Here is a 101,147-nt window from a genome sequence, read left to right as displayed (position 1 = left end):
TCACTACTGATGATGCATTGTTTGAGAGATCTTCTATCAATTGCGCAAAAGCAGTTCCCGCCGAACCTGTGGATTCTGGGTCCAAATATTTTGCCCATACTTCTGCTGACACCACATCACCAGGCATGACAGCCAATGATTTGGCCAATCCATAGATCTCATTCCCTGCGCCATTGAGCCTCATGGAATACGTTTTTTCCATCCCCTCATCTGTATGATCAAAGATATCCGCATTTATCCGGGTGATCTCCCCATATCGACTGAAATAGGTTTGTTCATACGCTTTGGTGGCAGCATCATCTTCCAGGGTTGCCAAATAAATATCCGGATCTTCAGGTTCGGTTTTAAAGGTGGCCACCCACGTGGGCAAAGTCGTTTTTAAATGACTTTGCCCATTTTTTTTGCCCCTATTTCACTGTTTGACCATTGAAGATAAAAGCCTGATGGAACAGTTAAAACTGATTGCTGAACTTGAATCGGAAGAAAAAAATTTGGCCTTTAAAATGATAAACACCTTCATGACCAAAAAGAAGTTCAAGGATTTCTTCCAGAAAATGTGGCTGCTCTATAAAAAGCAAAAACCCGGACTTGCCGGGCTTAAGCATGAGTGATTGGATAAAATGTCTTTTTCAGCTTAATCTTTCGAGATTCAATAGGTAAATCCATATTAGGAACCAATAAGCTTGTTACTATAAATTCTTGCCCTCCCTTTAGCCGAATGACAGAGTAATTGTAGCTGTCCCAAGGAAACCATTGCATCCGGTTTTCCGCCAACGGATAAGATTTAAACCGCTTTATCAATTCAATATCACTAAAAGAAAAACTGACTGACTCGCCCTTTCGGTTTATTGTAATTCTTTGCCCTATAGGATCATAAAAAAATATATCTCCCTTGTTCCTCGAATAATAATTTATGTGAAGGATTAATAAAGGAACAAAAAACAATAAAAACAATGCGGCAGATAGTTGGACAAATATCCAAGTATCTCCAGACCCAAATCTATTTTTCATATAAAAAGGCAAAATAAACGATCCAATTAAATAGATTAAAATTGGCCACGAATTTTTAAAATGATGTTCAAAACTAATTTTATATGTAAACATTCCTTTCGATTTACCTTGGTCTCCAACCACTCCTTAAAGCATTATCAAAGTCATTCTTAAATTGCCAATACTGGCTACTTATTTCGTTTCTCATTGGTTGCCCCATATCCCAAACTTTTTCCCCTAAGAAAAATAAGCCTCCTATGGCAGCGCCATATGGCCCACCTAGGTAACTCAATGCTGCAAGTGAAGAACCTGTCCCAATCATATGATAGCTGTATCTAGCTCCACTTAAGTTACCCTGAGTGTAACTATAGGTGTCAACAACAGCTGATGCACCAGATAAATATGTTCCTGTATTTGATAAAACTTTCCCAAAGTTTCCAATTGTATTCAAACTAGTAAACGGCTTTGTCGCCGATGTCATTGGCTGATTACCAAATAAGGAAAGATTTCTTCCCGTTAATTGATAATTGCCGCTCAAACCTCTCCTAAACCCTTGCTGATAAAGACTTGTGCTTCTATTTTCTCCAAGTAACCACATCCCTTCTCCAGCAAGGCTTAAGCCTGTCCCAAAATCCCCTAAACTATAATTTCTCCCAAAATTTTCTCCGTCATTAATTCGTGATGCAGTAACTGTAACTTCATCAAGTGTACCCCCTTCATAAGTTTTTCCCTTTTCATCTTTCCCCTGTTGCTGGCTTATAAAATCTCTTATCTCATTTGGATCATTCGTTGAATATCTGTCCGCTTCCTCTACCCACATCCCGTTGGGATCGATCAGTCTCACAGGGTTATTTAAAGTGTAATTGTACGGGCTATAGGCCTGATACATTTCAGCCATCGGGTCCGAGCTGGTCCAGCGGGCTATTGCCGGGTCATAAAAACGTGCTCCATAATCGTATAGATTGAGGTTTAGGTCCGGGATAAGTTCTTTCCCGTTATATAGGTACTTGTTTTCCGGTGCTTGAGAGTAGCTATTAAACCGGCCTCCGAAAGGGTAGTAATCATCCTTCTGAACAATATCAGTAGGTGTATGGGTTACTTCAAAGTCATCAAAGAATACTTCCACCGGAGTTGTATTTTCATTGGATAAATAAATATACACATATCCAGGTTCTGTTATTGTGACTGGATTAATCGAAATGTATTCATGGCTTATATCCGATCCATCCTCCTGTGCCGCCGTTGAAATCTGCTTGAATAAGGTATTCTCAACCTGTTGAAAGTTCAAATCGAACACCATCAGATTCAAATAGGCCATTGGAGCACCTGCATTTTGCTCCCCATTGCCACCAAGAAGGCCAATGAAGGAGGGCATAGCTTCACTTCCCGGACTTATAGCATCTATCACTACTGATGATGCATTGTTTGAGAGATCTTCTATCAATTGTGCAAAAGCAGTCCCCGCCGAACCTGTGGATGATGGATCCAGGTACTTAGCCCATACTTCTGCTGACACCACATCACCTGGCATGACAGACAATGATTTGGCCAATCCATAGATCTCATTCCCTGTGCCACTGAGCCTCATGGAATAGGTTTTTTCCATCCCCTCATCTGTATGATCAAAGATATCCGCATTGATCCGCGTGATCTCGTCATATCGACTGAAATAGGTTTCTTCATACGCTTTGGTGGAAGCATCATCTTCCAGGGTTGCCAAATAAATATCCGGATCTTCAGGTTCGGTTTTAAAAGTGGCACGTATATTCCCCAAATGATCCTTCCAAGAAAAACATCACAACTGGTACGATTATTTTTGATTTTATTTCCTATCTTATTGTACATTTTTCTAAAAACCTAAATCCATACACCATGAAAAAATTTTTAGTGTTTTCAGGTATTTTAATTTCCGTTTTCGCCTGTCAGGATGGCGAACTACAGTCACCTTCTATTTCCAAAGATGGCTTCATATTAGAAAGGTTGAACAGAATAAATGTTGAAATCAAAACTGTCAACAATGCCCGACAGGCGGGAGGAATTGTAAACTGGATGGCCTCTATCAATGAGTCTCTTGCGGCTCATTCCCTTCAACTGGGAAAAATAGAATATTATGGAGCTGACGGGGCTGGCAATACAGTTTTTTTTAATGATAGAGGCAACAAACAATTGGATGCTGACTTCGTGCCCGGAGACTTGCGTAGAGGTGGCTTCTCTGATATTGCCTATGCCCTTGATGGAACTGAAGGTGCAACAACAAGTGGATTGAGTCAGGCTCAGACTGATGAAGCAATCCTTAGAGCAATGAATACCTGGGACAATATTTCTTGTTCTAAAGGTTTAGAACTAACGAGTCTGGGAGCAAGCCCATTTGACCTTGGGTATGTTGAAGCACTTGTAACCAGTGGAGCAGAAGGATCTTTTTTCTTCACGGACATTATGCATTCAGGATTTAATACCACAGTAGCGGATGCTGTTTTTGGACCAGGCAGTAATGTCTTAGGAGTTACATTCACATTTCTTTGGTTAGATGGTATTGAACCTACAGATATTGACAATAATGGAAAAGATGATGTGGCATTCCGGGATATTTATTATAACGATGCCTTCTCATGGGCTGATGGAAGTAATATTGATGTTGAGACAGTTGTCCTTCATGAAACCGGACACGGACTAAGTCAGGCACATTTCGGTGAATTATTTCTTAGTGAGGCCAATGACAAATTTCATTTTTCTCCAAGAGCAGTTATGAATGCTGGCTACACGGGTATTCAAACTAATATCGGAAAAACTGATCAGGCAAGTCATTGCAGCAATTGGGGCGCATGGCCTAATAATTAGTAATCCAGTATATTTCGATATCAAATTCAGGGGCCTGTATTCAGGCTCCTTTTTTTATTTAGAATAACTTGAGATCCTCAAAAGCAAAATTCTGAAACACGTCTCGGAATGAGGCATAAAAAAACCAGGTATCTGACCATCTTCAGGGTGAGTTAAAATTGATTGGTATTATTAGGTAAATGTCCTTTAATCCACTTTCCCCGCTAATGTCTTACCCTGNTGAGTTAAAATTGATTGGTATTATTAGGTAAATGTCCTTTAATCCACTTTCCCCGCTAATGTCTTACCCTGGTCGCTTTGAATGACTTCGCAAGAATAATACTGTGAGGCTTGCTTTTCATTCAGTTCTCCACCGTCAACCCACCCCAGACAATACATCATCATCCACACGCTTGAATCTACGTCTGATATGAGGTACTATCTTTAAAAACAAGAAGTTTTAGAAAATTTTTACTTTTACGATACCGAAGAGGAAAGGTCCAGCTCCTGTTCTTTGGACATTTGGGGTTGATAGGACTCGTTGAATGGTGTGTAGGTTTTCCATCATGCGTAGATCGTGGTAAGGATTTTCTTTTGGACTGCAACATAGCTTTTCATTTTCAAGCCATGCTTTTCGTAGGTGCGATTGAATAGGCTGTAGAATGGCTTCACCTTGTAAGTGATCGCCTGGAATGCCGGCATGAACATAGCCCTTCTGATCCTTGAATTGCCTTTTTTTGAAATTTTGGTTTTTCCATTGTGATTTCCTGATTGGTGTTCAATCACATCATAGCCAGAATTGCTGACTAGTTGTTTGGCATTTTCAAAAAATTCAAATCCGTTCGTTTCAGCCAATACTATCGCAGTTGTCAGCATCCCAACTCCTTTAATTCTACAAATATTACTGGCCCTTTCCCAAATTCCTTCCTCTGATTGAAGTTGATTCTTGATCGCAGATGCAAGCTGATCATGCTGCTTGTCGATCAGTTTAATCATATTCTCCAATTGCTTTTCAATTGCCTTTGAGAAATACATACCGTTTTTAATGGCATGGAGCTGATTTTTTGAGATGGTCTTTTGTTCTTGCAAACTTTGGTGATGTCTAGTCAAAGAACGGAGTTCATAGAAAAAACTGCCAAAGGATGACCAGACAGGCAGGCATTGTTCTGCTCCCATCTGAGCAAGGCCTTTAGAGTCTATGCTGTCTTTTTTCGACTTATTTCCAAGCGATCTGAGATAATTCTTCGCTTTGTTAGGTAAAACCACTGACACAGAATAGTCCTTTTCAAACAGGTACAAAGCACAAGACTCATGGTAATTTCCAGTAGCTTCCATACAGATAACCAAAGGAATATCTTTATCCTTTTGGTTCTTTCTAATCCAAGAACCCATGGGTTTAAAACCAGCTTTGGAATTGGTAAAAGTCTAGGTAGTCTTTACGGAGACTTTTTGGCTACAATCTATAGTGGATAAACAGCCATGGATGGATTTACTGGAAATATCCAGCCCGAGAGAATATTTTAACATACAATTTGTAGTTAGAAAAATAGGATCCTCTCATAATCTTTACTCATCGGTATGGAACATTGAAGGAATCCTTCATGCTTGGGTACTATTCAGACTCGAAGAGGAAAAAATAAAGGTGTGCTTCCTACACCGCAGTATCAACAAAGCTGTACTTAGTTTGTAAATCTGGCTATACCTTTATTCTGTTTTTTGGTTCCGTTTAAAGATATGAGTTGTAAACCCCAACCAGTCCAACGGTAATTTTACTAATCCCAGTTGGAGAAGCAGTCACATCAAAATATACTACAAACCACCCGCTATCCAGCTTCTCTAGCATCTGCACTTAAATCAACCCAACTAACACATTTTTCAAGCCAATTAAAGTGTTCCTACTCTGCTAGATATTCTCGACGAAATTCTTAATTTGGTCTCGGGTCAAGCCAAGAAACCTTCTGACAAATAAGATCTAGACTTAATAGGGGAATTATAGAGTTTCGTGTATATGATTGTTACCTAGCCTCTGACAAGGCTAAGTATTGGGTCGCCAATCCACTGTGGCTTTCCACATTGCCTTATTGTGTTTTTGAAAAATTGAAGTGAAAAATTCTTATCCTATTCGTCATAGCTGTGATTCTTTTATGAGAAAATTATTTTTGCTTGTATTCTTTTTTGCTGTTGGAAGCATCGCCGCACAGACGGTAAGCGGTGTAGTTCGAGAAAAGGCAACAGGCCTTCCTCTTCCATTTGCTAACGTTTTTGTCAACAATACCACTCAGGGAATAGCCACCGATAGCGAAGGTAAGTTTAGCCTGTCCGGTGATTTTCCTTCCCAAATCGAATTGGTGGCCTCTTTTATGGGCTATATGACCGAGGTCAAATCCGTTTCCTTTGAGGGTCAAAACCAAGCGGAGGTGATTTTTGAGCTTAGCTTCAATGAGTCCAATCTTTCCGAAATTGAGCTCAAAGCCAAGCGTGATAAATCCTGGGAACGAAAATTCAAGAAATTCGAAGAGGTGTTTTTGGCTGTACCGGACGATCCTTTCAAATCCCAAATTGAAATTCTCAATCCCTGGGTCTTGGAGTTTGACAAAGTCAAGTCCGACCAAGGTCCAAACTATCTCCAGGCATCAGCACAAGAACCCCTGAAAATCACCAATTGGGCACTAGGTTATCGTATGAACTATTATCTTCAAGACTTTCGCCTTTTGCGTAATGGGTCAAGATATTTCGGTCAGGTACACTATGAACCATTAACTCCAATTGATACCCAAGAGGAATTAAGCTGGGAATATGCGAGGCAAGTCAACTATCACAGTTCGTTACGAAAACTCAACCAGTCTATTCTACTCAATTCTCCAGATTCAGTTTATTTTAGTTTGTTTAAAACGCTACCCGATCAAACAAATCGACGTAAAACCAATGACTTCTCCGTTGAACTGAACCAATCTATTTTTCCGATTCAGAAAGATTCCATTCTACGAAGGCCTCTAGGGGATGGTAACTTTCGTATTTTCTTGACAGACCGCTTGGAAATACATCATATTGACAAGCCTTGGCCAAATGATTACTATACGAACATTCATCACCCAATTAGCTGGATTGAGGCCCCGGAAGGATTTTACAATATAGATCGAAACGGAACCCTTCTCAATCCTACCCAGTTGGTTCTCTCCGGATATCTTGGCCGTCAACGGGTAGCCCGAACCCTTCCGCTTGACTTTGTCCCACAATCTGAATTTCAGGCTGGCGATACCCGATCTGAGGAGATCATCACTGGGCCAAATACCGAACTCAATCGCTTTCGGGAAAAAGTATGGCTGACTACCAACAAATCCTATTTCTATCCCCGAGAAACAGCTTGGATTGGCGGGCATATGCTCTACCAAGACGCATTTTTGGCTGATTCGCTAAGTCGTGTAGTTCATGTGGATATTATAAGGGAGAACTTTGAGGTTGTCCAATCTGCAACTTTCCCTATCCGGCAAGGCAGAATTGAAGGAGGCTTGGTATTGCCTAAAGAAATGAAACCGGGAGATTATGCCATTCGGGCTTATACAAGTTGGAAGCTTAATTTTCCGGAGGCGGATCAATTTATAGCTCCCTTTTTGGTGATGGAGGAAGGCTTTAGGCCTGAGGTAGGGACAACTGAATCAGAGATTTTCCCGGATGCCATAGCCATAAAATCTGATTTTACCATTGTCGATTCGTTAAGCTATCGGGTCATGGATTTAGAATTTAACTTAATTGACGAGTTCGAAAATCCCATTGACGGGGAGTTTGTTCTTTCCATAACTGATGCTGATCAGGTAGTCGATATGAATCAGGGAATCCGGCTAGAGCAGGCTATGAATTGGCTGGATGAAGATTTGCCAGAAACCTATAAGAGCAGTCTCAGCTATCCGGTGGAGTACGGGATATCAATTCAGGGTAAGTTTACTCCGGATAATAAACGTCAAGGCTTGGTCAACCCTATTACCATAGTCCGGGGAGATCTGGAAGATTACGGGCAAGTCATGACGGATTCTTCGGGATACTTTTGGGCGACTGGCTTGAACTACCAAGACACTGCCCAGATAGCTGTGGCTGCTGTTAATGATAAGCTTAGACCTTTTGGGTCAGTAGAATTGATACCTATGGATAAACCAGTATTAGGAACCAATTATCCGAAACTGGCATACCGGAAAGTTGCCGTTCCCTCGGAGGATTACTTTTTGGATATCTCAGGGGACTATATTCTTTTGGAAGAGTTTGTCAAGGAAGGAGTGAAGGTAGAAGATGAAAGATCTCAGTGGTTCGGATATGGGGAGCCGGACCGGGTGATGTCCAAGGATCAGTTGTCAATGAGTTTAAACATGATGAATGTTTTACAAAGAATGGGTTTTAATTCAACCAATTATAGGCTTGGAAATTTTAATGTAGGGCAAAGAACAGGTGCTCCTTTATTGATTATCGATGGAGCACCTTATCCGTTTTTAGAAAATCAAGAATTTAAAGAAATTATCGAATCCTATCAGCCGCAGGAGCTTGAATCTGTTGGGATTTACACATTTAGCTCCAGTGTTTTTGGAATGGCAGGCTATGCAGGGGTGGTGGTTTTAAACACCAAAAGAGGTCAGCGGTATAGTAAAAATCCTAACAAAAAATTCAATTCAGAAGGTTTTCAGTTTTTTTCTATTCCGGGGTTTACCACTTTTCCTGAATTTCCGAAAAATCCTCCAGCTGATCAATACCTTAGGAAAAAACCTACCATCTACTGGGAGCCAAAAGCAAAGACAAGCAATGGGGTATTCCAAGTAAACGTCAAAGTGCCTTATGGAATAGATAGATTGCGAATCCAGGTTGAAGGCAGGTCGTTGGATGGAGAGGCAATCTATAAAGTGATTCAATTAGAGAGATAGTTGAAAATTATCGGATCATTAAACACCAAATATTATACCAGTTGAAATTATTTAATCAAATCAAACTTGATAAAGTCCTTCCCCTTCTATAAGCAGCCCGATTCCAAAGACTGTGGCCCCACCTGTCTTCGGATAATAGCCAAGCACTATGGTAAGCTGATATCGATCAAGGAAATCCGTGAAATCTCTGAGACGACCCGCGAAGGAAGCAGTATGCTCAAACTGAGCGATGCGGCTGAGTCTATTGGATTTAAGAGCATTGGAGCCAAGCTTAATTTTGAAAAGCTAAAGACCGCTCCAATGCCCCTGATTGTGCATTGGAATAAAAACCACTATGTAGTGGTCTATCGAATTAAAAAAAATATAGTCTATATTTCTGATCCTGCTTACGGGTTGATCAGCTATACGAAGGATGAATTTATTTCAAGGTGGATAGGCAACAATGCTGACGAATATTCCACGGAAGGCATTACCCTGTTATTGGAAGTTACCCCAGCCTTTAAGAAGCAGAATTGGGAGGAAAGCGAAAAGCGTTCACTGGGCTTTCTTTATCAGTACTTGACCAACTACAAGAGCCTGATTATCCAGTTGTGTGTGGGACTTTTGGCAGGAAGTCTTTTACAGCTTATTTTTCCCTTTTTAACCCAAAGCATTGTTGATGTAGGGATTCAAAACCAGGATATTGGGTTTATCTATTTGGTTTTAGTGGCGCAGGTGATGCTTTTTCTGGGTCGTACCAGTGTGGAAGTATTTCGAAGTTGGATCCTGCTTCACCTCACCACCAGGATTAATATCTCTCTTGTTTCTGATTTTTTAAAAAATTAGAGATTATTTTTTCCATACGCTATTAAATAACAAATCAATCCATAAACGAGAATTCTTGAAAAGAACTAAGAATTATTTCTTCTGCAAATAATTAGTTTCGAAAAACTGGCATAAAAATGAAATTTTAGCCAGTTTCCCTTCAGAACCAACACAATATATTGAAATAAACTATAAAAGTAAAAAAAATTACTAATTTAGTTTGATTTTGAAAATCACTCTTCTCTTTTTATCGTTATTTAAAAATCCAAAATTTTATTGAAACCCCTTTAAACCGTATAATTGCTGATAATGATTGAATTGAGTCAGTTTTATTTCAAATCTGATAATTTTGATAAAAATGGTGATTCTCAAACAAAATGCCCTGTTCCTAAATAATATTCCACATGAGAGGCCTATTAGTAATCATTTTCTTTTTTGCGTTTGGAGACATCGCCGCACAGACGGTAAGCGGTATAGTTCGAGAAAAGGCAACAGGCCTTCCTCTTCCATTTGCCAACGTTTTTGTCAACAATACCACTCAGGGAATAGCCACTGATAGTGAAGGCAAATTTAGTCTGTCCGGTAATTTCCCCTCCCAAATCGAATTGGTGGCCTCTTTTATGGGCTATATGACCGAGGTCAAATCCGTTTCCTTTGAGGGTCAAAACCAAGCGGAGGTGATTTTTGAGCTTAGCTTCAATGAGTCCAATCTTTCCGAAATTGAGCTCAAAGCCAAGCGTGATAAATCCTGGGAACGAAAATTCAAGAAATTCGAAGAGGTGTTTTTGGCGGTACCAGACGATCCTTTCAAATCCCAAATTGAAATCCTGAATCCCTGGGTCTTGGAGTTTGACAAAGTCAAGTCCGACCAAGGACCAAACTATCACCAGGCATCAGCACAAGAACCCTTGAAAATCATCAACTCGGCTCTTGGTTATGAAATTGAATATTACCTTCAGGATTTTCGTATGATGCGAACAGGTTCAAGGTTCTTTGGCCAGGTATTTTACAAACCACTGAATAAATCAGATTCAAAAAAAAAATCAGAATGGGAAAATGCCCGACAAGCCAATTTCTCTAGTTCTTTGAGGTACCTGAATCAATCTATCCTCCTCAATACCCCCGACTCATCCTATTTTGCCTTGTTCAGAAACGTACCCGGAAGACTGGACCGGAGAAGATCGAACGACTTTATCGCTGAACTCAATGAAACTATCATCCCCCTGAAGAAGGATTCCATCCTAAGAAGACCCTTGGGTGATGGAAACTTCCGTATTTTCCTTCGTGATAAAATAGAAATCCACCACCTGGATAAGAAATGGTCAAACGATTATTACAGCACTATCTTCCATCCTATCAGTTGGATTCAGACCCCAGAAGGCTTTTATGATATAGATCGAAACGGAAACCTCCTCAATCCCACCCAGCTGATTCTTTCTGGATATCTCGGAAGACAGCGGGTAGCCCGAACCCTTCCGCTTGACTTTACTCCCCAATCTGATTTCATAGCCGATAGCTTCCAAACAGAGGTAGTTGTCAAAGATCCTGCTGTCCAACTCAACCGTCTCAGAGAAAAAGTATGGCTGACAACCAACAAGTCCTATTTCTATCCCGGCGAAATGGCTTGGATCGGTGGGAGGATGCTCTACCAAGAGCCTGTTATAGGAGATTCACTCAGCAGGGTGGTCTATGTGGATTTGATTAATTCCAATTCAGAGGTCATTCAATCAGCCACTTTCCCTATCCTGCAGGATAAGATTTCAGGTGGTTTGGTGGTTCCGCAGGATCTGAAGCCAGGTGATTATGCCCTTCGAGCCTATACACATTGGAATCGGAATTTTGGAGAACTCGATCAGTTTTTGACTCCCTTTTTGGTTTTGGAACCCGGATACTGGCCAAAGGTCGATATTCCCGAATCCGAGACTTATGTTGGGGAAATTGAGGTCAACACTTCATTCACCCTCAGTGATTCGCTCAGCTATCGGGTGATGGGCCTGAGTGTGGCACTAATCGACGGTTTCCAAAATCCGATTGAGGGTGAGTTTATCCTCAGTATTACAGATGCGGAATCCGTTATCGATGTACGGCAAGCAAACAGTCTTGAACAGGCGATGAATTGGCTCGACGATCCCCTCCCCAAGGATTTTGAATCAGATCTTTCCTATCCGATCGAATATGGAATATCGATACAGGGTAGGTTTATTCCTGACAACAAACGTCGTCCTCTCATCAACCCGATAACCATTGTTCGTGGAGATTTGGAAGATTACGGACAGGTGACCACTGATTCTGCGGGTAGGTTTTGGGCCACAGGATTGTATTTTAAGGATACTGCCCAGATTGCAGTAGCAGCAGTGGACAGTAAATTGAGACCTTTTGGCTCTGTCGAATTGAACACATTCAGCAAACCTGCTCCCTCTTCCCAATTTCCAAAGATCAGGTACCAGATACTACCCGTTCCTTCCACTGAAAATCCCCTCGATATCTCCGGGGATTATATTCTTCTGGAAGAGTTTGTCAAAGAAGAAGTGCGAATAAAAGAGACGATGGCAGATCGAAATTATGGGTACGGTGAGCCAACTCAGCAGGTTGGACCCGAGGAGCTGGAGCGATTGACAATGCCAGAAATTTGGGGTAAACTAAGGTTCAGGGGAGGGAAGTTTGGCAACTACAATTTCGGAGAAAAAGTTGGAAGTCCTTTAATTATTCTAAATGGGCAAAGTCTTCCATTTCTTTCTGGCCTAGATTTTCATGAAATACTTGATTCTTTTGAGCCTTCCCAATTGGAATCCATCAAAGTCTACTCAGATAATATAAGCAAATCCATTTTTGGAATGGCCGGTTATGCAGGTGTAATAATGATTGAAACCAAGAAAGGATTTAGAACTCTTTCAGATCCCGATAGAAAATTCAATTCGGAAGGGTTCCAGATTTTTCCCATGGCAGGTTTTACCGATTTTACGAAATTTCCCAAAGATCCCCCTGCCGATCAGTATCTAAAGAGAAAGCCGACGATCTATTGGGAGCCTAATGCCCTGAGTGTAGAAGGGGTTTTCAAAGTTAAGGTCAAAATCCCTTATGGAGTTCAACGGCTGGAAATTCGCATAGAAGGAAAAACAATAGACGGAGAGGCATTCTATAAGAAGATTGATTTAAGCCTTTAAATAACTATTGCTGAAATCGATACATCATCAAGGCCAAGATCAGGTTGACTTAGACAATATGGAGTTTGATTTCAGCATCTTCACTCTTCTATCCAAACGAATATATAATTCGCTAGAAATTGACACAACCAGAAAAATTTTGCCAATTATAAATTGGCCTAATCCTATCAAAGATCTGAATACACTGAGTTTAGGTTTTGAGGTAGTAATCCAAAAAATTGATCAAGTCACTGTAATGTTGGGGTAAACCGACAAAAAAAGAAATGACACCCATTCCTTAATTTATTGATTTTCAATGTAGTAGCCCCAGCAGGACAAATATCGAACTTTTTACTGGAAGATTTGAGGAGATTTGAGGGTATTCACAAACTCATTAAATTAAATTTTGAACAACTAAACGGATAAAATCAAGCCTATTCCTGTACTTGCACACGCTCATATGAAACGGAAGAATATGCTTCCATTATGCGGGTAGGTGATTTGAGTGATTTTGATATTGGAGAGTTTCTGTGAACAAGTAGTCAACTTAAGTAAAGAGTTCTTCTAACTGCCCTTTCCAAATGATAAAACCCTTATTATTATCAGAATAATCGTGAACGACTCTTGAAAAGTTCTGCGGAATAGTTTCCAAATAGCCTTGCCGTCCTTTTTCCCGAATGCTGTTCAGTTCTTGGTCAATTTGCTTTAAAGCCTCCATTAGTGCAGATTTACTTTTTTCTGAATGCCAAATGTAGGTAGCCTCTTCCGTATCTAAAGTTTCTAAAATGATGTGATAATATTGTTTGCCAGCAACCATAAATACGAATGAAAATGGTTGCAAAACAAACCTGAGTTTCATTACAGTTCTTTCGTGCCTCTCTGCTAAAAACCGGATATGTTTAGAATGCTTGTATAGCTTTCCTCTAAGCAAATCCTCCAGTATACTTTCAGAATTAGTGTAAATATTCTGGCTTCTAGGCAGGTCGCTTGTTGTAAGAATATTCTTCTTAGATGCTTGTGCCTGACCTATAAAACCTTTATTCAGAAATTGAAACTTTACGCTTTCAATAAGTTCCTTATTGATGTTTTCTATCTCGGGGGAAGAAGCTAATTGTGATACAATTACTCCATTTTCAACCTCTACATAAATTTCTACCTTAACAGATTTAGATTTCAAAACCTTACTAAAATAAGGCTTTAGGACTTCAAATTCCGGTCTAAATTCTTCGTTCTCTATTTCAAAATTGAACCGCTGGTTATTTTCTTTCCCTGTGTAATCAAAGCCAACATTTCCATACCTGAAATCTAAATCTTCTATTGCTACTTTAATTTGTTGTTCAATGACCAAACTTTCCCTTTCAGGGATAAACTCAGTTGGTTCGTCAAACAGACTTGCTTGTTTGACAATCTGACGGTAATAAGTGTTTCGTTTTAAAAACAATTTGTTCAGGTAATCAATTTTTAAGTCCCGATAGTCATATATTGTTGGATTGGTTTCGGCGCGTTGTACACGACCAATGTATTGAATCAGTTTACCTTTGAAAGAAAATGGATAGACTAAAAACAAAGAACTGATATTTGACAAATCCGACCCTTCACCAAAAACTGCCCAGTGGTAATCAATACCTGGAAATTGCCTTGCTGTAAAGTCTGCCACTTCGATTTCCTGCTAGTTTCAACATCATCTCCACTTAGGGTAACGACTTCGTAAGATTGTTTTAGAAAAAGGTAAAGCGCATCAATATGTTCTTTTCTTTCTGTGATAATGGCAATCCGTTTGCCCTTTGACAATTCATTTTTGATGTCAATCAGGATGGCCTTATTACGTTCTGAATCATGGACCAAAATCTTTGAAAGCGTTTCAAAATTATCCGTTTTAGAATTGAAGGGAATATCCAAATTTGTATTTCTGACAATAATTTGAGCGTGTTTGAAGTCTTCAATTTCTGTGGTCAAAACTTCCGATATCACATCTCCCAAATAAGCAAAAATCAGTTTATCATCATTGTACTTTCTGAAAGGGGTTGCCGTTAAGCCATACAAATAATATGTCTCCAGATTTTCAATGGTATTGTGAAAAGATGCTGCCGGAATATGATGACATTCATCCACCATAATAATTCCAAATTGACTATGGATTTGTTCTATTTGCTTAGGCAAACTTTGAATGGTTGCAATGGTAATTTGCTTGCCGATTTTTGCTTTTCCCTGACCAATAATGCCGATTTCTTGTTTGGGGATTCCAAGAAACGCCTGAACGCGTTCCTGCCACTGTTCCAATAATAATTTGCGATGCACAACGATTAAAGCCGGTTGTTTTTTCTCTGCAATAATCTTCAAACCCATAATCGTTTTACCCGAACTTGGAGGAGCCACAATAACTCCAAAATCCTTTTTCGAAACGGCTTCAATAACTTTGCTTTGATGCCTCCTTAATTTAGCATTGAATGTATAGGGGATTAATTCATTGCGTTTTCGTTGGTCTTGAAAATCGAAATCCAAATTCCGTTCTTTGCAAAACCGAAGTAATTTCCCGATAAAACCTCTTGGAATACTGACTTCATTCTCCTTTTCTTCTACGAGTTTAAAATACCGGTCTATTCCAAAAGTATTTTTTCCTGATTTCTTTTTGATGAAAAATTCCGAATTGGCGAAATTCAGCTCTTCCTTTAAAAAATTGATTAACGGAATAGTCAATCCATTTCTTTGAATACGGATACTTTGCTTGAGTGAAATTGTCAGTTTTCCTTCAGTATGGATAATTGGTAAATTTTGTGTGGATGAAAATTCCTGATACAACTGCTCCAAAGCTTCTGTTGAAGCTCGTTTAATTCCATTTAGAAATTGCCATTGGTCGAGATAAGGTTCAAAAGTTTCTGGATTGATAAAACAATTATTTCCTTTTTCAAAAGTTGGCTTAAATAGAGGCAAGGCAATCAGGTTGCCGAAACCTTTACCTGAAAGGAAATCCTGATTTGGGAACAATCTGTCAAAGCTGGAACTTTTATCAAACATTGAGAATGCTCCCGACTTTTCTAAAATTGATATGAATATTTTTCGACTTTTTATGGCAGGATAAGGTTTATCAAAAAACACCCAGACGTGCCCGCCATTTCCCGAGCGTGAACGCTCCAAGTATGCCGGGATTTCTTTTTCCTTACAAGCATTAAGAAAAGTAACGGCTTCATCTTGCCAATTGGCTTTGTCAAAATCTGCTGCTAAAAACCAAGTGGTATTATCTTGTAATAATGGGTAAACCCCAATATGATGAAAACCATCCAGATGCTTTTGAATTTGTTCATCTGTAAGTTGTAGATAAGACTTTTCGGTGAAATTCTGGAATGAACCTCCATTCATTTTATGTGCCCGAAGTCGATATGGGTCATAAATACAGGCTGGCATATAGCCCGATTTGTTTCCTTTTTCCCAACGAATAGCAAACACATCTTCACGTCCTGTGAAAAGGGATTGGAAGAGTTGAATTCTTGATGAGAAGGAAATACTCCTCATTGAACCTTTGCCAGCTATGGCTATTTTAGTGTTTTTATTTCTTCCCCCAACTTCCACACCATCGTACTTGGATTGTGATTCGCATAGTCCTGTCTGCCTTCAAAATTTGCAGTTAGCCGTTTAGCATTTCGGATGGCATCTTCCTGGTTTCCGTAGGTTTTAAGTAAGCTATACATTTCTTCACTATTTTTCTCGTATCGGTAGTTTTCACCAAGATGGGGACGAAGGTTGCCTTCTATCAGCCCTTGATATTCCGCCCTGCCAATTCCATTGTTGTAAAAATGAAAATGCAGAAGGTACCAGAGTTCAAATGCTTCATTGCTCCAGGCGCATCCGATTTCAGGGTTTGAATCTCTGCATCGATGAATAGCACTATTAAAATCATTGGCAGAAAAGCTATCTCGGTCAAAAACTACCCAGAGCCGGTCAATGGGTCTACTGTTTTCTTTTTCGTAGGCAAATTTTAGCCGGAGTGCTTCATCAACCAATGACTGTGTATTTCTGCCCGTCCCTTCTATATCTATCTGATAATAGGTTAAGACTCCTCTTGGCAAATCCTCCTTCAAGCCCTTGAAGTAATTGGGGTTCGGTCTTTTCTCCCTCACAGACAATCAGGTAAAACTGACGTTTTGTTCTAAAGTCCTTTTTCCTCTTTTGCTCTTCTCTAGCAAATCGCTTCAGGTGCTCGTTTGGGATTTTTATCTTCCTTGCCATCCCACACCTAGTTTTGAAAGGTTACCAATAAACGGAATAGCACCATAACGCCCCTCGATATAGTCTTTTTCGAAAGAACGGTCCTTCCGGATAGTTTTACCTTCTTCTTTATATTCTACTAAAGAGTACATTTCTGACGCCCCATAGTTGTCTTTTTCCACAAAATAGATCTGGTCCCTTCGATAATTGCCATAATTCAACAGGTTGGTATCATGGGTAGCAAAGATCAACTGGGCATTATTTGGGTTAAGTTCCCTGGAATTAAACAATTTGGTGATCGCAAGCGTCAAAAGCGGATGTAAACTTGCATCCAGTTCATCAACAACCAGCAATCCTCCATCATTCAATACATCGAATACTGGCCCGGAGATATTGAATAGCTTATTTGTTCCCGATGATTCCTGGCTACGCATGTCAAACTCAACATCACCGATTACTTTGCCTAGCTTATCATATTTCCTGTGAATTGTTTTGATGTCCATCCGAAAGGATCCTTCCAGATCGGTGACCAGTTGTTTTACCATTACTTCCGGCATTTCTCCGGGTAATTCCTTTGGATCGAACGGCTTTTTAATAATGGATATATCCTCAAAGCCCAAATCTAGTTTTTTGTAGAAATTCAGAAGCGTACTGCGTGTTTGCCTGTTCTCCAGCATATCAAAAGTTATCCCTTTGTATCCTTCATGCTTCAAGCCTGAAATAGCAATGAAGTTGTTGAACCACTTCATGATTTTCTTGGCGATCTTGCCATTGAACTGGTCGGTCACTGCTAGAAACAAAGCATTGTCCCGTGTGCGCTCCTCTAAGTCCTTACCTTCAGGAAAACCTTTCATCACCTCAATCCCTTCCCTTTCGCGTAGGAACATGGGTTTTTCAGCAAGCTTTTGGGCTTCAAAAAGCCATTCTGAGTGGATTATTCGATCATCCACTTCAAATCCATATCGGTATCGAATACCGTCAATCAGAAATACCGCTTCAAAGTAAGATGGGGAGTGCTCGGTTTCTGTATTTAATAAAAAGGGGATGATATCTAATTCATCAGCAGAAGATTGTTCAAAGGATTGCAATACCATTCTCCTCATAGTAGACATGGCTTTGACCAAGTTGCTCTTACCACTTGCATTTGGGCCGTAAATTACCGCACCTCGCAGCAAGTCGTAACGTTCCGTAGAAAAGAGATTCGTATCCACATGCTCTTTGATGGAGGAAGCCTCTAGACTTAACGTCGTTTTTGATTTAAAGGACAAGTAGTTTCCTACAGAGAATTCTATTAACATTATCTAGTTATGAGAGATATTCTCAAAAATAAGCAAATCATATGATTGTTTTATCTAATATGAGAAAATTTCTCATATTATCATTTAAGGAGGATTTGAATATTTTCATTTTAAATAAACAGTGGATAGTGCAGATTTCCAGGCAATAAAATATCAAATTACTAAGAAGAGATAAAAAAAAGTGAAAGAGTGCTTGCAACGCTAACAGGAAAGAAATCGAACTTAAAACCACAAATAGAGCACATATTATCTGCTGTAAATCAGCTAGATGTACTAAATAATCTATGTAGTACGAAAGGAAAGTGGGAAATCATAAGTTCGATATTTCCCGATGATGAAGGTCTTAAAGGTTTACTACCCAGATCAATACCTCCAAGCAATGAATGAAGTAAAGCTGGGTAAAGTGATCCTTGATGCCCGATCTGTCCAGCAACTATTCCGCCTTGATGGAATTGATTTTACTGACATGAATCATGACCAACTCACCGGGGTCATTAGACAGGTCACCAGTCTACAATCTGATTCAGAGCTGACACATTACCTTCAGGACATCCAAAATCGACTGGAGGACCAAATAATAAGGTATTTCTTTAAGTTGGTGAAAGATCTACCATCACAATTTATTTTTCCCATGTTGAGTTATGATGATTTCAAAGATTCACTCGAAAATGGTAAGGACTTTACTCAGGAACAGGAGTACCTTCTTCATCGAGCCAGAACCCGACATAACAGTGCATTAAAACTAGTAAGTGAAACAATGGGTATACCTACCTTAACAGGACACGTACCAAGACATACACTGGCCAACCACATGGCATACATGGGGAACTCCGAAGAAGATATCAGACAGGTACTTGGTCACGCCAACGTCCGAACAACGAAGATCTACCTTAGAGAAAGACATGGGTTTTCGGGGTCATTTGACATTATGAAACGGTTTCATCAGTTGAAAAAGTAAGTGTATAACCGATTGATTTCAACCGATTTTTTCGTGATTTTCTATTCCTGATTTTTTTCCTCATCCTCACGGGTACCAGCTTCTTCGTAACGATTTTGAGGAAGTTCGAAAAATCAGATCTGACTTATCGTCAAAAGAAGATAAGTTAGAAGAATCTACATAAGGATATTCTTTGTGGACCATTTAAAAGGGATTTAGAACTAATCATAGAGTTATCTGGATTTTTTGAAAAATAAGGACTTACAAAATCTCAAAAATTGTATAAATATATTGTGGGCTTTATGATATCTACTAAAATTAGTTTTCATAATGCCAACCATTTTCTTTATGAGGACCATGCGGTATCTCTTCAGAAAGAAACAAAACTACTTCTCCACCAAAACCTTGAGGATTTCAATCCGATTTCCAGATCTGATCTCCAAAAAGTTAAGCCCAATAGGCAAGTTCCCCGCTAATTCTGTCAATATCCTATTCATTTCTGTTTCATCGGTAGCCTGGTAATTTTGGCTGAAGAACAGATGAGAGAAAATCCTGAATTCGATGAGTTCAGTCAATCTGGCATTTCCTAAATTGACCTGTAATATTTTCCCTTTATTCGGGTTTGGATAGGCAAACCATTTAGTTTCGATTGCAAGATCAACAATAGGCAAAACAGACATCACCTTTCCAAATGAATAAAGTTCATTGGACTCTAAGTACCGAATCCTATAATACAAGCGCTCGCCGTTAAGAGGAAGCTTATTATCTCTAAACTGATAAGAAAGGGTATCCATAGAAAATCCCTGGCTTTTGATTTCTCCTATTTTTTTAAAATCAGCAATGCCTTGTATCGACCTTTCGATTTCAAAATGGTCATTTCCGGTTTCTTTGATAGTAGTCCAATGAAGGATTACCGAAGGGATTTCTTTGTTGTAAACAAGCTTTTCTTCAGTGACTTTGATCGGTAAGATTCTAAAACACCAATCTCCGGTTGAGGAATCCCAATAATTTTGATCAGTTATGACAGTATATGCCGCTGTGCAACCTGACAGATCTGTGCTGATGCTGGCAACCTGGGTTCCACACTTAAAATATTGCGGCTCTCCTGAGTTTACATTAAAGTATTGGTTGGCAAACTGAGAATCAGAAAACAACCTGAAACGAGGTTCTCCGGAAATATTAACAGAGTTAGTATTTATATTTCCCCAGTTTTCAAATAAAGTCGATCCACTCAGATTAAAAGACTCAATATTAAGAGAACCATTGGCTTCTACGGCTACATAAGAATCTCCTGCTATACTGATTCCGCTACAGACATTGGATCTACCGGCTCCTTTGATCAGCAGCGCGTTTTTTAAATTAATATCAGATGCCGTAAAACCCGGGTTTCCGGCATCAAGAATAAGATTTGACACTATGAATAGCCCTTCGACTATTATTTTATTAGAATTTCCATTTACAAAAGCCAGAGTTTCGATGACCTTCAAAACTCCTAAGGGGCTTATATGGAAAAGAATACCCTCGTATTGACTGTTGGTTGGGTATATGATATTATAACTTTCTACTTCTACCCTATCTTCAACATAAAATTGTGCCTGTTTGGAGTAGAATATATTTATCAGATTGACTAGGGCATTACTAGTTCCTGTTGACTTTAAAAATCTTACAGTAGCTCTTTCAAGTAAATAAAGATTTCTCCAAGTACTGAGAGAGACATTATCTCCCAGATATATTCTATAATTCGAGCCTAAAAATGCAAAGTCAAAATCTGGATTAATCAGCAAATTATGATTGATATTCACATTTACTTGACAGTTGTCCTTGTAAGAGTTTAGACTTGGCAAGCTCCCAGCAGAAGCCAAGGGAGGATAAAGGCTCGTCGAATTATTTGAACATCCAGAGATATTTACTTTGTCCCAGCAATTGCCATCTGTCCAACTCGAGGTGCAATTGGTCTTGGTAGGATTATAAGTGTAGGTCTGGCCATAACTACTACCTGCAACGATAAAAGTAAAAAGACGAAGATATGTCAGCAATATACTTTTCATTTTTCACTGGAACAGTTCTCAAATGGGTGATTTAAAATGAAATGCTTTTTACAAGTCAAGAATTACATAAAATTGTATTTATTATATTTTTCATATATTTCATTGCACTATTTTAATAAATTTACATGATTCTGCAAAAGAAAAAGAGATTTATCTTATCGGTATTTGTAAACTCTTAAGGAACTATTTTTGCATCTAAGAAAACATGGGGGATAAGTGGTTTCTACAAGGTTCGTGCTTCGTGCCTAACTTTCTCACGGGCGGACAGGAAATTATAGCTTCGAAAAGTCCTACGTTTCTTAGCTTACCTCAGGACATCCAAAATCGACTGGAGGACCAAATAATAAGGTATTTCTTTAAGTTGGTGAAAGATCTACCATCACAATTTATTTTTCCCATGTTGAGTTATGATGATTTCAAAGATTCACTCGAAAACGGAAAGGATTTCACTCAAGAACAGGAGTACGATATTCATCGAGCTAGAACCCGTCATAACAGTGCATTAAAACGAGTCAGTGAAACAATGGGGATACCTACGTTGACAGGGCACATACCGAGACATACACTGGCCAACCACATGGCCTACATGGGTAACTCGGAAGAAGATATCAGACAGGTTCTTGGTCACGCCAATGTCCGCACCACCAAAATCTATCTGAGAGAAAGACATGGATTTTCGGGATCATTTGACATTATGAGGAGGTTCCATCAGGTGAAAAAGTGAGTGAAGAACCGATTGGTTTCAACCAATGCAAATCAATGCTTTCTGAAAATCAGGAATCCTTTAATCGCATCAGTGAAGTTCTGTCTTTAGCAGGAAATGAGGTTCGGTTCAAGATCTCTGTCAACCGAAAAACAACTGTGTCCATGTGACCTTTCCGATATCCTTGATATGACGACTCCGGCAGTTTCGCAGCATCTTCGTAAGCTTAAAGATGGACGAGTAGAAGGCAAACGAGTCGGTCAGATGAATCTTGAAATATTAGCCCTTTGGGGCTTTTTTAACTTCCACCGGATTTTTGAGATACTCGGTTAAAGTTGTAGATATAGAGATGGGAAGGATAGGGAAAATTATTTAAAAAGTCGAGCGTAAGTGGTTGCTAATTATTTAACAAAATCACCATTTATATAAGGATTCAAATCTGTCACCCCACCGTTCAATTCGTAAAGGTCTCTAACTTCATCAGGCGTCAGGGAGCGATCAAAAATTGCTAAATCATCAAACATCCCTACAAATGGGCCTGTGCCTAACCTGATCTTGGCCTCTGACAAGTGCCAGACAAAGGGCTCGGTTATTCCACCCGTTTCGCCTTGAAACTTGGCATCGAAATAAAGCTTTCCCCGAGCAATCTCATCTGTATTGATGCCTTCCCAGGTGACTACTACATGCGTCCACTTATCAGAAGAAAATGGTGGCTTGACGATTTTTAACAGTCGCCAGAAAAATTCTTCACCGGCACCTTTCAGGTTCTTTTTGTCCCAGACCTTTTGATCGCCGAAAATTCCCAGCCGGAAATCTGAAGGTGTATCATTCTTCGTGAAATCTACCCAGATGGCAGAATTGGAGTAGTCTTTATCCGTAAGCTGCACAGGATCTGTATACGTTTGAGGTATTTTTTGGGGATCCAGCTTTAGCCAAAAAGAGAGCGTACCACTAAAGTCTTTAGTAGTATAGGGTACATTCTTCTCCGCTTTAAAAAAAACCACATGACTATTCTCTAAGGTGAATTCAAGGGCATCCCCAAATTCCCCCTCTCCTTGTACAATCGCTAAGGCAGGATTTCCAAGCCCAGGTTCTGAGGGTCCTGGGTTTTGTTGATCAGCCGCTGTTTTACCGGAATAGATCCGAGGATCCCCAAGCGCGAAATCAGCATCTGCTCCCTCATCAAAAGAAGCATGGAAAGTAAGTGATTTCGATAGAATACTAAGACTGCCCGGCTCACGCTTATCATTGGCTGCAACCCCATTGGCACCTCCCCTGTCTGCTGCACCTTTGGATTTTTCATCAGAAGAACATGCATATGAAATTGCGCTTATTACCAATAGAAAAGAATAAAGCTTGTTCATGTAAAAGTCAAACGTTAAGAGAAATCAGTTTCTATAAGAGGTCAGTGGTTCAGATTTAATTAAAATATCGGTGCCGATGTATTCATTGTTTTTGTTCCAATACCATTTGCGTACCTTCGGCATTTTAATACACTCCACATCCTCCTCTTGTTCCAGTAAAATATATTCCCCGCTCTTCGGGTCTCCGTGGTTAAAGCGATACGCTTTCAAAGCAAAAGTTTCAGGTTCAAGGTAGAAAAACCAGTTATCCGAGCCTACAGATAAATCAAAGTTTACATCTAATACCTGGTATGGTTTTCCATCAAACTCCTCGACCCGTCCAGCTTGAGTAACTTTGACACCGGCATCGGTAAGTTTCATCGGGAGACCATAGAGGTATGGATAAAAACTATGAACCCATTTCAAAGATTTTGGCGTCAGTCCGTACTTCTCCCGATCTTCTTCACTGATTACCGGATTACCGTCCAACAGGTAAAAATCGTTGCCGTCGGCAAAGCCTTTAACCACCTCTTTTCCATCCTGACGGCTGATGTGGGCAAAGTAACCTGTGGAGTTGTCCAGCTCTATCTCAAAGGTATGCTCCTGACCGGCTGTATCGGCGCTACTTAAGTACAGGCGGGTTTTAAGCTTCGACCAGTTACCTTGCGGATCATGGTAGGCCAGCGATCTGTTCAGAAGTTCGGAATCAGACGCTGTTTTAGACTGGCAAGCGCCAAACAGCAATAATACTATCAAAGAACTTAATGGAAAAAAGGACAGGAATTTCTTACATGCCTTGGAACGAGAAATATTTGAATGAATACAATCCATGGTAAACTGTTTATTTTTTCTGAAAGAATACTTTAAAATTTATCACAAACCCTTATCCCCAGAGGAATGAATGTAGAATAAACCAGCACAAACTCCTACTTTACATAATCAATATTTGAAATAAGCTGCAAACTGTTGTTGCCTATCAAAATTGGTTTACCGAGGCGACATTCTTCTTTACCGCTCTATAATTTTAAAACACCTCGTGGGAATACAAAGGTGCAAACGAAGGTCAAGATTGGTTTCATAGCAGCTAAAGCGATAGTCCGATAAATTATCTCAAAAGGGTACTGGACTTCTTCTCAACCGAACTTCGCCGCACTGGGGTTTCCCGTGGGATCCTTTGGGAAGTATACAAACAAGTCAGTTCAGACTGATATGGGTATTCACAGTTTTGCCATCATTTTGATCAAAATAGCTCCCAGCCAAAGTCAAGCCGTCACTGGCACCTGAACATACTCCGAGTAAAAAAAATTGAATTGAATTTGCAGGCAAAACCTTATTTTAGGTTGACTGGGAAACCCCAGAAGTCATCGCCTGAGAAATATACGCCAACTTTATATTTACTTTGTCTTTAAATTCTCTTTTGTTCATTTTCAAATAATAACTAATCTAGTTCGACAACGGCAAAAAATTCAACACTTCTGGGAAAAAGACATTTAATGGAATCACATGCCTGATATTGGAGTTTCCCAAATAGCCTGTGAGAACCTTTCCGGAGGGTTGAAGAAGGGACAAATACTGTATTTATATCAAATTTTCCGTCGTATACCTCAAGAGGGAGATCAGATCCCTGCAGTTTAAACTTTTTGGCAGGAGGAAAAATGTTCTCCCGGACTTCCCATCCATTTTCTTCTCTCCACGTGAGAGTGGTGGGAACAAGACTTTCGTCTTTCACCCTATTTGCCTGAATGTGGTATCCCCACATCACTTCCACTTCCACACGTACCTCCAAAGGTATATCCGAATGTCCAAAAGCCTGGGGAGCATTGGCTTTTACGGGTGTGACGCCTTGGGCCTGTGCTTCCAGTGAAATAATGAATATGAGCAACCAGCGTATCACAGACTTTCGACCAACAGTTCATCAAGCATTTCTCTGAGCTTAACCCGCCGCACATCAAACGCCGCAGTATTCAGGAAGGAATAGAACCTGATGTTTCCTGACCGGTCAATAATTAGGTTAGAGTCAATAGAACCGCTGTTTTGACCAAATAACCCTGCTTGCCTGGTTTCCAACTCATAGTCAGGAGTTGTTCCAAATTAAATTTGGTTACTGGCGGAATTCCGTATATTCATATTGTTTTATATTATTATCTGCTTTACTACCACTATAACAAATTAAAGAGGTATTGAAGATCAATTTCACTTGTTGTGGACAGTGGACGAATATCCGCACTATTTGACATTCTGATTTCTTGTAGTGAAAGAATTGCGGAATTTATAATCCTTTGAAACGACTTGTAACATTTAATCAAGACCACCATAAATTGTACATCTTCAAACATCTAAAACGCAATAAAATGAAACTATCAACCTTTTCAATCATTTGGGCAGTTCTATACGTCGGCTTCGGACTTGGACTACTTATTATTCCTGTTCAGTTCATGGCGACTTATGGTGTAACACTTGACAGCAATGGAACACTAATGGCTCGCTCATTCGGTACAGCATTGACAGCTTATGCCTTGACATTTTTTTTAAACCGCAAGATTGCTGCGACAGACAAAGGTTGGTATAACCTTTTGCTAACAAGTTTTATTTACAACATTGTTGACATTCCCATTATGCTGATGGCGACACTGGATGGAGTAATGAATTCACTGGGTTGGATTCCGGTAGCGCTTCATGTATTTCTTGCTGCGACTTTTGGTTACTTCACCTTCAAGAAAGGACAAGGGTAATTGAACCTGACTGGCACCCGATCTATTCAGCAACTATTTAGACTTGAAGGAATCGATTTTGTCAACATGAACCATGAAGAACTCACCGGGGTCATTAGACAGGTCACCAGTCAACAATCTGATTCAGAGCTGACACATCACCTTCAGGACATCCAAAATCGACTGGAGACCCAAATAATTAGGTATTTCTTCAAATTGGTTAAAACCCTCCCAACCCAGTTTCTTTTTCCTATGTTGAACTACGATGATTATAAGGATTCACTCGAAAATGAAAAGGGTTTCACCCAAGAACAGGAGTACCTTCTTCATCGAGCCAGAACCCGTCATAACAGCGCATTAAAACGAGTTAGTGAAACAATGGGAATACCTACATTGACGGGACACGTACCCAGACATACACTGGCCAACCACATGGCATACATGGGTAACTCGGAAGAAGATATCAGACAGGTACTTGGTCACGCCAACGTCCGCACCACCAAGATCTACCTAAGAGAAAGACATGGGTTTTCGGGATCATTTGACATTATGAGGAGGTTCCATCAGGTGAAAAAGTGAGTGAAGAATTGATGGATTTCAACCGATTTTTTCGTGATTTTCTATTCCTGATTTTTTTCCTCATCCTCACGGGTACCAGCTACTTCCTGTCATTTGAAAGGAAGTATTTGACTTGAATCTTATTGTAAATAGGATTTATCTATTGTCAAATTTCGCCATCTTCTCAAAAACGATCTGCTTGTTTCGACTATTAAGAAGGTTTCCTGAAATACCACCTATCGAAATTTGACGATTTGTAAGTATCCAAACATTTCATTTTGATTTGGAGACAAGCATCTTTTAAAAGGGAATTTTGACACATTATCTAAGCTTTAAGTGATAGGATTTCCAAGATATTGGGTGACATATCGAAAAGTCTCCAGTTCCTTTCGAAATTCTTCAATTAGAGGATTAAATTTTACTTTGAAAGATTTTTAATTTTTAGGTGAACGTAGAAAACTGTATTTTGTGAAGCGGTTGTACAGAGAAAATGCTAAGCCAACCGTGTGAAGTGACCAGGGGAAAACAAATATCAGCAATATATCACGGTGGATTTCCTTAGATATTGAACCGCTACGCATCTTTTTGAAAAATGATACAGACCTGCGCTAAATTCAGAGCTTGTTGAGAAGTGAGGGTTTCGAAATGCTAAAGATCTATTCTCATGTGAAGAGGATGGATTTATTCAGATTATTAGAGATATGAGAAATATGCGCAATTGCGTATATATTTTGTTAGAACCAAAATTAAAGAACCATGAAATCAACAATTTTACTTTTTATCATCGCGATAGTTCTTTCATCATGTAATTACAATAAACTGGAAGGAATTTTCATTTATACAGAAGTTCCTAAGGAGAAAAAGAAAGATGAAAGTCTTTTTGGATGGGGAGTTGAACTTGGAAAAGAGATAGCATGCTCAAGTATTGGGGTAATTACATTTAAAAATGGCAAGTGCTATTATTCAATGTCTTTCTTCGGTGTAAAGCAAGAAATGAAAGTAGATTACCATATAGATAACGGAGTAATTTATATCAATTCAAATATGTTTAACCAAGGTTGAGTAGGTTTATTTGAATTAATAGATAATAATACAATAGCTTATCAAGGATGCATTTTTAAACGGGTTGACCTTAGCAAATACAAAGAAGGAAAAACAAGTTCAAAAGTAAACCTGAGAGCAGGTCCAGGAAGAAATTATGACATACTTAAATCCTTAGATAAAGACAAAGAAATATTTTTGATTGAAAAGCAAGGAGAATGGGTTAAAGTAAGAGCAAATTGGAAGGAAGGTTATATACATCAAGATTTTATTAAAACTGATTAAAATTTGAGATGATGTATTTTAATATCCCTTTTGTATTTTTCAGTTATCTACTAAAAAAACAATGTAACTATTGGTCCTGTATGACCAATAGTTGAAGTAATTAATTAAAATTTTAATTATATATGTATATGATAAGATCAAAGTTTTTGTCAATTATTATAATAGGTTTTCTCACTATTTCTTGTGAAAGTGAGAAGGAGCTTATGAGCTATTCCCTAATGACTGAGGTGATTCCTGCAGAGAGCGGTAAAATCAACCCTTCGGAGGGGAAATTCCAGGATGGTGAGGTTATTAGTGTTATTGCTGAACTCAATCAAGGATGGGTATTTCAAACATGGGATGGAGATGTAATGAGTAATACTATTCCACTTACCTTAACCATGAACTCTGATAAAAAGATAAATGCGATTTTTATAAGAAAAGATTACCCATTGACTATTACTGTAGAGGGTGAGGGTTTGGTAGAAGAAAAAGTCGTTTTTAATCCTAATATGAGAGAGTATCCTTACGAAACAATTGTCGAATTAATACCTAGGCCTAAAGAGGGGTGGGAATTCATTGAATGGGGCGGGGACTTGAGCGGCAATAATTTAGTAGAAAGAATCACAATTGATAAAGAAAAAATTGTTGTAGCTAAATTTTTTCCTTCATCATTCATGAAATATTTTGGAGGAAGTAAAACAGACCGAGGAACTTCTATTAATAAAACCTCAGACGGTGGTTACATTATTACTGGATACACCTTTTCAAATGATGAAGATTTTAATAATCAATTTAATGGAGGGATTGATATTATAGTTATAAAATTAAATTCTAATTTAGAAAAATAATGGATAAAAACATTTGGGGGAAGTAGTATTGATATTGGATCTTCAGTGATAGAATCTCAAGACGGAGGATATACAATTACAGGTAGAACAGCATCTACAAATGGGGATTTTTCAAATAGGACAAGAAGTGATTTCGATATTTTTGTATTGAAATTAGATTTAAATGGAAATAAGGTATGGACAAAGACATTTGGTGGGGCTAATGGTGCTTTAGGTTATGCAATAATTCAAACTCAGGATGGTGGTTATGTAGTAACTGGTATTTCTTTTTCAAACAATGGGGATTTTGATGGATTAAGAAAAGGAGAGGCCTACACTTATTTGTTAAAATTAAACTCCTCCGGGGAAAAGCAGTGGATTAAGTCATTTGGGGGAAGTAAGAGCGAAATCGGAAATTCTATTGCCCTATCTCAAGATGGCGGATACGTTATTACAGGAATAACAACTTCAAATGATGGGGATTTTATTGGAATGAATAAAGGAATAGGAAATGTATTTGTTTTAAAAACTAGTTCAACTGGGCAAAAAGAATGGGTGAAGACTTTTGGGGGGAATAAAGAGGATGCTGGTTATTCCAAGGATGAAAGTTATTCCATATATAGTTGTTTAGATGGAGGCTTTGTCTTGTCCGGAAAAACCACCTCTTTAGATGGGGATTTTGGCGTTAATAAAGGTGTAAGTGATGTCTTTGTTATAAAAATTGATTCAAGAGGGGAAAAAGAATGGATAAGGACATTTGGAGGAACAAATGGAGAAACTGCATATTCAATAATTCAGACAGAAAATGGAGGATACATTTTGACAGGGGAGTTTACATCTGATGATGGGGATTTTGCTGGATTAAATAAAGGTGATTCAGATGCATTTGTGATCAAACTTGATTCCAAAGGAAATAAACAATGGATTAAGGCATTTGGAGGTTCTAACAAAGAACGTGGTTCTTCAGTTGTCCAATCTTCAGATAGATCTTATGGGATTACAGGACAGTTTATGTCAAATGATAAAGATTTTTCTGGAGTCAATAAAGGGTTAGAGGATGTTTTAATAATTAAAATAAGTTTTGATGGAATATAATTTCCTAATAGGATATTGTATTTGATAAAGGCTAGCTTTCTCAAGCTGGCTCAATTATGCCATGTATCAAAGTTAGTTGCATAGAAAAGTTAGTGCCTTAGGTGTCGATGTGATCATATCTGTAGGTAACGGTGCACCTCTCACATCACCGTACGACGGGTCTCGTGAAGGTTCACTGGGATAACGATTGTTTTTTGAGGTATTAATCCAAAAAATGGAAGAATTCACTGCAAGGTGATTTTCCAATCCTGAGTTTTTTTCATCATGCTCTCAGGTACCACCTACTTGTTAAAGATCTTGAGGAAGTTGGAAAAATCGGATCTGACTTATCGTAATAAGTAGATAGGTAAAAATCTTAAAATCTTGTCCTTCTCATAGCCTATCAAAGATCTGACTACACCGAGAGGGGAAGGTGACGACCACCGGCTGATTGGAAATATTAAATCAAGAATAGCTGGCGGATCAAGTCTTTTTGGGAATGAAAAAGACCAATCTTTCAAGAGTTTCATAGCTGCGATTTACCAAACATTTCAAATTTGCAATAGACGGTGTTTCGGGCTCCGCAGACAATTTTGTGGTAACCGAGAGTTTTGTGCTCCGCATAAACATTTGTGCTAAAAAGCCCGCCGTTTCCAAGCTGAAACACGTTAGGGGTTAAGTAGTATAGTATGACGCAACGGAAATAATAATCGACCTGTACGAACTAAGTAATGAGATAAATCGACATTGTATGAAAAAAACTTCTCCAAAAAAAGGTGTTTCTCCTAATAAGCAACTACAAAAGTGCCTTACAGGCATCAAAGGCTTTGATGAAATTACCGAAGGCGGACTCCCGAAAAACAGAACTACTTTAGTCAGTGGAGGTGCAGGCTCCGGAAAAACCCTTTTAGGACTTGATTTTTTAATCAATGGTGCAATCAAGTTCAAAGAGCCGGGTGTCTTCATGTCTTTTGAACAGACAGACGATGAACTTTTTACAGACGTGGCTTCTCTTAGCATGGATTTGCATGGGCTTGTTGCACAAAAGAAAATTTTAATAGAACATGTGATTTTGGAGCGAAAAGATGTTCTCGAGAACGACTTTAACCTTGAAGGGCTATTCGTTCTTTTGGAGAATGCTATTGATTCCATTGGTGCCAAACGAGTAGTTTTAGACTCTATTGAATCTATTTTTGCAGGCATCACAGATCTCGGAATTCTTCGTATAGAGATAAAAAGACTTTTTAGATGGCTTAAAGAAAAACAAGTTACTGCAATTGTTACCGGCGAACCAGCACAGGAAACTTATACCCGTCATGGTCTGGAGCAGTATATTTCCGATTGCATTATTTTACTGGATAACAGGGTTACTGAACAGCTTGCAATCCGCAGAATCCGTATAATTAAATATCGTGGATCGAAACATGGAACCAACGAATATCCTTTCGTAATTGATAAAGATGGACTTTCAGTAATTCCCATCACCTCTGTAGGGCTTGATCAACCGGGCACAACTCAAAAAGTCTCGACAGGAATTCCCTCGTTAGACAAACTGTTCATGGGGTCTAAACCCGGTTATGCCAAAGGCAGCACGGTACTTATTTCAGGTACCGCAGGCACCGGGAAAACAAGCTTAGCTGCTGCATTCGCAGCGGCAAGTTGTAAACGTGGAGAACGTTGTCTATACTTATCCTATGAAGAATCGGCGGGTCAACTGGTTCAAAATATGGGTTCTATCGGCATTCAATTAGAACCATTGATAAAAAAAGGACTCTTAAAGATCCAGTCTAAGAGGCCGGCTTCATTAGGTTTAGAAATGCATTTAATTGATTTATATAAACTAATTGCAGAATTTAAACCAATAACAATTGTCATAGATCCCCTTACAAGCCTTCTAGGACAGGGTGATCAACGTGAAATACAATCAATGATTTCCCGCATGATTGATGTTTTAAAATCAAATGGCATCACCAGCCTTTTTACAAGTCTTGTTAATTCTGCCGCACAAAATGATACGAGTGGAGAAATTGGAGTATCCTCATTAATAGACACCTGGATAGTAGTAAGAGAATTAGAAGAAGAGTTAACCAAAAAACGCATTCGTGGACTTTTCATTGTGAAGTCTCGGGGCACGGGTCACGACAGCGATGTACATAAACTGGTTTTAAGTGATGATGGAATTAACTTATTGCCAATGGAAAGTTTATCTACAGGGTTAGCCAATAAGGAAAAAAAGGTTGGTAAAAATGTTTCTGAAGGTAAAAATTGATAAAACAAATTAAAGGTTAATAGTTAAAGAAGTGGTTATCTTAGGAAATATGGAAGAGTTGTGCGTCCTACTCTAATTGTTGGAATAGGCGGCTCAGCTGGTGCGCTTAACGCATATAAATCCATATTGGACGCGATGCCTTCTAATACAGGTATGTCTTTCGTCATTATTTCTCACATGAATCCTGAAGCGCATAGTCAGTTAGCTGAAATCCTGTCGCGTCATACGAAAATGGCTGTAGAAGTTGCTTCTCAGGCGATGCCGGTCCTTGCGAATCATGTCTATGTAATTCCTCGAAATGCAGATTTGCTCATTGAAAATTACATCTTCAAAGTCATTTCACCTCGCTCTGGTAGAGGCAAGCAAATAGATGTATTTTTTGCTTCTTTGTCGGAAGCAATGGGCGTGCGTGCAATCGGCATTATCCTTTCCGGGTATAGAAGCGATGGTACTGAGGGCTGCAAGCATATCAGGGCAAATGGTGGGAAAATCTTTGCTCAGGACATGTCTGCCGAAGTTGAATACATGCCGCTCAGTGCTCAGGATTCAGGCTGTGTTGATTTTGTTATGCCTCTCGACAAAATTCCAGCTAAATTAAAAAGTTTGGCAGCTGCATTTAAAATTTAGATACAACAACACTCGTAGCGAGTGTTGTACAAACCGATAACCGAATAGACGGCCTTGCCAATCGTTAAATTGACGGAGTACGCCTCTCTCGCCACCTAACGTGCGGGTCTCTCTTACGGTGGCCACTGGATTTTAGGTTATTTTTCGAAGTAATAATCCAAAAAATGAATCAATTCACTGCAAGGTTTACTGCAATGTTGGGGTTTATCCACAAAAAAGGGAATGATACCCGTTCCTTAAAAAACTGATATTCAATGTAGTAGCCCCGCCAAGAATCGAACTTGGATCTAGCGTTTAGGAAACGCTTGTTCTATCCATTGAACTACGGGGCCAAATAGATTTCTGGCACAAGATAACTCAAAACCTTGCTTTTAGGCAAATATTCTTCAGCCAACTTATGGCTTTACAAGGATTTACCTTATCTTTGCACTCCAAAATTAGGATGGACGGGTTCCATTCACTCACTAAATACATACAAAATTTATGTCAGTAAAAATCAGATTAGCACGAAGAGGTAGAAGAAAAATGGCTATCTACGACGTGGTTGTGGCTGATGCAAGAGCTCCACGTGATGGACGCTTCATCGAAAAGATCGGATCTTACAATCCAAACACAAATCCTGCTTCTATCAACATCAACAATGAGCGCGCTCTTAAATGGTTGTTGAATGGAGCTCAGCCAACAGACACTGTGAAAGCCATGCTTTCTTACAGAGGTGTGATGTTGAAAAAACACCTTCAGATTGGTGTATTGAAAGGTGCAATCACGCAAGAACAAGCAGACGCAAAATTCGAAGCATGGTTGAACGAGAAAGACACGAAGATTGCAGGTAAGGCGGAAGGTATCACTGCTGCTAAAGCGGATCTACGTAAGAAAGCATTTGATGCTGAAACTGCTAAGAACCAAGCTAGACTTGACGCAATCAAAGCAAGAGAGGACGAGCAGAAAGCATTGCTAGCTGCTGCTGAAGCTGCTAATAACCCCGCTCCTAAAGTAGAAGAAGTGGTTGCTGAAGATGCTCCCGTAGCCGAAGAAACACCTGTTGCTGAAGAAGCACCGGTAGCTGAAAAAGAGCCTGCTGCTGAACCTGAAGCTCCTGTTGCTGAAGAAACTCCTGTTGCTGAAGATGCTCCTGCTGCTACACCTGAGGCTCCTGTAGCTGAAGAAGCAACAGAAGCTAAAGCTCCTACTGAGGACAAAGCACCTGAGGCTAAGACTCCTGCTGAAGAGAAAGCTCCTGAAGCTGGCGAAGACGAAGCAAAAGCTTAATATAAATCCCCATGAATAAAGACCAAAGCTTTCAATTAGGCTACGTGTCTAAAGTTCATGGACTTCGTGGAGAAGTAATGATTATGCTTGATGTCGATTATCCTGAGGATTATGAAACATTAGAGCACGTATTCTTAGAGCAAAAATCCCGGCTGGCACCGTTTTTCCTGGAGCACTTTGTACTCCAACCCGGAAATAAGGCATTGGCGAAGTTTGAAGATTTGAACTCATTGGATCAGGTAGAAGATTTGGTTGGATTGGGAGTTTATCTTCCCTTGACAGCGCTACCTGAACTGAAAGAAGATCAGTATTTCTTCCATGAATTGATCGGATTCGAAGTCTTTGACGAGACTAAGGGACTGATCGGGCCTATTCAGATCGTCTATGATCTGGAGACACAGAATCTCCTCGGAGTAACACACCAGGAAAAAGAAGTGCTGATACCAATTCAGGACGGAATTATCCAAAAGGTGGACAAGGCAGCTAAAAAAGTTTACTGCCGATTACCCGAAGGTTTACTTGAAATTTATCTGGAAGACTAACCCATGCACATTGATATTATCACTGTAGTACCGGGATTATTGGAAGGGCCATTTGCACACTCTATTCTGAAAAGAGCGGAGGACAAAGGACTTGCCAGTATTCGGGTGATCAACCTACGGGATTACTCAACAAGCAAGCAAAAGCAGGTCGATGACTACGCTTTTGGAGGGGGAGCAGGGATGGTCATGTCCATCGAGCCTATCGCTCGATGTATAGAAGCACTTCAGAAGGAACGCACGTACGATGAGATCATCTACATGACACCCGATGGAGCTCGTTTCGACCAACCCATGGCAAATGCACTTTCGCTCAACCAAAACCTCTTGATCCTCTGTGGTCATTATAAGGGAGTGGATGAGCGGGTACGAGAGCGATTCATCACCAAAGAAATAAGTATTGGTGATTACGTACTTTCTGGAGGAGAATTGGCAGCAGCTGTAGTGGCTGATGCGTTGATTCGCCTGATCCCGGGAGTATTGAATGATGAAACCTCAGCATTGACAGACTCTTTTCAGGATGGACTGCTGGCACCACCGGTGTACACTCGTCCCGCAGAGTATGATGGGATGAAGGTACCTGATGTATTGCTATCAGGACATGAGGCCAAGATAAACGAATGGAGATTTGAAGCATCGGTTCGCCGAACCCAAGAGAGAAGACCTGACTTGCTAGTCAATAAGGACACTGGGGTAAGCGATGCAGAATCGTATAAGAAATAATTAAATAAGCCACGCGTTGGCAAACAGCGAAAGCATAAAAATATAAAGCTATGAGCGATCTAATGAAAATAGTAGAAGCGGAATACAGCGAAGCGAGAGCTAAGTTCCCTTCATTCAAAGCTGGCGATACCATCAACGTACACGTACGTATCAAAGAAGGTAGCAAGGAGCGTATCCAGCAGTTCCAAGGAACTGTGATCCAGCGTAGAAACCCTAACTCTAACGGTGAGACTTTCACTGTAAGAAAAATATCCAATGGTATCGGAGTAGAAAGAATCTTCCCTATCATCTCTCCTGCTATCGAGCAAATCGATCTATTGAGACAAGGTAAAGTAAGAAGAGCCCGTCTATTCTACTTAAGAGGACGTCAGGGTAAAGCTGCACGTATCAAGGAAAAAATCAGAGTGAGAAAGTAAGATTTCAAACACCTGAAATCAAAAAGGAACTCAGCAATGGGTTCCTTTTTTTGATAAAGGCTTCTTTAACTGCAATGTCACTGAGTTTTACGCAAAGTTCGTAACGCTGTCCCGCTTCTCCAAAAGCCGGGCTTAAATCTAAAAAAGTAATCTTTAAATAGCTTCCTGTTTACTTCAACTTGTAAGACACCAACACAATTTTTTCCTCCTGAAGCTTCTCTTTGTTTTTAGCAAAGAATTCATGAATGCCTCCTGATTTTGGTTCTACAGTTTTACCGTTAAATGCCTCTACATAATCGTTAAAAAATGTCCTTGAGTCAAGTTGGTAAATTATCTCATCATTTGATTTTGTCCAAGAAAGTTGTCTAAGTTTCATGCCATCAAGATCATTTTTCCACTCTTGAATTATATCCATGGATTCGAAATTCTTATCCATGAATACCCAGAAAGAATAATTATATGTTCCTGTTGACATAAAGTAAAAATTTCGAAAAGGATAGAAATCATGTACCCCAGATACTACCTGATTTTCTTTCACATACTCATTTCGCTCCCTTCCTTTCCCAGCTAATTCAATCCTCTTTTCCAGAGGCCAATTATATTCACCAAAGTCAAAGCGAATTGTCCTCTTGAAATAACCAAGAGAATCAAAATTCTGCACCACATAATCATTTGGCTCAGTATAGAAAAACTCTCCATTCTGAAGGTCTTTAATAAAGCCATTCGGCCCATTAAAGCCTAGAAATTTCTCAAATCCATTTCTCAGTGGCAAATACCCTTTCAGAGATTTTAGTGGAATTTGAACATTTTTGTCCTCTCTGATAAAAGTCCATTGCTCAGCACCTTCGCCATGTTGGAAATAGTACAAATTAAAATCATCCTCATAAATAGCCGGTGCCCTAAAGGATAGTTTTCCCTCCTTTATGAACTCACCGTTTTTCGAAAATAAAACATACTTATTAGCGTACTCAGCATCCACACGAATTGTATCACCATTTACAAATAACCCATCAATCAAACGAATCTCACCTGGACCATCACCAAATTGACCAATAACATGTTTCAATTGACCAGAATTATCAAAAACGAATACCCGAGCAGTTTCTCTGCTTTCTACAAAGATCTCATCTTTGGTAACCACCATTTTAAAGCCATTCACAATAGGCATCTCATCTGTGTAGTCCAATAAGGTATAGTTCACAGACTGAAAATATTCTGAAAGTTTAGCTTCTCGTGCCTCCGACAGATCAATCGCAACAATTTCTTCCTTTAGGTCAGTTTCTGGCTCTTTCTCAGCACATCCAAAGAAACCTATTGTGAGAAGGAAAGAGTAACTTATCATAGTAAAATTTCTCATCTACTAAACTTATGAAAAAAAATCACTTAGTAAGAAGGCTTTGATATTGGCTTTTCTGCGAAAAGCTTAAATTCCTTCACAAAACCAGTTTCAATTTTTACTCGATTCATTCTCGCTACTTGTTGTGATTGGTTTCCTCTGCATTATCAAATGGAAAGAAAAAATTAAATTGCTAGATAATTTTAAACGTATTTAACGTTAATTAATTGGTTAACAGTATTTTGAAACCCATTTTTATATAAAATTTTCAGCTATGAGCAATTCACTCTCTCTCGATCCAAGCTTTCAGCTTGCCAAAGTCTTTATTCGCATTGGAATGGTTTTCTCAGCTCTGATGGTGGCACTCTTTATCTACCTAATCTATCTGGCATCCCTAGGGATTTTCCAAGAGTGGGACATGGAAATTCAGTCAACTTTCAGCGAGTTTCAATTTGAGATATCACCATTCATTTGGCAACTGGCCACCTTATCTATTCCGATTATCGGATTTATCGTGAGTTTTTTCTTGCTATTCTGGCTGGGTAAAAAAATTCAAGCTGAAAGCCGGGGACAACATCTAGAGGTCTAGCTTATCTTTCCTTTCTATTTTTTGAACATAATTTTAGCAATTTTTACCTTAGTGATAGAGGCGGAGATCGTAAGTTTTAGCATTTAATTCCCCCTCAATAATCGCTGCTTAGGACAAAATCGCAAGTGTACTGTATGCGAAAACCTCCATGCCCACTGTAATTACAAAAGGCTTCCAGAAAAAATCAAAAAAAAGAGGGCCGAAGCCCTTTAAATTATTTTAGTCCATACCCTTGAACTCCACATCAAATATTAATATTGAGTTGGGAGGAATTCTATCATTACTTGGTGAATCACGATACCCCAGTGGAGAAGGAATAATCAATGTAGCTTTGGCACCAGATCTTAAGCGTCTGAATCCATATTCCCAGCCAGTAATCACTGATCCTGTACCTAGCAAAAAGCTCAAGGCTTCATAAGCTCTTGATTCTACATAGATGTCATTTTCTATCGCCACACTTTCAATATTTGTATCGAAAACCGAACCATCACTCATCAATGAACCTACGTAGTTGGTATAGATTACATTTCCAGTATTTGGGCGTGAGCCAACTCCTTCCTCTTGCACAATGACAACGACTCCACTGGGGTCATAGATACGATATAAGCTATCTATCTCGGCAGTTTTAAGATACTCTACAATTAAGAGGCTGTCCTTTGCCAGGTTCCCGCTCACATCATAGGCGGGCCCGGTATCGTAGGGGTTCTTTGCATCGCAGCTGAAGAAACCAACCGAAATAATGAAGAAAGCGAAAAAACTAAGTTTATCTATACTCATGTTACTGCTGAGGTCCTTGGGTGATCTCTTTTAATTCTAATTCAAATAAAATTGGTGCATTGGAGGGAATAGGCACTACCCCGTTTGTTCCTTGCTTACCGTAGGCAAACAAAGATGGAATTAATACAGTGGCTTTATCTCCTTTTTCCATTAAACTGATACCCACTTCAAATCCCGGAATCAAAAATCCGTACCCAATTGGAACTTCGATTGGCTTATACGTTCGGCTCGCGACATATACTCCCTCGTCCTTTGCCACTTGTTCTAAAGAAGTATCGAATACCTTATTGGACATTAATCTACCTGTGTAATCAATTTTCAATGTATCACCTGCTTCGACGCCCAATCCAGAGCCTGATAATTCTTGCCAAATAACTCTAATACCAGTGACTTCATCGTGGTACTCCTTTACATTGGCTAGTGTATTGGTATTCAGGTATTCTTGAATGGAGGCCTTGTCATTGGAAAGAATGACATCATCTGTAGCATCCTCATCAATACATGATGCTACTGCAAAACTTCCTGCAATCAGGCTTAATAGGGCAACTATTCTAATTTTCATTGTAACTGGTTTTGTGTTAAATAACTAGCTGTAGCTACTGTACGGATATTACTGTACATCTGCTACATCTACGTCAAAAACAAGTACAGAATTTGGCGGGATCATCGCACCGGCACCGTTCTCACCATATCCCAACGGAGAAGGGATAAGAAACTTGCCCTTAGATCCTTTTTTCAATAACAACAAGCCTTCATCCCAACCTGGGATTACTTGTCCCATTCCTACTGTAACTGGAAGTGGCGCATAGGGTCTGCCTTCACTAAACGTATTGTTTTCTCTGGCAATGGACTCGATTGAGGTGTCAAATAAAGTTCCGTCAAGCAAATACCCAGCATAATCCACCGTCATGGTAGTACCTGGAGCAACTGGATCACCAGTTCCTTCTTCTTCGATCACATAATAAAGTCCACTTTCAGTTTTCTGAGCAGTTAGATCATTATCCTTAATATAATCTTGGATGATTTTGTCTTCTTCCACCAGTCTTTCTTTAGCTCTCTCTTCTCTTTTTATTTCTTCAGCAGCCATTACTTTTTCGAAATATATCTGAATAGCTTCTTCGTTCATGATCTCAAAGGCACCTAACCTTACTTTGACCACATCATCTTCCTTCATGAATGGGGGATAATTTCCGCCAAAGATAATTTTTGCATTAGACTCAAACGCTATACTGTCTCCTTTTCTCAAGTTGAGGAAGATCTCATCCATACCATTCGTAATCTGCATAGAATCATTTGCCTGCATATATCCAGGAAAAGGCTGATCAGTAGTAGAATATATTACTGAATCAGAATCTGTAGTGATCTGAAGGTTGTAAAGCAAAAACTCACCGTTTGGAGCTTTTTCATTGCCTTCTTTTATGTAGGTATATTCGATACTGTCTTTTTCTGTGACTTTAGTTTTTTTACATGAAGTCAATGTACTCGCTCCAACCAAGAGAGCAAGGATTGCCAAAAGGCTTTTTGAATTTTTCATAAAGGATAAGTGATTTTTCAAGGTAATAAGGGTGGCTTACAAGCTAATCAATCTGCTGTAGCAGGGACAGTACGGAATAATTCATCCTGCTGCTTTTCTACTAAAGATTCAAAACGCTCTACTGTTTCTTTAAGGCTCAAAGTGGACTTACCTCCTGAGGCATTTTTATGTCCACCTCCATCGAAATATTCTGCCGCAAACTTATTGACAGCTACTTCACTGGATGATCTGAAAGAAATTTTGACACCGTCTTCGCGTTCCGAAAATAAGGCAGCCAGCTTTATCCCGTCCAAAGATAATGCATAATTGACCAAACCTTCAGTATCGCCAGTACGGCTTTGATATTTTTTAAGATCTTTTTTGCTGATCGCAAAATAGGCCATATGGAGGCTTTCGTGTACCACCAAGCGGCGGCTGATCGCAAATCCGATAAATTTCAATCTATTGACCGAATTGGAATCGTAGATCCAATTTGATATTTGTGAGCTGTCGGCACCCAAATCCAATAACTCTGCCACTACTAGATGAACATTCTTGGTCGTATTGGGATGTCTGAATCCGCCGGTATCAGTCATAATACCTGCATAAAGGCATTCTGCTATGTCCTTGTCCAGGAGCTTTTCATCGCCTAGCTGCACAATCATTTCATAGACCAATTCACAGGTAGCAGCGGCTTCTGTACTCCAAATACGACAATCAGCAAAATCTTCCGGATCTTGATGATGATCAATATTGACGGTATATGCTTCCGACTTGCGGATCATTTCGCCCAATTCATTTACCCTATTCAAGACAGAGAAATCCAAACAGAAAATAATATCTGCTTCATTTAGCTTTTTGGTGGCCAATTCTGTTTGTGTAGGATTGCTGAAATCCAGCACAGAATCGTTGCCTTTCATCCAATTAAGAAATGAAGGATAATCCGTAGGAGTCACCACAGTAACTTCATGCCCTTTTTTGAGAAGGTAGTTAGCCATTCCCAACGAAGAACCCAATGCGTCTGCATCGGGCTTGACATGGGTTGTGATGAATATTTTCTTGGGTGAAGATATCTCTCTCTTAAACGAGGCTAAAGCTTCCATTTTATACATTTAGCTGCTTTTTGGCTCTTGTAGCTCGCAAAGGTCAGGATTTTTTTGACAATTCCCAATTATACTAGTACACTGACAATGAAGTAGGTAGCGCATAAATACAGAAGTTTTTGCGGTGAATGATACGAAAAAGTCTATTTTTGCGCCCGATTCAAACCAATGAAAAACGAACAACATGGCAACTAACAGAACATTCACCATGATCAAGCCTGATGCTTTCGCAGAAGGAAACTCAGGAGCAATTTTGAAAATGATCGAAGACGCAGGCTTCAAAATCGTGGCCATGAAAGCTACCCAATTGACCAAAGAGATTGCGGGTAAATTCTACGAGGTTCACTCCGAAAGACCTTTTTACACTGATCTTTGCGCTTATATGTCCTCTGGACCTATCTTCGCAGCTATTCTTGAAAAAGCCAATGCGGTGGAAGATTTCAGAAAATTGATCGGTGCTACCAACCCTACTGATGCAGCCGAAGGAACTATCCGCAAGATATTTGCTAAGTCCATCGAAGCGAATGCAGTCCACGGTTCTGACTCAGACGAAAACGCAGCCATCGAAGGATCCTTCTTCTTTTCTCAGATCGAAAGAGTAGGCTAATTCTAACGCAAAAATAATTACAAGAGCACCTCATTTTGGGGTGCTTTTTTTCGTATGAAGGCAAGTTTACGCGGAGGACACAGAGGTTTACGCGGAGGACACAGCTTAGTGATAAATTTCTGATAGCCCTCCTCTTCTTTGGGAGGTAATTCTTTTTTATTTCGTCATTGGTAGGAACAGCCTGTCCCGATGTATCGGGAAAGCAATCTATGTTTTCCAGCTTCTCCAGAAGCTGGATTTAATATACATTTTCATCCCCCTGGGGGAAGTTCATCTTAATGAATATTTGGCAGGGCAGTCTTAAGACTGCATTCAGATGGATCCAACCCCTGAGGCTTGCGCCATATAAGATTCGTTTATAAAGACCACTTACGTAGAAGTAAAATCTATCTAGTTCCCAAAACAAGTATCTAGATACTTAACCGAGCAATAAATGCCCTATAAACTCATATACAGGCTTTTCTCATTATAAGTCTACTAAAAACTACTTATCCACAATAAGTATTTATTTAGAATTTTATTTGTAAATACGTATTTATACTTATATTTGAGTTCTAAAATACGTAGCCATGAAAAAAGTTATTGTCATAGGAAATGGAATGGTGGGGTACAAGTTTTGCGAAAAACTAGCCGCTCACCCACTTGCTGATCAGTTTGAGGTTATAGTCTTCGGGGAAGAATCCAGACCGGCTTATGATCGCGTTCACCTAAGCGAATACTTCTCACTAGACTCAGCGGATAAGCTGCTTTTAGCACCACGTGATTGGTATGCTGAAAACCGCATCACACTTCGTACCGGAGAAATGATCACTTCTATTGATGTGGAAACTAAACGTGTTTTCACCCACAAGCATGACTATTTCGAATATGACTACCTTATTTTGGCTACTGGCTCCTCCTGCTTTGTTCCCAATATCAAGGGAGTGGACAAGCCAGGCGTATTTATCTATAGAACTATCGAAGATCTCGATGCCATCAAGGACTACGCCCAGAAACTTAAACATGAAGGAAAATTCAAGGCATCCGTATTAGGTGGCGGACTGCTAGGTTTGGAAGCTGCAAATGCAGCCAAAGAGCTAGGAATGCAGACCGATGTGATCGAATTTGCTCCACGCCTGATGCCACGCCAGCTGGACAAAGCCGCCAGTGATATGCTTCAAAGCAAGATCGAGAGCCTGGGTATGAAAATTCACTTAGGCAAAAACTCCCAGGAAATCGTAGGTGCTGAAGGAATTGAAAAAATCCAGTTTACAGATGATACGTCTCTGCATACCGACATGCTGATCATATCTGCAGGTATTCGTCCCCGCGATGAATTGGCGGTAAAATGCGGTCTGAAAACCGGCGAAAGAGGCGGAATATATGTGAATAACAAAATGGAAACTTCCGATCCGGCTATTTATGCCATCGGAGAAGTAGCACTTTATAATAATGGCATCTACGGACTAGTCGCTCCAGGCTATGAGATGGCGGGAGTCGCTGTAGATCAAATCACCGGAGGTGAAAAACTCATGAGCCCTTCCATTGACATGTCCACGCAACTGAAATTGGTGGGAACAGAAGTGGCTTCTTTCGGCGATCCTTTTATCGAAAGTGAAGAGATCACCGCGATCGTATATGAAAACAAACAACGCGGAGTTTATAAGCGAATCAACATCACCAAAGACGGATCTCGGTTACTCGGAGGCATCATGGTCGGTGATTCCTCTGACTACAATACACTTTTCCAGTTGTACATCAATGCGATGAAACTTCCCGAAAATCCTGAAGATCTGATCTTGGGTTCTCGTGGCGGTGAAAGCAAAAGCGCATTGGGTTCCGTGCTGGATCTTCCGGATTCTGCCCAGATTTGCTCCTGCGAAGCTGTAAGTAAGGGAACCATCTGCGACTCCATCACAAGTGGCACCTGCTGCAATTTTTCAGATGTAGTGAAGAAAACAAAAGCTTCTAGCTCCTGTGGTGGATGTAAGCCGATGGTGACTGATTTGGTGAGGTCCACTTTGAAATCCATGGGGCAGGAAGTGAAAGAAACGATCTGCGAACACTTCGAGTACAGCCGACAGGAAATGTACGATTTGGTGAAACTCCACAGCATTTTGGATTTTAACGAAGCACTGGATCGTCATGGCAAAGGTCACGGTTGTGAGACTTGCAAGCCTGTGTTGGCTTCGATTTTCGCCAGTCTTTACATGGAAACTGCCAATCGACAGGCGCCAATTCAAGATTCAAATGATAGATTCCTGGCCAACATCCAACGAAACGGAACCTACTCTGTGGTACCTAGAGTACCGGGAGGAGAAATTACACCTGATAAATTGATGGTTTTGGGCAAGGTTGCCAAGAAATACGATCTCTATACCAAAATAACCGGTGGACAAAGAATTGATCTTTTCGGTGCACAGCTTCATGAGTTACCAATGATCTGGAAAGAGCTCATCGATGCGGGATTCGAAAGTGGGCATGCTTATGGCAAATCACTCAGAACAGTGAAAAGCTGTGTAGGATCGACCTGGTGCCGCTACGGACTACACGATAGCGTGAGCTTTGCCATACGCATAGAAGAGCGATACAAAGGGCTTCGCTCCCCACACAAACTAAAAGGAGGCGTATCGGGCTGTATCCGTGAATGCGCCGAAGCCAGAGGAAAGGACTTTGGAGTCATCGCCGTAGAAGGTGGCTGGAATCTCTTTGTATGTGGCAATGGCGGTGCCACTCCTAAGCATGCTATACTTCTTGCCGAAAAATTAGATGATGAAACCTGCATCAAATACCTCGATAGATTCTTGGTTTACTATATCAGAACTGCCGCTCCTTTGCAACGCACGGCTCCATGGCTGGACAAACTCGAAGGCGGAATAGACTATTTGAAAAAAGTAGTGGTGGAAGACAGCCTGGGAATTGCCGAAGAACTTGAAGCAGAAATGGAGGAACTGGTACAGCGATATGCCTGCGAGTGGAAAGAAGCTATTGAAGATCCGCAGATGATGAAGCGATTTAAGCCATTTGTGAATTCAGATGAAGTTGATGAATTAGTTTTTGTCCCAATGAGAGAACAAAAAATGCCTAGACCTTGGTAATCCAATAAGATTATGGAAGAATTATTAAAAAACTATCAATCCGTAGCAGAGCAGCAAGCTATTCATTGGATCAAAGTTGGTCAGACAGAAGACTTTCCAGAGAATGCAGGAGCATGTGTGAAATACAACTCCAAGCAAATTGCTGTTTATCATTTTACCAGAACAAATTCCTGGTATGCCTGTCAAAACCTCTGTCCCCATAAGATGGAAATGGTCCTTTCAAGAGGCATGACTGGCGATTCTCAGGGAATTCCAAAAGTGGCCTGTCCGCTTCATAAGAAAACCTTTTCTCTGGAAGATGGCAGCAATTTGAATGGCGAAGAATATAGTATTGCGACCTATCCGGTCAGGATTCAGGAGGGAAATGTATATATTGGATTCGCAGATTAATCCGATTTCACACATGAACAAATTCCAGAAAGCAATCTCATTGATCGATCAGGTCAACGCGGAAGACCCCGTCAGAGAAAAAGTATCGGGAAAAGAGATTGCCAAAGAACTGTTGTACTCCATCCGTATGACCGAAAAGCTCGATCAATTTGATCCCGAGGCATCCGAAGCTATGCAACTGGCCGTCAGGGCACAGCATATCGGAAGATGGAAGATACCTAGATCAGATTACCCGATGGATAGAGTGGGTTATCTCAAGTGGCGAGAAGAATTGAAGAAGATGCATGCTGATATGGCTGCGGGGATTCTACAAGAAGTTGGCTACGATGAAAAGACTATTGAAAAGGTGAAATTCCTGATCAGAAAGAAGCAGTTGAAAACAGATCCTGATACTCAAACCATGGAAGATGTCATTTGCCTGGTTTTCATGGAATACTATTTCGAAGAATTCGCTGCCAAGCACGAATCCGCCAAAATCATCGATATCCTCCAAAAAACATGGGCAAAAATGTCTGAAAAAGGACATCGGGCCGCACTGCAATTACCACTATCTCCTTCAAGCCTAGAATTAGTCAAAGAAGCCATTACTTAATCAAATGACCGGTACACCTCGATCGCTGGATCAAGATACTTTTAATCGTCTCCGCAGACTTTACATCATTGCTTTGGGCGCAATCGCTATCTCACTGATCGCAAGCCAGATTCTCATCAGACAATACCTGAATGATCAGGAAAACGATAGCCGTCTGGTCAATGTGGCAGGTAGGCAGCGGATGTTAAGCCAAAAGCTAAATAAGGAAGTGCTCTTACTTTCCCATGCGCAGTCTGCTGAAGCTTCCACAGCACTGATTGACTCAGTCCAAAACACATTGGATCGATGGACAGAAGCTCACCGAGTTTTGCAGCTGGGGGATGAATCTCAGGATTTCAGCGTGGACAATAGCCCGGAGGTTACCCAAATGTTTGAGCAGATCATTCCGGATTTCAAACAGGTGTCTGAGGCTACCCAGAATTTCCTTTTTCTAAAATCCAATGCTTCGGCAGATTCCACAGCAATTGTCGGGCAATTGAATACTATTGAGAGGAATGCGAATAGCTTTCTTATAAAAATGGATGAGATCGTGAATCAATACGATCAGGAGGCCAAGGATAAGGTCGCCAGCTTGCAGCACTTGGAACTGCTCATCACACTTTTTACACTTTTGGTCTTAGTAGGAGAGTTTTTGATCATCTTCTGGCCTTCGGCCAAAGCCATGAAATCAAGTATCCATGAGCTGATTGATGCCAAGGAAAAAGCAATCCAAATGGCCAAAAATGCAGATATCCTCAGTCAGTCCAAGGAAAAGTCTGTTAGGGAATTGCAAGCGCTTAGCAAAGCCATGGATCAGATTCTGCTATTTGCCAGAATCACTCCAGAAGGATACATCACTCATATGGGAGAGCGCTTCAGCAGACTTTATAAGGCTCAAAAATTCAATATCCACGCCAAAATTTCCGATGTCCTTTCTCCTTTGGAGAATGAGAAGCTTACCATTGACCGCATCATTACCGAAAACAAAAAAGCCGGATGGGAAGGTGAATTAAAAACCACGTCTCAGACAGGAGAAGACATCTGGCTGGATGTATCCATGATTCCTTACAATTCGGCCGAGGACAAGTCCGAATTGATTTTGATCTGCTTAGATATCACCAAGCGGAAGGAGTTTATGCATCAGGTGGAGCAGTTGACAAAGGAGAGTTTTGAAGAGAAAATTCATCAGCAAAAGATCATTTCAAGGCAAATCATTGAGAACCAGGAGAATGAGCAAAACCGCATTGCAAAAGATATTCACGACGGCATTGGGCAAATGCTCACCGGATTGAAATACCTGCTTGAAAGTGTGGATACTTCTGATCCTGAGAAAGCCGAAGTCAAGATCATCAAACTAAAAGAACTCACTTCGAATATTATCATGGGTGTTCGAACAGCTACTTTCAACCTTACTCCTCCGGAATTAAAGGATTATGGTATCGTTCCTGCCCTTACCGAACTGACCCAAGAGCTGTCCAAGCTTACCGGGAAAGACATTGTGCTTTTCAATAAATCTGATTTTAACCAGCGGCTGGATTCTTTGGTCGAAATCAACCTGTACCGCATCACGCAGGAAGCCATCAACAATGCAATTAAATATGCGGAATCTTCCCATATCATTGTCACCGTCTCCCATAGCCAGAATATTCTCAGCATCATTGTGGATGATAATGGAAAGGGATTTGATACATCAAAACTTAAATCAAAACCGGATGAAGAGGGTGGCATGGGCCTCACTTTTATGAAAGAACGGGTAAAATACATCAATGGGAGACTCTTTATAAACTCCTCTCCAAATGAAGGAACCAAAGTTACCCTCAACGTGCCTTTAACTTAGATTTCCTAGATTTTTATACGTAAATTCAGTTTCTTTACTACGTATTTACTTAAGCGCTTATGAACCCAATTAAGATAGTTTTAGCTGATGATCACGAACTGGTACGTGATGGGATCAAATCCTTGTTAGAAAGTGAAAAGGAATTTGAGGTAATCGATGAAGCCTCTAATGGGGAAGAAGCTCTCGAAGTAATCGCAGCCAGGAACCCTGATTTATTGATTGTGGACATACGGATGCCAAAAATGAATGGTTTAGAGGTGGTAAAGGAGATGACCAAAACCTTTCCGCATATCAAAAAACTGGTGCTCTCCATGCATGATTCGGAGGAGTATGTAGTGGAAGCAATCGAAGCTGGAGCCGATGGGTATTTACTGAAAGGATCCTCTAAGAGTGAGTTTTTGAAGGCCTTACACACGATTTCAAGTGGCGGAAAATTCTTTGCTGGAGATGTTTCTGCTTACATCATCAATAATTTCGTCAATGGAAAAGCCAAACCATCCAGTAAAACTGAGGTTTACTCCGAGGAACTGGCCAACTTAACTAACCGAGAAAAACAGATCCTAGAGCAAATACTAGAAGGAAAAGGCAACAATGAAATTGCTGATGCACTGGAAATTAGTAAGAGAACGGCGGAGGTCCACAGATTTAATTTGATGAAAAAGATGAACGTCAAGAATCTAGCTGAGTTGACCACAAAATCCAGAGAATTAAACTTGATCTAAGTAGAACAATTAATTTTATACGTAGCCAGAAGTCCACTTGAAGTCAATTTTAAGTGGACTTCTTATTTTTTATCTAAAAATATTACGTATTATATTATTATAATTACGTATTAATACTTACTTTTAAGCACCTTAAAATTAAGTATTATGCAACCACTACTTACACACAAAGCAACACGGTTAAATCTATTAGATTTTAAAACTGTCCCGATCCGAACTTTCTGGATCACTTCCATCGCATTCTTCATCTGCTTCTTTGCATGGTTCGGCATTGTTCCCTTTATGCCGGATGTAGTCAAGGACTTAGGCCTTACTCCTGCACAAAAATGGAACGCAACCGTTCTTGCAGTAGCGGGCACTGTTTTCGCCAGATTATTGATCGGCAAGCTATGTGACAAATATGGTCCAAGGCTTTGCTATACCTGGCTGCTTATCTTAGGATCTATTCCTGTGATTTTCAGTGGGCTGGTGCAGACACCTATGCAATTTTACATTTGCCGACTATTGACAGGATTCATCGGGGCTTCTTTTGTGATCACTCAGGTGCATACCTCCCTGATGTTTGCATCCAATGTGGTTGGAACTGCCAATGCCACTTCTGCTGGATGGGGAAATCTAGGGGGTGGGGCAAATAGACTGGGTATGCCCATCATTGCAGCCATAGTGATTGGACTGGGTGTAGCTGAAGCAGATGCTTGGAGGTATGCTATGGTGATAGCCGGAATCGTATGCTTTGTCATGGGATTGATATACTATTTCTTTACTAAAGATACTCCTGAAGGGAATTTTAAAGAATTAGAGGCAAGGGGAGTGAAAGTCCCTTCCACCAAAAAAGATAAAGTCGGTTTTATAGAAGCAGTCAAAGACTACCGCGTTTGGTTGCTTTTCATTGTTTACGCTGCCTGTTTTGGAATAGAACTGACAGTATATGGCACCATGGATGATTACCTGCAAAACACTTTTCAACTCGAACGAATTACGGCAGGAAACATCGTGCTTTCTTTTGCTCTAATGAATATTTTTGCAAGAACATTGGGTGGTTTTTTTGGAGATAAATTCGGTAAAACTAAAGGACTGAAAGGAAGAGTCTGGTTTTTGGCAGCAATCTTAATTGCCGAAGGCTTGATGCTAAGTTTGTTTTCTCTAGCCACCAGCTTGGTTCTTGGGTTTGGATTACTTGTGGCATTCAGCTTGACTGTGCAGATGGCAGAGGGAGCTACATTCTCAGTTGTCCCTTTTGTGAATAGAAAAGCCATAGGCTCCATCTCTGGAATCGTAGGTGCCGGGGGAAATTTCGGTGCGTTTTTGGCAGCCTTGTTTTTGAGTTCCAAGTCCGCAGTGGCTGAAAAAGCAGCGCTTATTGCTAGCGAAACAATGGGGTCAGAAGCTGCTGTAGCAGCTCAATCAGCAGCAGCGGCAAGTGCGGTTTCTGCAGGATACCTAGTCATTGGGGGGCTGATCGTAGTTTCTGGCGTCGTGGCACTAGCCATCCGGTTTAGCACCGAAGATGAGAAAGTAGCTGAAGTAGAATTAAGCAAACTACAGCCTGAATTAGTCCGAATAGATAATTAACTTGTAACAGTAGTCCCCGGAATAGCTCTTCTGCAATTGACCAATTGTCATGCGGATGAGCTATTTTGTTCTTATCCAATTTCTAATTGTAATTTCTGAGTTGTGATCCCAGATAAAAAAGTCAAAACCACTTGTTCCTACTGCGGCGTTGGCTGTGGAATAGTAGCTGGTGTGGACGCTCAAAACAAAGTTCAGGTCGAGGGTGATCAAGATCATCCGGTGAACAAGGGTATGCTGTGTTCCAAAGGGATGAACCTCCACTACGTAGTCAATGATACCTCTGATAGAATTCTCTATCCGGAAATGCGCTGGAGCCGAACCCACCCCCGGGAGCGGGTAAGCTGGGACGAGGGGCTGGATCGAGCAGCGGGCGTCTTTAAGTCCCTGATCCAGAAATATGGGCCAAAAAGTGTGGGCTTTTATATCTCAGGCCAATGCCTGACGGAAGAATATTACATCGCAAATAAGCTGACCAAAGGCTTTCTTGGTACCAATAACATCGATACAAACAGTCGGCTGTGCATGAGCTCGGCGGTGGTGGCATACAAAAAAACTTTTGGTGAAGATTCTGTTCCTATCTCTTATGAGGACATCGAGCTCGCAGATGCTTTTCTGATCGCTGGCGCAAATCCAGCTTGGTGTCACCCCATACTTTTTCGAAGACTGGAAAAGCATAAGGAGAAAAACCCGAATGTGAAGATAATCGTGGTGGATCCGCGTAAAACCGATTCGGCAACTTTCGCAGATATTCACCTGCAAATCATCCCTGGCACAGATATCATTTTGTACAATGCCATCGGAAGAAGAATCATTGATATCGGCCTAGCTGACAAAGAATTTATAGAAAAACACACCGAAAACTACCTGAAATACCGCAAGCAAGTCATGGAAACTTCCTTGAAAGAAGCTTCCAAACTCTGTGGGATATCTATTGATGAGATTAAGCAGGTGGCTGAGATCATCGGCGAGTCCAAAGGATTTATCAGCATGTGGGCGATGGGTCTGAATCAAAGTGCCATCGGCACGGATAAGAACTTTTCACTTCTGAATCTTTCTCTAGTGACTGGAAGGATCGGAAAGCCAGGCAACGGGCCATTTTCACTTACAGGCCAGCCCAATGCCATGGGGGGTCGTGAAGTAGGCGGCATGGCGAACCTACTCGCAGTGCACAAGGATCTGAATAACCCGGTACATCGTCAGGAAGTAGCCAATTTTTGGGGCGTAAATGAGATTTCTCCAGAGCCGGGGTACGCAGCCACAGAAATGTTTGATGCCTTGGAAAGTGGGGAGATGAAGGCTGTATGGATCATCTGCACCAATCCTATGGTGAGTTTGCCAAATTCGAAGAGAATCGAAAAGGCACTTAAAAATGCCAAATTTGTGGTGGTGCAGGATATTTCTCACAAAGCAGATACAGTAGCCTATGCCGACCTGGTACTTCCTGCAGCTGGATGGCTGGAAAAGGAAGGTACGATGACTAATTCGGAGCGTCGGATTTCCTACTTAAACAAAGGCATCAACCCTCCGGGTGAAGCTAGGCCTGATGTGGAGATTCTCTGTGATTTTGCACGCAGAATGGGTTTCCGAGGGTTCAATTATACCAATACAGAGGAAATATACGAGGAATACTGCGCCATGACGAAAGGCACAAACATCGATATTTCCTTCCTGAGTTATGATAGACTGAAGAGTGAAGGCACATTCCAGTGGCCAGTACCAGCCTACAGGCATACGGGTACTCCGCGGCTTTTTGCAGACAACAAATTCTATACTCCTTCACAAAAAGCAGTCTTTAATATCCCTGCTCAGATTACTAATACTTCTGAAAAAACCAGCAAAGAATTTCCGCTGATCCTTACCACGGGACGCGTAAGAGATCAGTGGCATACCATGACAAAGACTGGAAAAGTCTCCCGACTGCGCACACATTATCCTAGTCCGATACTTGAAATCAACCCAATCGATGCTTACTTGGACAAAGTGAAAGACGGAGATGTGGTAGAAGTAAAAAGTATGAATGGGATAGTTCGCGTAAAGGCGAAACTTTCAAAAAGCATTCGCGAGGGAGTGGTATTTCTTCCCATGCACTGGGGCAAGCAACTGCAAAGTGACCTCAATCGGGCAAATAATCTGACCAAAACTGTGGTGGATCCCCAGTCAAAAGAACCGGATTTTAAATTCACAACAGTATCCGTTTCCAAATACAAAAAGGTTCAAGAGAAAATAGTGGTAGTAGGAGCTGGAGCGGCGGCATTCCGCTTTGTCCAGAATTATCGGGAGCACAACGATTCGGATCAAATCCATGTGTTCTCCAAAGAGCCACATCCCTTCTATAACCGGGTGCTTTTACCAGAGTATGTAACAGAGGAACTGACTTGGGAGCAGCTACAGAAGATAAAGGAGCATGAGCTTAAGAAATTGAAGATTAGCCTTCATACCGGACTTGCTATAGATAAAATTGATCCTGAAAAGCAGGTGGTGGTGGATGATGAAGGAAAAGAATATTCCTTTGACAAGCTGATACTGGCTACGGGAAGCCGCGCTTTCATTCCCAAAGATGCCCAATTGGATCTTCCTGGGCGCTTCACAATGCGAAGTAAAATAGACGCTGACAGATTTAAGGATTACCTGGATTCTACCAAACTTCCGCCTGAAAACCAGCACGTAGTGATAATCGGGGGAGGACTCCTTGGGCTAGAATTAGCGGCAGCATTGCAGCACAATCATGTGAAAGTGACTATAGTGCAACGTGCTTCCCGATTGATGGAGCGGCAGCTGGACGAAGTATCCAGTAAGCTGCTATCACTGGACGTGCAAGAGCGGGGAATACATGTGTATTTCGATAATGAGGTGAGTACCGTTTTCGATGAGGAAGAGAATAAATCCTTATCCATCACGCTGAAAAGCGGAAAAATCATTTATGCCAATGCCGTAGTTTATGCCATTGGAACCCAGCCCAACATAAAAATTGCGCGCGATAATGGCATTCTTTGCGGACGAGGCATCAAGGTAAACCAGCATTTACAGACGAATTATCCCAACATTTTTGCCATAGGCGAGATCGCTGAATTCCAAAATCAACTATTCGGGATCACTTCAGCAGCTGAAGAGCAGGCCATGGTATTGGCCAATTATATTGCAGGTGATGTGAGTAGCATTTACGCGGGTTCGGTGCTGATGAATATTTTGAAATTCAAAGATCTGGAACTTTGCAGTATTGGCGACATATTGATTCCTGAAAATGATGATTCTTATGAGGAAATCATTTTCACCGATATGAGTCGGCGTTATTACAAAAAATGCATCGTTAAGGACGATTTACTTATCGGGGCAGTGCTGATGGGTGACAAAAATGAATTTGCTGAGTTCAAATCCTTGATCGAAAACAAAATAGAGCTTTCCGAAAAAAGAAAATCCCTGCTGATGGGTTCTTCGGATACTCGCCCGGTCATCGGCAAATTAGTCTGTAGCTGTAGCCGTGTGGGAGAAGGAAATATTAAGGAAGCCATCACAGGTGGATGTTCAGATTTCACCGAACTTTGCCAGCAAACAGGAGCCGGTTTGGGTTGTGGCAGCTGTAAAACTGAGGTTAGAGAAATTCTTCACCAATCAAAAGTCCTGGCATGAAATCGAGCATGATAAAGAACAGCACACATAGAGATCATTGCCAACTATGCGAGACAGGCTATCCCGTTTCCTTTGTCACGGGACAGGTTATGCCCACTGAAAAACAATAAACAGATGAAACAGACCTTTTCAAGAATAGTGGTGAAAGGAGGTGTACTATCGCCTGCCGAATTGAAGCAGATTTTGGAATTGGCAGAAAGTGCCGGCTTGGACACCATTTCCTTCGGTTCCCGGCAGGATATCCTTTTTATCAAAGAGGAAGGTAATCTGCAGATCGATACGCAAGACAAATTTCAATTAGTCTCCCCTGAGGAAATTGGGGCAGAAAATATTGTTTCTTCGTACGTATCGGCAGATATTTTCCCAAATACACCTTGGCTGACAGGCGATCGATACTTGTATATTTTGGAGCAGTTTCGTGTTCAGCCAAATCTCAAAATCAACATTACCGATCCTAGACAGCGCTTGGTTCCGCTGTTTACTGGACATCTGAATTTCATTGCTTCACAGCATGAGGATTATTGGTACCTGTATGTGCGCTTGCCGGAGTGGGAGAATACGATGATGTATCCTGCACTTATTTACAGTTGGGATATGGCAAAGGTGGCTTCAGCCATCGAGGCCATCCTTCAAGAGGAGCCAGAGACGGTAGAGGTGCTTTTTGAGTTGGTCAATGATGCAGTGGATTCCAACAACAGGACGGTGGATAATCCATTGGAAGTGCCTTTTTACCCATTTCCATACTATGAGGGAATCAATCGTGTAGGTGATGACCGTTATTGGCTGGGATTATACTGGAGAAACAACAAGTATTATACAGATTTCCTTAAAGTATTGTGCGACCTCTGTGCGGACAGTCGCATAGGTAAAATCTCCATTACTCCCTGGAAATCCATCATTATTAAGGGAATACCTGAAAATTCAAAAATCGAATGGGAAAGACTACTAGGTCGCTATGGAATCAATGTGCGTCACTCTATGCTTGAGCTGAATTGGCACCTACCGGTCAATAATAAATCGGCTCTCAAGCTGAAGGAATATTTGGTAGAAAACTTTGACAAAAGAGACATCAGTACCTATGGATTGACTTTCGGGATCACAGATTATACTAGAAAAGCATATTACTTCACCTCTATTATTGTAGAGAAAAATCTTCCTCATGCAGGTCTGGATGAAATAAAAATCCGCAATACCTACAATTTGCTTTATGCCAAAAACTTCGACCCGAATACCCAGCAATACATCGTGTATGTTCAGGAAGTTGATAAAGTCGAATTACCAGGTCTATTGATTGAGTTGAGCAAGATGTATTTCGAGCAATTGGGGAAAAAACAGGAACGTTCTAAAAAGCTATACAGCCCTAAAGAAACGATCAAAATAGAAGCTTACCAGTGCGCTGACTGTCTCACCGTTTATGATCCTCAGTATGGGGATTTGGTTCAGAATATTCCAGCGTTGACTCTTTTCGAAGATCTACCGGAAACATATCATTGCTCCTTATGTGAAGGTCCTAAATCAAAGTTTGTCAAAAAGATATTTGAGAAACAGGTAGATTGAAGGCATTTTGCAGGGATTAGTGATCAATTACAGATGGATTTTATCCACACTCTCCCAGACTATGAAAAAAACTTTTACATTACTATTCTTACTCACCTTAGTTGCACAGTTTACTAAAGCTCAGGAATTCACGTTAGATGCGGATATCCGTCCCCGCTTCGAATACAGACACGGTTATGCGAGTTTATTTGCTGATGAGGCTAAAGCCGCTGCTTTTGTTACCCAGCGATCCCGATTGAATTTCGGCTATAGAGATGAAAAATTGCAGGTGTACATCAGCGTGCAAGATGTGAGCACCTGGGGAGATACCCAGCAGCTCAATGTCGCTGATGGCAATGATTCATTTGGCTTATTTCAAGGCTGGTTTCGCTATTCGTTCACCCCCAACTGGGCGATTAAATTTGGAAGGCAGGTTATTTCCTATGACGATGAGCGGATACTTGGCGAAACGGATTGGGCGATGCAGGGCAGGTTTCATGATGCTGCGATGATCCAGTATTCTAAAGATAGAGTTGAACTTGAATTCGCTTTTGCCTTTAATCAACAGAACCAAGTTAACTTTGGAAGTGAATACACCATAACAGGCGGTTTTTCTTATAAGACTATGCAGCTAGCGCATTTGACGAAAACCTGGGACAAGGCCTCCTTCAGCTTTTTGTTTATGAACAACGGTTTCCAGAAATACACCTCAGACCCAGTCCCGCAAACGGATGGAGTTTATAACCGACAAACTACCGGAACTTACTTTTCGTTTCCACTCGCATTCCTTAATGTGACCGGATCAGCCTATCTGCAAACGGGTATGGCAAATACCACCACTGATCTTGCTGCTTATCAATACATGGTCGAGGCAAAATACAAGCCTGGAAAAGTGGCTTTTATTCTCGGTTTCGAATCGCTAAGCGGTACAAATCAGGTTGGCGGGGAAAATAACAACTCCTTCTTCCCGTTGTATGGAACAAACCATAAGTTCAATGGCTACATGGATTATTTCTATGTGGGGAATCATGCAAATAATGTAGGTCTGAATGATGTCTATGGAAAGGTGCAAATTACCACTGGGGAGAAATCAAACCTTGCGGTGAATACGCACTATTTCTCTACAAATGCCGATTTGGCGAATGGTCTTGGGAAAGGATTAGGAACAGAACTCGATTTTGTTTTCACTAAAGCCATCGCCAAAAACATAAAAATGAATGTGGGATATTCTCAACTGTTTGCGACAAAAAACATGAGTGCACTCAAGGGAGGAGCAAGCTCTGAAAATACGAACAATTGGGGTTGGGTCCAGCTGATTGTCAACCCAAGATTACTTACTTACAATTTTAAGCAGGATTAATTCCTATCCTTAAATCTCTCCTTCGCTCCATCCAAAAACTCAATGAATGCCTGAACATCGGTATCGTAGCCTTTGGGCTGAGCGAGGAGATTTTCATTATGATCTAAGATCACATAGTAGGGCTGGGCATTGTTTTGAAAGCGTGTGATCTGGAAATCTGCATTTTGTTTTCCAAGCGTTTTTTTGACTTTGTTGTCGTATTCCGAAGTGTACCATTCACTTTCTGGAAGCTCCAATCGCTCATCGATATACAAAGCTACCATCACAAAGTCCTCCTTCAATCTTTTCAACACCTGTGGATCCACCCAGACATTCTCCTCCATTTTTCGGCAATTCACACAACCATGTCCTGTGAAATCAATCAGAAGCGGCTTATTTGCTTTCTTCGCTGCTCGCATGGCTTGTTCATAGTCAAAAAATCCTTGGATCCCATGAGGAATTTCCAAAGGGATGTCGGCGTATTTCACAGGCTCACCCAGAATATTTTCCCCAACTTCGGGCATACTTAGACCGCCAGTCATTTTGAATTGCTGAGTTGACATAGGAGGAAGATATCCACTCAGGTATTTGAGCGGAGCACCAAAAAGTCCCGGAATCATATACAGCACAAACATGAACGTAACGAGGGCCAAAAGCAATCTTGGAACACCAATGGAATCGGATGGAGAATCGTGAGGAAGGCGAATTTTCCCTAAAAGATAAAGCCCCAATCCACTGAAAATCACGATCCAGATAATCAAGAAAATATCACGATCCAAAATTCCCCAATGGTAAACTAGATCAGCAATAGATAAGAATTTGAAGGCCAGAGCGAGTTCAAGGAAACCCAAAACTACTTTCACAGAGTTTAGCCAACCACCAGATTTTGGCAGGCGATTCATCCATTCCGGGAAAATAGCAAACAAGGTGAACGGGATCGCAAAGGCTAGTGAAAAGGCAAACATACCCAAGATAGGCTTCAGCAATTCCCCTCCAGCCGAAGAGATCAAAATTGAACCTACAATCGGGCCAGTGCAGGAAAAGGAGACTAATACCAAGGTAAAAGCCATAAAGAAAATCCCCGCCAAGCCCCCTTTTTCAGCCTTTTCGTCCACTTTATTCACTAACCCTGAAGGCAAGGTAATCTCGAACATACCAAGAAAAGCCAGTGCGAAGAAGATGAATATTCCAAAGAAAAAAAGATTCGGAAGCCAGTGCGTTGCTAGCCAATTGGCGAATTCAGGCCCTTGAATAGCTGCAACTGCCGTTCCTGCAATGGTGTATATAGCAATAATGGAAAAACCATAAATGATGGCATTTCTTATTCCCGTTGCTTTGCTTCCAGCTCTACCTGTAAAGAAGCTCACGGTCATAGGAATCATTGGGAATACACACGGAGTTAACAATGCTGCCAACCCGGCTAAGAAAGCCAAAACCATAAAGCCCCAAAGCGACTCATTTTCCCGGATTGGGATGATTTCTATTGAAGAAGTGGTGGCGTATTCCCCTTCTTCCATTGATGGATTATCGTCATTGCGAGCCGAGGCACGAGGCGTGGCAATCTCATTGTCCCTTACAGATTGCTTCGTCGTCGTTCCTCCTTCTACCAATGACGAGTCGGCTCCTAACCCTGCTATACTTGATGATTCAAATTCAGTGAAAGGTTCTGTTGTATTATTCTCACTTGCAGTAAACGTAAGTTCAAAGTCTTCTTCATAATTGATACATTGACCCGTTACGTCAGAGCACATCTGATATTCTATGAACCCAGTAATTCTCCCGTTGGCTGTCTTAGGAATTAATATCTGTTCAAACCTCCCTTTACCTATAAAATACTTGACATCTCCTTCCCAGACATCCTCGTACTTTTTCTTGGAATCAATGGCTGTAAAGTCACCTTTTAACTCATAACCCTCTGGTTTATCCAACTTCAAAGTCGCCAAAATAGGCCCAAGATCCGGATCAAAATCATTGGCATAGATATACCAGCCAATTGGAATTTGTGCCTCGAACACCACAGTAGCTTCTATACCTTGCACCAGATTAGTTGGCTCGATGGAAATAGTCCATTTTGGTGGAGCTATAATTTGTGCTTGGGCGTAGAAACCGAAGAAAAGCAATGCCAGTAGCAGTAGTTTTCCTGATTTTCCTTGGGCTTTAGTCATGAAGCTGGGTTGCAGATGAGAGGGGAATTAATAGCAATAAGGGATTTATTACTCGCTGAGCTTTTTAAAGTGACGGAAGAAAGCGGCAATGGTTTCTATTCCAATAAAGTAATTTTTTACACCATAATGTTCATTGGGTGAATGCAATGCATCTGTATCCAATCCAAAACCGAATAAAATCGGATCAGAACCTAATTCTTTCTGGAACAAGGCTACGATAGGAATAGATCCACCTTCACGTGTAGGAATTGGTCTTTTTCCAAAAGTCTCTTCAATTGCTGCCTCAGCAGCCTTATATCCAACAGAAGAATCAGAAACTACCGCTGGCGCTCCTCCATGATGTGCACGGACTTTCACCTTTACAGATTTGGGGGCGATAGACTTGAAGTAATTTTCAAACAATTCAGAGATCTCATGCCAATCCTGATCCGGAACAAGTCTCATTGATATTTTTGCATGGGCTTTGGATGGCAGGACAGTCTTCGCTCCTTCTCCTATATATCCTCCCCAGATGCCGTTCACATCAAGCGTTGGACGAATACCAACCCGCTCGATGGTCGTATAGCCTTTTTCTCCATGTACCGCAGCTATATCCAGTTTATCTTGGTATTCATTGAGATTAAATGGAGCTTCGTTCAGTCGTTCTCGTTGCGCAGCAGTGAGTTCCTGCACTTTGTCATAGAATCCTGGAATCGTAATGTGATCGTTTTCATCTTTCATGGATGCAATCATGTCACAAAGCACATTGATAGGATTGGCTACAGCACCGCCATAGGTACCTGAGTGCAAATCCCTGTTTGAACCGGTAACCTCCACTTCCATATAAGCCATACCACGAAGACCAACCGTGATGGAAGGATCTTGCATAGAGATCATATGGGTATCAGAAATCAGGATGACATCCGCTGTTAATTTCTCTTTATTTTCGATAACGAACTTATCAAGATTGTCAGAACCGACTTCCTCTTCCCCTTCGATCATGAATTTGATATTGCAAGGTAAATCACCTGAAGCCATCATGGCTTCAAACGCTTTCACGTACATGTAAAACTGCCCTTTGTCGTCAGCAGATCCACGTGCGAAAATCGCCCCTTCGGGGTGAATCTTAGTCTTTTTGATCACCGGCTCAAAGGGTGGGGAATCCCAAAGCTCATAGGGGTCGGCAGGCTGAACATCATAATGCCCATACACCAAAACGGTCTTTAGGGCAGGGTCGATGATTTTCTCCCCATAAACAATCGGATAGCCCTTAGTCTGGCAGATTTCCACTACATCGGCACCTGCTTTTTCCAGACTCCCTTTCACAAAATTGGCTGCTGCCAAGACATCATCTTTGAATTTTGGGTCAGCGCTTACTGAAGGAATTCTAAGTAAATCCAATAATTCATTAAGAAAGCGATCTTTATTATCGCGGATAAAATCAATAACAGCCATATATCTGGGGATTAGTTGGTAAACGCTCAAAATTATCCTTTTAAGCATGAAATGCCTATTTTATCCCTACTTTTCAACACTACAAAAACCAACTTATTACGTTATGCGAGCAATGATTTGCGAGGAGTTCGGCTCACTGGAAAATTTGAAAGTGGGCGAATTGCCGGATCCAAAACCAGGCAAAAATCAAGTTTTGATTAAAGTTGCAGTATGTGGGGTTAGTTTTCCTGACTTGCTGATCATTCAAAACAAGTATCAATTTCAGCCGGAACTTCCCTATTCTCCGGGTGGTGAGGTTGTGGGGGAAATTATTGAATTGGGTGAAAAAGTAGAAAACCTCCAAGTGGGTGATCGTGTGCTATCGCTTTGTCGGTGGGGAGGGGTTGCAGAAAAGGTGGCTGTAGATATTGATCGAATTTTTGTGATACCTGATGGTATTCCTTCAGAAGTTGCGGCTAGTTCCCTGTATTCGTTTAGTACTTCTTATCATGCTTTGAAAGACCGGGCTAATCTTCTCCAAGGAGAAACCTTGCTTGTGCTAGGAGCAGCAGGGGCAATCGGCATGGCAGGGGTAGAATTGGGAAAAGCCATGGGAGCAAAAGTCATTGCTGCAGCCTCTTCGGATGAAAAATTGGCTTTATGTAAAAGTAAAGGAGCGGATGAAATAATCAATTATGAAAGTGAAGACCTGAAAACCCGAATCAAAGAACTTACCCAAGGTACCGGTGCGGATGTGATTTTGGATCCTGTTGGGGGAAACTATACAGAGCCTGCTCTTAGAGGAATTGCATGGAAAGGACGCTATTTAATTGTGGGTTTTGCAAATGGAGAAATCCCTCAAATCCCTATGAATTTGCCCTTGCTAAAGGGCTGTGCTATTGTGGGTGTATTTTGGGGTAATTTTTTGAAACAAGAGCCTGAATTGAACAGGGATAATATGAATCAACTGTATCAGTGGTTAGAAGAGGGAAAAATAATTGGTAAACCGATCCAAGAATATGAGCTGAAAAATGCCAAAAATGCCCTATTGGCTCTTCAAGACAGAAGTGATTTTAATAAGGGAATTGTACGGGTTTTTTGATTTTTTAACTAAACATTGTTTCAACCCGTTCTGTAATTGCTTATGTTGCTCCTCATATTCAACCAACTATCAATAATGCGAAGAAGTCTCATACTTCCCTTATCATTTTTTGTCACGTTTATTTCCTTTGCCCAAACTCCATTCAATCCAGAAACAGAAGCTGATTTCTTAAAAGCGACTTATTCAGAAGGTAATTTGTTAAGCCTCCTGGGACAGGATTTGTCTTATCCTGAAGATGCCGCATCAAATGGCACTCAAGGTGATGTGATATTTCTTCTCACAATTGATCATTCGGGAAAATTGCTTTCATACGAAGCGAAGGAGCAGGTTTCAGATGAACTTGGGAAACATGCTGAAGAAGCCATAGCAAAATTGACTGCAGACTGGACTCCCAGTAAAATACATGGAAAACCGGTGGATCGAGCGTACTTACTGGTTTTCAGTTATAATATTTTTTATAATTCATTGCCCTTGGATTACCACGAGATGGCCAAAAAATTTGATGACAAAGGGAAGCTTGAAAAGGCGCTGAGGACGTACGATGACGCAATTAAGAATTACCCTTTTGAACCTATATATTATACTATGCGAGCAAAATTCAAAAATGAATTAGGTGACTCAGAGGGTGCTGAAGCTGATAAGTTAATGGCTGAAAAATTGAATATGGAAGTATTAGCGGTGGTAGAAATAGCTCAGACGCAAAGTGTTAGGTAATAAAGTAGAGATTACAGACATGGCTTGCTTTTGCCACAGCCTGAAATCTCAAATGTTTTAAGGGTTTCCATTTTAGTCTGTGCCTTTAAGTGATTTAATACTTTCTAACATTGTTTCAAGAGACTGGTTTAGATCAGTTAGGTTTAATTCTGAGGTTTGAATCAATTTTTCGTTCAGCGCAATTAAAACTTCTTCAACTTTTGATTGAAGTGATTTTCCGGGATAGGTCAATTCCACATGGACAGTTCTTTCGTCAGCCTCACCCCGTTGTCTTTTCACATAATTCATAGCCTCAAGTTTTTTCAACAAGGGAGTCAATGTGCCTGAGTCAAGATGAAGACGTTTACCTATTTCGTTGACTTTAAGCCCATCTTCTTCCCATAATACTGAGAGCACAAGAAACTGTGGATAAGTCAAATTCAGCTCATTCAACTCCTTTTGCATGAGCTGAATAAGTAATCTAGAACTTGAATACAATGAGAGCGAAAGCTGATGAATTTGTGACATAGGTATTCAATTAAGATTTTATACAATTTAACTGTATAATCTTAAAGAGGAATCATACTGTCAATAATATCTTCCAATCATCGGATGATCAACGATCTCTCTCTTCAATTCATTCGCATCAATAGTGCCAGGAACCCGATAAGCTATTTCTCCGCCTGGCTCTATGAGTAATGTAATGGGCAGACTTCCGTCCCATTCTTTTCCGACCACATCGATCACCTCATATTTATCATCGGTATCCATGATATAATTCGGCAATGCAGATGCTTTACCCTTTAGGAATTTAAGTGCTTTTTCAGCTTGATCTGGGCTGTCCATGCTTATGGAGACAAACTGGAAATCGCGCTCCCCATACATTCGCTGAATGGTGACAAATTCCGGATATTCAATAATGCAGGGTCCACACCAAGTGGCCCAAAAATTTACCAAGAGCAATTCATCCGTGTCATTTTTCAAAAGATCTGCTAAGCCATCGGGTGAAAGCTTTTCGATAGCTACTTCTTTTTCTTTCCAGGCTTTGTTGGTTTTGATCGTGTACTCATTTTTCCATGCCCATTTCATCGAGCATCCAAAAGCTGGGGTTTGGGATTCAGCCTCTGGAAGGCTCTTCCCCTCCAAAGTCATGTCTATTGCTTTTCTAAGATCCTCAGCATTGGCAGTTCCAGGTTTTTCAGAAGCATCTATTCTACCGGAATAACTTAGTTTTCTATCCTTGTCAAAAACGAAAACATGAGGAGTAGCAGTAGGGCCATATGCTAATGAAAACTCGTGAGTGTCCCCATCATAGAGGTAGGGAAAATTATAGGATTTATCCCTAGCTCTGATTTTCATTTCCTCAAAGGTGTCACTGAGATCAGTATAACCCAGTTCTTCTGGAAGAATTCCAATCGGGCTATTGGAGGAGATCCCTATAAAAGCGACTTTTTGTTCCTTGTAATCATCCACGACTTCAATAAACCTGTCTTCATATGCCTGTGCAGTGGGACAGTGATTGCAGGTGAAGTTGATCACAAGTACGTCTGCATCAGAATAATCTTCCAGCTTGTGAAATTTATCATCAATTCCCGGCATATTAAATGGAGGTGCCTGGTCTCCAATTGCCAATTTTCCAATGGGTTGCTCCTCGACCACAATTGGCTTGGCAACAAATATTGCGTTGGAAGATGTCTCTGAGATGGTTTCTACATTTTCCTTGGGTGAGCTGGTGCACTGGACAAACAAGAAGGCAGCTCCCAGAAGCGCCTCGAATAAAAAGACTAATTTCAATTTAGAGTTCATAGGTTTTCAGAGTTTTAGGTCAAATTTGGCGTATTAGCTTTTCAATGAATAGCCATGTTGGTATGTATAGTGAAGCTTGGTATTGGCTTCCCAATCATCTACAAATTCCTGTGCGGTTGAGTCCCATTTGAGTGGTCTTCCTAATTCATGAGCGATGTTTCCAATAGTACAAACGGTACAAGAGCTATGACCGATTTCGACAGGGACTACAGGGTCTTTTCGCTTCAACACTGAATCGATAAAGTCCACATGGTGAGCACCATACCCCTGCTCATCATCTGAGAATTTTCGTTCACAGGCAGCCACATCCGTGTCGTACTGTCCTCTGGAAACTTTAATCCAGCCTTTATCTCCCAAGAATTTTACTCCTTGTCTACCTTCATCAAAAGGAGCAATAATCATCTGGACTCCATTGGCATATTTATAAGTCAAAGGCGTAGTATCTGTACCTGGAATAACTTCTGTGGGACCATTTCTATCCATACCAAGTCCCCACTGGGCGATGTCAATCATATGGGCTCCCCAGTCAGTCATCAGTCCGCCGCCGGTTTCTTTATACCACCTCCATGCTCCCCATACTTTTTCATTTTGATCTGGATTGAGGCTAATTGGAGGATTTAATTCTCCGTTATAATGTATATCCGGAAGTGGTCCTACCCATGTCTTCCAATCTAATCCAGCGGGAACCGGCTGTGATGGCAAATCATAAGGCTTGGGATGAGGTGGAGTTCCTACGTTAACCAAAACTTGCTTAATTTCTCCCAGCATTCCTTTTTGAACCATTCGCGCAGCATGTTGGAAATTTGCGCCTGATCGCTGCATGCTTCCTACCGCTAGGACAGTTCCAGTTGAGCGAACTGCCTGGATCAACTCTTGGCCTTCATGAATGGTGAACGTGAGGGGCTTTTCCAGGTAAATATCCTTACCTGCATTACAGGCATCGATGGCCATCATTGCATGCCAGTGATCGGGTGAAGCTATCACCACCGCATCTACTTCCGGATTTGCTAGTAAATCTTTGTAGTCAGCATAGACTTTAAGCGCTGGAGCATCTCTTTTCGCATCCGAATAGTGCTTGGCCACGCGCTCTTGGAACCTTTCCAGTTTAATTTTATAGACATCCGCACCCGCTACTACATCGACGATAGGATTTTTCATCATGTTGCTTAGTAAACCCATTGCTTGGCGTCCAACTCCGATGAAGCCAAGCCGGATTTTGGAGGAGTCAGCAATAGGGACAGCACTTTTACCAAAGCTTAGGGTAGGAATAGCGCCAAGGCCGACTGTACTTAGAATAGAAGTACTTAAAAACTTCCTTCGGGAAAAATTTGATTTGCTCATTACAAGTGGTGTTGGGATTATTAATGGGTTAGATGATTTCAGTAAAATAAAGTACTGATTTTCTAAGCTATTGAAAAATATTCATCTAGCTATTTGATCAATGGTATTTCAAGCTATAATAATAAGAAACTCTTTTGCCAAATTTCTACTTTAGTCTCAGTGAAGCTCAATCTTATGACTATACAACAACTGGAATACCTTATTGCAGTCGATAAACACCGACATTTTGGGCATGCGGCGGCAAGCTGTTTTGTCACACAGCCCACCTTGAGTGCCCAGCTAAGTAAGCTGGAGCGTGACTTGGGCGTAATTCTTTTTGATAGAAGTAAAATGCCTGTGATCCCCACAGCTATGGGGGTACAAATAATCGAACAAGCCAAAAGGGTTGTATCTGAGAGTAAGGGAATTTTTGAATTGGTCGCTGATCTGAAAGGAGATATTTCCGGTGTGATCAAATTGGGAATCATTCCTACACTCGCTCCATACTTACTGCACCTATTCATTCGGAAGTTTCTTGAAAAATATCCCTATGTGAAGCTGGAAGTCCAGGAAATGGTAACCGAAGAAGTGGTGAAAAAGCTGAAAAATGATGAATTGGACCTAGGGATAATAGTGACTCCTTTGCTCGAATCGGGTATAGTAGAAAAACCGATGTTTTATGAGAAGTTTTTCGCCTATTTGTCCAAAGACCACGCATTGCTGAAGGAGTCCGTTTTCCATCCTGAGAAAGTAGTGAAGGAAGATTTTTGGTTACTACAGCAAGGCCACTGCTTCAGGGATCAGGTGCTCAATCTATGTGACCAAAGCCTGAGCGGCCCAAAGAATTTTCACTACGAAAGTGGCTCTCTGGAAGGTCTGAAAAATATGGTGAATCGATACAAGGGAGTGACACTTTTACCTGAGCTGGCTACTCTGGAGCTTTCGGAAGAGGAAAAAACCAGGTTAAGGCCTTTTGAAGGCATTGCACCTACCCGGGAAGTAAGTATCATTTTAAATCGAAGTTTCCTCAAACAGAAACTGGTGGAATTGTTATTCAATGAAATAACCGATTCCATCCCTCAGGATATGACCTCCAAATCTCATGGCAAGGTTGTACGGTTCAAGTAAGGATTATTGAATTTTGGTGAGGATATAGTGATCTGCGAGATCTCCTGTGATCCTCTTGCTTTCCTTATCAAGCTGCCAAAGGCGGTTTTCTCCTACTTTATATTGGGTAGGACCGTTGCTTACCTTCTCCAAGGTGATGAATGATCCAGTTTCGTCCCAGATAAATGTGCCTGAATCGACTTCTTCCAGCGCGTCGTTTAGCCCAAAATAATGCGTGGACAATTTATATGTGCGATCAATATTGAGTGTAAGCGTGGTTTCTATTCCTTCACATCGAGCACAAGGCACAGTGCCTCTGTAGGTTCCGTTCCAGTCTAAAGAAGTGGCTGAATTGTCTGATTTATATAGTATGTTTTCCTCTGTGCTGATTTCTTCTGGAGCCTGCACTTTTTCTTGTGGGTTGGAGCAGGAAGTAGCTGTGGTCAGTGATGCTAAAAGGCTAATCGTGATTAGGGTTTTGTTCATGTTTTTAAATTTCTGATTACATCCAAAAACATCAACAATCAGACCTAATAGGAGCCATTCTGAAAGTTTAGCCCTTTTTAGGCAAGTCTTAAATTGTAATTTAAAGCAATACAATAAAAAAAGGAGCTGGTCTTGACCACCTCCTTCCAATTTTTTTAAATGAATCTCTTTTAAAGGGATTTTGGCCCCATAGGCCCGTAACCTACAATTACTATTTCAGTCAACATTTTGTCCTTTATGAATTTAGCTTGATTCAAATCCAATTCCGAAAGTAATTGTTTTCCGTTTTGTGCCAAGATCTCCGCTCTGTTATTGAGGAGTTTTGGTGAATATGGATTTTCTTCCAATGCCAAATTGACAGCCTCAAGTGGCGTTTTTGGCTTCGCGTCTTCAGATGATTTGATAAAAGGATTTGGAGGAAACTGGGAACCTGAAGTCATTTTAAAATCAAAGCTCATGAGGTATTCTTGCCCAAAGCTTTTGCCTTCCAAAAATGAAGGATTCCACTTTTCTTTTAAAAGACTCATTGTTCTATTTATTTCACCTTCGAATGCCGGATCCCCCGAAATAAAATCAATTTCCCCTGTCATATAGCCAGCTTTATCTATTTGGAGGGAAATAACCACCGGACCCATTGTATTTGTTTCCCTCAATTCTGTAGGATATTTAAGGGTCTGAGAAAGAAATTTATTCATATTCTCCCTAGAATTAGAAGAGGTTTGGGCATGAGTAAAGCTCAAACTGAACATGAAAAGAAGTAAAAATAATGCAGATGACTTTTTCATAAAGCTTTTGGTTAAAGGGTTAAGGAATTTAATCTACTGACTATGAACGGACTAAGCAAGTAAAATGTTCCAAAAAATTAGTTTTCATTTAGTTTTGTGCTAGTTCCAGTTTACTTGAATATCCCAAAATGCCAGAGATTGCCCGCCGGATCATGAAGGAAAAACTCATTTCCCCAGTCATTATGTTGGATGGTACTGAGTTTGGTACCGGGGAATTTATCCGGTAGCCCTAGAACTTTGATCGCTTCCCAATAGGATTCGAGGTCATTCTTGATCTCTAGAAAAATCATGGAATTTTCGCACCAGGCTTTCAAATAAGCGTCTTGTAAATAAAAAGCAAGGGTATCAGAAACTCTTACTAATGACATCTTTTCCGCTACAGTATGCACATCAAACCCCAAGACTTGGTAGAAGCGAATGCTTTCTTCATAATTCTTGGCACCAATAAAAGTCCGAATTGATTTAGCTGGATGAATCATACGCCGAATTGGGAAAGGTGGTGATCGAGATGCTTGTAAAATTGATTATTCCATTCTTGAGAAGTCATCGGGCCAAAGGTAAGTGACTCTTTTCCGTCAAAATAATTAGCGCCATATTCATAGGTCTTAGTCACATAGGAGATCAGCTTATTTTTCTCAAAGTCAAAATCCCTTTTATCACTGATGATAAAAGCCGGAGCAGTTCTGGAATTTTTGGGATATGGCTTTTCATTGACCACACCATTCTTGACGAAAGTTTTCAGCAGAAATCTCATCAGCCCATTTGGTTTGGGATGCTTGTTACTGTAGGCCATTTCGTAAGCCACATTACAATGTGCCAACATCTGGTCCACGCTCATTTTGCCCCATTTCGGCGTGGATTCGGAAGTGAGGGCGTTGATCCGTTGGATTACTTCACTGTGGACTTTTGGGTCAAAAATATTTTTCATAAACAATAGCTCATAGGATAGAACCTAAATTAATAAATGTCCTGTAAATCGCATAAATTTTAAAGATTCATTTGGTTAATATTTTAAACCATTTTATGCCATGAAAACCTTACATATAATTTGCCTGATATGCTTGCCGCTATTCACTAAAGCGAAAAATTTTGATACGAATATAGAAGCTCAGAAAGCGATTCTGAAAGTCGAATTCTTGGTAGGAGAATGGGAAAGGAGCGGATGGATGATGAATCAAAGCAGAGAGAAAATGACTTTTGAGCACACAGAAAAAGTCAGCTTAAAACTAAACGGCACTGCGCTACTGATTGAGGGCCAGGGTTTATCAGAGGGGAAAATTGTCCATAATGCACTTGCGATCGTCAGGATGGCAGGCAGCGGCGGGAAGTATAACTTCAATTCTTTTCTTCAAAGCAATCAACAGGGCAAATTCAAAGCAGAATTAATTGATGATGTACTTTACTGGTATCCTGCGGAAAACGTCCGATACGTACTCACTGTTAACGTCCAAGGCCAATGGAATGAAATAGGAGAAGCGAATTCCGGAGGCACATGGTACCAATTCTTTGAAATGACGCTGAATAAGAAATAGAATTCAGCCTAAAATGGTTAAAAATATTGTACCGGGTAATTCAGATCGGATGGGTTTATAAAATGCTTTGGCTCGTGATATTCGAATTTCTCGGCTGCTTTGGCGCATGGTACTTTTGGAACTTTATAAATGCTGTACTTCATATTTCCTAAGTAGATCGTACACCTGATTTTTAAAAATAGTCACCTTCTGTTCATAAACTTCAGGATCATCAAACATGGATAAATAATAATACGCTCCTTCGACTACGACAAAAATCTGCTCTGATAAGAGTTCCGTATCCTTCCCAATTAGATTTTCATCCCTGTCGAGAATGTCTTTCAGATATTCTCGCAATTTCTCATGCAATACTCGATATTCATCCTTGATTCGTTTATTTCTAAAGATCAAGCTGTAACAGCTATAGAATACGCCATCATCTAACAGTAAATTCCAATCTCTGGAAAAAAGTCTATCCACAAAGGTGTGCGGATTCGCATAATTTTGAGTTTCCAATTCTTCAAGCATTGGCTGATAGATCAGCAGCATCTGTTGAAGTATGTAAGAAATCAGATTTGAGATTAGAATCTCACGAGTGGGAAAGTAATGCATCACCAAACTTGGAGGCATCCCAAGGTGCTTACCAATTTTAGCTATAGAGGTGTTTTCCAGACCATTCGCTTTTGACAGCTGATAAAATCCCTTTATGATTTCCTTCTTTCTTTCATCTGAAATCTTTAAACCCATATTAAAATAGTGTTAAGCAAGTTGCTATAGTTGTAAAATTCGTTGGAAACAATAAATGCAATATATAATATTGAATGGCTGTTCAATTTATAATTTGAAAATTAATTGAAAAAATAATATTTGAAATGTTGGATACCCGAAATTGTAATTCAGGAAGATCAACTATCCTACAAATTTCTAAACCTAACAATTACTTGAATGAAAAGAAGAAAATTTCTAGCGACCAGTGCTTCGTTGACTATGGGCGTAGTACCCCTAGTTTCAGCGACGGTGGCTAAAAAAGGCAATTCACATGCTCCTGTACTCACGGTCGCACATATCACAGACATACATATTCGTCCAGAAGAAAATATTCCGGCCAGAGCTATAGAATGGCTCAAGCAAGCGCAAACACACAAACCTGATTTTTACCTAAATGGCGGAGATAGTATCCACGATGCTTCATACGATAAGGTAACGCGAGAGCGTACCTTGGAACAGTGGGAGGTTTGGGATCAATTCAGAGCTGAGATTCAACATGCAAAAGTATATAGCTGCATAGGGAATCATGACCCTTGGTGGGACGCACCTGCCAAAGAAGATGAAATGTACGGTAAACCTTACGTGGTAAAGCGCTTACACATGCCTGCATCATATTATAGTTTTGATGAAAAAGGTTGGCACTTTATAATTCTAGACGGCAATCATGAGGGTATCAGCTTAGGAGAAGAACAGATGAACTGGCTAGAAAATGATCTAGGCGGTTTAAAGCCAAATACTCCGACACTCATTATGTCACACTTTCCTATCACATCTATTACCAACGCGCTAGTAGGTGGGCAGCACAGCGATCATAAAGAATTAAAAAGCCTTTTCTATAAACACAAGGACAAGGTGCGTGTATGCCTAAGTGGACATCAGCATCTCTTAGATCGAACTTGGTACAACGACGTTCATTATTTCTGCAATGGTGCCTTGAGCGGTTTTTGGTGGGGTGATGGTGATGAGCATTCAGCAGGCAAGCAGTATTATTTGGAGACACCTCCAGGCTTTGCAAGCCTTCAACTTTATGCTGACGGAACTGTGGAGAATGAGTATTATTCTATGGCCTAACTAATACTACCATACCACTTTTTGGGAAAGCTAGCAGACTATGGCGGCTTGTTAGTTTAGCGTACCTATTGTTCTTTAAATCAAGGTTAACCTCCAAATAGTCTAGATCCCGCTTTCTGAAGTGCTATCATTTCGCTAGCATCAAGGTTGGATCTTTATTAATTATATGAGGAATAATTGCTGCCGTAATACTCCAATTATCATAAACCTATACCGTGTTATTCCAACTTTGCGTAAATGTGACTATTTTAGTTTCAGTGTTAAACAATTATTATAATACCATTATTAAAAATATAATTGCTTTGATTCCTTGAAATCAATATTTAATATTGAATGAATGTTCAATAAAATTCTGTACTTTCAGTTGATTCTGAGAGTAAATTATTTTAGAATAAACCTTATTCAATTCAATATTTCATGGAAGAAATTTTACTAAAACCAACATTTTGGAACAGGCTAAACAAAGGAGTTGGACTTCTGACTCTCCTGGTATTTGCTATCTGTTTTGAGTCATTTGCCCAAGGGGAAGTGACAGGAAAAGTCACCGACAGCTCGGGTCTAGGCATGCCTGGAGTTTCTGTGTTAATCAAGGGAACACAAAAAGGTACCATTACTGATCTCGATGGATCATATACCATAGTTACTTCATCTCAGGATGCAGTGTTAGTTTTCTCATTTATCGGCTACCAATCAGTCGAAAACCCTGTGGCAGGAATATCTTTGATAGATGTGGAGCTGAATGAATCAGATACGCTTCTTGAGCAGGTCGTTGTGGTCGGATACGGAACACAGAAGAAAGTGAACGTGACCGGGGCAGTGGATCAACTATCGGGTGAAGATATCGCTAAACGTCCTATCGCAAACGTGGTACAAGGCCTTCAAGGTATGAGCCCGGGACTTAACATCACGTATCAAGGTGGTAAACCAGGTACGGTACCTACTATTAATATTCGAGGTTTTACTTCGATCAACGGAGGAGGTCCTTTGATTGTGATCGATGGAATTCCAGGTAATGAAAGCGATTTATTGAGATTGAGCCCATCAGACATTGAGTCTTACTCAGTATTAAGAGATGCTGCCTCAGCGGCCATCTACGGTGCGAGAGCTGCTTTTGGTGTGATTTTAATCACTACTAAGAATGGCACAGAAGGAAACCAAAAGATCTCTTACAACAGCTATTTTGCATGGGGTAAGCCATCTGTGCTTCCTACTCCAGTGACCGATCCATACATTTATTCTAGAGTTTTGGAAACGTCCACTAACAATACGCCTTGGGATTATGTGAATTATTCAGATGCGCATTACCAATGGGCTAAAGAACGCTCAGAAGATCCGTCTATAGCAGACACCAGACTGGATCCTACCAATCCCAATCTTTATGCATACATGGGGAACAATAACTGGAACGATTACTTTTTCAATTCTTCCAGTTTCTCTACGAACCAAAGTCTTTCGATAAGTGGGAAAAGCAGCGGTAAAATGCCAATTGGATATTATGTTTCTGGAGATTATACCAAAGAAAACGGACTGAATAAACTGGCACCTGATTTTTGGAATCGCTACTCAATGAGAGCTAAGGTGAATATGAAGCCTCTCCCATGGTTGACCGTAGATAACAACCTGAATATCTACCAAACCAAGCGTGCAGATCCGACCAATGACATCACAGACATCTATTACTTACAGCCAACTGACGTTGCGAAGAACCCTGATGGATCATGGGCAAATACGTCGGCTGGTAGAACAGCTGCTCAGTTAGTTGACGGTGGTAGAAATCAAGAAGACATGTTCGGATTTCAGGATATCATCCAAGCTACAGCAGCATTTTTGGACGGTGACTTGACATTCACTGGCCGTGGTAGCTTCAAAAGAGAGCAATGGAAATACCACTGGGATCAAAGAAAATACAACATTGGATTTGGCCCTGAAGATATCAGGACTGAAGGTGGTGCGGGTTCTGTAACAGAAAGAAATGGAACGTTGATCAACACAATTTTCGACGTTTTCGGCAAGTATTCTAAAACATTGGGTGATCATAAATTCAACTTCCTAGCTGGTTTCAACCAAGAGAACTTCGAATATTCTACTATTCAAGCAGAAAGAAGAGTGTTGATTTCTTCTTCATTACCCTATCTCGGGTTGACTACTGGAGATGCATTTGTGACTCCAACTTATAGCACATATGCCTTGCGTAGTGGATTCGGAAGAATCAATTACTCATTCAAGGATCGTTACATCCTAGAAGTTAATGGTCGTTATGATGGTTCTTCCAGATTCCCGGGTGACAACCGTTGGGGATTTTTCCCATCTGTTTCTGGGTCATGGTTAGTGATGGATGAAGAATTCTTCTCAGGATTGACCAGTGTTGTATCTACTTTTAAGATAAGAGCATCCTATGGTAGCCTTGGAAATCAAAATGTATCCAACTTTGGCTATATCCAGTCTTTGCCTACAGGCCCTTCAAACTATTTGATTAATGGTAGTAGACAGACAGTGATCACCTCTTCACCATCATTGGCAGTAGATCCTACCAATTATACTTGGGAGAAAGTAATCACAAACAACATAGGGTTGGATTTTGGGATGCTAGGAGATCGAGTGACTGGTACCTTTGATTATTTCATCAGAGACACTAAGGGGATGCTTACTGATCCTGTGGAGCTTCCTGGTGTTCTTGGTACAAGCCCTCCTAAACAAAATGCAGCTGATCTTAGAACTAAAGGGTTTGAACTTTCTTTGGGTTATAGAGACCAGTTTGGTAGTGCTTCTAATCCTGTAAAGTTTGGTATTAAGGCAATCCTATCGGATTCAAGATCTTTTATCACCAGTTTCCAAAATGAAAATCAACTTTTCTCCAATTACCGCGTGGGTCAACAAATCGGAGAAATTTGGGGATTAGTGAATGATGGAATAATGGAAAATGAAGATGATATAGCAGGTCTAGATCAATCGGCAATTGTCCCTTGGGGAGCAATAGCAGTAGTACCAGGCTGGCCAAAATATAAGGATCTGAATGGAGATGGTAAGATCGAAGAAGGTCAAACAGCAGATGATCCAAAAGACCTTTCGATAATAGGAAACACTAGTGCTAGATATCGGTACGGTTTTAATATAGACATGAGTCACCGTGGATTTGATCTTTCCGTATTCCTTCAAGGTGTGGGTAAGAGAGACTACTACCCAAGACATTATCTGTATTGGGGACCTTACCAGCAGCCCTATGCAAACATCTATCCTTGGAACTTGGATTTCTACAGAGGCCAAGCTGATAGCGACGCATTGATGGCACAGCACTCTCAGTCTTACATAGAAGCAGGATTGGCAGAGCAAAATCTGGATGCAGAATACCCTGTCCTTCAGGCTTGGTTAGCGGATAACAACTACGGTGCTGGTCTGGATATCTCCCAAACAAGATACCTTCAAAATGCCGCGTATCTCAGAGTAAAGAACATTACGGTAGGCTATACATTCCCTGCGCCAGTCTTGGAAAAACTGAAAGTTTCTAGAATCAGACTTTACGTGTCAGGGGAGAATATTTTTGAATTCTCTCCAATCAAGAACTTTGTAGATCCTGAAGCCATCAATGATGGCTACGGATGGGCTTACCCTTTCCAAAGAAAATTCTCTTTCGGAGTTAATATCGATTTGTAATTAAGAAATGAATAAGATCATGAAATCGAGCATGACGAAAGCATCACATAGAGATGTGATTATCAATTATGCGAGATCCCATGTGACCAAAAAAATCAATGATAAACACATGAAAAAATATATCGTCCTACTAAGTGCAGTGTTGGCTTTATCTTCCTGCAACGATGATTTTCTGGATAGGTATCCGCAGACCTCTGTGGCGCCTGAAGAGTTTTTCAAGTCTGAAGAAGATCTTGAACTCTATGTGAATGGTCTGCTCACCATGGCTGGACCAGGTAGCTACCAAGCTGATCAAAGCAGCGATAATATGGCGACAACTGGAGCTATTGAAATCAAAAATGTAATGACTGGTTCTCCAAGTTCGCAAACACTTACTGGTGGTTGGAACTGGGGAACGTTGAGAAATATCAATTACTTCTTAGACAATTATGAGAGAGCTGTGGCTTCTGATGAAGCTATAGCACATTATGTAGGGCTGGCTAGATATTACAGAGCCATGTTCTATTTCGGGATGGTAAAGAGATATTCTGATGTGCCTTGGTATGAAAAAACTCTTGATCCAAGTGACAAAGAGCAGTTGTATAAAGGGCGTGATTCCAGAGAAATGGTCATGACAAAGGTGATGGAAGACTTGGAGTTTGCTGTGAGTCATGTAAGAGAATCTGTGCCATCAGGAACGCCTAGTCTATCGGCAGTTAAAGCCTTTTATGCTCGCTTGGCATTATATGAAGGAACCTATAGAAAATACCATTCTGAATTAGGCTTAGAGGGCTCATCCGCTGATTACTTACAAAAGGCAAGAGATATGGCTGGAGATATTATGAGCTCTGGTATGTTTTCTATTTATTCTACAGGCAACCCAGCAAGTGATTATTCTAAGCTTTTCACAAGCCAGGATTTAATGGGGAACTCTGAAGTGATTTTGGTCAATCCATATGATGCTAATAAAGACAGAAGCGGTGATATGAATTATACTGTTTTTGGAGATTATGAACAGTCGCCTTCTAGAGATCTGGTGATGACTTATCTGATGAAAGATGGATCAAGCTTTACCAGTATCGATGAGTATCAAAGGCTAGGTTTTGTTGAAGAGTTTCAAGACAGAGATCCGAGATTGATGCAGACCATAGCTTATCCAGGATGGGTAAGACAACCAAATGATATACCTTATATCCAATCGTTGAATAAGAACTTTACTGGATATCACCAATTGAAAGGCTATCAAAACACGACTGATAATATTGAAAGCGCAAGTGCAGACTTTGCAGTTTATCGTTATGCGGAAGTTCTGTTGAACTATGCAGAGGCAAAAGTTGAATTGAATGAGCTAACGCAGGTAGACCTTGACATGACTGTGAATGTGCTAAGAGAAAGAGCAGGAATGCCTGGATTGAGTATGGCAGATGCTAATATGTCTCCAGATCCATTTCTTGTAGCGAAATATCCTAACCTAGGCGGTTCAAATCTTGGCGTTCATTTGGAAATCAGAAGAGAGAGAAGAGTTGAGCTTGCAGTAGAAGGCTATCGGTACGATGACATCATGAGGTGGCAAGCAGGCAAACTCTTTGAGAAAATCCCTCAAGGAATGTACTTTGCAGGTCTTGGCAAATATGACTTGACTGGTGATGGTATAGAGGATGTGATCCTGGTCAGCAAAGATGCCAGTATCCCAGTTGGAGATGAAAAAGAGAAAAACAGCCTTGGAGTCACTTTGGTGTACTACAAAGCAGGAACTATCGATGAGAATGTAGATGTATTCTTGGAGAATGGAGAAAACGGTGGAATGATGGTAACTGAAACAAAAGCTAGAACTTTTGAATCTCCAAAATATTACTACCGTCCAATTCCAATTCAGCAGGTAACATTGAATCCTAATCTGGAGCAGATTTTCGGCTGGAATTAAACTAGAATTTTGAAATAGTAAGGTGGCTTGGCTCTAAAGGTCAGGCCACTTTCTTATACCATAAACTACAGATTACTAATTAGAATAAGTATGAAAAGAATACTAATAGCCGCTGCCATGGCCTTGCTTGTGTCTCATGGATACGCTCAGGAAAATGCTAAGAAGGTATTATTTGTAATACTGGATGGAATTCCAGCAGATGTAATGGATACAGTAGCCACTCCCAATATTGATAAGATCAGCGCCATTGGCGGATATACAGAAGCAAGTATGGGAGGAGAAATCGGCGGATATTCTGAGACTCCGACTATCTCAGCAGTAGGCTATAATTCACTATTGACTGGCGTATGGGCAAACAAGCATAACGTCTGGGGCAACAGCATTAAGAATCCGAATTACAATTACTGGACGATTTTTAGGATGTTGAAAGAAGCTGATCCGACTAAGAAAACGGCGATTTTTTCTACCTGGTTAGACAACAGAACCAAGCTGGTAGGGGCAAATTTACCTGCCACAGGTGACTTTACTTTTGATTACTATTTTGATGGGATGGAGTTAGACACCATGAATTTCCCTCATGGAGATGAAAGGACATACATCTATAAAATTGATGAAGCTGTATCAAAAGAAGCTGCAAGTTATATTCAAAAAGAAGGTCCTGATATGTCTTGGATGTATTTGGAATTCTCCGATGACATGGGACATGGCTTCGGCAATAGCCCGCAAATGATCGACGGTGTGCAAAAAGCAGATGTGCAAATCGGACGTGTTTGGGACGCTATTCAATACAGAGAAAAAACCTTCGGAGAAGATTGGTTGATCGTGATCACTACAGATCACGGCAGAACTGACGACGGCTTTGGTCATGGAGGCCATAGCCCAAGAGAGCGCGCTACTTGGATAGTTACGAATTCTAAGTATACCAATTCACATTTTGAGGGAACACCGCAAATGGTGGATATTCTCCCTTCTATAGCCAATCATATGAAACTTTCTATTCCTAAGAAGATTGCTATGGAGCTAGACGGTACTCCTTTCATAGGATCAGTAGATGCTACTGCACTAAAAGCTGAACTGAAAAATGGAGAAATCTCGATGAACTGGGAATCACTTTCCAAAGGTGAAAAAGGCAGAGTTTGGGTATCGACCACCAATGAGTTCAAAACTGGCGGGTTGGATAATTATTGGTTAGTTGGCGAAGTCAATCTGGATGATAAGCAGAAGAAATTCTCACTTAATGGGACTCAATCTGAGGTCTTCAAAGTAGTACTTGAAACTCCATCAGGATATTTGAATTACTGGATAGTTAAGTAGTTTTTTTAGAAATTAGTGCTTACTGAAAAGGGGTTAAACGAGCGTTTTATGCTGGTTTAACCCCTTTTTAATTCTAATCTAAAATCACCTTTTCTCTCTTTGGATATTTCACTTCATATTGAAGTTTGAGCTCTTGCTGAGCACCCGGCTGCAGCATGATGGTCCAGGTCACTTTTCCTGTTTGTGGATCTAATTTTCCTCCGGAAAGGGCCAAAGCTTCTACTGTAATCTCGGATTTGAAGGGAGTTTCCTTTATCTCCTGGGAGAAAGCTAGAAATGCGAGTAGAGAAAATATCAGAGTAAAAGAGAATTTTTTCATAGTGGAGGAGTTAAACTATTAATGACGTGATATTTCTACGCTTTACGAAATCCAGTGTTCACAATTCATGTGTTAAGAATTCGAAAGAGCGTCGATTCATAAATTATTTCCTCCTAGTCTAACCGGGTTTATTAACTTTGCGCACTTAAAATATCTTTTGACTTTCCGCTTTTCTGCATGACGATTACCCAAACCATAATCATTGCCATCATCGAGGGATTAACCGAATTTTTGCCTGTTTCATCTACAGGACACATGATTTTGGCATCTGCAGCCATGAATATTCATGAAGAGGAATTTGTCAAAACCTTTGAAATTTTCATTCAGCTGGGAGCAATTCTGGCGATTGCACTGATGTATATCAAGCGATTTTTTCAGGGAATAAATATTTATCTAAAATTGCTGGCGGCATTTATACCTACGGCGATTATAGGTTTGCTGGCCTATGATTATATAAAAGCCTATTTATTCAACCCTATTGTCGTTTCGGTTTCCCTGATCGTAGGTGGTATTATTTTGATATTTATTGACAAAAAAGTGGTGAATACCGAAACCAAGGTGGCTGAAGTGGAGGACATCTCTTATAAAAATGCATTTTTCATAGGCTTATTCCAGTGTCTTTCCATGGTGCCGGGTACTTCCAGAGCAGCGGCCACGATCATCGGTGGAGTGTTCAATGGCTTGGACAAAAAGCAGGCTACGGAATTCTCCTTCTTATTAGCAGTGCCTACTATGATGGCCGCATCTGGCTATGACTTGTTGAAAACCGACTTGATATTTACCAACAATCAATTATCCCTATTGGGAATAGGAACTGTGGTCGCTTTTATCACGGCTTGGTTCGCCGTGAAACTATTCTTGAAATTCGTATCCAAAAATGGATTTACAGCCTTTGGTTACTATAGAATTGTCATTGGAATATTGTTCTTGATTTTTATGTGGGGGTCGGATTTGGGATAATCTTTTCATTATTCCCCTTCGGGATAAAATCCCAATCATTTCAAGATTACAACCAAAATAAAGCCCGATCCTATTATAGAGTCGGGCTTTTGTTTGTCAAGCAGTTTGTCCTGCGTGTTTTCCTTCTCGGAATTCTTCGACCATTTTTTTATTGAAAGCTGGCAAGTCTTTTGGGCTTCGGGACGTGACCAGACCACTGTCCACCACGACCTCTTCATCCACCCAATGTGCACCCGCATTTTCTAGATCCTTTCTGATAGATGCAAAGGAAGTTAATGTACGTCCATTGGTGACTTCAGCTTCTATTAGCATTTGCAGTCCATGACAGATGGCTGCCACTGGCTTGTGGTCATCAAAAAAACTCCTGACAAAAGCAACCGAAGCAAGATCTCGTCTCAACAGATCTGGATTGATCACACCACCGGGAAGTACTAATGCATCAAAGTTACTTGCGCTGACTTGATCTACCCGTGCATCTACTTTGATCTGTTCACTCCAATTCCCATTCTTCCAGCCTTTAATCTGATCATTCTGTGGGGATATAATAAATACTTCAGCCCCTTCTTTTTCAAGGACACGTTTCGGTTCTACAAGCTCTGATTCTTCAAATCCATTCGTGGCAAGAATAGCTACTCTTACATCTTTTAATAAACTCATGATACTAGTGGTTAAGTTGGCAATTACTTTCTATAGGAGAAAATAGCTTCGGTCTGGAAGCAATACTAAAAGAACCAACACTGTTCCAAAAAAAGAATCCTGTTATACTGGAAATAAAACAGGATTCAGACCTTTTTGCATTTACACTATTTCCACAATATGAGAATTCAACGCTTATAATCGGGATAAGGCAGAGTTAATCTTCTATTGATTAGTTGAAGTCCAAATACGTTTTACTCAACCATTTTTCTTCTAAACTCATTTTGCACCAGCCATTTTTTTCTTCGGAGATGAAGACCTCTTCAGACTTCATTAAGTTATCCACAATGGCATATTCAGTACCTGGCCCACTTCTCACTCGCAGTACGTTGGCATTTACTGTAGCTCTTCGTACATCCGTGGTAAATCTTCCATATACCCAATGTGATTGACTAGTTGAGATTTTGAGCCAGCCATTTGATTCCTCGTAGATTCTCAATATTGCGCCCAACTGTGCCGCTTCTCTGTCAGAGGCATTTGAAGCAGATCCACGTGGCTCAATTCGAATAGTAAGGGAATTAGCTGTGACAGCTACATATTTATCTATTACGGGAGGCTGAGGAAGAATTGGGGTGCTTTGAAGAGCTTGTCCCACCAGCGGCAGAAAATTGGTCATGCAATCTTCTATTTTATTTCCGCCAAAGAAATTAGTGCCTGGACAGGATTTATTTCCTCCAGTACCATTGTTTCGCTTCCCGGTACTCAGCTCAAACCAATGATGATAAATGATGCTGAATGTATTTACTGGAAGTCTGAATTTATCGCAAAGCGCAGCTGTCATTTGGATGATGGCGAGTCGGTGCTCATTGCTCATGGTATCTCCATCTTTATCAAAATTGCCAAGATGCTCTATACAAATGGAATCGCGATTAGCTCCAAAAATACATGCAGGCGTCGATTCCAAGGATCTTCCTGTCACAATCGTACCATCTGGAAAGCTGGTGAAATGCTGCCCTATATCACTCCAACCATTATTTCTTACATGATGATTTTTCATGGCTAATTGCCTTTCGAAATGATTTCGCCCATTGAAATGCGTGTAGTTTGGACTCCAGGTATGATGCTGCTGTACCGTGAGGATGGTACGGGCGATTCGTTGAGACTGAATCCACGGGACAAATTCACCTATGCTCATTTTTAAAAAACCATTTTTGCTTTCCATGATTATTATAGATTAAAAGTTAAAAATTTAATACTTCAAGTTGTTTTTATCTGCTCTTCAAAACAAATAAAATCCATGAATCTGGACTTCACAAATGGGAATGCAAGTTTTATTTTGTGCACTGCCTACACGAAGGTAGCCTGAGGAGCAGCAGTTTACAAACTAACCCTAAGGCCCACAACCAAACTGTGCCGAGGAATTTGTTTTTGAGCCCTTTTTCATATGATTATAATTAGTCTTTTAAAGGCCATAACCTGTCCCGTGACGAAGGAAACGGGATGGATTCTCACTTGCATTATAATCATCCCAATGTGTGACTTTCTAATCATGCTCGATTTCATGTGTTTTTAATTTAGAATTCTTAGTTAAACGACTGCGGAATTCGAAAAACACATGAAGGATTTAATAATCGTTCTCTTAAGTATCGCTTGCGTCATGTTCAATTTCTTTTGTTCTTTTGACTTGACGCAAAAGAACCAAAAAGTCAAGACGCCAGCAAAGCTTCACCCCGCAGTCCAGCCGCCTGGCTCGCTGCTGCGACAGCCTTACGCGCCCTAAGAACAAGCATATCTGCTGTTGCGGTGTATGCTGGGATATAATCATCCCCCTGTGTGTTCCCGTAGGTACGGGATCATGGGTATTTCATGTGCTTATAATTGTTTTTAATTGGGCATAACCTGTCCCGTGACGAAGGAAACGGGATAGCCTGTCCCGTCCGCCGCGTCGGATCGGGAGAATCTCGCTTGAATAATAATCATCTCACTCTGTGAAGCTTGTGTCATGCTCGATTTCATCTTTCTTTTAAATTAACTAGAGCTGGCTGACTTTTGCAAACCATTTGAACCACTGTCTTTAAAAAGTATAAGACAGAAAAAAGCCCCAACAAATCAATTTGCTGGGGCTTCCTTTAGTTTGTGTATTTCTTATTTACCTTTTTCTCCGATAGAGATCATCGCACATCTGAAACCAATATGGTTTGTAGCAGAATCCTGGTGCATAAATCTCCTTGTGCCTGGAGCTAGCCAATAGGCTACATCTCTCCATGAACCTCCCTTATACACTCTGAGCTCATCTGTCAGCATTGAAGTCATGTAGGTATCTTCTTCATCACCTACTCCAGTATTTCTTACTGGGTTAAGGTCATCAAAGTCTTGGTAAGATAGTGGACGGTAAATATCCTGAACCCATTCGTTCATGTTTCCAGCCATGTGGTACAATCCAAAATCATTTGGTGCCATATCATACACGTTGGTAGGGATGATATCTCCATCATTTCTTTGACCACCGGCTATCCCGCCATAATCTCCTCTACCTCTTTTGAAGTTGGCAAGGAAGTCACCTTGCTTACCTTTTCTTTTCACATTATATGGATTTCTAACTCCTCTTCCATCCCATGGATAGATTCGTCCATACTCTTGATTTTCGTCTAGGTATTGGGTTCCGATCATTGCTTTGGCAGCGTATTCCCATTCAGCTTCTGTAGGCAGCCTATAGTCCGCCAATGCTACTCCTCTTTCGATGAGTTGACTTTTAGTGAAAGTGGAGTCAATTTCTCTTTCTTTTCTAATTATCTCCTGAACGTATTCGGTTCGCCACTTTGAATAAGCATTAGCCTGAGTCCAAGACACACCCGCTACTGGGTAAAAGTTAAAACCTGGAAATCTGAAATAATATGACTGATACATGTCATTGAAACTCATCTCTCCACCTGCCCACACATTATCTTTAGGCTCAAGTTTCAGCAGTGAATCTGCACTTACTTTTTTCCCCATATCGAAGAGGTACTCTCGATAATCATTATTGGTGACTTCTGTTTCATCCAGATAGAAGTTGGAAAGCGTAACAGTACGTTCCTGATTATCCCGGAACGCCATCACATCCTCTTCTTGAGAACCTAGTACGGCTCTACCTCCTTGGATAAATTTCAAATTTGGACCTGGGATTTGCTCGGCATTCCTAGCTACAAAAAATTGGGTAGAATCATTTTCTTCAAAACTGAATTCTGCCCCAGTGGTAGCACTTTTTTTACCAGGCTTATCGGCAGTTCTTCTGCCGTAGCCAGGAGTCTTATTACATGAGGTTAAGATAGAGCTTCCGACTATCGCCAAAGCTGCTATCCACATTCCCCAAGATTTGTTACTTAGACGCATATTTCTAATTGTTTTAGGTCTTTTTCAGTGTGCTAATATAATTGCAATGTCAAGCACTTCCAATGATTAAAGATGAGGTCCTTAGAATCCATTTGACAAAAACAGCCAAAATCCCAGAAAATCAACAAAATCGGTAGGCAAATCTGCAATTTTTATGCCATTAAATTTTTTTCAAAATCAAGCTTCATTCATCTCTTTTAGCTTATTCTGTGCCTTGGAAATAGTAGAAACATTCGATAAGGTAAGAATCAAACGATTCTTGTACTCCTTTATTTTGCAAAGTTTACTATTCATCTGTGCAAATCGCATAATTTTTTGGAAAATAGCTGAAGAATAATAATCGTCCCGGGTAGAAGGTAGCAGATGACATTTCATCAGGTTGCCTTTCAATACAAGTTTCTCAATACCAAGTTGTTCAGCTTTCCACCTCAATCGTACCGTTTCCATCAAATCCTCCACAGAATCGGGCAATGGGCCAAATCTGTCCAATAGCATGCCAGAAAATTTAGCCAACTCATCCTCATTCTTGATCGCATCAAGTTTAGAATACAGGCCTAATCGCTCGCTGATATTCCCTACGTACTCTTCTGGAATCAAAAGCTCCAGATCAGTTTCTATGGTGCAATCCTGAACCAGTACTTTAACTTTCTCAGCCAAGTCGGTTTCAAATAATGCCGCAAATTCATTTTCCTTCAATTCCTGAACAGCTTCATCCAAGATTTTGTGATACATCTCAAAGCCTAAATCAGTAATGAATCCACTTTGCTCCGCTCCTAGAAGATTTCCAGCTCCTCGGATATCCAAGTCCTTCATGGCCACTTTGAAGCCGTCTCCCAAGTCCGAGAATTCTTCCAGTGTCTGCATGCGCTTCCGCGCTTCTGCCGTCAGTCCAGACATCGGCTGTGTGAGCAGGTAGCAAAATGCCTTTTTATTACTTCGACCCACTCGCCCCCGCATCTGGTGCAAATCACTCATACCAAACATGTGTGCGCGGTTGATGATTATCGTATTGGCATTGGGGATATCTAACCCAGATTCTATGATGTTGGTAGATACTAATACATCGTATTCGTGATGGATAAATCCCACCATGACTTTTTCCAGCTTTTTCCCATCCATCTGACCATGAGCACCTATTACTCTGGCATCAGGCACTAGTTTCATTATCAAGTTGGCAATAGAATCAATCTCTCCTACACGGTTGTGTACGAAGAAAACCTGCCCACCTCTTCTCAATTCATAGGAAATGGCATCCCGAATCACCTCTTCTTGGAAAGTTTGAACTTCTGTGGTGACCGGCTGCCGATTGGGCGGAGGAGTGGCGATCACAGACAAATCTCTGGCTCCCATCAGGGAAAAGTGTAATGTCCTCGGAATCGGCGTGGCAGTTAAAGTCAGCACATCTACATTCAGACGAAGGTTTTTCAGCTGATCCTTCACTTTCACCCCAAACTTCTGCTCCTCATCAATCACCAAAAGCCCCAAATCTCTGAAGACAATATCCTTATTGACAATCCTATGGGTACCTATGAGGATGTCAATCTCTCCGGTTTTCACCTGAGCTATTATTTCCTTGATCTCTTTTGCGGTGCGAAAACGATTAATGTATTCAACTTTTACAGGGAAATTTTCCAATCGCTCACTGAATGTATGGAAATGCTGCATAGCTAGAATTGTCGTAGGAACAAGTATGGCAACCTGCTTTCTATCATTTACAGCTTTGAAAGCTGCACGGATGGCTACTTCAGTCTTTCCAAATCCTACATCCCCACAGACCAAGCGATCCATAGGATAAGACTTTTCCATATCAGTTTTGACGTCTTGGGTAGCGATAGCTTGATCGGGCGTATCCTCATAGATGAAGGAGGATTCTAGCTCAATTTGTAATACAGAGTCTGAGTTGAAGGCAAATCCTGAAGCAGATCTCCGCTTGGCATAAAGGGCTATTAAGTCCTTGGCAATGTCCTTTACTTGCTTTTTGGCTCTGGATTTTTTGTTCTCCCAGTCAGGGGAACCTAGTTTGGACATGGAGGGAACGCTACCTTCTTGCCCAGAAAACTTGGATATTTTGTGTAAGGAGTGGATGTTCACATAGAGTAAATCATCATCTCTAAATACCAGTCGCACAGCCTCCTGCATTTTACCGGACACGTCCACTTTTTCCAATCCAGCAAATCGTCCTACGCCGTAATCCACGTGAACGATGTAATCACCTGGATGCAGCGCTTTCAGTTCCTTAATGGTAAGTGCTTTGGATTTGCTGGCCTTGGTTCGGGTTTTATAGCGATGAAATCGCTCAAAAAGCTGATGATCAGTGAAGCAAGCGATTTTTGACTGTCTGTCTTCAAAACCTTCCCGTAAACCAAGCAGCATGCTTTGTACTTGCAAAGTCGGATCCAGTTCTCTGAAAATCCCGAGAAGACGGTCTATTTGCTTGGCATTTTCCGCTGTCAAAACGTTTACATATCCCTTCTTTTCATTGTCAGAAAGTTGGGCCACCAATAAGTCAAAGTTCTTATTGAACGAAGCTTGTGGCTGAGATTCCCAAGTGGATTGTTTGGCATTTTTCAGGTAAAATTGCTTACCAAATTCAACTCTGGAGAAATTGGCAGAAAGCAAAGCAAAGTCAGCTCCTTTATCGAACAAGTCCTCTGGACCGAGGACAATTTTTGTATTGTTTGTTTTTTTGACGATTTGATCAAAGGCCAAAGAAGCTTTGTGAAAGCACTCGTCCATCACATCCACCGTCAGCTGATAATCCTTGATCCAAACAATCGTCTGCTCCGGCAAAAATCCCAAGAATGATTGCCTCACTTCCTGAAGTAGCTTGGTTTGGACGTTTGGAATCAATGCGATCTGATCTACGCCGGCTATGGAGAGCTGAGTCTCCGGGTCAAAGGTCCGGATGCTTTCTATCTCTTTTCCAAAAAGCTCCAATCTGTACGGATGCTCATTGGAAAATGAAAACACATCCAATATCCCACCTCGAATAGCAAATTGCCCAGGCTCATAGACAAAATCCGTCCGTTCAAAATCGTAGCTTGCTAGGATTTCAGTCACAAATTCCATGTCAACTTGCTCACCGACTTTGGCTGAAAACGTATTTTCCTGCAGTGAGCGCTTATTGATGACACGCTCGTAGATCGCCTCTGGGTAAGTGATGATAATGCGTGATTTCCCCTTCTCTTCCAAAACCAAATTGAGAATCTCCGAACGCATCAGGACATTGGCATTGTCAATTTCCTCGTACTGATAGGCACGCTTAAAACTGGACGGAAAAATCATGTGCGCTTCAGTATTCATCAAATTCTGAAGATCAGAATTGAGATAAGCAGCCTCTTCCTTGTCCTGCGCTACAATAAGGTGAATGCCTCCCTTGCTCTCGAAAAGAGCAGCAAATAGCACCATATCCAAACTGCCAGATAAACCCTTAATCTGGTGTGTGAGCTTATCGCCACTTGAAATCTCATGTGCGATAGTCTGAAAAATAGGGTCTGATTTGTAAATGGAAAGAAAGTCCTGACGATCCAAAAGCTTGTGGTTTTAATAGTAGGTTGGTGGGGCAAAGTTAGTCCTTTATGAATTCTAACGATTGATTTCTAGCTGCATTTCCCAGGTATTAAACACCAACAGATGACAAGGGTTCAGAATTAAAAAACTAAAGCTCATAGAAATCGCTTTCTGTAAAAGATCCAATCAGATTTTATCGCTGGCTAAAGAAAGAAAAAACATGGGTTGAAGGTAAAATACTAGTAAAAGGAAAGGATTAAAGATTTTAGGATTTCCCTTTTACCTTTTTAACTGAGTAAGCTAGCCAAATCTCTTCGCTTCCACTACAATTCCCTATCTTTGCCCCCCTATCATAAAATAAAAACAAGCCCTCACCTATATTAAGGGGGTATTGACATAGAAATCCATGAGTAGAGAAGTTCGCGTAAGATTTGCCCCATCACCCACAGGGCCTTTACATATCGGCGGTGTACGTACAGCGCTTTACAATTATCTTTTTGCCCGCAAAATGGGTGGGAAATTCCTTTTGAGAATCGAAGACACAGATCAGGCACGTTTTGTACCGGGTGCAGAGGAATATATTAAGGAATCTCTGGAATGGCTTGGTATTTCTCCTGACGAAAGTCCATGGAATCCAGGTGACTCTGCCCCCTACAGACAGTCTGAGCGAAAGCCAAGCTACATGCAGTATGCCCTTGACTTAGTAGAAACCGGACACGCTTACTATGCTTTTGATACTTCCGAAGAACTGGAAGCCATGCGTGAGCGCTTGACAGCCGCCCGGGTGGTACAACCGCAATACAACAGCATCACCAGAACGCAGATGAAAAACTCACTGACGCTCCCCGAAGCTGAAGTGAAAGCAAAATTAGCCTCAGGTGAGCCCTATGTAATCCGGGTAAAAATCCCCAGAAAAGAAGAAGTACGTCTCAATGATATGATCCGGGGCTGGGTGATGGTTCACTCCTCCACCTTGGATGATAAAGTGCTGATGAAATCTGACGGCATGCCTACCTATCATCTGGCAAATATTGTAGATGATCATCTGATGAATATCACTCATGTGATCCGTGGAGAAGAGTGGCTTCCATCCGCTCCCTTGCACGTATTGCTATACAAGTTCTTTGGCTGGGAAGACACCATGCCTGAGTTTGCGCATTTGCCTTTGCTTCTGAAGCCCGATGGTAATGGCAAACTTTCCAAGCGTGACGGTGATAAATTGGGATTCCCGGTATTTCCGTTGAATTGGGAAAACAAGGAAACTGGCGAGAAAGCAGCAGGTTTCCGTGAGCAAGGTTATTTCTCCGATGCATTTTTGAATTTCTTGGCATTCCTGGGTTGGAATCCTGGAGATGAGCGTGAAATCTTTTCGTTGGAAGAATTGATTGAAGCATTTTCGGTAGAAAGAATCGGCAAGTCAGGAACCAAGTTTGACATTGCCAAAGCAAAATGGTACAACGAACAATACCTAAGAGCCAAATCTAATGCAGATTTGGCTCCCTATGTGATTGCCGAGGCCTCTGCAGAAGGAATTACTATTCTCCAAGATACAGCGGAAGCGATGGTCGCTTTGAATAAAGAACGAGTAACTTTTCCAGCTGAAATATGGCAAGGAAGTAGATTCGTCGTAGTCGCGCCTATTGAATTTGATGAAGCAATTGCGGGCAAACGCTGGAATGCAGATGCGGTCAACGTACTGACTGCTTATGCTGAGACGTTGGAAGGATATACGGGAGAATACGACGCAGAAAAGGCAAAAGCTATGCTGGGAGAAACCGCTGAAGCCAAAGAAATTAAATTGGGGAAAGTAATGCAAGCGGTACGACTTGCTGTAACGGGAGTTGGTGCAGGGCCGGATTTGATGGAGATTTTTGCTATTTTAGGAACTGAAGAAGTGGCCAAACGAATTAGATTTGCGTTAGCTACTCTAGAAGAAATAAGCTAAAAACACAAGCTATGACTAAGAAGAAAAAGAAAAACGGAGACCCGAAGGTTCATCAAGACTTGGATGGCTTCAAAATGAATATTAATTCTTTTGGTGAGATCTCCTCTTCCTTCTCTATTGATAAAATCAATGATTTCCTCAATAAGAATGTAGAGGACAAAAAACTAAAGGACAGAGACGATTTGAAATCTGATGAAAAGGAAAAGAAATCCTAAATTCATTTTTGCCAAACCCATTTTAAGAGCTCCCAAGTGGAGCTTTTTTTACATGCAACTGCACATTCATTTTTTTTAGAGTTCTTAAACATCATTAATTAAATCTTACCAAAATCGATAATTGGTTACTTTTGAACATGAATAGAGTATTGCTGACAGGCGTTTTCATTTTAGCATCTTTCGTGGCATTGGCTCAGACCAGTGTCGGAATCCGTGGTGGCTATTCAACTTCTACCTATTCTTATCGCCCTTCCCCAAGTAACCGGGGTATTTCCGTAGATGGGATCGAAGCACCGACTTTTGCATTGGTATTTGAACACTTTAATTCCAAAAATGCCGGAATCGAAGTCAACCTGCAATTTCTTAGCATAGGATTTTCTCAAATCAAGGATGAATCCGACCCTATCCGAACCAATGAAACTCAATTTGACTACCTGAAAATCCCGATTCTATCCAGCTTTTTCATAGGAAAATCAGGAAGATTTCAGATCAAAGCAGGGCCACATCTCGGCTACATGCTTCAGGCCAAGGACATCAGGCGGGAATTTTCTGATACTACTCCTGCAGAAATCCCCAGCTACGGAGGTGCTGAGGATAATCCCCGAAAAATCATGTATGGTCTCACTGCCGGAGCAGGAATTTCCAAACTTTTTGGTAAAAGCACCTTGGCTGGAGAGGTGCGATTTGCCTATGATTTCACTAATCCTGAGGGGCAAGAACGAATTTTTGATATGAGTTCGACTAATTTGGAATTTACCCTGGCATACCTTTTCAGGATTAGGGATTCTAAAATTGAAAGATAGAAAGAGCTTGTCCGCGGAAGGGGATTGAAAGATTTATACTCGTAATTTTTCACTTTTAAAAACTTTAACTATTTCAATCAATCCTGTCATATATTGGATTCATCTCCCGACTAATCTATGTAAATGAATCGCAGCCAGCTAGATCATATCTTAAAAGCCCACCACAGGGATGCATACCTCTGGGCCAGGCAATGTTGCTCTTTTAAGGATGATATGGCAAAGGATGTGCTGCAGCAGACCTATTTGAAGATATTAGAAGGACAGGCAAAGCTCAAAGATGCATCAAAGACAAAAACCTGGCTATTTTCCATCATCAGATATACGGCGATAGATGAGCTAAGAAAGGCTGGAAAAATCGTTTCTCTTTCCGATACATACGATCCAGTAGAGATTCACGAAGAAGTGGACACAACAGATTATGAAGCCATAATCAAGCACTTACCAGAGATGCAGCGGGAAGTAATTTTGATGGTATTTTATCATCAGATGACCATCGCTCAAAGTGCCGAAATCCTACAAATCGGTCTGGGAACTGCGAGAACTCATTACGATCGTGGCAAAAGGAAACTCAAAGAATTAATCACGAAAGTTCAAATCCAGGAAGAATATGGAAAATAACGAACAACTAGAACGGTTTTTTGATCAGATGAAAAAGCAGGATGAAAACATAGAAATCCCGGCTTTTCCAGAAGTCAAAACACGGAAATTTGGATTTTGGATTCCTGCTGGAATAGCTGCGTCTATGATCTTTGCCTTTCTATTTATCCAAGAACCCACACCAGTAGAAAGTGTATCCCCTGAAGTGGTGATCATTACGCTACAGGAAGACGAGAATCAAAATCAACATTTCACTATTGAAGAGAGTACATTTCTGGACACTTGGGAATCACCTACTGCTTCTTTATTGACAGAATATTAAACTAACTAAAAATGAAACTTCTACTCTTTCTATGCCTGACCCTGTTAATAAGCTTTGCAAATGCGCAAGATCTCTTTCAGAAAAATCTTTATTCTGCAGACAGAGTAATGGAACTGCGAAAGGAACTAGAACTTACCGATGCCCAAGCAACCAAGATCAAAAGAATCCATAGCGAAAACGCTGGAAAATTCAGCACTATGAAGTGGGATCTGGATGATGCTACCGCAAAGCTAAAGGAACTTCTAGACGGATCCAGAATTGATGAGGTAGCAGTACAAAAACAAATGGACAAAGTGCTAGCCCTGGAAAACTCATTGAAAAAGCAACAACTAAGCACCATAGTTTCCATCAAAAATGAACTGAGTTTTGAACAACAGGAGATCTTGCAGACTCCCAGAGTTCAAACAGTAAATGGGGTAAGTATAACTGGCTATGGTTCATCCTCATTTAAAACTGAACCTTTCTATTTAAAAAATTACAGAGTCGGCAAACCTGGAGTTGCTACGATAGGCACTTCTTCTAGCCCAAAAGTAGCAATCCGGGTAGCTGGAACTAGCAATTCGGAAAATTCTCCACTTTATTATACAAGCAAAAAAGACGGCATGAAACAACTGAAGGATATAAGCGCTATTAATCCGGAAGATATTGAGAGCATCGAAGTGTTGAAAGACAAATCTGCTGTAGATCTTTTTGGTGATAAAGGAAAAAACGGAGTCATCATTATCAAGCTTAAAGAAAATCCTAAAAATTAATACTGTTAATGGTTTTCTAAATTGGAAAAAGGAGTCTGAAAAATTCAGGCTCCTTTTTTGGTTTTTATTTTATCGCTTTCAGTAATCTAGCAGAATGATCTATTCTCATTATGATAATTGCTTCGTAGTCAATTTTACAAATTATTCTATAATTCCCTTCAAATATTTCTCGAATTCTTTCATTAGAAAATTCAGGAACAACCCTTCCAGATAATGGCTGCTGATATATCTTTTCAGCCTTTTTTATAATTTTTGCAACTTGTCTTTTCGCATAAATTTTAGAATCTCTTGCTATATACTCATGGATTTCTTTTAGGTCCTCCAAAGCAAGTTCAGTCCAAATCAGCTTTACCATTTTTGAGTTATATCCTTAACTGATTCATGGGGAATTACCTTACCTTCCTTAATTTGGTTTAGCCCTTCCTCCACTTTCTCAATTAACAAAAGGCGCTCTATTAATTGCTCAACATCAAATTCTCCGGGCAAATCGTTGAGTACTTCAATGGCTTTATACTTCTTCATGATCGTATAATTTAGACTTAATACTAAAGATATTAAACTCTCAGCATGTTATAAAGTTCTTTATTCCAAAAACCTCCAACTTGCTTTGTGGTCTTTTTTCAGTGTCTGACCTGTAACTTTTGCTCTCAGTATTTCCACAGGCATAGCATTTTGACTCATTATAAGATCATGATATTCCTTCTCTGTCATCTTACCGGAATTCACCACTTCGTCTCTTAAAGAGTAGAACTCCAAGGCACCGATCATGTAGGCGATTTGATAAAGTGGTCCATATCCACCTTCGAATGATCTTCGCACCTCTGCCTCAGCATTTGCGCGCTCATGGCCTACTTTATCCACTAATAGATCAATACACTCTTGAGGAGTCATTTTTCCCAAGTGATAATTCAGGGAGAAAATGATTCGTGCGCAGCGGTGCATTCTCCAGAACAGCATACCCACTTTATCCTTGGCGTCTCTAGGGAAATCTTTGTCCCACAGGATAAACTCCCAATATAAGGCCCAGCCTTCTGTCCAAAACGGAGTTCCAAACATACGTCGGTGAGTCATATTCCGCTGATTCATAAATTGCTGCAAATGATGACCAGGAATTAACTCATGCTGCACAGTAGCTCTGGAGAAATGAGGATTATTACCGCGCATACTCATCATTTTATCCTCATGGCTCATCTCAGATGTAGGATAAGAAATCTGTATGGACTCTCCTCCCAGAAAAAATGGACTTACCCGTTGGCGCTCTGCAGAAATCATCACTGTTCTCCAGGTCTCTTTTGCCAATGGCGGCACCGTAATCAGGTCGTTAGATTCTACGTATTCAGTTGCTTCTTCTGCCAATCGGATCACTTCCGCTGGCCATTCTCCCGCAGGAAAATAAGCTTCCTTAACCATTTCCAGAGCCGCTTTCCAGTCATCCCCAAAACCCAGTTCGTTCGAGGCTTTCAACATTTCTTTCTCACACCAAGCAAATTGCTTTTCCGCCTCAGCGATCAGTTCTTCTGGACTATAAGCGATCATCTCAAAAGCCAATTGTTTTTCCAGCGCATCTCTGCCAATCGGTCTTCCTATGATTCCACTTCCATCGTCTTTAACCGAATTTGTATAGTGTTCACGCAATGCTTTAGCGTACACTTTCATACGCTCGTCAAGCTTTTTCCAAGGTTCGGGCATCCACCAAGTAAACATGGGATCATATTCAAAGTAATAACTATACGCTTCTCCAGTAGCTCTATTCACAGCTTCTACTGCGCTAGCGGCAAGATCCGCTTTCTGCCAACTAGTATACTTTGGAATTGAGGCAAGGTTTTTCAATTGGGTATCTACTTCCTTGGCAGCCTGATTCCAGGTAGCTGCGAGTTTTTGAGGTTCAGGCTTCTTCGCTCTACGTCTTCCTGTATAAAATTCTTCCAAAGGCTGGGTAAAAGCTAAAACCCCTGAAACTTCGTCAAAGGATGCCTTTTCTATCGCCAATTCTGCAAGTTCTTTTTCCAGATAATTCCGAAAAAGTACATAGTCAATTTTCCCATCCGCAGAAAGTGAGCCGTAATTCACCTTGCCTAGATCAGTAAGGTAGTTCTGATTCAACGTTTGAATTCTGGAAAAATACGTGTTAGAAAGTGAATTGGAGTATAACCTCCTTAATGCGCCATAATCAGCTTGATAGGTCTGAATAGTTTGGGCCAATTCGGTCGAAAAACCCAAAGTAGAGATTAAACATAAAATCAGGAGTAAATAGATTTTCTTCATAAGACTTAGGAAAAGTGAAGTCTTAAATTAAATATTTTGCCCTAAAATCTTCCTAATCACCTCCGCATAAAAACATCCTTAAGCAATTCTTTGATTAGCGGTAAAATTGATTTTTAGCAGAAACGCACAAGCAATTTATGCTCAAATACTTATATTGACCTTGATCCGAAGTTGATGCCATTCCTAAATTGAATCAAACAGCAATTTTTGAAAGCCTGATACAGATGATTTATAAAATCATTTTTATCTATTGTTCCTTCTGTTCAGGGTGATTTTTTAGCCTGAGAATGAACAATTCCACCAAATCCAAATCATTATGGAATTAAAGATCACTAATCTTTCGAAGACCTATCCAAACGGAGTTAAGGCTTTAAATGATGTATCACTGAGTATTCCTCAAGGAATGTTCGGTCTGCTTGGACCAAACGGAGCAGGTAAATCCACCCTCATGCGCACTATCGCTACGCTCCAAGATGCAGACAGCGGAAGCATTATGCTCGATGAGATCAATGTCCTGGAAGATAAACAAGCTGTGAGAGAAAGGCTTGGATACTTGCCACAGGACTTTGGATTATATCCTAGAATCAATGCGGAAGTGATGCTGGATCACATAGCGCAGATGAAAGGTATAGGCAAAAAATCTGAACGAAAAGACTTAGTAGCAAGTCTTTTGCAAAAAGTGAATCTCTTCAAAGACCGAAAAAAAGGACTCGGAACTTTTTCTGGAGGCATGCGCCAGCGTTTTGGTATTGCTCAGGCTTTGGTCGGCAGCCCTTCATTGATCATTGTGGATGAACCTACTGCCGGATTGGATCCCTCAGAAAGGAACAGGTTCTATAATTTGCTGTCGGAAATCGGAGAAAATACCATCGTGATTCTATCCACGCATATAGTGGAGGATGTAAATACACTTTGCTCGAACATGGCAATCATCTGTGAGGGAGAACTACTGATGCAGGGTAAGCCTAAAGAAGGAATAGCTAGGGTGCTCGGGAAAATCTACAAGAAAGCCATCGACAAAAATGAGCTAGACAGCTATAGAAATGAATACCACGTGATCTCTACCAAATTGATAGAAGGACGACTGAGCTTGCGAATAGAAAGTGACTCTGATCCTGCGAATGGGTTTGAGGCAGTACCGGCAGATCTGGAAGATGTGTACTTCAGTACTATTTCAAAGAAAGTAGATCCTATTACTATCTAAGGTTTCAGCTATGTTTTTAGACATTTTCATTTTTGAGCTGAGATACCGGTTTGGTCGGCCGGCTACTTATATTTACTTTGGACTATTGCTGGTCGTAGCTATGCTATTGATCGGGTTCGGAAATACTCCTGCTTCCGAAAAAGTATATCACAATGCACCCATAGTCATCGCAAATCTTCAGCTATTGATTTCTCTTTTTGGAATCTTGATAGCTTCGGCGGTGATGGGAGTCCCTCTTTATCGAGACCTGGAGCACAAAACAGGGACTTTTCTATTCAGCTATCCCATTTCAAAATTCTCCTATTTCATGGGGAGATTTTGGGGTTCTTTCCTCACCCTGCTATTTATTTCCTTAGGGAGTTTGATTGGGATCTTTTTGGGAAGCTTACTCGGCCCTACTTTTGGCACGGACGCATTGAGATATGGTCCGAATGAACTGATGAACTACCTTCAGCCCTGGCTGACCCTTACGTTACCCAACCTCTGGTTTGCGGCAACATTATTCTTTGCGCTAATCGTTTTCACAAGAAATATCAAATCAATTTACTCGGGTGGCATCGTAGTTTTCATCGCCTATTTCCTCGCCAATTTCCTTGCAAGAGATATAGAAAACAAAGATCTCGTACAGCTGCTGGATCCATTTGGACTGAATACGTTCGATTATCAAACTCGGTACCTGACTCCCTTTGAGCAGAACAACTTCATTCTACCATTATCAGGGAATTTATTGTGGAACAGATTAATCTGGTCAGGGATAGGGCTGGCGTTTTTCATAGCTGCATACTTTCGATTCAGTTTTAGCTATTTCTTCAAAACTGTCCAGAAAAAAACAAAAAAAGAGGATTCATTACCTTTCGCAGGCAGTCTCTCGCAAGTAATTTCTAAAGCGAACTTTGCAGGCAGCTATCAATGGAACAGCTTCCTTACCCTTACAAAAATTGAAGTACAGAATATTACCAAAGACGTTTATTTCAGGTCAATTTTACTGGGTGGAATGGTCTTTTTGATCTTAGACTTTTGGATTGGAAATACGCTTTATAGTGTTCCTAATTTCCCTTCCACTTCCTTCCTGATGGAATACAAGACCTTTGATTACAATCTCTTCGTATTCATCATTATCGTGTTTTTCACAGGAGAAACTCTCCACCGAGACAAGGCTTCTGGCTACTCAGTCATCAATGATACCTTTCCGGTAAAAGACGGGGCAGTGATCGCTTCCAAGTTTTCCGGGATGGCATTTGTCTGCTTGCTGCTCACTACGCTTCCAATTATAGTTGGCCTTATCATCCAGACGCTGAAGGGCTATTTCAATTATGACCTCGGGGTTTATTTGGTAGATAGCTACCTTATTTCACTTCCCGATTACCTGCAGATGGTCATGCTGGTCTTTGCCGTACATCTGGTGGTGAATAACAAATTCGCTGGACATGCAGCAGCTATTGGCATTTGGGTTTTGATCATTATTCTTCGGGATTTTGCCAATTATGATTTCAACCTATTCTTCTTTTCCTACAAACCGGCATATCGCTGGAGCGACATGAATGGATTGGGTCACTTTGGTGAGCCCCTTTTCTGGTATAATCTGTACTGGACAGCTTTTGGGATCTTCCTGATTTTATTTTTCAGTATTTTCTTCAGCAGAGGAATTGAGAATTCTGTAAAAAGCAGGTTCACTACGGCTCGCAAAAAACTGGGCAAAAAGACTGCACTAGTTTCTTATGTGTTTCTGCTGGTAGCAATACTGACCGGAGGATACATCTACCAGTCCACCGTCTATAAGAATACCTACCGAACAGCTAAGGAGGGTGAAAAAAGACAGGTAGCCTATGAGAAGCAACTGAAGCAATATGAGTTTTTGCCTCAGCCAAAAATCACCAAAGTCAATCTCAAAGCCAATCTCTATCCCATGGAAAGAGATGCCTATTTCGAGGCTCAGATAGAACTTGTGAACAAAACTGATATACCCATAGATTCTGTGCATTTCAATAGCACCGGGCTCACCTCATTTGAGGTTTTGTACAATGACGCTGAATTGCCTTACCGGATCCCACTGGTATATGAGCCGGCTAAGTTTCAGATTTTTGGCAAAAAAGCAGAACGGGAATGGTACAAGATCACAGCACTTCCTAGGATTATGATGCCTGGTGACACGCTTGAGTTAATGATCAAAAGTAAGGTGATCAATGATAAATTCCCTAATTCAGGCTTCGGAAGGGAGTTGGTGTATAATGGTTCCTTCATAGCAGGCGGCATGCCTGACATTGGCTATTCATCAGGCAATGAGATGGAAAGTGATGAAAAGCGAAGGGAATATGAGTTATCCGAAAAACCGGAAGATCTGCCTCCACACGATGACCCATATGGACGAAAAACGCTGTTGTTTTCAGACGAGGCTGATTTTATCCAGTTTGAAGCTACAGTAAGTACTATCCCAAGTCAAATCGCCGTAGCACCGGGATATTTGCAAAAAGAATGGACTGAAGGTGATAGAAGGTATTTTCATTACATTCAAGACACGCCAATTCAGTCATTTTTCTCTGTACTTTCTGCAGAATATGAAATCCTTAGGGACGAAGCATCTTTGCCTAATGGGCAGAAAATTGATATAGAGATTTATTACCAAAAAGGGCATGAGTATAATTTGGATCGATTTGTTCAGTCATACAAAGATGGATTAATCTATTTTTCCGAGACCTACGGACCATTTCAATTTAGACAAATGCGCATTCTGGAATTCCCGCGTTATGCAGGTTTTGCGCAGTCCTTTCCAAATACAGTCCCTTTTGCAGAAAGCTTCGGGTGGGTGGCAGATTTCTCTGATCCCAATAGTTTTGATTATGTCTATTACGTGACAGCACATGAACTCGCGCATCAATGGTGGGGGCATCAGATCACGCCAAATTATACTCGAGGATCCAATTTGATCTCCGAAGCTTTGGCCGAATATTCTGCGCTGATCTTGTCGGAACGAAAGTATGGAAAAGAGAATATGAAACGTTTCCTAAAAGATGAGCTGGACGGATATCTGCGTGGTAGATCTAATGAGAGCAAAAAAGAAAATGTGTTTATCAACACAAATCGCTCCTATCAATGGTACCAAAAGGGCAGTTTGATTTTATACGGATTGCGGGATTTGATAGGGGCAGAAGCGATTGACAGTGCACTGTACAATTTCAATGCTGAGTTTGGCTTGAAGCTTACTCCGCCATTTCCTGGGAGTGCCGACTTATATAGACATTTGGATGCCCATACCCCCGATAGTCTGAAATACTACCTCGATGATACCTGGAACAAAATCACTCTGTATGATAACAAAGCTGAGCAAGTGACTGCCACAAAAGTAGCTGAAGGAGAATACGAAGTAACTCTCAGATTGAAGTCTCAAAAACTCTATGCTGATTCGGCCGGACAAGAATCAAATGCTGATTATCAAGGCGATTACATCGATGTAGGGATCTTCGCAGCAGATGATCAGGATGAGAATGGAAAAGATCGGGTAAACCCACTTTATATCCAAAAGTATAAACTCAAACCCGGTGAGACTACCCTCACTATCAGCGTAAAAGGTGAACCAGCAAAAGCCGGAATCGATCCCTTCAATAAATTAATTGATCGAATTCCCGACGACAACACGACCAGTGTGGAAGTCAGGTAAAAAAAAGGGTAGCTTCAACTTGAAGCTACCCTTTTTTACTATTTTCTCTTTCGAAGCAGTGCTACCAAAATTAGGACAAATATTGCACCAGCCACTATCCAAGCCCAAGGCTGTTGGTACCATTCTTCTTTACCGATGTTCACATCGATATCCAATCCTCCATCTTGAGCAAATGCAGTGACGGAAAAGGCCATGGTAATTAGAAATAATGCCACACTTTCCGAGTACTTTTTCAATTGATCTTTCATGGTATGTTAGTTATTATTTGAATCTAATATTATAAGTCGCCGCCACACCAATAGTCTGAATATCCATGGCTGGAGCAGAGGTAAAGACTTGATTATAAAAAGCGAAAATGTTCCAGTCGTAATTATGGTAACCTACTTGTGGACGAATATAAAACCCTCCATCACTGGCAGCATCCCCAGTCAAAAATGTGTACCCTAAATCAGTTCCTACAAAGAACCCGGATGGCTCCGGATAGTATCTAAGCATCAAGCCAAGAGGGATTGCTCCAAAGTCCTGAGCACCAGCTACCTCTGAATCTTTGAAATATTTGGTATAACCAGTGACCACACCGAGACCGAAATTGTCTGTACGCATGAACTGACCGGCTACATCCAACCCAAAAGCAAAAGATGAGTAGTCACCTAAATCTCCTACTGGCACTCCAAGATTTAACCCCAATTTTAACCACGAATTATCGTCATTGATATCTTCAATATCACGTGTTACTTGAGCATAAGAAGCAAATGCAGCAAGCATTAGGGTAAGGGATAAAATTAGTTTTTTCATAATCGGTTTGTTTTCTTTCCACCTAACCAAACCCAATGCCATGAACAAATATGTTTTTCTCAAAGAAGTCCAGCATCTCATTTATAGACCTTTAAACGCTTTTAACTTTCTCCCCCATCAATAATATAATTAAAAGAAACACGTTCTCATCGCCCTAATTTGGGGAATATTATTCTCAATACTGAAAAATACTCTCCCACATCATCGTTTCACATATTCCAGTTTCCTCCAGTCTTTTGGAGTCATTTCTGTCAAACTTCTAAATGTTTTGTTGAAATGTGACAAGGTCTGAAAACCTACCTGAAAGGAAATTTGAGAAATACTCAAATCTGTCTCAAGCAGTAACTTTTTAGCCTCTGTGATCCGCAGCTGCTGCACATATTTTGTAAAAGTCCTTCTCGTCCTTAGCTTAAAAAATCGGCAAAAAGCTTCTTTGCTCATATATGCCTGCTCAGCCACTTCTTCCAAACTGATCTGCCTAGTACTATTTTCAAGAATAAACCGCATCACCTGATCCATGCGACGGCCATCTCGCTCAGTCATGGTCTTTAGAACTGGAATTTGATTTAGTGCAACTATATTGTCAGAATTAAAATCCAAAAGCGATAGAATATGAATGCACTGTCGAAGTCTAGTCAATCCTGAAAACTCTCCAAACTGAGCAAGCAACTCCGTTATCCCATCCCTTATTTCTCCGGTAATTTTAAAGCATCCTGAAATTTTTTCATTTAGATGTATAAGATCAAGAAAGTCCTCCACCTCCGAAAAAGCACCACTCACTGCTTTGAAATCAAAGAAAATCGTATTTCCTGCTATAGTGAGTTCACTTTGCTCCTGAAAATAATCAGCATCACTCCTGAAAACATGGGGAATACTTTCTGCCAATAAATACACTTCCCCGGGCTCAAACCTCCCAACATAATCCCCAACCAGCAACTGACCGCGCCCCTCTAAAATAAGAGTTAATTGAGCTTGGGGGTGTTGATGAAGGTTATCGTAAAAATGCTTCCCCCGATCCTCTTGGTACTGAATAAACGTTTTTTCAGATTTCGGAATCTGAAAGGATATTACCTTACTCATTGGTGATAATAGGCTTAAATTGCTAAACAATCTCAATTATAATCATTTTTTGATCAAAATAGAGTCATTATTTACTAAATAAACCCTTTCATGAAATTAATGCATGACCTAATTTTGAAAGAAAAAACGATATGAACTGGAAAGGTGTATTCCCCGCTGTGACGACTAAATTCCATGCTGACGGAAGTTTGGATATGGAGTTATTTTTCAAAAACATTGACTTCCAGCTGGAATCCGGAGTGCACGGAATTATCCTTGGTGGTACTCTGGGAGAAAGCTCTGTTCTATCTCAGGAAGAAAAAATCACCTTGACCCGAGAAACTGTCAACTATCTAGACGGTAAAGTCCCTGTTATCTTGAATATCGCAGAAGGAGCCACTCAAGATGCTCTTTTTTGGGCTGCAAAAGCGGAAGAACTAGGAGCTGCAGGCTTGATGATTTTGCCCCCGATGAGATATGCAGCTGACGCAAGAGAAGTGGTGGCATATTTCAAAGCAGTAGCGAACAGTACCAGACTGCCAATTATGATTTATAACAATCCGGTGGATTACAAGACTTTGGTGACTTTGGAAATGTTTGCTGAGCTGGCAGAATGTGAAAACATCCAGGCGATCAAAGAATCCACTCGGGATATTTCTAATGTCACTCGTATGCGCAATCGCTTTGGGGATCGCTTCAAATTGCTTTGTGGTGTCGATACGCTTGCGATGGAAGAATTGGTCATGGGTGCAGATGGCTGGGTAGCTGGATTAGTTTGCGCCTTTCCCAGGGAAACGGTGACAATTTTCAACTTGATCAACGAAGGTAGAAATGAAGAAGCAAGAGAAATCTACCGTTGGTTCTTACCGCTTTTGGAATTGGATATCCATCCAAAACTCGTTCAATACATAAAACTTGCCGAGCAGCATTGCGGTATAGGTTCCGAGCACGTTCGCGCACCTAGATTGACCTTGATCGGAGAAGAAAGAGCAAGAATTGAGAAAATCATTACCAACGGCTTGGCGAAAAGACCTAAATTGTAGATTAGAATGTTTAGATAAGTGGTCTTGTAATTAAAGCAGAAAAGCATTTAATCCTCGACCCGTTCTCATCAGGCTTTAAACTAAAAACTCGCTAATCTTTCATCTTATAAATATTACAATCTTATGAATCTCGATACTATATTTTCAGCTGCTCAAGAAGCATTTTTATCTTATAAAAATCTCTCAGGTGCTAAAAAAGCTGATTTTCTAGAGAAAATAGCTGAAACCCTCGAAGAGAATAGAAGTGCAATTGTACTTATAGCAGTGAAAGAATCGAATCTTCCAGAAGGCAGACTTAATGGGGAATTAGGACGTACTACGGGCCAGATTAAGCTTTTCGCCAATCAGCTAAGAGAAGGAAGCTGGGTGGAAGCAACCATTGATCCGGCCGATCCAAAAAGATCCCCTTTGCCAAAAGCAGACATACGTAGAATGCTTATTCCGATCGGTCCAGTGGTGGTTTTTGGAGCGAGTAATTTCCCATTGGCATTTT

General features: G+C 40.8%; 89 protein-coding genes, 1 tRNA gene and 1 pseudogene (1 of these 91 cut by a window edge). 50 read left to right on the top strand and 41 right to left on the bottom strand.

Translation table 11 applies throughout. The annotated features are described in order from the left end of the window. Nucleotides 1-358 (bottom strand): hypothetical protein (locus tag U3A58_RS04265; protein ID WP_323822149.1); only part of this gene is annotated, 358 nt, incomplete at its 3' end. Nucleotides 359-443: 85 nt separating this feature from the next. Between U3A58_RS04265 and U3A58_RS04260 the strand changes: the two genes are divergently transcribed. Continuing rightward, nucleotides 444-611, top strand: coding sequence for a hypothetical protein (locus U3A58_RS04260; protein ID WP_323822148.1), 168 nt, complete (start codon nucleotides 444-446; stop codon nucleotides 609-611). Here the strand turns inward: U3A58_RS04260 and U3A58_RS04255 are convergent. Then, nucleotides 598-1,104 carry a PH domain-containing protein gene (locus U3A58_RS04255; RefSeq protein ID WP_323822147.1) on the bottom strand — a complete coding sequence of 169 codons (507 nt, stop codon included), beginning with the start codon at nucleotides 1,102-1,104 and terminating at the stop codon, nucleotides 598-600. The two genes, U3A58_RS04260 and U3A58_RS04255, sit on opposite strands and share 14 nt — an antisense overlap. 10 nt (nucleotides 1,105-1,114) lie before the next feature. Further along, entirely contained in the window at nucleotides 1,115-2,764 is a 1,650-nt protein-coding gene (locus U3A58_RS04250) for an RHS repeat-associated core domain-containing protein (protein ID WP_323822146.1), read from the bottom strand. Nucleotides 2,765-2,862: 98 nt separating this feature from the next. On the opposite strand from U3A58_RS04250, the gene U3A58_RS04245 reads away from it, so the two are divergent. Beyond that, nucleotides 2,863-3,828 (top strand): hypothetical protein, encoded by a 966-nt coding sequence (locus U3A58_RS04245; protein WP_323822145.1) that lies wholly within the window; start codon nucleotides 2,863-2,865, stop codon nucleotides 3,826-3,828. A 543-nt stretch (nucleotides 3,829-4,371) separates the two neighbouring features. Here U3A58_RS04245 and U3A58_RS04240 read toward each other — a convergent pair. Then, nucleotides 4,372-5,217 (bottom strand): annotated as a pseudogene (locus U3A58_RS04240) (IS110 family RNA-guided transposase); the annotation flags it as partial. A gap of 734 nt (nucleotides 5,218-5,951) precedes the next feature. On the opposite strand from U3A58_RS04240, the gene U3A58_RS04235 reads away from it, so the two are divergent. The 3 genes from U3A58_RS04235 to U3A58_RS04225 all read left to right on the top strand — a co-directional run bounded on the left by U3A58_RS04235 (nucleotide 5,952) and on the right by U3A58_RS04225 (nucleotide 12,679). Further along, nucleotides 5,952-8,711 (top strand): carboxypeptidase-like regulatory domain-containing protein, encoded by a 2,760-nt coding sequence (locus U3A58_RS04235; protein WP_323822144.1) that lies wholly within the window; start codon nucleotides 5,952-5,954, stop codon nucleotides 8,709-8,711. A 66-nt stretch (nucleotides 8,712-8,777) separates the two neighbouring features. Next, nucleotides 8,778-9,536, top strand: coding sequence for a cysteine peptidase family C39 domain-containing protein (locus tag U3A58_RS04230; protein WP_323822143.1), 759 nt, complete (start codon nucleotides 8,778-8,780; stop codon nucleotides 9,534-9,536). A 383-nt stretch (nucleotides 9,537-9,919) separates the two neighbouring features. Beyond that, nucleotides 9,920-12,679: a carboxypeptidase-like regulatory domain-containing protein gene (locus U3A58_RS04225; protein WP_323822142.1), complete on the top strand. Its 2,760-nt coding sequence runs from the start codon at nucleotides 9,920-9,922 to the stop codon at nucleotides 12,677-12,679. 526 nt (nucleotides 12,680-13,205) lie between these two features. On the opposite strand, the gene U3A58_RS04220 is transcribed toward U3A58_RS04225, so the two are convergent. From U3A58_RS04220 to U3A58_RS04205, 4 genes are all read right to left on the bottom strand, one after another. Continuing rightward, nucleotides 13,206-14,315: a hypothetical protein gene (locus tag U3A58_RS04220; protein ID WP_323822141.1), complete on the bottom strand. Its 1,110-nt coding sequence runs from the start codon at nucleotides 14,313-14,315 to the stop codon at nucleotides 13,206-13,208. Then, nucleotides 14,216-16,168, bottom strand: coding sequence for a TOTE conflict system archaeo-eukaryotic primase domain-containing protein (locus tag U3A58_RS04215; RefSeq protein WP_323822140.1), 1,953 nt, complete (start codon nucleotides 16,166-16,168; stop codon nucleotides 14,216-14,218). Before U3A58_RS04215 ends, U3A58_RS04220 begins: the two co-directional genes overlap by 100 nt. 20 nt (nucleotides 16,169-16,188) lie before the next feature. Next, a complete protein-coding gene (locus U3A58_RS04210) occupies nucleotides 16,189-16,773 on the bottom strand; it encodes an RloB family protein (protein WP_323822139.1) in 585 nt (194 codons plus the stop codon). A 93-nt stretch (nucleotides 16,774-16,866) separates the two neighbouring features. Beyond that, on the bottom strand, nucleotides 16,867-18,159 hold the full coding sequence (locus tag U3A58_RS04205; RefSeq protein ID WP_323822138.1) for an AAA family ATPase: 1,293 nt from the start codon (nucleotides 18,157-18,159) through the stop codon (nucleotides 16,867-16,869). A 331-nt stretch (nucleotides 18,160-18,490) separates the two neighbouring features. On the opposite strand from U3A58_RS04205, the gene U3A58_RS04200 reads away from it, so the two are divergent. Continuing rightward, entirely contained in the window at nucleotides 18,491-19,117 is a 627-nt protein-coding gene (locus U3A58_RS04200) for a tyrosine-type recombinase/integrase (RefSeq protein ID WP_323822137.1), read from the top strand. A 365-nt stretch (nucleotides 19,118-19,482) separates the two neighbouring features. Here the strand turns inward: U3A58_RS04200 and U3A58_RS04195 are convergent, their stop codons facing one another. Continuing rightward, a complete protein-coding gene (locus U3A58_RS04195) occupies nucleotides 19,483-21,144 on the bottom strand; it encodes an EVE domain-containing protein (RefSeq protein WP_323822136.1) in 1,662 nt (553 codons plus the stop codon). 241 nt (nucleotides 21,145-21,385) lie between these two features. On the opposite strand from U3A58_RS04195, the gene U3A58_RS04190 reads away from it, so the two are divergent. Beyond that, the gene (locus tag U3A58_RS04190) at nucleotides 21,386-21,868 is read left to right on the top strand and encodes a tyrosine-type recombinase/integrase (protein WP_323822135.1); all 483 of its coding nucleotides are present in this window, start codon (nucleotides 21,386-21,388) and stop codon (nucleotides 21,866-21,868) included. Between the two features lie 96 nt (nucleotides 21,869-21,964). Further along, a complete protein-coding gene (locus U3A58_RS04185) occupies nucleotides 21,965-22,180 on the top strand; it encodes an ArsR family transcriptional regulator (protein ID WP_323822134.1) in 216 nt (71 codons plus the stop codon). Between the two features lie 68 nt (nucleotides 22,181-22,248). Here the strand turns inward: U3A58_RS04185 and U3A58_RS04180 are convergent, their stop codons facing one another. The 3 genes from U3A58_RS04180 to U3A58_RS04170 form a co-directional block, all read right to left on the bottom strand. After that, entirely contained in the window at nucleotides 22,249-23,211 is a 963-nt protein-coding gene (locus U3A58_RS04180) for a LamG domain-containing protein (protein WP_323822133.1), read from the bottom strand. A gap of 24 nt (nucleotides 23,212-23,235) precedes the next feature. Further along, on the bottom strand, nucleotides 23,236-24,021 hold the full coding sequence (locus U3A58_RS04175; RefSeq protein WP_323822132.1) for a DUF6503 family protein: 786 nt from the start codon (nucleotides 24,019-24,021) through the stop codon (nucleotides 23,236-23,238). 607 nt (nucleotides 24,022-24,628) lie between these two features. Continuing rightward, a complete protein-coding gene (locus tag U3A58_RS04170) occupies nucleotides 24,629-25,084 on the bottom strand; it encodes a protein-disulfide reductase DsbD domain-containing protein (protein ID WP_323822131.1) in 456 nt (151 codons plus the stop codon). Nucleotides 25,085-25,541: 457 nt separating this feature from the next. Between U3A58_RS04170 and U3A58_RS04165 the strand changes: the two genes are divergently transcribed. The 8 genes from U3A58_RS04165 (at nucleotide 25,542) to U3A58_RS04135 (ending at nucleotide 32,564) form a co-directional block, all read left to right on the top strand. Further along, nucleotides 25,542-25,922: a hypothetical protein gene (locus U3A58_RS04165; protein WP_323822130.1), complete on the top strand. Its 381-nt coding sequence runs from the start codon at nucleotides 25,542-25,544 to the stop codon at nucleotides 25,920-25,922. After that, complete coding sequence (locus U3A58_RS04160; RefSeq protein WP_323822129.1) at nucleotides 25,923-26,480, top strand: tyrosine-type recombinase/integrase; 558 nt, start codon at nucleotides 25,923-25,925, stop codon at nucleotides 26,478-26,480. It begins immediately after the preceding gene. 735 nt (nucleotides 26,481-27,215) lie between these two features. Then, nucleotides 27,216-27,521 carry a hypothetical protein gene (locus U3A58_RS04155; protein ID WP_323822128.1) on the top strand — a complete coding sequence of 102 codons (306 nt, stop codon included), beginning with the start codon at nucleotides 27,216-27,218 and terminating at the stop codon, nucleotides 27,519-27,521. Nucleotides 27,522-27,539: 18 nt separating this feature from the next. Further along, complete coding sequence (locus U3A58_RS21760; protein ID WP_416377281.1) at nucleotides 27,540-27,785, top strand: SH3 domain-containing protein; 246 nt, start codon at nucleotides 27,540-27,542, stop codon at nucleotides 27,783-27,785. A 218-nt stretch (nucleotides 27,786-28,003) separates the two neighbouring features. Continuing rightward, entirely contained in the window at nucleotides 28,004-28,615 is a 612-nt protein-coding gene (locus tag U3A58_RS04150; protein WP_323822127.1) for an InlB B-repeat-containing protein, read from the top strand. A gap of 45 nt (nucleotides 28,616-28,660) precedes the next feature. Further along, on the top strand, nucleotides 28,661-29,689 hold the full coding sequence (locus U3A58_RS04145) for a hypothetical protein (RefSeq protein WP_323822126.1): 1,029 nt from the start codon (nucleotides 28,661-28,663) through the stop codon (nucleotides 29,687-29,689). 730 nt (nucleotides 29,690-30,419) lie between these two features. Further along, a complete protein-coding gene (kaiC, locus tag U3A58_RS04140) occupies nucleotides 30,420-31,937 on the top strand; it encodes a circadian clock protein KaiC (RefSeq protein ID WP_323822125.1) in 1,518 nt (505 codons plus the stop codon). Between the two features lie 60 nt (nucleotides 31,938-31,997). Next, on the top strand, nucleotides 31,998-32,564 hold the full coding sequence (locus U3A58_RS04135) for a chemotaxis protein CheB (RefSeq protein WP_323822124.1): 567 nt from the start codon (nucleotides 31,998-32,000) through the stop codon (nucleotides 32,562-32,564). A 260-nt stretch (nucleotides 32,565-32,824) separates the two neighbouring features. Here U3A58_RS04135 and U3A58_RS04130 read toward each other — a convergent pair. After that, a tRNA-Arg gene (locus U3A58_RS04130) sits at nucleotides 32,825-32,896 on the bottom strand. A 151-nt stretch (nucleotides 32,897-33,047) separates the two neighbouring features. Here U3A58_RS04130 and U3A58_RS04125 point away from each other — a divergent pair. Genes U3A58_RS04125 through rplS form a run of 4 tightly spaced genes read left to right on the top strand, consistent with a single transcriptional unit; the run spans nucleotide 33,048 to nucleotide 35,511 of the window. Next, nucleotides 33,048-33,833 (top strand): 30S ribosomal protein S16, encoded by a 786-nt coding sequence (locus U3A58_RS04125; RefSeq protein WP_416377278.1) that lies wholly within the window; start codon nucleotides 33,048-33,050, stop codon nucleotides 33,831-33,833. An 11-nt stretch (nucleotides 33,834-33,844) separates the two neighbouring features. Then, the gene (gene rimM / locus U3A58_RS04120; RefSeq protein ID WP_323822123.1) at nucleotides 33,845-34,375 is read left to right on the top strand and encodes a ribosome maturation factor RimM; all 531 of its coding nucleotides are present in this window, start codon (nucleotides 33,845-33,847) and stop codon (nucleotides 34,373-34,375) included. 3 nt (nucleotides 34,376-34,378) lie between these two features. Next, nucleotides 34,379-35,095: a tRNA (guanosine(37)-N1)-methyltransferase TrmD gene (gene trmD, locus U3A58_RS04115; RefSeq protein ID WP_323822122.1), complete on the top strand. Its 717-nt coding sequence runs from the start codon at nucleotides 34,379-34,381 to the stop codon at nucleotides 35,093-35,095. A gap of 50 nt (nucleotides 35,096-35,145) precedes the next feature. Then, the gene (rplS, locus tag U3A58_RS04110; RefSeq protein WP_323822121.1) at nucleotides 35,146-35,511 is read left to right on the top strand and encodes a 50S ribosomal protein L19; all 366 of its coding nucleotides are present in this window, start codon (nucleotides 35,146-35,148) and stop codon (nucleotides 35,509-35,511) included. A 169-nt stretch (nucleotides 35,512-35,680) separates the two neighbouring features. On the opposite strand, the gene U3A58_RS04105 is transcribed toward rplS, so the two are convergent. Then, nucleotides 35,681-36,868 carry a 6-bladed beta-propeller gene (locus tag U3A58_RS04105; RefSeq protein WP_323822120.1) on the bottom strand — a complete coding sequence of 396 codons (1,188 nt, stop codon included), beginning with the start codon at nucleotides 36,866-36,868 and terminating at the stop codon, nucleotides 35,681-35,683. A gap of 253 nt (nucleotides 36,869-37,121) precedes the next feature. Here U3A58_RS04105 and U3A58_RS04100 point away from each other — a divergent pair, with 253 nt between their 5' ends. Next, nucleotides 37,122-37,436, top strand: a complete 315-nt coding sequence (locus U3A58_RS04100) for a hypothetical protein (protein ID WP_323822119.1) — start codon at nucleotides 37,122-37,124, stop codon at nucleotides 37,434-37,436. A gap of 219 nt (nucleotides 37,437-37,655) precedes the next feature. Here U3A58_RS04100 and U3A58_RS04095 read toward each other — a convergent pair whose 3' ends face one another. Genes U3A58_RS04095 through U3A58_RS04080 form a run of 4 tightly spaced genes read right to left on the bottom strand, consistent with a single transcriptional unit; the run spans nucleotide 37,656 to nucleotide 40,829 of the window. Beyond that, nucleotides 37,656-38,213 (bottom strand): FKBP-type peptidyl-prolyl cis-trans isomerase, encoded by a 558-nt coding sequence (locus tag U3A58_RS04095; protein WP_323822118.1) that lies wholly within the window; start codon nucleotides 38,211-38,213, stop codon nucleotides 37,656-37,658. Between the two features lies 1 nt (nucleotide 38,214). After that, nucleotides 38,215-38,775, bottom strand: a complete 561-nt coding sequence (locus U3A58_RS04090; protein WP_323822117.1) for an FKBP-type peptidyl-prolyl cis-trans isomerase — start codon at nucleotides 38,773-38,775, stop codon at nucleotides 38,215-38,217. A gap of 48 nt (nucleotides 38,776-38,823) precedes the next feature. After that, nucleotides 38,824-39,747 carry an FKBP-type peptidyl-prolyl cis-trans isomerase gene (locus U3A58_RS04085; protein ID WP_323822116.1) on the bottom strand — a complete coding sequence of 308 codons (924 nt, stop codon included), beginning with the start codon at nucleotides 39,745-39,747 and terminating at the stop codon, nucleotides 38,824-38,826. A gap of 47 nt (nucleotides 39,748-39,794) precedes the next feature. Next, on the bottom strand, nucleotides 39,795-40,829 hold the full coding sequence (locus U3A58_RS04080) for a DHH family phosphoesterase (RefSeq protein WP_323822115.1): 1,035 nt from the start codon (nucleotides 40,827-40,829) through the stop codon (nucleotides 39,795-39,797). 184 nt (nucleotides 40,830-41,013) lie between these two features. Between U3A58_RS04080 and U3A58_RS04075 the strand changes: the two genes are divergently transcribed. From U3A58_RS04075 to U3A58_RS04030, 10 genes are all read left to right on the top strand, one after another. Further along, entirely contained in the window at nucleotides 41,014-41,436 is a 423-nt protein-coding gene (locus tag U3A58_RS04075) for a nucleoside-diphosphate kinase (protein ID WP_323822114.1), read from the top strand. 569 nt (nucleotides 41,437-42,005) lie between these two features. Beyond that, nucleotides 42,006-44,513, top strand: a complete 2,508-nt coding sequence (gene nirB / locus U3A58_RS04070; protein ID WP_323822113.1) for a nitrite reductase large subunit NirB — start codon at nucleotides 42,006-42,008, stop codon at nucleotides 44,511-44,513. A 12-nt stretch (nucleotides 44,514-44,525) separates the two neighbouring features. Next, entirely contained in the window at nucleotides 44,526-44,903 is a 378-nt protein-coding gene (nirD, locus tag U3A58_RS04065) for a nitrite reductase small subunit NirD (protein ID WP_323822112.1), read from the top strand. Between the two features lie 13 nt (nucleotides 44,904-44,916). After that, nucleotides 44,917-45,495, top strand: coding sequence for a DUF4202 domain-containing protein (locus U3A58_RS04060; protein WP_323822111.1), 579 nt, complete (start codon nucleotides 44,917-44,919; stop codon nucleotides 45,493-45,495). Nucleotides 45,496-45,499: 4 nt separating this feature from the next. Beyond that, nucleotides 45,500-47,311 carry a sensor histidine kinase gene (locus U3A58_RS04055; protein ID WP_323822110.1) on the top strand — a complete coding sequence of 604 codons (1,812 nt, stop codon included), beginning with the start codon at nucleotides 45,500-45,502 and terminating at the stop codon, nucleotides 47,309-47,311. 59 nt (nucleotides 47,312-47,370) lie between these two features. After that, on the top strand, nucleotides 47,371-48,033 hold the full coding sequence (locus U3A58_RS04050; RefSeq protein ID WP_323822109.1) for a response regulator transcription factor: 663 nt from the start codon (nucleotides 47,371-47,373) through the stop codon (nucleotides 48,031-48,033). Between the two features lie 147 nt (nucleotides 48,034-48,180). After that, the gene (locus U3A58_RS04045) at nucleotides 48,181-49,605 is read left to right on the top strand and encodes an MFS transporter (RefSeq protein ID WP_323822108.1); all 1,425 of its coding nucleotides are present in this window, start codon (nucleotides 48,181-48,183) and stop codon (nucleotides 49,603-49,605) included. A 105-nt stretch (nucleotides 49,606-49,710) separates the two neighbouring features. Continuing rightward, nucleotides 49,711-53,232 (top strand): molybdopterin-dependent oxidoreductase, encoded by a 3,522-nt coding sequence (locus U3A58_RS04040; protein ID WP_416377280.1) that lies wholly within the window; start codon nucleotides 49,711-49,713, stop codon nucleotides 53,230-53,232. Between the two features lie 114 nt (nucleotides 53,233-53,346). Next, nucleotides 53,347-54,789 (top strand): rubredoxin, encoded by a 1,443-nt coding sequence (locus U3A58_RS04035; RefSeq protein WP_323822106.1) that lies wholly within the window; start codon nucleotides 53,347-53,349, stop codon nucleotides 54,787-54,789. A gap of 61 nt (nucleotides 54,790-54,850) precedes the next feature. Continuing rightward, on the top strand, nucleotides 54,851-56,128 hold the full coding sequence (locus U3A58_RS04030; protein ID WP_323822105.1) for an alginate export family protein: 1,278 nt from the start codon (nucleotides 54,851-54,853) through the stop codon (nucleotides 56,126-56,128). Here the strand turns inward: U3A58_RS04030 and U3A58_RS04025 are convergent. Next, entirely contained in the window at nucleotides 56,125-58,272 is a 2,148-nt protein-coding gene (locus tag U3A58_RS04025) for a protein-disulfide reductase DsbD family protein (RefSeq protein ID WP_323822104.1), read from the bottom strand. The genes U3A58_RS04030 and U3A58_RS04025 overlap by 4 nt on opposite strands. A gap of 48 nt (nucleotides 58,273-58,320) precedes the next feature. Then, nucleotides 58,321-59,706 carry a dipeptidase gene (locus U3A58_RS04020; protein WP_323822103.1) on the bottom strand — a complete coding sequence of 462 codons (1,386 nt, stop codon included), beginning with the start codon at nucleotides 59,704-59,706 and terminating at the stop codon, nucleotides 58,321-58,323. Nucleotides 59,707-59,809: 103 nt separating this feature from the next. Here U3A58_RS04020 and U3A58_RS04015 point away from each other — a divergent pair, with 103 nt between their 5' ends. Continuing rightward, nucleotides 59,810-60,787, top strand: a complete 978-nt coding sequence (locus tag U3A58_RS04015) for an NADPH:quinone oxidoreductase family protein (protein WP_323822102.1) — start codon at nucleotides 59,810-59,812, stop codon at nucleotides 60,785-60,787. Between the two features lie 75 nt (nucleotides 60,788-60,862). Then, on the top strand, nucleotides 60,863-61,501 hold the full coding sequence (locus tag U3A58_RS04010; RefSeq protein WP_323822101.1) for an energy transducer TonB: 639 nt from the start codon (nucleotides 60,863-60,865) through the stop codon (nucleotides 61,499-61,501). A gap of 72 nt (nucleotides 61,502-61,573) precedes the next feature. Here the strand turns inward: U3A58_RS04010 and U3A58_RS04005 are convergent, their stop codons facing one another. Genes U3A58_RS04005 through U3A58_RS03995 form a run of 3 tightly spaced genes read right to left on the bottom strand, consistent with a single transcriptional unit; the run spans nucleotide 61,574 to nucleotide 64,627 of the window. Further along, nucleotides 61,574-62,008, bottom strand: coding sequence for a MarR family winged helix-turn-helix transcriptional regulator (locus U3A58_RS04005; protein ID WP_323822100.1), 435 nt, complete (start codon nucleotides 62,006-62,008; stop codon nucleotides 61,574-61,576). Between the two features lie 60 nt (nucleotides 62,009-62,068). Continuing rightward, complete coding sequence (locus U3A58_RS04000; RefSeq protein WP_323822099.1) at nucleotides 62,069-63,286, bottom strand: redoxin domain-containing protein; 1,218 nt, start codon at nucleotides 63,284-63,286, stop codon at nucleotides 62,069-62,071. A 33-nt stretch (nucleotides 63,287-63,319) separates the two neighbouring features. Next, nucleotides 63,320-64,627 (bottom strand): Gfo/Idh/MocA family protein, encoded by a 1,308-nt coding sequence (locus tag U3A58_RS03995; protein WP_323822098.1) that lies wholly within the window; start codon nucleotides 64,625-64,627, stop codon nucleotides 63,320-63,322. A gap of 174 nt (nucleotides 64,628-64,801) precedes the next feature. On the opposite strand from U3A58_RS03995, the gene U3A58_RS03990 reads away from it, so the two are divergent. Continuing rightward, complete coding sequence (locus U3A58_RS03990; RefSeq protein ID WP_323822097.1) at nucleotides 64,802-65,734, top strand: hydrogen peroxide-inducible genes activator; 933 nt, start codon at nucleotides 64,802-64,804, stop codon at nucleotides 65,732-65,734. 3 nt (nucleotides 65,735-65,737) lie between these two features. Here the strand turns inward: U3A58_RS03990 and U3A58_RS03985 are convergent, their stop codons facing one another. The 4 genes from U3A58_RS03985 to U3A58_RS03970 all read right to left on the bottom strand — a co-directional run bounded on the left by U3A58_RS03985 (nucleotide 65,738) and on the right by U3A58_RS03970 (nucleotide 67,912). Then, a complete protein-coding gene (locus U3A58_RS03985; protein ID WP_323822096.1) occupies nucleotides 65,738-66,199 on the bottom strand; it encodes a copper resistance protein NlpE in 462 nt (153 codons plus the stop codon). Nucleotides 66,200-66,369: 170 nt separating this feature from the next. Continuing rightward, nucleotides 66,370-66,984 carry an energy transducer TonB gene (locus U3A58_RS03980; protein WP_323822095.1) on the bottom strand — a complete coding sequence of 205 codons (615 nt, stop codon included), beginning with the start codon at nucleotides 66,982-66,984 and terminating at the stop codon, nucleotides 66,370-66,372. A gap of 110 nt (nucleotides 66,985-67,094) precedes the next feature. Further along, on the bottom strand, nucleotides 67,095-67,463 hold the full coding sequence (locus tag U3A58_RS03975) for a VOC family protein (RefSeq protein ID WP_323822094.1): 369 nt from the start codon (nucleotides 67,461-67,463) through the stop codon (nucleotides 67,095-67,097). Beyond that, a complete protein-coding gene (locus U3A58_RS03970; protein WP_323822093.1) occupies nucleotides 67,460-67,912 on the bottom strand; it encodes a DUF1569 domain-containing protein in 453 nt (150 codons plus the stop codon). The genes U3A58_RS03975 and U3A58_RS03970 overlap by 4 nt, the downstream gene beginning before the upstream one ends. Before the next feature lie 100 nt (nucleotides 67,913-68,012). Here U3A58_RS03970 and U3A58_RS03965 point away from each other — a divergent pair, with 100 nt between their 5' ends. Beyond that, the gene (locus tag U3A58_RS03965; RefSeq protein WP_323822092.1) at nucleotides 68,013-68,516 is read left to right on the top strand and encodes a hypothetical protein; all 504 of its coding nucleotides are present in this window, start codon (nucleotides 68,013-68,015) and stop codon (nucleotides 68,514-68,516) included. Nucleotides 68,517-68,639: 123 nt separating this feature from the next. Here the strand turns inward: U3A58_RS03965 and U3A58_RS03960 are convergent, their stop codons facing one another. Continuing rightward, entirely contained in the window at nucleotides 68,640-69,242 is a 603-nt protein-coding gene (locus U3A58_RS03960; RefSeq protein WP_323822091.1) for a TetR/AcrR family transcriptional regulator, read from the bottom strand. A 198-nt stretch (nucleotides 69,243-69,440) separates the two neighbouring features. On the opposite strand from U3A58_RS03960, the gene U3A58_RS03955 reads away from it, so the two are divergent. The 4 genes from U3A58_RS03955 (at nucleotide 69,441) to U3A58_RS03940 (ending at nucleotide 77,202) form a co-directional block, all read left to right on the top strand. Beyond that, a complete protein-coding gene (locus tag U3A58_RS03955) occupies nucleotides 69,441-70,334 on the top strand; it encodes a metallophosphoesterase family protein (RefSeq protein ID WP_323822090.1) in 894 nt (297 codons plus the stop codon). A gap of 417 nt (nucleotides 70,335-70,751) precedes the next feature. Further along, a complete protein-coding gene (locus tag U3A58_RS03950; protein ID WP_323822089.1) occupies nucleotides 70,752-73,985 on the top strand; it encodes a SusC/RagA family TonB-linked outer membrane protein in 3,234 nt (1,077 codons plus the stop codon). 19 nt (nucleotides 73,986-74,004) lie between these two features. Beyond that, entirely contained in the window at nucleotides 74,005-75,888 is a 1,884-nt protein-coding gene (locus tag U3A58_RS03945) for a RagB/SusD family nutrient uptake outer membrane protein (RefSeq protein ID WP_323822088.1), read from the top strand. Nucleotides 75,889-75,978: 90 nt separating this feature from the next. Further along, entirely contained in the window at nucleotides 75,979-77,202 is a 1,224-nt protein-coding gene (locus U3A58_RS03940) for an alkaline phosphatase family protein (protein ID WP_323822087.1), read from the top strand. A 73-nt stretch (nucleotides 77,203-77,275) separates the two neighbouring features. Here the strand turns inward: U3A58_RS03940 and U3A58_RS03935 are convergent, their stop codons facing one another. After that, nucleotides 77,276-77,521: a hypothetical protein gene (locus U3A58_RS03935; RefSeq protein ID WP_323822086.1), complete on the bottom strand. Its 246-nt coding sequence runs from the start codon at nucleotides 77,519-77,521 to the stop codon at nucleotides 77,276-77,278. Nucleotides 77,522-77,698: 177 nt separating this feature from the next. Between U3A58_RS03935 and U3A58_RS03930 the strand changes: the two genes are divergently transcribed. After that, nucleotides 77,699-78,481 carry an undecaprenyl-diphosphate phosphatase gene (locus U3A58_RS03930; RefSeq protein WP_323822085.1) on the top strand — a complete coding sequence of 261 codons (783 nt, stop codon included), beginning with the start codon at nucleotides 77,699-77,701 and terminating at the stop codon, nucleotides 78,479-78,481. Between the two features lie 96 nt (nucleotides 78,482-78,577). Here the strand turns inward: U3A58_RS03930 and U3A58_RS03925 are convergent, their stop codons facing one another. From U3A58_RS03925 to mfd, 6 genes are all read right to left on the bottom strand, one after another. Beyond that, entirely contained in the window at nucleotides 78,578-79,138 is a 561-nt protein-coding gene (locus U3A58_RS03925) for a type 1 glutamine amidotransferase domain-containing protein (protein WP_323822084.1), read from the bottom strand. 211 nt (nucleotides 79,139-79,349) lie between these two features. Beyond that, the gene (locus tag U3A58_RS03920; protein ID WP_323822083.1) at nucleotides 79,350-80,339 is read right to left on the bottom strand and encodes an N-acetylmuramoyl-L-alanine amidase; all 990 of its coding nucleotides are present in this window, start codon (nucleotides 80,337-80,339) and stop codon (nucleotides 79,350-79,352) included. 218 nt (nucleotides 80,340-80,557) lie between these two features. Continuing rightward, on the bottom strand, nucleotides 80,558-80,680 hold the full coding sequence (locus U3A58_RS03915; RefSeq protein WP_323822082.1) for a hypothetical protein: 123 nt from the start codon (nucleotides 80,678-80,680) through the stop codon (nucleotides 80,558-80,560). A gap of 321 nt (nucleotides 80,681-81,001) precedes the next feature. Then, complete coding sequence (locus tag U3A58_RS03910; protein ID WP_323822081.1) at nucleotides 81,002-81,133, bottom strand: hypothetical protein; 132 nt, start codon at nucleotides 81,131-81,133, stop codon at nucleotides 81,002-81,004. Nucleotides 81,134-81,262: 129 nt separating this feature from the next. Then, the gene (gene gldJ, locus U3A58_RS03905) at nucleotides 81,263-82,489 is read right to left on the bottom strand and encodes a gliding motility lipoprotein GldJ (RefSeq protein ID WP_323822080.1); all 1,227 of its coding nucleotides are present in this window, start codon (nucleotides 82,487-82,489) and stop codon (nucleotides 81,263-81,265) included. Nucleotides 82,490-82,666: 177 nt separating this feature from the next. Further along, nucleotides 82,667-86,020, bottom strand: coding sequence for a transcription-repair coupling factor (gene mfd, locus U3A58_RS03900; RefSeq protein WP_323822079.1), 3,354 nt, complete (start codon nucleotides 86,018-86,020; stop codon nucleotides 82,667-82,669). Between the two features lie 385 nt (nucleotides 86,021-86,405). On the opposite strand from mfd, the gene gltX reads away from it, so the two are divergent. From gltX to U3A58_RS03870, 6 genes are all read left to right on the top strand, one after another. Next, complete coding sequence (gene gltX / locus U3A58_RS03895; RefSeq protein ID WP_323822078.1) at nucleotides 86,406-87,944, top strand: glutamate--tRNA ligase; 1,539 nt, start codon at nucleotides 86,406-86,408, stop codon at nucleotides 87,942-87,944. An 11-nt stretch (nucleotides 87,945-87,955) separates the two neighbouring features. Then, on the top strand, nucleotides 87,956-88,159 hold the full coding sequence (locus U3A58_RS03890) for a hypothetical protein (RefSeq protein ID WP_323822077.1): 204 nt from the start codon (nucleotides 87,956-87,958) through the stop codon (nucleotides 88,157-88,159). 137 nt (nucleotides 88,160-88,296) lie between these two features. Further along, the gene (locus U3A58_RS03885) at nucleotides 88,297-88,962 is read left to right on the top strand and encodes an outer membrane beta-barrel protein (RefSeq protein ID WP_323822076.1); all 666 of its coding nucleotides are present in this window, start codon (nucleotides 88,297-88,299) and stop codon (nucleotides 88,960-88,962) included. A gap of 123 nt (nucleotides 88,963-89,085) precedes the next feature. Then, nucleotides 89,086-89,580, top strand: a complete 495-nt coding sequence (locus U3A58_RS03880) for an RNA polymerase sigma factor (protein ID WP_323822075.1) — start codon at nucleotides 89,086-89,088, stop codon at nucleotides 89,578-89,580. Continuing rightward, nucleotides 89,570-89,881 (top strand): hypothetical protein, encoded by a 312-nt coding sequence (locus U3A58_RS03875; RefSeq protein ID WP_323822074.1) that lies wholly within the window; start codon nucleotides 89,570-89,572, stop codon nucleotides 89,879-89,881. The genes U3A58_RS03880 and U3A58_RS03875 overlap by 11 nt, the downstream gene beginning before the upstream one ends. 11 nt (nucleotides 89,882-89,892) lie before the next feature. After that, entirely contained in the window at nucleotides 89,893-90,633 is a 741-nt protein-coding gene (locus U3A58_RS03870) for a Spy/CpxP family protein refolding chaperone (protein WP_323822073.1), read from the top strand. Between the two features lie 64 nt (nucleotides 90,634-90,697). On the opposite strand, the gene U3A58_RS03865 is transcribed toward U3A58_RS03870, so the two are convergent. Genes U3A58_RS03865 through U3A58_RS03855 form a run of 3 tightly spaced genes read right to left on the bottom strand, consistent with a single transcriptional unit; the run spans nucleotide 90,698 to nucleotide 92,898 of the window. After that, a complete protein-coding gene (locus tag U3A58_RS03865; RefSeq protein WP_323822072.1) occupies nucleotides 90,698-90,988 on the bottom strand; it encodes a type II toxin-antitoxin system RelE/ParE family toxin in 291 nt (96 codons plus the stop codon). After that, a complete protein-coding gene (locus U3A58_RS03860) occupies nucleotides 90,982-91,155 on the bottom strand; it encodes a hypothetical protein (RefSeq protein WP_323822071.1) in 174 nt (57 codons plus the stop codon). Before U3A58_RS03860 ends, U3A58_RS03865 begins: the two co-directional genes overlap by 7 nt. 60 nt (nucleotides 91,156-91,215) lie before the next feature. Continuing rightward, on the bottom strand, nucleotides 91,216-92,898 hold the full coding sequence (locus U3A58_RS03855; RefSeq protein ID WP_323822070.1) for a DUF885 family protein: 1,683 nt from the start codon (nucleotides 92,896-92,898) through the stop codon (nucleotides 91,216-91,218). A gap of 316 nt (nucleotides 92,899-93,214) precedes the next feature. Between U3A58_RS03855 and U3A58_RS03850 the strand changes: the two genes are divergently transcribed. Further along, the gene (locus U3A58_RS03850; protein WP_323822069.1) at nucleotides 93,215-94,102 is read left to right on the top strand and encodes an ABC transporter ATP-binding protein; all 888 of its coding nucleotides are present in this window, start codon (nucleotides 93,215-93,217) and stop codon (nucleotides 94,100-94,102) included. A 10-nt stretch (nucleotides 94,103-94,112) separates the two neighbouring features. After that, nucleotides 94,113-97,757: an ABC transporter permease/M1 family aminopeptidase gene (locus U3A58_RS03845; RefSeq protein WP_323822068.1), complete on the top strand. Its 3,645-nt coding sequence runs from the start codon at nucleotides 94,113-94,115 to the stop codon at nucleotides 97,755-97,757. Nucleotides 97,758-97,795: 38 nt separating this feature from the next. On the opposite strand, the gene U3A58_RS03840 is transcribed toward U3A58_RS03845, so the two are convergent. From U3A58_RS03840 to U3A58_RS03830, 3 genes are all read right to left on the bottom strand, one after another. Then, nucleotides 97,796-98,005, bottom strand: coding sequence for a hypothetical protein (locus U3A58_RS03840; protein ID WP_323822067.1), 210 nt, complete (start codon nucleotides 98,003-98,005; stop codon nucleotides 97,796-97,798). A gap of 13 nt (nucleotides 98,006-98,018) precedes the next feature. Then, the gene (locus U3A58_RS03835; protein WP_323822066.1) at nucleotides 98,019-98,552 is read right to left on the bottom strand and encodes a hypothetical protein; all 534 of its coding nucleotides are present in this window, start codon (nucleotides 98,550-98,552) and stop codon (nucleotides 98,019-98,021) included. Nucleotides 98,553-98,753: 201 nt separating this feature from the next. After that, a complete protein-coding gene (locus U3A58_RS03830; protein WP_323822065.1) occupies nucleotides 98,754-99,632 on the bottom strand; it encodes an AraC family transcriptional regulator in 879 nt (292 codons plus the stop codon). Nucleotides 99,633-99,763: 131 nt separating this feature from the next. On the opposite strand from U3A58_RS03830, the gene U3A58_RS03825 reads away from it, so the two are divergent. Together U3A58_RS03825 and U3A58_RS03820 are read left to right on the top strand one after the other, a co-directional pair. Then, a complete protein-coding gene (locus tag U3A58_RS03825) occupies nucleotides 99,764-100,654 on the top strand; it encodes a dihydrodipicolinate synthase family protein (RefSeq protein WP_323822064.1) in 891 nt (296 codons plus the stop codon). Between the two features lie 123 nt (nucleotides 100,655-100,777). Next, nucleotides 100,778-101,147: the 5' portion of an aldehyde dehydrogenase (NADP(+)) gene (locus tag U3A58_RS03820; RefSeq protein ID WP_323822063.1), read on the top strand. Its footprint extends 1,085 nt past the window's final position; 370 of the gene's 1,455 nt are visible here — the first part of the coding sequence; its start codon is at nucleotides 100,778-100,780; the stop codon falls past the right edge of the window.

The organism is Algoriphagus persicinus (assembly GCF_035156415.1).
Taxonomy (GTDB): Bacteria; Bacteroidota; Bacteroidia; order Cytophagales; family Cyclobacteriaceae; genus Algoriphagus; species Algoriphagus persicinus.
This window is presented reverse-complemented; position numbering and strand designations above follow the sequence as displayed.

Excerpts from the sequence above, each read along its gene's own strand:
- U3A58_RS04260 (WP_323822148.1), top strand. The coding sequence starts at position 444 with ATGGAACAGTTAAAACTGATTGCTGAACTTGAATCGGAAGAAAAAAAT.
- U3A58_RS04255 (WP_323822147.1), bottom strand. The coding sequence starts at position 1,104 with ATGTTTACATATAAAATTAGTTTTGAACATCATTTTAAAAATTCGTGG.
- U3A58_RS04245 (WP_323822145.1), top strand. The coding sequence starts at position 2,863 with ATGAAAAAATTTTTAGTGTTTTCAGGTATTTTAATTTCCGTTTTCGCC.
- U3A58_RS04235 (WP_323822144.1), top strand. The coding sequence starts at position 5,952 with ATGAGAAAATTATTTTTGCTTGTATTCTTTTTTGCTGTTGGAAGCATC.
- U3A58_RS04225 (WP_323822142.1), top strand. The coding sequence starts at position 9,920 with ATGAGAGGCCTATTAGTAATCATTTTCTTTTTTGCGTTTGGAGACATC.
- U3A58_RS04215 (WP_323822140.1), bottom strand. The coding sequence starts at position 16,168 with ATGAGGAGTATTTCCTTCTCATCAAGAATTCAACTCTTCCAATCCCTT.
- U3A58_RS04205 (WP_323822138.1), bottom strand. The coding sequence starts at position 18,159 with ATGTTAATAGAATTCTCTGTAGGAAACTACTTGTCCTTTAAATCAAAA.
- U3A58_RS04200 (WP_323822137.1), top strand. The coding sequence starts at position 18,491 with ATGATGAAGGTCTTAAAGGTTTACTACCCAGATCAATACCTCCAAGCA.
- U3A58_RS04195 (WP_323822136.1), bottom strand. The coding sequence starts at position 21,144 with ATGAAAAGTATATTGCTGACATATCTTCGTCTTTTTACTTTTATCGTT.
- U3A58_RS04185 (WP_323822134.1), top strand. The coding sequence starts at position 21,965 with ATGAGGTTCGGTTCAAGATCTCTGTCAACCGAAAAACAACTGTGTCCA.
- U3A58_RS04180 (WP_323822133.1), bottom strand. The coding sequence starts at position 23,211 with ATGAACAAGCTTTATTCTTTTCTATTGGTAATAAGCGCAATTTCATAT.
- U3A58_RS04175 (WP_323822132.1), bottom strand. The coding sequence starts at position 24,021 with ATGGATTGTATTCATTCAAATATTTCTCGTTCCAAGGCATGTAAGAAA.
- U3A58_RS04165 (WP_323822130.1), top strand. The coding sequence starts at position 25,542 with ATGAAACTATCAACCTTTTCAATCATTTGGGCAGTTCTATACGTCGGC.
- U3A58_RS04155 (WP_323822128.1), top strand. The coding sequence starts at position 27,216 with ATGAAATCAACAATTTTACTTTTTATCATCGCGATAGTTCTTTCATCA.
- U3A58_RS04150 (WP_323822127.1), top strand. The coding sequence starts at position 28,004 with ATGACTGAGGTGATTCCTGCAGAGAGCGGTAAAATCAACCCTTCGGAG.
- kaiC (WP_323822125.1), top strand. The coding sequence starts at position 30,420 with ATGAAAAAAACTTCTCCAAAAAAAGGTGTTTCTCCTAATAAGCAACTA.
- U3A58_RS04125 (WP_416377278.1), top strand. The coding sequence starts at position 33,048 with ATGTCAGTAAAAATCAGATTAGCACGAAGAGGTAGAAGAAAAATGGCT.
- rimM (WP_323822123.1), top strand. The coding sequence starts at position 33,845 with ATGAATAAAGACCAAAGCTTTCAATTAGGCTACGTGTCTAAAGTTCAT.
- trmD (WP_323822122.1), top strand. The coding sequence starts at position 34,379 with ATGCACATTGATATTATCACTGTAGTACCGGGATTATTGGAAGGGCCA.
- rplS (WP_323822121.1), top strand. The coding sequence starts at position 35,146 with ATGAGCGATCTAATGAAAATAGTAGAAGCGGAATACAGCGAAGCGAGA.
- U3A58_RS04105 (WP_323822120.1), bottom strand. The coding sequence starts at position 36,868 with ATGAGAAATTTTACTATGATAAGTTACTCTTTCCTTCTCACAATAGGT.
- U3A58_RS04100 (WP_323822119.1), top strand. The coding sequence starts at position 37,122 with ATGAGCAATTCACTCTCTCTCGATCCAAGCTTTCAGCTTGCCAAAGTC.
- U3A58_RS04095 (WP_323822118.1), bottom strand. The coding sequence starts at position 38,213 with ATGAGTATAGATAAACTTAGTTTTTTCGCTTTCTTCATTATTTCGGTT.
- U3A58_RS04090 (WP_323822117.1), bottom strand. The coding sequence starts at position 38,775 with ATGAAAATTAGAATAGTTGCCCTATTAAGCCTGATTGCAGGAAGTTTT.
- U3A58_RS04085 (WP_323822116.1), bottom strand. The coding sequence starts at position 39,747 with ATGAAAAATTCAAAAAGCCTTTTGGCAATCCTTGCTCTCTTGGTTGGA.
- U3A58_RS04080 (WP_323822115.1), bottom strand. The coding sequence starts at position 40,829 with ATGGAAGCTTTAGCCTCGTTTAAGAGAGAGATATCTTCACCCAAGAAA.
- U3A58_RS04075 (WP_323822114.1), top strand. The coding sequence starts at position 41,014 with ATGGCAACTAACAGAACATTCACCATGATCAAGCCTGATGCTTTCGCA.
- nirB (WP_323822113.1), top strand. The coding sequence starts at position 42,006 with ATGAAAAAAGTTATTGTCATAGGAAATGGAATGGTGGGGTACAAGTTT.
- nirD (WP_323822112.1), top strand. The coding sequence starts at position 44,526 with ATGGAAGAATTATTAAAAAACTATCAATCCGTAGCAGAGCAGCAAGCT.
- U3A58_RS04060 (WP_323822111.1), top strand. The coding sequence starts at position 44,917 with ATGAACAAATTCCAGAAAGCAATCTCATTGATCGATCAGGTCAACGCG.
- U3A58_RS04055 (WP_323822110.1), top strand. The coding sequence starts at position 45,500 with ATGACCGGTACACCTCGATCGCTGGATCAAGATACTTTTAATCGTCTC.
- U3A58_RS04050 (WP_323822109.1), top strand. The coding sequence starts at position 47,371 with ATGAACCCAATTAAGATAGTTTTAGCTGATGATCACGAACTGGTACGT.
- U3A58_RS04045 (WP_323822108.1), top strand. The coding sequence starts at position 48,181 with ATGCAACCACTACTTACACACAAAGCAACACGGTTAAATCTATTAGAT.
- U3A58_RS04035 (WP_323822106.1), top strand. The coding sequence starts at position 53,347 with ATGAAACAGACCTTTTCAAGAATAGTGGTGAAAGGAGGTGTACTATCG.
- U3A58_RS04030 (WP_323822105.1), top strand. The coding sequence starts at position 54,851 with ATGAAAAAAACTTTTACATTACTATTCTTACTCACCTTAGTTGCACAG.
- U3A58_RS04025 (WP_323822104.1), bottom strand. The coding sequence starts at position 58,272 with ATGACTAAAGCCCAAGGAAAATCAGGAAAACTACTGCTACTGGCATTG.
- U3A58_RS04020 (WP_323822103.1), bottom strand. The coding sequence starts at position 59,706 with ATGGCTGTTATTGATTTTATCCGCGATAATAAAGATCGCTTTCTTAAT.
- U3A58_RS04015 (WP_323822102.1), top strand. The coding sequence starts at position 59,810 with ATGCGAGCAATGATTTGCGAGGAGTTCGGCTCACTGGAAAATTTGAAA.
- U3A58_RS04010 (WP_323822101.1), top strand. The coding sequence starts at position 60,863 with ATGCGAAGAAGTCTCATACTTCCCTTATCATTTTTTGTCACGTTTATT.
- U3A58_RS04005 (WP_323822100.1), bottom strand. The coding sequence starts at position 62,008 with ATGTCACAAATTCATCAGCTTTCGCTCTCATTGTATTCAAGTTCTAGA.
- U3A58_RS04000 (WP_323822099.1), bottom strand. The coding sequence starts at position 63,286 with ATGAACTCTAAATTGAAATTAGTCTTTTTATTCGAGGCGCTTCTGGGA.
- U3A58_RS03995 (WP_323822098.1), bottom strand. The coding sequence starts at position 64,627 with ATGAGCAAATCAAATTTTTCCCGAAGGAAGTTTTTAAGTACTTCTATT.
- U3A58_RS03990 (WP_323822097.1), top strand. The coding sequence starts at position 64,802 with ATGACTATACAACAACTGGAATACCTTATTGCAGTCGATAAACACCGA.
- U3A58_RS03985 (WP_323822096.1), bottom strand. The coding sequence starts at position 66,199 with ATGAACAAAACCCTAATCACGATTAGCCTTTTAGCATCACTGACCACA.
- U3A58_RS03980 (WP_323822095.1), bottom strand. The coding sequence starts at position 66,984 with ATGAAAAAGTCATCTGCATTATTTTTACTTCTTTTCATGTTCAGTTTG.
- U3A58_RS03975 (WP_323822094.1), bottom strand. The coding sequence starts at position 67,463 with ATGATTCATCCAGCTAAATCAATTCGGACTTTTATTGGTGCCAAGAAT.
- U3A58_RS03970 (WP_323822093.1), bottom strand. The coding sequence starts at position 67,912 with ATGAAAAATATTTTTGACCCAAAAGTCCACAGTGAAGTAATCCAACGG.
- U3A58_RS03965 (WP_323822092.1), top strand. The coding sequence starts at position 68,013 with ATGAAAACCTTACATATAATTTGCCTGATATGCTTGCCGCTATTCACT.
- U3A58_RS03960 (WP_323822091.1), bottom strand. The coding sequence starts at position 69,242 with ATGGGTTTAAAGATTTCAGATGAAAGAAAGAAGGAAATCATAAAGGGA.
- U3A58_RS03955 (WP_323822090.1), top strand. The coding sequence starts at position 69,441 with ATGAAAAGAAGAAAATTTCTAGCGACCAGTGCTTCGTTGACTATGGGC.
- U3A58_RS03950 (WP_323822089.1), top strand. The coding sequence starts at position 70,752 with ATGGAAGAAATTTTACTAAAACCAACATTTTGGAACAGGCTAAACAAA.
- U3A58_RS03945 (WP_323822088.1), top strand. The coding sequence starts at position 74,005 with ATGAAATCGAGCATGACGAAAGCATCACATAGAGATGTGATTATCAAT.
- U3A58_RS03940 (WP_323822087.1), top strand. The coding sequence starts at position 75,979 with ATGAAAAGAATACTAATAGCCGCTGCCATGGCCTTGCTTGTGTCTCAT.
- U3A58_RS03935 (WP_323822086.1), bottom strand. The coding sequence starts at position 77,521 with ATGAAAAAATTCTCTTTTACTCTGATATTTTCTCTACTCGCATTTCTA.
- U3A58_RS03930 (WP_323822085.1), top strand. The coding sequence starts at position 77,699 with ATGACGATTACCCAAACCATAATCATTGCCATCATCGAGGGATTAACC.
- U3A58_RS03925 (WP_323822084.1), bottom strand. The coding sequence starts at position 79,138 with ATGAGTTTATTAAAAGATGTAAGAGTAGCTATTCTTGCCACGAATGGA.
- U3A58_RS03920 (WP_323822083.1), bottom strand. The coding sequence starts at position 80,339 with ATGGAAAGCAAAAATGGTTTTTTAAAAATGAGCATAGGTGAATTTGTC.
- U3A58_RS03915 (WP_323822082.1), bottom strand. The coding sequence starts at position 80,680 with ATGAAATCGAGCATGATTAGAAAGTCACACATTGGGATGATTATAATG.
- U3A58_RS03910 (WP_323822081.1), bottom strand. The coding sequence starts at position 81,133 with ATGAAATCGAGCATGACACAAGCTTCACAGAGTGAGATGATTATTATT.
- gldJ (WP_323822080.1), bottom strand. The coding sequence starts at position 82,489 with ATGCGTCTAAGTAACAAATCTTGGGGAATGTGGATAGCAGCTTTGGCG.
- gltX (WP_323822078.1), top strand. The coding sequence starts at position 86,406 with ATGAGTAGAGAAGTTCGCGTAAGATTTGCCCCATCACCCACAGGGCCT.
- U3A58_RS03890 (WP_323822077.1), top strand. The coding sequence starts at position 87,956 with ATGACTAAGAAGAAAAAGAAAAACGGAGACCCGAAGGTTCATCAAGAC.
- U3A58_RS03885 (WP_323822076.1), top strand. The coding sequence starts at position 88,297 with ATGAATAGAGTATTGCTGACAGGCGTTTTCATTTTAGCATCTTTCGTG.
- U3A58_RS03880 (WP_323822075.1), top strand. The coding sequence starts at position 89,086 with ATGAATCGCAGCCAGCTAGATCATATCTTAAAAGCCCACCACAGGGAT.
- U3A58_RS03875 (WP_323822074.1), top strand. The coding sequence starts at position 89,570 with ATGGAAAATAACGAACAACTAGAACGGTTTTTTGATCAGATGAAAAAG.
- U3A58_RS03870 (WP_323822073.1), top strand. The coding sequence starts at position 89,893 with ATGAAACTTCTACTCTTTCTATGCCTGACCCTGTTAATAAGCTTTGCA.
- U3A58_RS03865 (WP_323822072.1), bottom strand. The coding sequence starts at position 90,988 with ATGGTAAAGCTGATTTGGACTGAACTTGCTTTGGAGGACCTAAAAGAA.
- U3A58_RS03860 (WP_323822071.1), bottom strand. The coding sequence starts at position 91,155 with ATGAAGAAGTATAAAGCCATTGAAGTACTCAACGATTTGCCCGGAGAA.
- U3A58_RS03855 (WP_323822070.1), bottom strand. The coding sequence starts at position 92,898 with ATGAAGAAAATCTATTTACTCCTGATTTTATGTTTAATCTCTACTTTG.
- U3A58_RS03850 (WP_323822069.1), top strand. The coding sequence starts at position 93,215 with ATGGAATTAAAGATCACTAATCTTTCGAAGACCTATCCAAACGGAGTT.
- U3A58_RS03845 (WP_323822068.1), top strand. The coding sequence starts at position 94,113 with ATGTTTTTAGACATTTTCATTTTTGAGCTGAGATACCGGTTTGGTCGG.
- U3A58_RS03840 (WP_323822067.1), bottom strand. The coding sequence starts at position 98,005 with ATGAAAGATCAATTGAAAAAGTACTCGGAAAGTGTGGCATTATTTCTA.
- U3A58_RS03835 (WP_323822066.1), bottom strand. The coding sequence starts at position 98,552 with ATGAAAAAACTAATTTTATCCCTTACCCTAATGCTTGCTGCATTTGCT.
- U3A58_RS03830 (WP_323822065.1), bottom strand. The coding sequence starts at position 99,632 with ATGAGTAAGGTAATATCCTTTCAGATTCCGAAATCTGAAAAAACGTTT.
- U3A58_RS03825 (WP_323822064.1), top strand. The coding sequence starts at position 99,764 with ATGAACTGGAAAGGTGTATTCCCCGCTGTGACGACTAAATTCCATGCT.